The sequence below is a fragment of the Sphingomonas aerophila genome, assembly GCF_014199305.1.
GTDB lineage: Bacteria > Pseudomonadota > Alphaproteobacteria > Sphingomonadales > Sphingomonadaceae > Sphingomonas > Sphingomonas aerophila.
Genome location: NZ_JACIJK010000001.1, coordinates 280,634 through 389,644 on the forward strand (window position 1 = coordinate 280,634; position 109,011 = coordinate 389,644).

At 66.2% G+C, this 109,011-nt stretch carries 123 protein-coding genes and 1 tRNA gene (1 of these 124 running past the window's edge); 55 read left to right on the forward strand and 69 right to left on the reverse strand.

The annotated features are described in order from the left end of the window. Positions 1–6: 6 nt before the first annotated feature. Both msrB and FHS94_RS01415 read left to right on the forward strand, forming a co-directional pair. Positions 7–414 carry a peptide-methionine (R)-S-oxide reductase MsrB gene (msrB, locus tag FHS94_RS01410; protein WP_184053763.1) on the forward strand — a complete coding sequence of 136 codons (408 nt, stop codon included), beginning with the start codon at positions 7–9 and terminating at the stop codon, positions 412–414. Between the two features lie 47 nt (positions 415–461). Beyond that, complete coding sequence (locus FHS94_RS01415; RefSeq protein WP_184053766.1) at positions 462–2,627, forward strand: transglycosylase domain-containing protein; 2,166 nt, start codon at positions 462–464, stop codon at positions 2,625–2,627. Here FHS94_RS01415 and FHS94_RS01420 read toward each other — a convergent pair. From FHS94_RS01420 to FHS94_RS01430, 3 genes are read right to left on the reverse strand one after another with little or no spacing between them, the layout of a single operon-like run. After that, positions 2,600–3,280 (reverse strand): YgjP-like metallopeptidase domain-containing protein, encoded by a 681-nt coding sequence (locus FHS94_RS01420; protein WP_184053769.1) that lies wholly within the window; start codon positions 3,278–3,280, stop codon positions 2,600–2,602. The two genes, FHS94_RS01415 and FHS94_RS01420, sit on opposite strands and share 28 nt — an antisense overlap. Positions 3,281–3,290: 10 nt before the next feature. Continuing rightward, positions 3,291–3,719: a YcgN family cysteine cluster protein gene (locus FHS94_RS01425; protein ID WP_184053772.1), complete on the reverse strand. Its 429-nt coding sequence runs from the start codon at positions 3,717–3,719 to the stop codon at positions 3,291–3,293. Beyond that, on the reverse strand, positions 3,716–4,330 hold the full coding sequence (locus tag FHS94_RS01430; RefSeq protein ID WP_184053775.1) for an SCO family protein: 615 nt from the start codon (positions 4,328–4,330) through the stop codon (positions 3,716–3,718). The genes FHS94_RS01425 and FHS94_RS01430 overlap by 4 nt, the downstream gene beginning before the upstream one ends. Before the next feature lie 63 nt (positions 4,331–4,393). On the opposite strand from FHS94_RS01430, the gene FHS94_RS01435 reads away from it, so the two are divergent. Continuing rightward, positions 4,394–4,987 carry an ankyrin repeat domain-containing protein gene (locus tag FHS94_RS01435; protein WP_184053778.1) on the forward strand — a complete coding sequence of 198 codons (594 nt, stop codon included), beginning with the start codon at positions 4,394–4,396 and terminating at the stop codon, positions 4,985–4,987. Here the strand turns inward: FHS94_RS01435 and FHS94_RS01440 are convergent. From FHS94_RS01440 to FHS94_RS01490, 11 genes are all read right to left on the reverse strand, one after another. After that, positions 4,984–5,499, reverse strand: a complete 516-nt coding sequence (locus FHS94_RS01440; RefSeq protein ID WP_184053781.1) for an MmcB family DNA repair protein — start codon at positions 5,497–5,499, stop codon at positions 4,984–4,986. The genes FHS94_RS01435 and FHS94_RS01440 overlap by 4 nt on opposite strands. A gap of 54 nt (positions 5,500–5,553) precedes the next feature. After that, positions 5,554–6,237, reverse strand: coding sequence for a cell wall hydrolase (locus tag FHS94_RS01445; RefSeq protein WP_184053784.1), 684 nt, complete (start codon positions 6,235–6,237; stop codon positions 5,554–5,556). Between the two features lie 169 nt (positions 6,238–6,406). After that, on the reverse strand, positions 6,407–6,733 hold the full coding sequence (locus tag FHS94_RS01450; protein ID WP_184053787.1) for a DUF1491 family protein: 327 nt from the start codon (positions 6,731–6,733) through the stop codon (positions 6,407–6,409). A gap of 9 nt (positions 6,734–6,742) precedes the next feature. Then, a complete protein-coding gene (locus FHS94_RS01455; protein ID WP_184053790.1) occupies positions 6,743–7,213 on the reverse strand; it encodes a PaaI family thioesterase in 471 nt (156 codons plus the stop codon). After that, positions 7,203–7,670, reverse strand: a complete 468-nt coding sequence (gene ptsN / locus FHS94_RS01460; RefSeq protein ID WP_184053793.1) for a PTS IIA-like nitrogen regulatory protein PtsN — start codon at positions 7,668–7,670, stop codon at positions 7,203–7,205. The genes FHS94_RS01455 and ptsN overlap by 11 nt, the downstream gene beginning before the upstream one ends. Positions 7,671–7,749: 79 nt before the next feature. After that, positions 7,750–8,346, reverse strand: coding sequence for a ribosome hibernation-promoting factor, HPF/YfiA family (gene hpf / locus FHS94_RS01465; protein WP_184053796.1), 597 nt, complete (start codon positions 8,344–8,346; stop codon positions 7,750–7,752). 38 nt (positions 8,347–8,384) lie between these two features. Further along, positions 8,385–9,077, reverse strand: coding sequence for a DNA polymerase III subunit epsilon (gene dnaQ, locus FHS94_RS01470; protein ID WP_184053800.1), 693 nt, complete (start codon positions 9,075–9,077; stop codon positions 8,385–8,387). Between the two features lie 7 nt (positions 9,078–9,084). Beyond that, the gene (gene coaE, locus FHS94_RS01475; protein ID WP_184053803.1) at positions 9,085–9,693 is read right to left on the reverse strand and encodes a dephospho-CoA kinase; all 609 of its coding nucleotides are present in this window, start codon (positions 9,691–9,693) and stop codon (positions 9,085–9,087) included. After that, positions 9,690–10,499, reverse strand: a complete 810-nt coding sequence (locus tag FHS94_RS01480; RefSeq protein ID WP_184053806.1) for a shikimate dehydrogenase family protein — start codon at positions 10,497–10,499, stop codon at positions 9,690–9,692. The genes coaE and FHS94_RS01480 overlap by 4 nt, the downstream gene beginning before the upstream one ends. 31 nt (positions 10,500–10,530) lie before the next feature. Further along, positions 10,531–11,121: a Maf family protein gene (locus FHS94_RS01485; RefSeq protein WP_184053809.1), complete on the reverse strand. Its 591-nt coding sequence runs from the start codon at positions 11,119–11,121 to the stop codon at positions 10,531–10,533. Next, the gene (locus FHS94_RS01490) at positions 11,118–11,954 is read right to left on the reverse strand and encodes a pyruvate, water dikinase regulatory protein (RefSeq protein WP_343055112.1); all 837 of its coding nucleotides are present in this window, start codon (positions 11,952–11,954) and stop codon (positions 11,118–11,120) included. Before FHS94_RS01490 ends, FHS94_RS01485 begins: the two co-directional genes overlap by 4 nt. 303 nt (positions 11,955–12,257) lie before the next feature. Here FHS94_RS01490 and hemE point away from each other — a divergent pair, with 303 nt between their 5' ends. From hemE to FHS94_RS01540, 10 genes are all read left to right on the forward strand, one after another. Further along, complete coding sequence (gene hemE / locus FHS94_RS01495) at positions 12,258–13,295, forward strand: uroporphyrinogen decarboxylase (RefSeq protein ID WP_184053815.1); 1,038 nt, start codon at positions 12,258–12,260, stop codon at positions 13,293–13,295. Continuing rightward, complete coding sequence (locus FHS94_RS01500) at positions 13,295–13,741, forward strand: CopD family protein (protein ID WP_425506151.1); 447 nt, start codon at positions 13,295–13,297, stop codon at positions 13,739–13,741. The genes hemE and FHS94_RS01500 overlap by 1 nt, the downstream gene beginning before the upstream one ends. A gap of 150 nt (positions 13,742–13,891) precedes the next feature. Beyond that, on the forward strand, positions 13,892–15,148 hold the full coding sequence (gene rho, locus FHS94_RS01505) for a transcription termination factor Rho (protein WP_184053821.1): 1,257 nt from the start codon (positions 13,892–13,894) through the stop codon (positions 15,146–15,148). Between the two features lie 88 nt (positions 15,149–15,236). Next, a complete protein-coding gene (locus FHS94_RS01510; protein WP_184053824.1) occupies positions 15,237–15,944 on the forward strand; it encodes a TerC family protein in 708 nt (235 codons plus the stop codon). 14 nt (positions 15,945–15,958) lie between these two features. After that, positions 15,959–16,195 carry a DUF6489 family protein gene (locus tag FHS94_RS01515; protein ID WP_184053827.1) on the forward strand — a complete coding sequence of 79 codons (237 nt, stop codon included), beginning with the start codon at positions 15,959–15,961 and terminating at the stop codon, positions 16,193–16,195. A 5-nt stretch (positions 16,196–16,200) separates the two neighbouring features. Further along, complete coding sequence (gene mnmE / locus FHS94_RS01520) at positions 16,201–17,481, forward strand: tRNA uridine-5-carboxymethylaminomethyl(34) synthesis GTPase MnmE (RefSeq protein WP_184053830.1); 1,281 nt, start codon at positions 16,201–16,203, stop codon at positions 17,479–17,481. Positions 17,482–17,535: 54 nt separating this feature from the next. Then, positions 17,536–19,371 carry a tRNA uridine-5-carboxymethylaminomethyl(34) synthesis enzyme MnmG gene (mnmG, locus tag FHS94_RS01525; protein ID WP_184053833.1) on the forward strand — a complete coding sequence of 612 codons (1,836 nt, stop codon included), beginning with the start codon at positions 17,536–17,538 and terminating at the stop codon, positions 19,369–19,371. Beyond that, positions 19,368–19,982: a 16S rRNA (guanine(527)-N(7))-methyltransferase RsmG gene (rsmG, locus tag FHS94_RS01530; RefSeq protein WP_184053836.1), complete on the forward strand. Its 615-nt coding sequence runs from the start codon at positions 19,368–19,370 to the stop codon at positions 19,980–19,982. The genes mnmG and rsmG overlap by 4 nt, the downstream gene beginning before the upstream one ends. Beyond that, positions 19,979–20,761 carry an AAA family ATPase gene (locus FHS94_RS01535; protein WP_184053839.1) on the forward strand — a complete coding sequence of 261 codons (783 nt, stop codon included), beginning with the start codon at positions 19,979–19,981 and terminating at the stop codon, positions 20,759–20,761. The genes rsmG and FHS94_RS01535 overlap by 4 nt, the downstream gene beginning before the upstream one ends. Next, positions 20,758–21,645, forward strand: a complete 888-nt coding sequence (locus FHS94_RS01540) for a ParB/RepB/Spo0J family partition protein (RefSeq protein WP_184053842.1) — start codon at positions 20,758–20,760, stop codon at positions 21,643–21,645. The genes FHS94_RS01535 and FHS94_RS01540 overlap by 4 nt, the downstream gene beginning before the upstream one ends. Positions 21,646–21,652: 7 nt before the next feature. Here FHS94_RS01540 and holA read toward each other — a convergent pair whose 3' ends face one another. The 4 genes from holA to FHS94_RS01560 are packed head-to-tail and all read right to left on the reverse strand — an operon-like array spanning position 21,653 to position 26,133. Further along, positions 21,653–22,669: a DNA polymerase III subunit delta gene (gene holA, locus FHS94_RS01545; RefSeq protein WP_184053845.1), complete on the reverse strand. Its 1,017-nt coding sequence runs from the start codon at positions 22,667–22,669 to the stop codon at positions 21,653–21,655. Continuing rightward, a complete protein-coding gene (lptE, locus tag FHS94_RS01550) occupies positions 22,666–23,160 on the reverse strand; it encodes an LPS assembly lipoprotein LptE (RefSeq protein ID WP_184053848.1) in 495 nt (164 codons plus the stop codon). The genes holA and lptE overlap by 4 nt, the downstream gene beginning before the upstream one ends. Further along, on the reverse strand, positions 23,157–25,685 hold the full coding sequence (leuS, locus tag FHS94_RS01555; protein WP_184053851.1) for a leucine--tRNA ligase: 2,529 nt from the start codon (positions 25,683–25,685) through the stop codon (positions 23,157–23,159). The genes lptE and leuS overlap by 4 nt, the downstream gene beginning before the upstream one ends. A 7-nt stretch (positions 25,686–25,692) precedes the next feature. After that, positions 25,693–26,133, reverse strand: coding sequence for a DUF3576 domain-containing protein (locus tag FHS94_RS01560; RefSeq protein ID WP_184053855.1), 441 nt, complete (start codon positions 26,131–26,133; stop codon positions 25,693–25,695). A 208-nt stretch (positions 26,134–26,341) separates the two neighbouring features. Here FHS94_RS01560 and FHS94_RS01565 point away from each other — a divergent pair, with 208 nt between their 5' ends. After that, the gene (locus FHS94_RS01565) at positions 26,342–27,046 is read left to right on the forward strand and encodes a hypothetical protein (protein WP_246348278.1); all 705 of its coding nucleotides are present in this window, start codon (positions 26,342–26,344) and stop codon (positions 27,044–27,046) included. A 6-nt stretch (positions 27,047–27,052) separates the two neighbouring features. On the opposite strand, the gene FHS94_RS01570 is transcribed toward FHS94_RS01565, so the two are convergent. Further along, positions 27,053–27,532, reverse strand: a complete 480-nt coding sequence (locus tag FHS94_RS01570; protein ID WP_184054404.1) for a thiamine phosphate synthase — start codon at positions 27,530–27,532, stop codon at positions 27,053–27,055. Between the two features lie 66 nt (positions 27,533–27,598). Here FHS94_RS01570 and FHS94_RS01575 point away from each other — a divergent pair, with 66 nt between their 5' ends. Further along, a complete protein-coding gene (locus tag FHS94_RS01575; RefSeq protein WP_184053862.1) occupies positions 27,599–28,258 on the forward strand; it encodes a YggS family pyridoxal phosphate-dependent enzyme in 660 nt (219 codons plus the stop codon). Next, positions 28,258–28,938 carry an HAD family hydrolase gene (locus tag FHS94_RS01580; RefSeq protein WP_221234457.1) on the forward strand — a complete coding sequence of 227 codons (681 nt, stop codon included), beginning with the start codon at positions 28,258–28,260 and terminating at the stop codon, positions 28,936–28,938. The genes FHS94_RS01575 and FHS94_RS01580 overlap by 1 nt, the downstream gene beginning before the upstream one ends. On the opposite strand, the gene FHS94_RS01585 is transcribed toward FHS94_RS01580, so the two are convergent. Next, positions 28,935–29,708: an SDR family oxidoreductase gene (locus tag FHS94_RS01585; protein WP_184053865.1), complete on the reverse strand. Its 774-nt coding sequence runs from the start codon at positions 29,706–29,708 to the stop codon at positions 28,935–28,937. The genes FHS94_RS01580 and FHS94_RS01585 overlap by 4 nt on opposite strands. Positions 29,709–29,793: 85 nt before the next feature. On the opposite strand from FHS94_RS01585, the gene FHS94_RS01590 reads away from it, so the two are divergent. The 3 genes from FHS94_RS01590 to FHS94_RS01600 are packed head-to-tail and all read left to right on the forward strand — an operon-like array spanning position 29,794 to position 30,897. Further along, positions 29,794–30,240 carry a protein tyrosine phosphatase family protein gene (locus FHS94_RS01590; RefSeq protein ID WP_184053868.1) on the forward strand — a complete coding sequence of 149 codons (447 nt, stop codon included), beginning with the start codon at positions 29,794–29,796 and terminating at the stop codon, positions 30,238–30,240. Beyond that, on the forward strand, positions 30,237–30,638 hold the full coding sequence (locus tag FHS94_RS01595; protein WP_184053871.1) for a hypothetical protein: 402 nt from the start codon (positions 30,237–30,239) through the stop codon (positions 30,636–30,638). The genes FHS94_RS01590 and FHS94_RS01595 overlap by 4 nt, the downstream gene beginning before the upstream one ends. 52 nt (positions 30,639–30,690) lie before the next feature. Beyond that, on the forward strand, positions 30,691–30,897 hold the full coding sequence (locus tag FHS94_RS01600; RefSeq protein WP_184053873.1) for a hypothetical protein: 207 nt from the start codon (positions 30,691–30,693) through the stop codon (positions 30,895–30,897). A 96-nt stretch (positions 30,898–30,993) separates the two neighbouring features. Here FHS94_RS01600 and FHS94_RS01605 read toward each other — a convergent pair whose 3' ends face one another. The 8 genes from FHS94_RS01605 to FHS94_RS01640 form a co-directional block, all read right to left on the reverse strand. Then, positions 30,994–32,358 (reverse strand): ammonium transporter, encoded by a 1,365-nt coding sequence (locus tag FHS94_RS01605; RefSeq protein WP_184053875.1) that lies wholly within the window; start codon positions 32,356–32,358, stop codon positions 30,994–30,996. Between the two features lie 14 nt (positions 32,359–32,372). Continuing rightward, on the reverse strand, positions 32,373–32,711 hold the full coding sequence (locus FHS94_RS01610; protein WP_184053878.1) for a P-II family nitrogen regulator: 339 nt from the start codon (positions 32,709–32,711) through the stop codon (positions 32,373–32,375). Positions 32,712–32,850: 139 nt separating this feature from the next. Continuing rightward, on the reverse strand, positions 32,851–33,060 hold the full coding sequence (locus FHS94_RS01615) for a putative signal transducing protein (protein ID WP_184053881.1): 210 nt from the start codon (positions 33,058–33,060) through the stop codon (positions 32,851–32,853). Positions 33,061–33,069: 9 nt separating this feature from the next. Further along, the gene (locus tag FHS94_RS01620) at positions 33,070–33,552 is read right to left on the reverse strand and encodes an ElyC/SanA/YdcF family protein (protein WP_184053884.1); all 483 of its coding nucleotides are present in this window, start codon (positions 33,550–33,552) and stop codon (positions 33,070–33,072) included. 17 nt (positions 33,553–33,569) lie between these two features. Next, positions 33,570–34,616 carry a GTP cyclohydrolase II gene (ribA, locus tag FHS94_RS01625; RefSeq protein WP_246348279.1) on the reverse strand — a complete coding sequence of 349 codons (1,047 nt, stop codon included), beginning with the start codon at positions 34,614–34,616 and terminating at the stop codon, positions 33,570–33,572. After that, positions 34,610–35,392, reverse strand: coding sequence for an exodeoxyribonuclease III (locus tag FHS94_RS01630; RefSeq protein ID WP_184053887.1), 783 nt, complete (start codon positions 35,390–35,392; stop codon positions 34,610–34,612). The genes ribA and FHS94_RS01630 overlap by 7 nt, the downstream gene beginning before the upstream one ends. Before the next feature lie 241 nt (positions 35,393–35,633). Then, complete coding sequence (locus FHS94_RS01635) at positions 35,634–36,242, reverse strand: LolA family protein (protein WP_184053890.1); 609 nt, start codon at positions 36,240–36,242, stop codon at positions 35,634–35,636. A gap of 100 nt (positions 36,243–36,342) precedes the next feature. Beyond that, positions 36,343–38,634 carry a DNA translocase FtsK gene (locus FHS94_RS01640; RefSeq protein WP_184053893.1) on the reverse strand — a complete coding sequence of 764 codons (2,292 nt, stop codon included), beginning with the start codon at positions 38,632–38,634 and terminating at the stop codon, positions 36,343–36,345. A gap of 113 nt (positions 38,635–38,747) precedes the next feature. Here FHS94_RS01640 and FHS94_RS01645 point away from each other — a divergent pair, with 113 nt between their 5' ends. Then, positions 38,748–39,965, forward strand: coding sequence for a UbiH/UbiF/VisC/COQ6 family ubiquinone biosynthesis hydroxylase (locus FHS94_RS01645; RefSeq protein ID WP_184053896.1), 1,218 nt, complete (start codon positions 38,748–38,750; stop codon positions 39,963–39,965). On the opposite strand, the gene FHS94_RS01650 is transcribed toward FHS94_RS01645, so the two are convergent. From FHS94_RS01650 to FHS94_RS01695, 10 genes are all read right to left on the reverse strand, one after another. Then, complete coding sequence (locus FHS94_RS01650) at positions 39,962–40,141, reverse strand: Trm112 family protein (protein WP_184053899.1); 180 nt, start codon at positions 40,139–40,141, stop codon at positions 39,962–39,964. The genes FHS94_RS01645 and FHS94_RS01650 overlap by 4 nt on opposite strands. After that, a complete protein-coding gene (locus tag FHS94_RS01655; RefSeq protein ID WP_184054467.1) occupies positions 40,138–40,278 on the reverse strand; it encodes a hypothetical protein in 141 nt (46 codons plus the stop codon). Before FHS94_RS01655 ends, FHS94_RS01650 begins: the two co-directional genes overlap by 4 nt. Before the next feature lie 32 nt (positions 40,279–40,310). Next, positions 40,311–40,925: an LON peptidase substrate-binding domain-containing protein gene (locus tag FHS94_RS01660; RefSeq protein ID WP_184053902.1), complete on the reverse strand. Its 615-nt coding sequence runs from the start codon at positions 40,923–40,925 to the stop codon at positions 40,311–40,313. Next, a complete protein-coding gene (locus tag FHS94_RS01665; RefSeq protein ID WP_184054410.1) occupies positions 40,922–41,818 on the reverse strand; it encodes a tetratricopeptide repeat protein in 897 nt (298 codons plus the stop codon). The genes FHS94_RS01660 and FHS94_RS01665 overlap by 4 nt, the downstream gene beginning before the upstream one ends. 101 nt (positions 41,819–41,919) lie before the next feature. Then, positions 41,920–43,275, reverse strand: a complete 1,356-nt coding sequence (locus FHS94_RS01670) for a Y-family DNA polymerase (protein ID WP_343055113.1) — start codon at positions 43,273–43,275, stop codon at positions 41,920–41,922. Between the two features lie 267 nt (positions 43,276–43,542). Beyond that, complete coding sequence (locus tag FHS94_RS01675) at positions 43,543–44,388, reverse strand: TorF family putative porin (protein WP_184053908.1); 846 nt, start codon at positions 44,386–44,388, stop codon at positions 43,543–43,545. Positions 44,389–44,540: 152 nt separating this feature from the next. Continuing rightward, a complete protein-coding gene (locus FHS94_RS01680) occupies positions 44,541–46,025 on the reverse strand; it encodes a SulP family inorganic anion transporter (RefSeq protein WP_184054412.1) in 1,485 nt (494 codons plus the stop codon). Positions 46,026–46,060: 35 nt separating this feature from the next. Beyond that, on the reverse strand, positions 46,061–46,753 hold the full coding sequence (locus FHS94_RS01685) for a carbonic anhydrase (protein WP_184053911.1): 693 nt from the start codon (positions 46,751–46,753) through the stop codon (positions 46,061–46,063). Positions 46,754–46,856: 103 nt separating this feature from the next. Then, positions 46,857–48,167: an ATP-binding protein gene (locus FHS94_RS01690; RefSeq protein ID WP_184053914.1), complete on the reverse strand. Its 1,311-nt coding sequence runs from the start codon at positions 48,165–48,167 to the stop codon at positions 46,857–46,859. After that, positions 48,164–48,874, reverse strand: coding sequence for a response regulator (locus FHS94_RS01695; RefSeq protein WP_184054414.1), 711 nt, complete (start codon positions 48,872–48,874; stop codon positions 48,164–48,166). The genes FHS94_RS01690 and FHS94_RS01695 overlap by 4 nt, the downstream gene beginning before the upstream one ends. A gap of 194 nt (positions 48,875–49,068) precedes the next feature. Between FHS94_RS01695 and FHS94_RS01700 the strand changes: the two genes are divergently transcribed. Next, positions 49,069–49,143 (forward strand) — tRNA-Gly (locus FHS94_RS01700). A 105-nt stretch (positions 49,144–49,248) separates the two neighbouring features. On the opposite strand, the gene FHS94_RS01705 is transcribed toward FHS94_RS01700, so the two are convergent. After that, positions 49,249–49,449, reverse strand: a complete 201-nt coding sequence (locus tag FHS94_RS01705) for a ComEA family DNA-binding protein (protein ID WP_221234459.1) — start codon at positions 49,447–49,449, stop codon at positions 49,249–49,251. A 129-nt stretch (positions 49,450–49,578) separates the two neighbouring features. Here FHS94_RS01705 and FHS94_RS01710 point away from each other — a divergent pair, with 129 nt between their 5' ends. After that, complete coding sequence (locus FHS94_RS01710; protein WP_184053917.1) at positions 49,579–50,379, forward strand: DUF72 domain-containing protein; 801 nt, start codon at positions 49,579–49,581, stop codon at positions 50,377–50,379. 7 nt (positions 50,380–50,386) lie between these two features. Here FHS94_RS01710 and FHS94_RS01715 read toward each other — a convergent pair whose 3' ends face one another. The 3 genes from FHS94_RS01715 to hemC are packed head-to-tail and all read right to left on the reverse strand — an operon-like array spanning position 50,387 to position 52,850. Continuing rightward, positions 50,387–51,226: a hypothetical protein gene (locus FHS94_RS01715; RefSeq protein ID WP_184053920.1), complete on the reverse strand. Its 840-nt coding sequence runs from the start codon at positions 51,224–51,226 to the stop codon at positions 50,387–50,389. 32 nt (positions 51,227–51,258) lie between these two features. Continuing rightward, on the reverse strand, positions 51,259–51,924 hold the full coding sequence (locus tag FHS94_RS01720; RefSeq protein WP_184053923.1) for a uroporphyrinogen-III synthase: 666 nt from the start codon (positions 51,922–51,924) through the stop codon (positions 51,259–51,261). Next, positions 51,921–52,850 (reverse strand): hydroxymethylbilane synthase, encoded by a 930-nt coding sequence (gene hemC, locus FHS94_RS01725; protein WP_184053926.1) that lies wholly within the window; start codon positions 52,848–52,850, stop codon positions 51,921–51,923. Before hemC ends, FHS94_RS01720 begins: the two co-directional genes overlap by 4 nt. A gap of 70 nt (positions 52,851–52,920) precedes the next feature. On the opposite strand from hemC, the gene tsaD reads away from it, so the two are divergent. After that, positions 52,921–53,946 (forward strand): tRNA (adenosine(37)-N6)-threonylcarbamoyltransferase complex transferase subunit TsaD, encoded by a 1,026-nt coding sequence (tsaD, locus tag FHS94_RS01730; RefSeq protein ID WP_184053929.1) that lies wholly within the window; start codon positions 52,921–52,923, stop codon positions 53,944–53,946. A gap of 9 nt (positions 53,947–53,955) precedes the next feature. Here the strand turns inward: tsaD and FHS94_RS01735 are convergent, their stop codons facing one another. The 3 genes from FHS94_RS01735 to FHS94_RS01745 are packed head-to-tail and all read right to left on the reverse strand — an operon-like array spanning position 53,956 to position 57,729. Further along, positions 53,956–55,692 (reverse strand): heparinase II/III family protein, encoded by a 1,737-nt coding sequence (locus FHS94_RS01735; protein WP_184053932.1) that lies wholly within the window; start codon positions 55,690–55,692, stop codon positions 53,956–53,958. Beyond that, on the reverse strand, positions 55,689–56,354 hold the full coding sequence (gene rpe, locus FHS94_RS01740; protein ID WP_184053935.1) for a ribulose-phosphate 3-epimerase: 666 nt from the start codon (positions 56,352–56,354) through the stop codon (positions 55,689–55,691). The genes FHS94_RS01735 and rpe overlap by 4 nt, the downstream gene beginning before the upstream one ends. Before the next feature lie 40 nt (positions 56,355–56,394). Further along, on the reverse strand, positions 56,395–57,729 hold the full coding sequence (locus FHS94_RS01745; RefSeq protein ID WP_184053938.1) for an RsmB/NOP family class I SAM-dependent RNA methyltransferase: 1,335 nt from the start codon (positions 57,727–57,729) through the stop codon (positions 56,395–56,397). Positions 57,730–57,780: 51 nt separating this feature from the next. Here FHS94_RS01745 and FHS94_RS01750 point away from each other — a divergent pair, with 51 nt between their 5' ends. Together FHS94_RS01750 and purH are read left to right on the forward strand one after the other, a co-directional pair. Continuing rightward, positions 57,781–57,942 carry a DUF1674 domain-containing protein gene (locus FHS94_RS01750; protein ID WP_184053941.1) on the forward strand — a complete coding sequence of 54 codons (162 nt, stop codon included), beginning with the start codon at positions 57,781–57,783 and terminating at the stop codon, positions 57,940–57,942. Between the two features lie 52 nt (positions 57,943–57,994). Then, positions 57,995–59,563, forward strand: coding sequence for a bifunctional phosphoribosylaminoimidazolecarboxamide formyltransferase/IMP cyclohydrolase (gene purH, locus FHS94_RS01755; protein WP_184053944.1), 1,569 nt, complete (start codon positions 57,995–57,997; stop codon positions 59,561–59,563). 4 nt (positions 59,564–59,567) lie between these two features. Here the strand turns inward: purH and FHS94_RS01760 are convergent, their stop codons facing one another. Together FHS94_RS01760 and FHS94_RS01765 are read right to left on the reverse strand one after the other, a co-directional pair. After that, positions 59,568–61,085, reverse strand: a complete 1,518-nt coding sequence (locus FHS94_RS01760; protein ID WP_184054418.1) for a lipopolysaccharide biosynthesis protein — start codon at positions 61,083–61,085, stop codon at positions 59,568–59,570. Between the two features lie 207 nt (positions 61,086–61,292). Next, the gene (locus FHS94_RS01765) at positions 61,293–61,559 is read right to left on the reverse strand and encodes a DUF1294 domain-containing protein (RefSeq protein ID WP_184053947.1); all 267 of its coding nucleotides are present in this window, start codon (positions 61,557–61,559) and stop codon (positions 61,293–61,295) included. Between the two features lie 75 nt (positions 61,560–61,634). On the opposite strand from FHS94_RS01765, the gene FHS94_RS01770 reads away from it, so the two are divergent. Together FHS94_RS01770 and FHS94_RS19095 are read left to right on the forward strand one after the other, a co-directional pair. Continuing rightward, a complete protein-coding gene (locus tag FHS94_RS01770; protein ID WP_184053949.1) occupies positions 61,635–61,943 on the forward strand; it encodes a hypothetical protein in 309 nt (102 codons plus the stop codon). A 2-nt stretch (positions 61,944–61,945) separates the two neighbouring features. After that, positions 61,946–62,176, forward strand: a complete 231-nt coding sequence (locus tag FHS94_RS19095; protein ID WP_221234460.1) for a hypothetical protein — start codon at positions 61,946–61,948, stop codon at positions 62,174–62,176. A gap of 47 nt (positions 62,177–62,223) precedes the next feature. Here the strand turns inward: FHS94_RS19095 and FHS94_RS01775 are convergent, their stop codons facing one another. The 4 genes from FHS94_RS01775 to FHS94_RS01790 form a co-directional block, all read right to left on the reverse strand. Further along, a complete protein-coding gene (locus FHS94_RS01775; protein WP_221234461.1) occupies positions 62,224–62,463 on the reverse strand; it encodes a hypothetical protein in 240 nt (79 codons plus the stop codon). Positions 62,464–62,523: 60 nt separating this feature from the next. Further along, a complete protein-coding gene (polA, locus tag FHS94_RS01780) occupies positions 62,524–65,289 on the reverse strand; it encodes a DNA polymerase I (protein ID WP_184053955.1) in 2,766 nt (921 codons plus the stop codon). A gap of 74 nt (positions 65,290–65,363) precedes the next feature. Next, positions 65,364–65,588 (reverse strand): hypothetical protein, encoded by a 225-nt coding sequence (locus tag FHS94_RS01785; RefSeq protein WP_184053958.1) that lies wholly within the window; start codon positions 65,586–65,588, stop codon positions 65,364–65,366. Positions 65,589–65,658: 70 nt separating this feature from the next. Continuing rightward, complete coding sequence (locus FHS94_RS01790; RefSeq protein ID WP_184053961.1) at positions 65,659–66,816, reverse strand: serine hydrolase; 1,158 nt, start codon at positions 66,814–66,816, stop codon at positions 65,659–65,661. A 128-nt stretch (positions 66,817–66,944) separates the two neighbouring features. Between FHS94_RS01790 and FHS94_RS01795 the strand changes: the two genes are divergently transcribed. Further along, positions 66,945–68,153 (forward strand): cation:proton antiporter, encoded by a 1,209-nt coding sequence (locus FHS94_RS01795; RefSeq protein WP_343055114.1) that lies wholly within the window; start codon positions 66,945–66,947, stop codon positions 68,151–68,153. Between the two features lie 67 nt (positions 68,154–68,220). Continuing rightward, positions 68,221–70,002, forward strand: coding sequence for a thiamine pyrophosphate-requiring protein (locus tag FHS94_RS01800; protein ID WP_184053964.1), 1,782 nt, complete (start codon positions 68,221–68,223; stop codon positions 70,000–70,002). A gap of 18 nt (positions 70,003–70,020) precedes the next feature. Here FHS94_RS01800 and FHS94_RS01805 read toward each other — a convergent pair whose 3' ends face one another. From FHS94_RS01805 to nadB, 3 genes are all read right to left on the reverse strand, one after another. Continuing rightward, positions 70,021–70,473 (reverse strand): DUF983 domain-containing protein, encoded by a 453-nt coding sequence (locus FHS94_RS01805; protein WP_184053967.1) that lies wholly within the window; start codon positions 70,471–70,473, stop codon positions 70,021–70,023. 74 nt (positions 70,474–70,547) lie between these two features. Then, positions 70,548–71,063 carry a PilZ domain-containing protein gene (locus FHS94_RS01810; protein WP_184053970.1) on the reverse strand — a complete coding sequence of 172 codons (516 nt, stop codon included), beginning with the start codon at positions 71,061–71,063 and terminating at the stop codon, positions 70,548–70,550. A gap of 70 nt (positions 71,064–71,133) precedes the next feature. Then, positions 71,134–72,720, reverse strand: coding sequence for an L-aspartate oxidase (gene nadB / locus FHS94_RS01815; RefSeq protein WP_184053973.1), 1,587 nt, complete (start codon positions 72,718–72,720; stop codon positions 71,134–71,136). Between the two features lie 59 nt (positions 72,721–72,779). On the opposite strand from nadB, the gene FHS94_RS01820 reads away from it, so the two are divergent. The 4 genes from FHS94_RS01820 (at position 72,780) to FHS94_RS01835 (ending at position 75,631) form a co-directional block, all read left to right on the forward strand. Beyond that, positions 72,780–73,235 carry a TM2 domain-containing protein gene (locus FHS94_RS01820; RefSeq protein ID WP_184053976.1) on the forward strand — a complete coding sequence of 152 codons (456 nt, stop codon included), beginning with the start codon at positions 72,780–72,782 and terminating at the stop codon, positions 73,233–73,235. A 185-nt stretch (positions 73,236–73,420) separates the two neighbouring features. Next, on the forward strand, positions 73,421–74,320 hold the full coding sequence (locus FHS94_RS01825) for a D-alanyl-D-alanine carboxypeptidase family protein (protein WP_343055115.1): 900 nt from the start codon (positions 73,421–73,423) through the stop codon (positions 74,318–74,320). A gap of 161 nt (positions 74,321–74,481) precedes the next feature. After that, positions 74,482–75,135, forward strand: coding sequence for a hypothetical protein (locus FHS94_RS01830; RefSeq protein ID WP_184053979.1), 654 nt, complete (start codon positions 74,482–74,484; stop codon positions 75,133–75,135). A gap of 85 nt (positions 75,136–75,220) precedes the next feature. After that, positions 75,221–75,631, forward strand: a complete 411-nt coding sequence (locus tag FHS94_RS01835; protein ID WP_184053982.1) for a VOC family protein — start codon at positions 75,221–75,223, stop codon at positions 75,629–75,631. On the opposite strand, the gene FHS94_RS01840 is transcribed toward FHS94_RS01835, so the two are convergent. The 3 genes from FHS94_RS01840 to FHS94_RS01850 all read right to left on the reverse strand — a co-directional run bounded on the left by FHS94_RS01840 (position 75,628) and on the right by FHS94_RS01850 (position 77,745). Further along, the gene (locus FHS94_RS01840; protein ID WP_184053985.1) at positions 75,628–75,993 is read right to left on the reverse strand and encodes a nuclear transport factor 2 family protein; all 366 of its coding nucleotides are present in this window, start codon (positions 75,991–75,993) and stop codon (positions 75,628–75,630) included. The two genes, FHS94_RS01835 and FHS94_RS01840, sit on opposite strands and share 4 nt — an antisense overlap. Before the next feature lie 68 nt (positions 75,994–76,061). Then, on the reverse strand, positions 76,062–76,784 hold the full coding sequence (locus tag FHS94_RS01845) for an HPP family protein (RefSeq protein WP_184053989.1): 723 nt from the start codon (positions 76,782–76,784) through the stop codon (positions 76,062–76,064). Between the two features lie 16 nt (positions 76,785–76,800). After that, positions 76,801–77,745, reverse strand: coding sequence for an ABC transporter ATP-binding protein (locus FHS94_RS01850; RefSeq protein ID WP_184053992.1), 945 nt, complete (start codon positions 77,743–77,745; stop codon positions 76,801–76,803). 80 nt (positions 77,746–77,825) lie between these two features. On the opposite strand from FHS94_RS01850, the gene FHS94_RS01855 reads away from it, so the two are divergent. From FHS94_RS01855 to tldD, 3 genes are all read left to right on the forward strand, one after another. Beyond that, the gene (locus FHS94_RS01855; RefSeq protein ID WP_184053995.1) at positions 77,826–78,059 is read left to right on the forward strand and encodes a zinc-finger domain-containing protein; all 234 of its coding nucleotides are present in this window, start codon (positions 77,826–77,828) and stop codon (positions 78,057–78,059) included. 68 nt (positions 78,060–78,127) lie between these two features. Next, a complete protein-coding gene (locus tag FHS94_RS01860) occupies positions 78,128–78,535 on the forward strand; it encodes a DUF3224 domain-containing protein (protein WP_221234462.1) in 408 nt (135 codons plus the stop codon). 37 nt (positions 78,536–78,572) lie between these two features. After that, positions 78,573–80,000 carry a metalloprotease TldD gene (gene tldD, locus FHS94_RS01865; RefSeq protein WP_184054001.1) on the forward strand — a complete coding sequence of 476 codons (1,428 nt, stop codon included), beginning with the start codon at positions 78,573–78,575 and terminating at the stop codon, positions 79,998–80,000. 62 nt (positions 80,001–80,062) lie between these two features. Here tldD and recQ read toward each other — a convergent pair whose 3' ends face one another. Further along, positions 80,063–81,832, reverse strand: a complete 1,770-nt coding sequence (recQ, locus tag FHS94_RS01870) for a DNA helicase RecQ (RefSeq protein ID WP_184054005.1) — start codon at positions 81,830–81,832, stop codon at positions 80,063–80,065. Positions 81,833–81,949: 117 nt separating this feature from the next. Here recQ and FHS94_RS01875 point away from each other — a divergent pair, with 117 nt between their 5' ends. Continuing rightward, a complete protein-coding gene (locus FHS94_RS01875) occupies positions 81,950–82,918 on the forward strand; it encodes a hypothetical protein (RefSeq protein WP_184054008.1) in 969 nt (322 codons plus the stop codon). A 12-nt stretch (positions 82,919–82,930) separates the two neighbouring features. Here FHS94_RS01875 and FHS94_RS01880 read toward each other — a convergent pair whose 3' ends face one another. The 3 genes from FHS94_RS01880 to FHS94_RS01890 all read right to left on the reverse strand — a co-directional run bounded on the left by FHS94_RS01880 (position 82,931) and on the right by FHS94_RS01890 (position 88,162). Next, positions 82,931–85,000 carry a M13 family metallopeptidase gene (locus tag FHS94_RS01880; protein ID WP_184054011.1) on the reverse strand — a complete coding sequence of 690 codons (2,070 nt, stop codon included), beginning with the start codon at positions 84,998–85,000 and terminating at the stop codon, positions 82,931–82,933. Positions 85,001–85,069: 69 nt separating this feature from the next. Further along, on the reverse strand, positions 85,070–86,239 hold the full coding sequence (locus FHS94_RS01885) for a hypothetical protein (RefSeq protein ID WP_221234463.1): 1,170 nt from the start codon (positions 86,237–86,239) through the stop codon (positions 85,070–85,072). Between the two features lie 102 nt (positions 86,240–86,341). Continuing rightward, positions 86,342–88,162 (reverse strand): ABCB family ABC transporter ATP-binding protein/permease, encoded by a 1,821-nt coding sequence (locus FHS94_RS01890; RefSeq protein WP_184054017.1) that lies wholly within the window; start codon positions 88,160–88,162, stop codon positions 86,342–86,344. Positions 88,163–88,305: 143 nt separating this feature from the next. On the opposite strand from FHS94_RS01890, the gene FHS94_RS01895 reads away from it, so the two are divergent. Continuing rightward, entirely contained in the window at positions 88,306–88,536 is a 231-nt protein-coding gene (locus FHS94_RS01895) for a hypothetical protein (protein WP_184054019.1), read from the forward strand. A gap of 7 nt (positions 88,537–88,543) precedes the next feature. On the opposite strand, the gene FHS94_RS01900 is transcribed toward FHS94_RS01895, so the two are convergent. From FHS94_RS01900 to crtY, 5 genes are all read right to left on the reverse strand, one after another. Further along, positions 88,544–89,041: a hypothetical protein gene (locus tag FHS94_RS01900; RefSeq protein ID WP_221234464.1), complete on the reverse strand. Its 498-nt coding sequence runs from the start codon at positions 89,039–89,041 to the stop codon at positions 88,544–88,546. A 101-nt stretch (positions 89,042–89,142) separates the two neighbouring features. Next, entirely contained in the window at positions 89,143–90,093 is a 951-nt protein-coding gene (locus FHS94_RS01905; RefSeq protein ID WP_184054023.1) for a phytoene/squalene synthase family protein, read from the reverse strand. A 100-nt stretch (positions 90,094–90,193) separates the two neighbouring features. Beyond that, positions 90,194–90,775: an LOG family protein gene (locus tag FHS94_RS01910; protein WP_184054025.1), complete on the reverse strand. Its 582-nt coding sequence runs from the start codon at positions 90,773–90,775 to the stop codon at positions 90,194–90,196. A gap of 400 nt (positions 90,776–91,175) precedes the next feature. Beyond that, positions 91,176–92,654, reverse strand: a complete 1,479-nt coding sequence (locus tag FHS94_RS01915; protein ID WP_184054027.1) for a phytoene desaturase — start codon at positions 92,652–92,654, stop codon at positions 91,176–91,178. After that, positions 92,651–93,826 (reverse strand): lycopene beta-cyclase CrtY, encoded by a 1,176-nt coding sequence (gene crtY, locus FHS94_RS01920; RefSeq protein WP_184054029.1) that lies wholly within the window; start codon positions 93,824–93,826, stop codon positions 92,651–92,653. Before crtY ends, FHS94_RS01915 begins: the two co-directional genes overlap by 4 nt. Before the next feature lie 260 nt (positions 93,827–94,086). On the opposite strand from crtY, the gene FHS94_RS01925 reads away from it, so the two are divergent. The 9 genes from FHS94_RS01925 to thiC all read left to right on the forward strand — a co-directional run bounded on the left by FHS94_RS01925 (position 94,087) and on the right by thiC (position 102,422). Beyond that, positions 94,087–94,644, forward strand: a complete 558-nt coding sequence (locus FHS94_RS01925; protein WP_184054031.1) for a sterol desaturase family protein — start codon at positions 94,087–94,089, stop codon at positions 94,642–94,644. Further along, positions 94,641–95,450, forward strand: a complete 810-nt coding sequence (locus FHS94_RS01930; RefSeq protein ID WP_246348280.1) for a fatty acid desaturase — start codon at positions 94,641–94,643, stop codon at positions 95,448–95,450. Before FHS94_RS01925 ends, FHS94_RS01930 begins: the two co-directional genes overlap by 4 nt. Beyond that, entirely contained in the window at positions 95,447–96,265 is an 819-nt protein-coding gene (locus FHS94_RS01935) for a sterol desaturase family protein (protein WP_184054033.1), read from the forward strand. The genes FHS94_RS01930 and FHS94_RS01935 overlap by 4 nt, the downstream gene beginning before the upstream one ends. After that, positions 96,231–96,620: a DUF2141 domain-containing protein gene (locus tag FHS94_RS01940; protein ID WP_343055116.1), complete on the forward strand. Its 390-nt coding sequence runs from the start codon at positions 96,231–96,233 to the stop codon at positions 96,618–96,620. The genes FHS94_RS01935 and FHS94_RS01940 overlap by 35 nt, the downstream gene beginning before the upstream one ends. Before the next feature lie 72 nt (positions 96,621–96,692). Continuing rightward, the gene (locus FHS94_RS01945) at positions 96,693–97,571 is read left to right on the forward strand and encodes a MipA/OmpV family protein (RefSeq protein WP_184054037.1); all 879 of its coding nucleotides are present in this window, start codon (positions 96,693–96,695) and stop codon (positions 97,569–97,571) included. A gap of 147 nt (positions 97,572–97,718) precedes the next feature. Then, the gene (locus FHS94_RS01950; protein ID WP_184054039.1) at positions 97,719–98,717 is read left to right on the forward strand and encodes a ferritin-like domain-containing protein; all 999 of its coding nucleotides are present in this window, start codon (positions 97,719–97,721) and stop codon (positions 98,715–98,717) included. A gap of 25 nt (positions 98,718–98,742) precedes the next feature. Continuing rightward, a complete protein-coding gene (locus tag FHS94_RS01955; protein WP_184054041.1) occupies positions 98,743–99,744 on the forward strand; it encodes a ferritin-like domain-containing protein in 1,002 nt (333 codons plus the stop codon). A gap of 149 nt (positions 99,745–99,893) precedes the next feature. After that, positions 99,894–100,373 carry a DUF2569 family protein gene (locus FHS94_RS01960; protein WP_184054043.1) on the forward strand — a complete coding sequence of 160 codons (480 nt, stop codon included), beginning with the start codon at positions 99,894–99,896 and terminating at the stop codon, positions 100,371–100,373. 204 nt (positions 100,374–100,577) lie between these two features. Continuing rightward, positions 100,578–102,422, forward strand: a complete 1,845-nt coding sequence (thiC, locus tag FHS94_RS01965) for a phosphomethylpyrimidine synthase ThiC (protein ID WP_184054045.1) — start codon at positions 100,578–100,580, stop codon at positions 102,420–102,422. 166 nt (positions 102,423–102,588) lie between these two features. Here thiC and FHS94_RS01970 read toward each other — a convergent pair whose 3' ends face one another. From FHS94_RS01970 to FHS94_RS01980, 3 genes are read right to left on the reverse strand one after another with little or no spacing between them, the layout of a single operon-like run. Next, entirely contained in the window at positions 102,589–103,338 is a 750-nt protein-coding gene (locus FHS94_RS01970) for a DUF3800 domain-containing protein (RefSeq protein WP_221234465.1), read from the reverse strand. 54 nt (positions 103,339–103,392) lie between these two features. After that, positions 103,393–103,659 (reverse strand): Txe/YoeB family addiction module toxin, encoded by a 267-nt coding sequence (locus tag FHS94_RS01975; RefSeq protein WP_184054049.1) that lies wholly within the window; start codon positions 103,657–103,659, stop codon positions 103,393–103,395. After that, on the reverse strand, positions 103,656–103,913 hold the full coding sequence (locus tag FHS94_RS01980) for a type II toxin-antitoxin system Phd/YefM family antitoxin (RefSeq protein WP_184054051.1): 258 nt from the start codon (positions 103,911–103,913) through the stop codon (positions 103,656–103,658). The genes FHS94_RS01975 and FHS94_RS01980 overlap by 4 nt, the downstream gene beginning before the upstream one ends. 56 nt (positions 103,914–103,969) lie before the next feature. Between FHS94_RS01980 and FHS94_RS01985 the strand changes: the two genes are divergently transcribed. The 8 genes from FHS94_RS01985 to FHS94_RS02020 form a co-directional block, all read left to right on the forward strand. Beyond that, positions 103,970–104,455, forward strand: coding sequence for a GNAT family N-acetyltransferase (locus FHS94_RS01985; protein WP_184054053.1), 486 nt, complete (start codon positions 103,970–103,972; stop codon positions 104,453–104,455). A 24-nt stretch (positions 104,456–104,479) separates the two neighbouring features. Then, positions 104,480–104,689, forward strand: coding sequence for a hypothetical protein (locus FHS94_RS01990; RefSeq protein WP_184054055.1), 210 nt, complete (start codon positions 104,480–104,482; stop codon positions 104,687–104,689). Continuing rightward, the gene (locus FHS94_RS01995; protein WP_184054057.1) at positions 104,686–105,150 is read left to right on the forward strand and encodes a DUF3833 family protein; all 465 of its coding nucleotides are present in this window, start codon (positions 104,686–104,688) and stop codon (positions 105,148–105,150) included. Before FHS94_RS01990 ends, FHS94_RS01995 begins: the two co-directional genes overlap by 4 nt. 104 nt (positions 105,151–105,254) lie before the next feature. Continuing rightward, a complete protein-coding gene (gene gltX / locus FHS94_RS02000) occupies positions 105,255–106,583 on the forward strand; it encodes a glutamate--tRNA ligase (protein WP_184054059.1) in 1,329 nt (442 codons plus the stop codon). A gap of 95 nt (positions 106,584–106,678) precedes the next feature. Next, the gene (locus tag FHS94_RS02005; protein WP_184054061.1) at positions 106,679–107,353 is read left to right on the forward strand and encodes a TonB family protein; all 675 of its coding nucleotides are present in this window, start codon (positions 106,679–106,681) and stop codon (positions 107,351–107,353) included. Between the two features lie 57 nt (positions 107,354–107,410). Then, complete coding sequence (locus tag FHS94_RS02010) at positions 107,411–107,758, forward strand: hypothetical protein (RefSeq protein ID WP_184054063.1); 348 nt, start codon at positions 107,411–107,413, stop codon at positions 107,756–107,758. Between the two features lie 20 nt (positions 107,759–107,778). Beyond that, positions 107,779–108,732, forward strand: a complete 954-nt coding sequence (gene ribD, locus FHS94_RS02015) for a bifunctional diaminohydroxyphosphoribosylaminopyrimidine deaminase/5-amino-6-(5-phosphoribosylamino)uracil reductase RibD (RefSeq protein WP_184054426.1) — start codon at positions 107,779–107,781, stop codon at positions 108,730–108,732. Continuing rightward, on the forward strand, positions 108,717–109,011 hold the 5' portion of the coding sequence (locus FHS94_RS02020) for a riboflavin synthase (RefSeq protein WP_184054065.1). The gene runs 329 nt beyond the window's last position; the window shows 295 of its 624 coding nt (coding positions 1–295); its start codon is at positions 108,717–108,719; its stop codon lies beyond the right edge, outside the window. The genes ribD and FHS94_RS02020 overlap by 16 nt, the downstream gene beginning before the upstream one ends.

A 109,011-nucleotide genomic window follows, 5' to 3' on the forward strand; every position in this document is an offset into this window, starting at 1 on the left:
TCCATCATGGAACAATTGAACCTTTCCGAGAACGAATGGCGTCGTCGCCTTAGCCCTGCGCAGTACCATGTGCTGCGGGAGGCTGGAACCGAGCGGGCCTATGCCGGCGCGTTGACGGACAACAAGGCGGATGGCGTTTACCGGTGCGCGGCGTGCGGGCTCGAGCTGTTCGACAGTGCCGACAAGTTCGACTCCGGATCGGGCTGGCCAAGCTTCACACAACCCCTCGCGCCAGATCGGGTAACCGATCATTCCGACCGGAGCCACGGCATGGTGCGGACCGAGACTCGCTGCGCGCGTTGCGACAGCCATCAAGGGCATGTGTTCCCGGACGGACCGCCTCCCACGGGCCTGCGATACTGCATCAACTCGATCGCCCTGGAATTTCGATCGCGCAAGGACGCCGCCGCATAGGGTGCGCTTGTTAGCGGCGGGGTTAACGCGTAACGCCTGCGCAGCACATGGCCCGCGCGCGTTCTTCCCGTCAGCCCCGCCCGTCAGCAACCCCGGCGCGTTCGCCGTGGCGACGGCGTTTCTCCATCCTGTTCCGGATCGTGCTGGGACTGGCGCTGGTCGCCGTTATCGGCCTTGTCACCGCGGTGTACGTGACGAAGTCGGAGCTGCCGAGCTTCGAACAGCTAAAATCGTCGCCTAATGGGCAGATGATCCGCGTCCATGCGGCCGATGGCACGGTGATCGTGTCACTCGGGCCCAGCTATGGCGAGTGGCTTCCCTATGGGCAGATCCCGGCGGTCATGCGCGATGCCACCATCGCGGTCGAGGATCGTCGTTTCCGCAGCCATTTGGGCGTTGACCCGATCGGCATCGCCCGTTCTTTTCAGATTCGTTATCAGGCGGGGCGCTGGAAGCAGGGCGGCTCCACCATCACACAGCAGCTCGCGCGCAACGTCTTCCTGTCGAGCCAGAAGAAGTTCGGCCGCAAGTTCCGCGAGTGGATCCTGGCACTGGCGATAGAGCGGCAGTTCACCAAGGACCAGATTCTCGAACTGTACCTCAACAAGGTTTATTACGGCGGCGGCGCCTACGGCATCGATGCCGCTGCACGTAAGTTCTTCGGCCATGGCGCCGATCATCTCAGCCTGGCCGAAGCGGCAGTCATCGCCGGTCTGGTCAAGGCACCGTCAAATTATTCCCCGACCGCGGATGTCGATGCCGCCAAGGGTCGCGCTGGCGTCGTGATCGAGCAGATGGTCCGATATGGCGCGATCAGCCAGGCTCAGGCAGATGAGGCGGACATCGCTGACGTGACGCTCGCCCCGGAGGCGAAGCAGAACAGCGCTCGCTATTTCACTGATTGGGCCCTGCCCCAGCTCGACGTGCTCATCGACGAACAGCAAGCGCCTTTGGAAGTATGGACGACGCTGGATCTCAAGATGCAGCGGGATGCCGACGCGGCAATCCGCGCCAACGTACCGGGAGGCGCCCAAGGAGCGCTGGTCAGCCTAGATCGCGATGGTGCGGTTCGCGCGCTGGTGGGTGGCACTGATTATGTGACCTCCATCTACAATCGCGCCACACAGGCGGTTCGCCAGCCCGGTTCGGCGTTCAAGCTGTTCGTGTATCTCTCGGCACTCGAGGCGGGCCACAAGCCCGACGACACGGTGGTCGATGAACCAGTATCCATTGATGGCTGGAGCCCGCGCAACGACTCACGCCGCAACTCCGGGCCGGTGTCGCTGCGCACTGCTTTTGCCTATTCGCTCAATACCGTTGCGGCAAAACTCGGGCAGGAAGTTGGCTTTACCACGGTTGCGGACATGGCGCGGCGGTTCGGGATCACCACCCCGGTCAACACGCACCCCTCCATGGTGCTCGGCACGTCCGAGGTGCGGCTGATCGACATGACCCGCGCCTTTGCGAGTGTCGCGGCGGGCGGGGTCGCGGTCGCCCCTTACGGCATCACTCGAGTCACCGCGAACGGCCAGACGATCTACAGTCACGAGGTCGACCGCAGCCACGTACTCGTGGCCCCTTATGTGGCGGCTCAAATGGTCGACCTGCTGCAAACTGCGGTGAACACCGGGACGGGTCGTGAGGCGCAGATCGGGCGCCCTGTGGCGGGCAAGACAGGCACGACCAGCTCGGGCAAGGACGGTTGGTTCCTGGGCTTCTCCAGCGGGCTCACGACGGGCGTATGGATGGGCAAGGACAACGCCCGGCCCATCCCCGGCCTTCACGGTGGCACTGCGCCTGCACGGGCCTTTGCGGCCTTTATGCGCCCGGCCACGAGCAATCGGCCGATCGAGCAGTTCGAAACGCAGGTGACGCTGCCCGACATGGAGCTGGAGCCCGATCAGGAGAGCTATGGCCAGCCCGACAACGCGGTGTTCGTCGACGACGACGGCAACCCTGTCTCCGCGCCCGGACCTGAACAAGCTCAACCCGTGCAGCAGCCGGCGCCGACTTCAGGTGATGACGAAGAGGATGGCACCACCCCTGCCCCACCTGCCCCTGATCGTCAGGAACTGAATCAAGACTGGATCAATCGGGTCACCGGCCGTGACCGTGACCAGGGCGCCCCTCGAGATCGCCGCGACCGGGAGGCCCCTTCCCGCCCCCAACCGCGCGAGCAGCCGCGCTACAGCGACGATCGCCCATACCAGTGAAGCGCAGCGCCGTTCGCGCGTAACCAAGCGCGGGCAGGTGCAGGGTCAGCCCCCAGCAACTCCTCGGTGAGTGCATGGAATTCGGGGCCGTGGTGCATGTGAATGCGGTGGGCGACCTCGTGGGCGACCGTGGCATGCCGTACAAAGCCTGGGGCCAGCAGAAGGCGCCAACTGTAGCGGATCGCACCAGTCGACGCACAGCTGCCCCAGCGCCCTGTCGGATCGCCGATCGACACCCGCTCGACCGTTACGCCCGCCCGCGACGCGACGGCACGGGTCTCCTCGTCCAGCAACGCTAGTGCCGACCGGCGCAACCAGGTCTCAATGCGACGTGCCACCGTGTCAGCCGCCCCGCCCGTGACCACGTAATCGCCTTCACGACGTACGATACGCGAGCGACTTGCCGGGCCGTGCACAATCGTCAGCGCCTCATCAGCGACCGGCAGCACTGCACCGGACACGAATGGTCTGGCTGCGGGAAGACGCGCGCGTTGCTGCTCCAGCCAATCCGCCTTGCCCTCCGCCCACGCCACCGCAGCCTTCAGCGCCGCGCGGCGCGGCACCACCAGCCGCGCGCGACCGGTCGCGGGGTCGAGGGACAGGCGTACACGGCGGGCCGTCGGATGGCGGACAATATCAAAGCCCTGGCTCACACAGAGGCGCTCACAACTCCCGGTCGGTCAGGTGAAGCTCCAGGTCGCCGACATCGTCTTCGCTTACCGTCCAGCCGCGCACCGACTGGCCAGCCCGATGCACCGCCTCCCGATCGCCTGACACAAGGTAATGCCAGGCCGGCAGCGGCTGTCCGGCAGCACGCAGGCGATAGGCGCAGGTTGTGGGCAGCCAGTCGATGCCGCGCACGCTGCTACTCGTCAGCCGCACACATTCGGGCACATAGGCCCGGCGGTGCTTGTAGTCCTTGCAGAAACCGGTGCGGCGATCGAGCAAGCGGCACGCAACGTTGGTCGGGTGCAGATCACCCGTGTCCTCATCTTCCAGCTTGTGCAGACAGCATTTGCCACAGCCATCGCACAGGGCCTCCCACTGGCCCCGATCCAGGGTCTCGATCGGCTGTTCCCAAAAATTCGTCATGTCGCCCAGCGTTTGATCTCCGCCACCACTGCATCAGCGCCCTGGTCGGCAGGCAGCAAGGCCAACGGCTTGCCCTCAGGGTTCATCAGATAGGTCTGGCGGCTATGGCTGACTAGGTACGATCCCGTAGCGTTCGGCTTTTCCAGGCTGAAGGCGACGCCATATTCCTTGGCAACTGCCGCCACCTGTTCGGGCGTACCGGTCAGCCCGATCATGCGCGGATGGAAGTTCGCGACGAACTGACCGACCACTGCCTGTGTATCCCGCGCGGGGTCGACAGTGATGAACACTGGCACGATCCGGCTGGCGAGGGCCGCGTTCGCCGTTTCCAGCTTCTTCAGCGCGGCGCCGATCGCCTGGACGTCGGTGGGGCAAACGTCCGGGCAGAAAGTGTAGCCGAAGTACATGATGCGGTACCGGCCTGCGAGGCTGCGGTCAGTCACGGTCCGGCCATGCTGGTCCGTCAACGAGAAGGGACCGCCGATCCTTGCTCCGACCAAAGGAGCCTCTGTTGAAGTTTGCAGGTCCTGTCGGGCGGCGTTGTCACAGCCTGCGGCGAGCAGGCATGAAGCGATTGCCGCGATACGCGCGGCAGCGGTGACATGGTTCATGACGCGGCCAGCCTTGCTGTGTTAGGCGCGCTCGTGCAAGCCAACAGACGCACAGGACCTTCCATGCCCTCCCGCTTCCTTCTTGCCCTGCTAATTGCCGGTGCGGCCGTTCCGGCCTCCGCGCAGATACAGTCGGAAAGCTACAAGTTCCTTCAGGCAGTACGGGATGCGAAGGGTGACGAGGTCACGACCGCGCTCAACCGGCCCGGCAGCACGATCATCAACACGCGAGACGTCACCACGGGTGAGGGTGCGCTGCACATCGTCATCAAACGCCACGACGCGACATATCTTCGCTTTTTGCTGGCCAAGGGCGCTGATCCGAACCTGCGCGACAATAGCGGTTCTACCCCGATGTTGCTGGCGGTCGACACCGGTCAGGCGGACCTGATCTCCGTCCTGAAGGACGCGCGAGCGAACCCCAACCTGGCGAACTCGGCGGGTGAGACGCCGCTGATCCGGGCGGTTCAACGGCGCGATCCGGTCATGGTCCGCGTTTTGCTGGCAGCAGGCGCCGACCCGGACCAGCGCGACATCCTGGCAGGACGTTCTGCACGCGATTATGCCGCACGCGACCTACGCAACCCGCTCATCACCCAGATGCTCAACGATGCGCCCAAGGCCGTGAAAAAGGCGGTCGCCGGCCCCAAGCTCTAGAAGGCGAGCCCGTCTGCATCAGGGTCCGTAGCCGCGACCAGCCGGCGGGCAGCGCGGCGGGCAAATGCCAGGGTGCAGCGCTTGCGCACATGCGCCGACAACGGGTGCGTCTTGGCCTCACGCACGATTTCCGAGTCATAGCGGTCCGCGATCATCACACCGGTCCGCTCAGGAAGGAACGCCGGCGTCGACAGAGGCGACAGGTCGAATCCCGCCGGCACAGCCCAGAAAAAGCGATCGCAGTGGTCGAGGTAATCGGGCCATTTGCCGTCGCCGAGCAGGTCGGCTCGTGAGACCTTGATCTCCACGATCACAAGCTGGCCCCGTGCATCAATCGCCATCAGGTCGGCACGACGTCCTCCCTCCAAGGGGACTTCCGCCATCGTAACGAGATCATGTCGCAACAGCAGCCGCGTTACTCCCCTCGCCACATCGGCAGCACAGGCCGGGGAACCCGGCTGGTCGCGGCACGGATTGGAGTCGAATTCGGGAGATTGCGCCGCGTCGAGCATGCCGCCAGCAATTAGAACATTTCCCGAACGAGGCAAGCCCGTCCGGTGAACCTGTCAGCGATAGAAGATATGATTGCCGATCGACGCAACACGGATGAAGCGGCCCGACGGCGCGACACGGCGCGCATGGAAGAACAAGGCGCCCTCTGCATCGCTTTCCCATGCTTCGCTCATGGCGACCTTGGCCACGGCCAAAGCGGTACGATAGCTTGGGCGGGCGGTGTCGACGCTGGGGATCGCGCCGCCGCGGACAAAGGAAAACTGGCCGCGCTGCTTAACAACGCCGCACACGTCGGACGCGAAGCGACCCGAATGGGCACGGTTGATGATCACCTCTGCCACCGCGAGCTGACCAGCAACGGGTTCACCCTTGCTTTCAAAGTAGATGGCGCTGGCAAGGCAACGCAAGCTCTCGTCAGCGGCCGCGACATCCTGTGCGGCAACGGCATCGGCGAGACTACGAAACTTGTCGGGAGTTGCCGCATCGACCGTGGTGGCAGCGGCGGGATCGAACGACCGGGCCGGCGCGGTATTCGCAACGTCGGTGTCTGGCGTCAAAGTGGTCGGTGATGTCACCAGGACCGGATCGGTGCTCGGCGCGGGAAGCGCCGGGGAGATGGTGTCGGCCGAGAGGCCGGCCCGATTGAACTCGGCAGCTAAGCCGGGCGCACTCTGGGCAAGACCGAGCAGCACAAGGGCACCCGCCGCGAAAGCGGCAGCACGCGAAAACAGCGACATTTAATCACATACATGTGCAAGAAGGCCACGGACCCGATCCAAAACCAGCCACGTAGGCCGGCGAGATCGCCCGGGCGCCCCCTCGACTGCGTCACCGCCACGGATCGCACCCGCCCAGCACAACGCTCATCAGAACTGCGAGCATCTGTTGCTGCGGCCCGCGTTGCCGTCAATCGTCGAGCATCGTTTCAGCGGCGAACCGTTCAGAGTCCGGGATGTCCAGTTCGATCACCCACAGATCCGGGTCGCGCGCCCGTCGCCGCCGCCAATATTCGTCCGGATCGCCGGCCGGAGTCGAGTCGATCAGGACGGTCCGTCCATCGGGGCCAAAGCCACGCTCCCATATATGGGGGTCAGCCCCGCGCTCGACCCCAATGACGAGAACTGACCCGGCTTGTGCATCGCCCTTGGCCAGCACGGTCGCGTAACCCCCGGCTTGTTGCACCCGGCGCATCATGGCCCCGACCAGCAAGTCTGACGGCAGGCGAGCGCTCATCCCCTGCCCCTACCCGCGTGCATAGCCCGGCAGGCCAGCAAGAGGGATCTGCGAGCGCATGAACGTACCGGTTCCACGGGCGGCTTCCTCTCCTTCAGCATCGATCAACCGCGCCTCTGCGACGAATACGCGGCGACGCCCGCTGATCCATCGCCCTTCAGCAATCACTGGTCCGGCGGGCAAAGGCCGGGTGAAGAACAGGTTGAAGGCGGTGGTGAGGAGGAAACGATCAGTGACCAGGCTGTTCGCGGCGTAGAACGCGGCATCATCGAGCATCTTGAAGTAACTGGTGCCGTGCACGGCACCAGCGGCGTGGAAATGCTCTGGCCCGAGCGTGAACGATATACGGGACACGCCAGGGCTTACGATCTCCAACCGAGAGTCGAACAGACGGTTGATCGGTGCCTCGGCGTAAAGCGCCTCCAGGGCGCGAGCATGCGCGTCGGCCCCCGATACGTCGGGCACGGGTTCAGCCGCCATCGCGCAAGTCGCCTGCCCCGAGCAGCGCGTACAACGCGTCGGTTGAGCCCGCCCCACGCAATTTGGCCAACAGGTCACGGTCACGCAGCCTGCGCGAAACGCGAGCCAGCGCTTTCAGATGGTCCGCACCAGCCTCAGCCGGTGAAAGAAGCACAAAAACCAGGTCGACCGGCAAATCGTCTACCGCAGCAAAATCAATCGGTTGCGCCAGTCGAGCGAATGCTCCTGTAACCGAAGAAAGGCCGGGCAGCTTGGCGTGCGGAATTGCCACGCCCGCACCAAACCCCGTGGAGCCCAGCTTCTCACGCGCGGCCAGCCGGTCAACAATCTCCCGCGGATCCGCGTTCGCCAGGCGCGCAACGGCAGCACCGAGCTGCTGGAGCAGGAGTTTCTTGTTGCCCGCGGCCAGCCCGAACAGGACCGCCTCCGGGCGCAACAGGTCGCTGAGATCGTGCATTGGCGTGGTTGAACTGGTTCCCGCGCGTCCGGCAGCGGGCGCGGCCGGCGCCATAGCGCCGACCGCGTCGCGGGGGAAGTCAGCCGGCCTGGACGGGCTGCTGCGGCTCCACCCAACCGATGGTGCCGTCGCCGCGGCGATAGACCATGTTGTAGGCACCCGTGCCCGAGTTTCGGAACAGCAAGGCGGCCGTGTTGCGCAGATCCAGCATCATTACCGCGTCCGAAACGCTTGCATCTGGCACGTCGACCCGCGTTTCGGCGACGATCAGGGGCGCGTCATGCGCCTCTTCCTCATCAATTGATTCCGCGAACAAGGTGTAGTTTGCAGTCGCATCGTACGCGCCGGCCTCCGCAATTTCGATGGCCTCGCCAGCGTTGCGGTCCTTGAGCCTGCGCATGTAGCGGCGCAGCTGCTTGTCGATCTTTCCGGCAGCGCCGTCGAATGCCGGATGCGCTTCCTGCGCGTCGTGCCGGCCCTTCAGAACCAGCCCGCGCATGACGTGAACAACGATGTCGCAGGTAAAGCCCGCGTCGTGCGGCCCCTTGCCGAACGTCACGTCGGCAGACACGGCTCTGCTGAAATATTTATCTGCGATACCCTGGAGCCGGTCGCTGACATGGGTCCTGAGCGCGTCGCCCGTTTCGACCTGGTGACCAGAAATCCGGATATCCATTCTTCGCTCCTATGCTTTTGCGGGCGGGTCCGTTGACCTCACCCGGGTTGTTCAGCTCCCCAGATCGGATCGGTGAGCTTGGACAGGAACGCGGCGTGGGCGGCGATTTCTCCCGCCGAGGGTACGAAAACGCGCGGTTCCCGACGTGGGCGGGGTGCAACTGCGACGATTGGAGCAACCGTTGTGACGATTGGAGCATCGGCAAGGCCAAGCCCGATCTGACGGCCGCCCATCAGCTCGACATAAACCTGCGCCAGCAACTGCGCGTCCAGCAACGCCCCGTGAAGCACGCGGTGCGAGCGATCAACGCCGAAGCGAGAGCAAAGCGCGTCCAGGCTGTGCTTGGCGCCGGGATGGCGGCTGCGGGCGATTTGCAACGTGTCCACCATGCGCGACAAGCACACAGGATCACGGCCGCAACGCGTCAACTCGCCGTTGAGGAAGCTGAAGTCGAAGGTGGCGTTGTGCGCGATCAGCGGAGCGTCGCCGATGAACTCCACCAGATCGTGCACCGCATTGGCGAATACCGGGTGCTTGGACAGGAATTCGATGCGTAATCCGTGCACCCGCGCCGCCTCTTCGGGCATGTCGCGCTCAGGGTGGTAGTACGCGTGGAAGGTGCGCCCGGTTTCGATCCGGTTGACCAACTCGACGCATCCGATCTCCACCAGACGGTCCCCGCCGGGGAAACTCAGGCCGGTGGTTTCGGTATCGAACACGATCTCGCGCATGGATCTGCTATCCTCCTCCCGGGGGCTGGAGGCAAGCGATGACCGCAGCGACGGCAGCGCGGGTCTGCTCCAGCGGTACATCGGTTGGGATCACGAAGTCGGCTCGTGCGCGCTTCTCGGCGTCGGGAACCTGGCGAGCCAGGATCGCGTCCAGCTTGGCTTCGGACATGCCCGCACGCGCGAGGACGCGAGCTCGCTGAACAGGCTCCGCCGCGGATACCACCGCGACCTTGTCCACCGCTTGCTCGCCGCCAGTTTCGAACAACAGCGGCACGTCGAACACGATCAGCGGCGCGTCCGCATGATCCGCAACGAAACGGGCTCTCTCCTCCCTGACGGCCGGATGAACGATGGACTCGAGCAGGCGCATCGCTGTCTCGCTACCCAGCACCGCCTCCGAAAGCGCCGTACGGTTCACTCCACCCTGCCCCGACGTTCCCGGGAAGGCAGCTTCGATAGCCGCCACGACACGGCCACCGGGTCCTTGCAACCGGTGCACGGCAGCGTCGGCGTCGAAGACGGGCACGCCCGCCTCCGCAAACATCGCCGCCACTGTTGACTTGCCCATCCCGATCGAGCCGGTGAGCCCAAGCCGGACAGACGTGCCTGACGTCATGCAACCAGCAGGTCGCGCAACTCGTCATCTCGGTCGCGCGGCGGCTTTTTTCCGAACAGGATCTCGAACGCGACCGCGGCCTGCGCCACCAACATTTCCAGTCCGTCCACCGTATCGAGGTCACGAGCGCGCGCAGCCGCCAGCAAGGGTGTTTCTAGCGGGGCGTAGACGATGTCGTACACGGTCGCATCATTCGGCAGCGGTGACAGATCGATGTCCAGCGGCGGCTGGTTCTGCATGCCCAGGGTGGTGGCATTGACCAGCAAGGCTGCCGCGGGAAGCCGCTCGATCGGTTGCGCGTCACCCTTCAATCCAAAGGAGGCCAGCAGACCTGCAGCTTTAAGCGGATTGCGACCAAGCACGGTGACTGGCCCTGTGTTCATGCGTGAAAGCGCGAACAGGATTGCCCTCGCCGCGCCGCCGGTTCCGATCACCGCGACGGGCTTACCTTCCAGATCCAGGCTCGCGATCGGCGCGTAGAAGCCGGCAGCATCGGTGTTGGTCCCCGCCACATCGCCGGTGTCGGTGCGAAAGGCCGTGTTGATGGCGCCTATCGTGTCACGAACACCACCCGGATCGGCGACATGATCCAGTGCCATGATCTTGTGGGGCACCGTGATGTTGCAGCCCCGCCAGCTAGGGTCGGACCGGCGCTCTTCGAAATAATTGGCAAGCTCTTCCGCGGCAACACGGGTGCGGCGATAATCAGCGTCGATGCCGAGCGCGTCCAACCAGAACTGGTGGATCAACGGCGATTTGGCATGATCGATCGGATCGCCGATCACTTCGGCATAAGGGCGGGTCATAGGCCGATGTCCCACATGATCGTGGCGCATGTCACGCGGGCAACACCCCTCGCTCGCGCAGATAGCCGAGCAACGGCAGCAGCGGCAGGCCCTGGATCGTGAACTGGCTGCCCTCGACCTTGGAGAATAGCTGTACGCCAGGACCCTCGATCCGGTAGCATCCCACACATCCCGAGATCGCCGGCCATTCGGCATCCAGATATCGGCTGATAAAGCCATCGGACAGCGAACGCACGAACATCCGCGCGGCCTCGACATGGCGCCAGACAGGACGGCCATCCTCCGCGATCACTGCCGCGCTCCACAATTCGTGACGCGTGCCGCTCATGCGGCGCAAATGATCTGCCGCCTCTTCGCGTGAAGCTGGCTGGTTCAGCAAGCTTCCATCGGAAAGGGCGACGACGCTGTCGCTGCCAAGCACCAACGCACCCGGCGATCGCGCCGACACCTTCAGCGCCTTCAGCTCGGCCAGCGCGTCGGACAGGTCGCGGGGGGTCGCGCCAGCCAGTCCCGCTTTAGCCGCGTCCTCATCGACTCCAGGCGATTGGGCGGTGAACGGTACTCCGGCATCGGTCAACATGGCGCGGCGCGTGGCGCTGCCAGAGGCGAGGACCAGCGTCATTCAAACGGTTCCGCAGCGCCACCACGCCGGGCGTTGACCAGGGCAATGATCGCCGCCGCGGTTTCCTCGATCGAACGGCGGGTGACGTCGATCACGGGCCATCCCTGATCCGCGAACATACGCCGTGCATAGGCGATCTCTCGCGTCACTGCCTCCTCCTGCACGTACGTCGTATCAGTGCCTTGGTTCAGGGACAGCAGGCGGTTGCGCCGGATCTGGATCAGGCGGTCGGCACTGGTCGTCAGCCCGACCACCAGAGGGTTCTTTAGCCGGAACAGCGACGGGGGCGGGGGGCTCTCCACGACGATCGGAATGTTCGCGACCTTGAAGCCGCGATTGGCAAGGTAGATCGAGGTCGGCGTTTTCGACGAGCGCGATACGCCCGCCAGAACAATGTCGGATTCCTCCCAATCTTCCGCGGCGATCCCGTCGTCGTGGGCGATCGTGAATTGAATTGCGTCAACCCGCGCGAAATAGGCAGCGTCCAGCACGTGCTGGCGCCCCGGCCGTGCCTTGGCCTGCTTGCCAAGCAAGCTCGTCAGCGCGTCGTTCACCGGATCGAGCGGCGCCACCGCGGGCAGCCCCAGCGTTCGGCAACGGCTTTCCAGAATGCGTCGTGTTGCCGCGTTCACCAAGGTGAACACGACCAGACCCGGGTTTTGGGCGATCTCCTGAAGGATGCGTTCGAGATGCGCCTCCGTCCGCACCATCGGCCAGAAATGCCGTACCGTATCGACGTCATCGAACTGCGCGAGCGCGGCCTTGGCAATGTTTTCCAGCGTCTCGCCCGTCGAGTCCGACAGCAGGTGCAGATGGAGCCGAGCTTCAACCACGATCACTCGCCCCAAGATGACGGATTGTGGGCCGGCCTGTGGATAACATGCGGGCAATCGGTAGCGTAACCTGCCGCACTCGCCAAGCGGTGGACAAGAGCCGTTCCATCCACAGCGCCATTCACAGGGCATGGTTCGATCCACAGGCTGTGGAAAACGGGGATGGCCAGCACTGAATCGCGGCGCTACCGCATGCCCGCTCCGGTCAAGCTGTTGGCTGAATCGGGATGGCTCGGCAATTCCCGCAAACCGCTGTGCCAATCACAACAACATCCTCTTCAGATTCTTCTTAAAGGTAGAAGGATGATCGAACGCGACACGGCCAAGCCCTTGCTAAGCACGCTGCGGGGCAAGCGGCAGGATGTGCCCCCAATCTGGCTGATGCGTCAGGCGGGACGGTATTTGCCGGAATATCGAGCGCTACGGGCGGAGAAGGGTGGTTTCCTTGCGCTCGCGACCGACCCGGAGGCAGCGGCGGAGGTCACCTTGCAGCCGATCCGTCGGTTCGGCTTCGACGGTGCTATTCTCTTTTCCGACATTCTCATGGTGCCCTGGGCGATGGGGCAGGACCTGACCTTTGGCCCGGGCGAAGGACCGCGACTTGCGCCGGCACTGATCGATACCGTGCTGGGAGCCCTGGAAGCCGTGCCTGAGCGCCTCCAGCCGGTTTATGGGACGGTGAGCCGGGTGGCAGCCGCTCTGCCTTCTCAGACCAGCTTCCTGGGCTTTGCCGGATCTCCCTGGACCGTGGCGACCTATATGGTCGTGGGGCAGGGGTCCAAGGATCAGGAAGCGACCCGCACGCTCGCCTATCGCGACCCAGGCGCATTCGGTGAGATCATCCACGCCATCGCGACGCTGACGGTGGACTATCTGGCCGCGCAGATCGAGGCAGGGGTGGAGGCAGTGCAACTGTTCGATAGCTGGGCGGGCAGCCTGTCTCCCGAACAGTTCGAGCGCTGGGTCATCGAACCCAACGCCTTAATTGTTCGCGAGCTGCGGGCCCGCGCGCCGGGCGTGCCGATTATCGGCTTCCCAAAGGGGGCAGGGGCCAAGCTGCCGGCTTATGCCCAGCTGACGAAAGTCGATGCGGTGGGACTGGACGAGACGGTGGACCCACGCGTTGCCGATGCCCAGCTACCGTCCGGGCTTCCTGTGCAAGGCAACCTCGACCCGCTCGCATTGCTGGTGGGCGGCGAGGCGCTAGATCGCGGAATTGACCGCGTGCTGGCGGCATTCCAGGAACGCCCGCACATCTTCAACTTGGGACATGGCATCGGTCAGCACACGCCGATCGCGCACGTCGAACAATTGTTGGCTCGGGTTCGCGGAGGGCGATGATGGCGGTGCTCGGCAACGCATACCTTTGGCTGCTCGCGGCCCATATCCTGTTCGTGATATTCTGGATCGCCGGCATGTTCATGCTGCCGCGCTACCTGGTTTACCACCAGGAGGCGCTGGCCGCCGGGCGCACCGACGAGGCCGCGACGTGGGTGGAGCGTGAGACCAAGCTTCGTCATATCATCCTCACGCCCGCCATGACGATGGTGTGGCTGCTGGGACTGACTTTAGCGACGGTAGGGCAGCATTGGGGCGAGGGTTGGCTCCATGCCAAGCTCGCCTTCGTTCTGGCGCTGTCGGGCTATCACGGCTGGGCAGTGAGTTATGCCAAGAAGCTCGCCCGTGGGGAGGCGCGCCTGTCCGGGCGGACGCTGCGCATGATCAACGAGGTTCCAGCGCTTGCCGCGGTCGCAATCGTGATCCTGGTGGTCGTCAAGCCCTTCTGACGCTCTGCTTGACTAAGGAGGCAGCGTCCCTTACGTCGGATGCCGAGCAGAAGGCCGTCCGGCCTTGCCTGCCTCCACTCCAGCATCGATTACGCATGCCGCTCTGGCGCTGCCCGACGCTTCCGATATTCCCGCATCCGGATACTCTCCATGCATCTCAAAGATTTAAAGAAGAAGACGCCCGCCGAGTTGGTTCAGCTCGCCGAGGAAACCGGTGTGGAAGGCGCGTCGACGCTGCGGAAGCAGGACCTGTTGTTCGGCATTCTGAAGATGCAGGCCGAACAGGGTGACCAGATCATGGGGGAGGGCACCATTGAGGTGTTGCCCGACGGCTTTGGCTTCCTCCGCAGCCCCCAGGCCAACTATCTGGCCGGCCCGGACGACATCTATGTGTCGCCCAATCAGGTGCGCAAGCACGGGCTGCGAACCGGCGACACGGTTGAGGGCGAGATTCGCGGACCCAAGGATGGTGAGCGCTATTTCGCGCTGACGAAGCTCACTACTGTCAATTTCGACGACCCTGATGCGGTGCGTCACCGCGTCAACTTCGACAACCTTACCCCGCTTTACCCCGAGGAGCGGCTCAAGCTCGAGATCGAAGATCCGACGATCAAGGACAAGACGGGTCGCGTCCTCGACGTGGTTGCCCCGCTTGGCAAGGGCCAGCGTTGCCTGATCGTGGCGCCCCCGCGGGTCGGCAAGACGATCATGATGCAGAACATCGCCCGTGCGATCAGCCTCAATCATCCTGAGGTTTATCTGATCGTACTGCTGATCGATGAGCGTCCCGAGGAAGTCACCGACATGCAGCGCACGGTGAACGGCGAAGTGGTGTCCTCCACGTTCGACGAACCGGCGACACGCCATGTCCAGGTGGCCGAGATGGTGATCGAAAAGGCCAAGCGGCTGGTTGAGCACAAAAAGGACGTCGTAATCCTGCTCGACAACATCACCCGCCTGGGCCGGGCCTACAACACGGTAGTTCCATCGTCAGGCAAGGTGCTGACGGGCGGTGTGGATGCCAACGCGCTTCAGCGTCCCAAGCGCTTCTTCGGTGCCGCGCGTAACATCGAGGAGGGTGGTTCGCTGACCATCATCTCCACCTCGCTGATCGATACCGGCAGTCGCATGGACGAGGTGATCTTTGAGGAGTTCAAGGGCACCGGCAACGCGGAAATCGTGCTCGACCGCAAGGTCGCCGACAAGCGCATCTTCCCGGCGATCGATGTGGGCAAGTCGGGCACCCGCAAGGAAGAGCTGTTGGTCGAGAAGGCCAAGCTTTCCAAGATGTGGGTCCTGCGCCGGATCCTGATGCAGATGGGGACGACCGACGCTGTCGAGTTCCTCCTCGACAAGATGAAGGACTCCAAGACCAACGAGCAGTTCTTCGACTCTATGAACCAGTAGGCTGTGGGCGCACCGCGGTCTCCGCCGTGTCGGACCCGAATGACGGGCGCGGGCTTTGCCCGCGCCTTTTTTGTAGTAGGGCGGTCATATGCTTCTGCCCTTTCTTTCCGCCGCTGCCGCTCACGGTCCGGGTACGCCCGCTGATATCTGGCACAACATCGTCACCGACTTTTCCAACCTGACCGAACCGGCTGCGCTGGCCGCCTTTGGGTCGGTGCTGGTCATCGACCTGGTGCTTGCGGGGGATAACGCGATCGTTGTCGGTGCACTTGCCGCGGGCCTGCCGTCAGAACAGCGCCGCAAGGTTATCCTGATCGGTATCGGAGCCGCGCTGGTGCTCCGCATCCTGTTCGCGCTCATCGCAACCTGGTTGATGGGCATCGTCGGGCTGATCTTCGCGGGCGGGCTGCTCCTGTTGTGGGTAAGCTGGAAGTTCTGGCGTGAGATCCGGAGCTCCGGTCATCATGCGGAGAACGTGCAGTCGGGCGTGACAGCTGTGCGGAGCTTTGCAGCCGCCGCCTGGGCGGTAGCGGTCGCTGACGTATCCATGAGCCTCGATAACGTGCTGGCCGTCGCCGGGGCCGCGCGCGAACATCCCGGTATCCTGGTGGTTGGTTTGTTGTTGTCAGTCGCGTTGATGGGCCTTGCTGCCAATCTGATTGCCAACATCATCGATCGGTACCGCTGGATCGCGTATATCGGTCTTGCGGTCATCATCTTTGTCGCATTCCGCATGATCCATGAGGGCTGGGCGGGAACCGACGACACTGCCGGCCTGATCAGCCTGTTCGCCTGAAGGAAGGAGTCGCCATGAAGGTCAATGTTGAGATCGAGTGCACTCCGGAGGAGGCCCGGCGAGCGGTCGGACTTCCCGACCTGACGCCGATCCATGACCGCTATATTTCCATGCTTCTGGAGGCGATGTCAGGAGGTTTGAAGCCCGAGACGATCGAGCAGATGACAAAGGGCTGGGGACCCATGAATGAAGCTGGTCTGGCCATCTGGCGGCGACTGGTCGAAACGGGACTAGGCAAGCCGGGCAGCTGACACGCGTGGCCGACACGATCTTCGCGACTTCTAGCGGACGCCCCCCGGCGGCGATCGCGATCATCAGGATAAGCGGTGCTGGCGCCTTTGACGCAGCATCGCGAATGGCAGGCAAGTTGCCCCCACCCCGCCGCGCTGGCCTGCGCCAGTTGCGCCATGATGGGGTGTTGCTCGATGAAGCGCTGGTGCTGGCGTTTCCCGGACCGGCGAGCGCTACGGGCGAAGATTTGGTGGAGCTTCATTGTCATGGCGGCCGGGCCGTTGTCGCGGCAGTGGAACGAAGCCTCTCCGCCCAATCGGGGCTCAGACTAGCCAACGCAGGCGAGTTCACCCGTCGGGCGCTGATCAATGGCCGCATCGATTTGGCGGAGGCCGAGGGCTTGGCCGACCTGCTCGCGGCGGAAACAGAGGCACAGCGGGTCGCCGCCATGAGCGCCGCCGAGGGACGCGTGAGCCGCGCGATTCAAGGCTGGATCGATCGGGTTGCGATGCTCGCCGCGCAGGTGGAAGCGGCGCTCGACTTTGCAGATGAGGACGATGTCGAGGATGACCCTGCTGCGATGGGTCAGGTCCGCTCGGGCATGCAACTACTTTCCGACGATATCGAAGCCGTACTCGCCCAGCCGCCCGTGGACCGGCTTCGCGACGGCATCCGGGTCGTGCTGGCTGGGCCGCCGAACAGTGGTAAGTCGACGCTGTTGAACCGCCTGGTGGAACGAGAAGCGGCGATTGTCTCACCGATCTCCGGGACCACTCGGGACCGTATCGAGGTCGCGGTGGCACATGCTGGACTACCATTCCTTCTCACCGATACCGCCGGGTTGGCGGGTGCAACCGCCGACCCGATCGAACGGATTGGCATCGCTCGCGCGCACCGAGCGATAGAAGAAGCTGACCTGCTTCTGTGGTTGGGGGACGAAACGCCTCCCCGGCGCGATGCGATCTGGCTCCACGCGCGGTCCGATGCCGTCGGTCGGGACCACGTGCCAGCCGGTCCCATGCTGGCCGTTGCTGCTGATCATCCCACGACCATCGCAGCCCTGTGGAAGCTTCTCACATCGAGGGCGCAGGATCTTGTACCAAGGGTCGATCACCTCGCGCTAGGGACCACGCAGCGTAGGCAGTGTCATACCGCTGCTCTCGCCCTTGCAGAACCTTGGGCAGACCTGCTGATAGGCGCCGAGCACCTACGCGTGGCGCATAGCGCTCTCGCCGCGATCCTGGGTCTAAATTCAACCGAGCACATGCTGGACACTCTGTTTGGGCGTTTTTGCATCGGGAAGTAGTGTTCCACGTGGAACAGCTTTGACGGGCGGCACGGGCTGACCTAGCGGGTGCTCATGTTCGACGTGATTGTAATCGGGGCAGGGCACGCGGGAACAGAGGCCGCTGCTGCTGCCGCTCGCTGTGGCGCCTCGGTTGCGCTCATCACCTTCGACAAGCGCCAGATTGGGGCCATGTCGTGCAACCCGGCCATCGGTGGTCTGGGGAAGGGCCACATTGTACGGGAAATAGACGCGTTCGATGGCCTGATGGCTCGCGCCGCCGATGTGGCGGCCATCCACTACCGCATGCTAAATCGTAGCAAGGGTGCTGCCGTTCGGGGGCCGCGGGTCCAGGCAGATCGCCGGCGTTACGCAACCGCAATTCAGGAGATGCTGACGCTTCTGCCAACCCTTACCGTGATCGAGGGAGAGGTCGATCAGCTTTCGATCGCGAACGGTCGGGTTACAGGTGTGGCATTGAACGACGGTTCATACATCCCGGCACTCACTGTTGTGCTGGCCAGTGGTACCTTCCTCGGCGCCAAACTGTACCGGGGCGCCTCAAGCGAGGCTGGTGGGCGGATCGGGGAACTTGCCGCGACCAGACTTGCCGACCAGCTACGTGCGCTCGACTTGCCGATGGCTCGACTTAAGACGGGCACTCCGCCGCGCCTAGACGGACGGACAGTCGACTGGGCGCGCCTGGAGCGGCAGCCGAGCGATGCTGAGCCGTGGACAATGTCGCCCATGACTCGTCAGCGAGTGCTGCCCCAGGTCGCCTGTGCGGTCACACGCACCAACGAGGGCACCCATAGGATTGTGCGCGACAACCTTGGTCAGTCGCCGATGTTCACCGGTGCGATTGAGGCTCGCGGTCCGCGCTACTGTCCATCATTCGAGGACAAGGTCATCCGCTTTGGCGACCGGGACGGCCATCAGCTATTCCTTGAACCCGAAGGGTTGGACAATCATCTCGTCTACCCGAATGGCCTGTCCACCTCACTGCCGACCGTCGTGCAGGAGCAAATTGTGCGCTCTATCGATGGTCTCGAACGCGCTGAGATCGTCGTGCCCGGTTATGCTGTTGAGTACGACCACGTTGACCCGCGCGCTCTCAAACCTACGCTGGAGATGGCTCACTTTCCTGGCCTATACTTGGCAGGGCAGATCAATGGCACCACCGGTTACGAGGAAGCGGGCGGTCAGGGGTTGGTTGCCGGCCTTAATGCGGCTGCCGGGGCTTTGGGTCGCGCTCCAGTGCTGCTGGACCGTGCGACCAGCTACATTGGCGTCATGATCGACGACCTGACATTGCAGGGTGTCAGTGAACCTTATCGGATGCTGACGGCCCGCGCCGAGTACCGTCTCGCCCTGCGCGCAGACAATGCGGAGGAGCGCCTCGGCGGCCTCGCAGACGCCGCGAACTGCCTGACTGAGGAGCGGGCAGTCCATCAGGCAGAACGTCGTCATACCATCGCCCGGTTGAACGAGGCTCTTTCCGAAACGCGAACGGCTCATGAAATGAGTGGGCTGGGCGTCGCCGCCAGTGCCGACGGCAGCCGTCGCACCTTGGCTGAATGGCTTGCGCGGGACGGGGTGGACCTTGCGACCGTCGCGCCCGAACTCGCTCGGAGCTACCCTGCTGCAGTCGTCGACACTGTTATCCAGGATGCGCGCTACGCGCCGTACCTGACGCGGCAAGCGGAGGAAGTTGCCAGAATGCGTGTGGACGAGGCTATAAGCCTCTCCGAGCATCTCGATTACGCGAATATCCCTGGTTTGTCGGCCGAGATGATCGAACGTTTGTGTCGCGCTGCGCCGCCTTCGCTTGGAGCTGCCGCTCGAGTGCAAGGTATAACGCCCGCCGCCCTTTCCGCCATTCTTCTGCATGTCCGGCGACGAGCGGCATGACTGAAGAGGAGGCGGTCGCCCTTATCGAGGATCAGTTCGGGTCAACGGTGCGGGACAAGATCGGTCACTTTCTCAAATTGGTGGCCGATGAGAACGAACGTCAGAACTTAGTTTCGGCATCGACGCTACCCCAGCTGTGGACGCGCCACGCGCTCGACTCTGTGCAGCTTGTCAGGCGAGCGGAAGGCCGACCCGGTCTTTGGATCGACATAGGGTCAGGTGGTGGCTTTCCAGGCATCCCTGTCGCGATAGCTCGTGAAGACGCGATGCTTCTTGTCGAACCGAGGCGAAAACGAGCCGACTTCCTGAGCCACGCGGCTGAGACTCTCGGATTGTCACAGCGCGTGCGTGTCAAACAGGCTAAGATGGAGAAAGTCGTCGAAAGCGGGACAATTCTGTCTGCTCGTGCGGTCAGCGGGATTGAGCCATTGTTCGAGATGGCGCATCAGTGTGCATCGGCAGCAACAAGGTGGCTGCTTCCGCGTGGGCGGATCGCGTCCGAGGAGATCGACGACTTGCGACAGCGGTGGAAATTTCTGTTCCACGTGGAACAGAGCGACGTGAGCCCGGACTCACAAATAGCCATTTTCGATGGGGTGAAGCGACTGTGACGATCATCGCCGTCGCGAACCAGAAGGGCGGGGTAGGCAAGACCACCTCGGCCATCAACGTCTCCACCGCTCTGGCGGCAACGGGGTTGCGCGTTCTTTTGATCGATCTCGATCCTCAGGGGAATGCATCAACAGGACTCGGTGTTGCTCCCGCTGCACGAGAGCGGTCCAGCTATGACCTGCTGATGGGCAACGCGACGGTGGATCAGGTTGCGATGAAGACGCGGGTTCCTCACCTGGAGCTCGCCCCCGCTACCGTCGATCTGTCCGGTGCTGAAATAGAGCTCGTCGAGTTTGATCATCGCACCCACCGGCTCGCTCATGCGCTTCAGGCGTCGCGGCGAACGTGGGACGTAATCCTGATCGACTGCCCCCCGTCGCTTGGCCTGTTGACGATCAACGCGATGGTGGCGTCCGACTCCTTGCTGGTTCCGTTGCAGTGCGAGTTCTTCGCGCTTGAAGGTCTCTCCCAGCTACTCAACACAGTTGAGCGCATCCGGGGGCGGTTCAATCCTAGTCTGTCGATCGTCGGTGTTGCCCTGACGATGTACGACCGCCGCAACCGCCTGACCGAGCAGGTCGCGGCCGACGTCCGTGCCGTGTTAGGGCGCGTGGTGTTCGACACCGTCGTACCTCGGAATGTGCGATTGTCAGAAGCGCCGAGCCACGGCTTGCCGGCGCTTATTTACGATCACCGCTGCTCGGGATCCGAGGCATATATCGCACTCGCCCGTGAGCTTATTCAGCGACTACCACCCGCAGCGACCAAGGCAGCATGAGCGACGCGCGCAAATCACGATCGGGACTAGGACGCGGGCTGAGTGCATTGCTGGGTGACATTGCCCAGGAAGCGCCCATCACTGGCGCGCGCGACATTCCTGGTCTTCAGACACTGCCGACCAGTTCTCTCGTCCCTCATCCCGGCCAGCCCCGCCGGACTTTTGATGAGGCGGCGCTCAACGAACTCGCTGAGTCGATAGCTTCGCGTGGTTTGATCCAGCCCATCGTTGTCCGTCCTCATGGGCGCGAATATCAGATCGTCGCCGGTGAGCGCCGCTGGCGGGCAGCGCAGCGCGCGCGGCTGCACGAAGTGCCGGTTGTCATTCGCCAGTTGGATGATGCCGAGACGCTTGAAATCGCGCTCGTCGAGAACATCCAGCGGCAAGACCTGAATGCGATCGAAGAGGCAAAGGCTTTCCAGCGGCTGGCCGACGATTACGGCCACACCCAGGAGGTGCTCGCAAAGATCGTCCACAAGTCTCGCAGCCATGTTGCGAACCTGTTGCGCCTCCTTGAATTGCCCGACGAAGTTCAGGCACGAGTGGTCGATGGCGCGCTCAGCATGGGACATGCTCGTGCCCTGATCGGGGCGCCGAATGTCGACCAGCTCGCGGAGCAGGTCATCGCGCGCGGCCTGTCCGTTCGGGAGACTGAAAAACTAGCGCGTGAGCGCAAGGGAGGAACGGGCGGCGGGTCGCGCCAGTACAATAATCCGCGCGTCCCCGACGCGGATCTGGCTGCCCTGGAACAGCAGCTTAGCGACCTGCTTGGGCTCTCTGTTCGCATCCAGCACGGCGATACTGGCGGGACCCTGACTCTTGCCTACGCAACGCTGGATCAGCTCGACATGGTGTGCCAGCGGCTTACCGGCGAGGCGATCTGACCGACGTTCAGCGTGGTGCGGCTCGCCGGGCAAGGTCGAGCGTCGCTGCGAGCGCCAGGACGTCGCCGGCACTTCCAGAGGCGATTACGGCGCGTTCCACGGCCCTCACAGCATCCAGCGCGCTGGCTATTCTGTTAGGTGACCACCGGGCGACCGCAGCGCCGACTTCGGCTTGTTGGGTGAAGTGAACGCGGAAGCGCTTGAAGGCCACGGACAGGTCGCCGCCGCCACCAGCCTCACGGCGCAATTCCGCAATCAGGGTCAATCGCCGCGCCAGTGCACGCAGCCAGGGGATCGCTGATTGCCCGGACTCGGCTAGCCCGGCCAGCAACTCGCCAGCATCGCTGACCCGCCCGGCTACGACTGCGGCGGCAAATGCGTCTGCATCTGCGTCCACCAGGTCTGCACCGACGGCGTCCAGCGCGTCGTCATCGAGCGGGCGAGGGCGATCAGGCGCAGCGTCGAGGTACAGGGCAAGCTTCTCGATCTCGCGCGCCATCACGGCCCGGTCACCGCCCGCAGCCTCCGCAATCCTTCGCGCGATACCCCGCTCGAACTGGAGCCCCTGTGCTCGCCCTAACTCAGACGCAATCCGATCGATCTCTGCAGCGCTTGGCTCGTAGCACGCCAGAACAAGCGCTCGCGGAGACTCGAGTGCAAGTTTCACCAGCTTTGCCGTCGCCTTCAACGTTGGCGCGAGCACCACGGCAGGGCTGCCGGCCCGATCAGCCTCCAGAAGCAGCGTAGCAGCCTCCAGAACGTCTTCACCGGCTCCAGCTACCCTGATGTGCCGAGCGCCCCCGAACAGCGACAGGCTGGCCGCTTCGTCCGCCAGCAGGCCCGGTTGAGCCCGCAGCATCGCGGGAGCGAGATCGACCCGCTCGGCGTCCGGCCCCATTGCCTTCGCCAACACCGCTGCAAGGTCACGAGCCCCGGCCTCATCGGGGCCGTATAGCAGGAACAGGCGGATGTCGGGCGGCGGGGCGGCGAGGGCGGTCCGCATCCGCCCGGCATCGGCCTTCACGGGGTAGTCCGGCGCCCGCCGTACAGGGCAACCCGGGCGACGATCTTGTCTGCCACGATCTCGGCCAGTCGCTCCAGGGCGCTATTCTCAGCGGCGATGGTCGCGTATTCAGACTGCACCACGTCGATGCCGGCGTCCGATCCCGCCGTGGCGTCCACAACGACGCTGTTGTCGCCAAGATCGACCAGTTGATAGCGCGCGCGCAGGGTCCGCCGCTCCCGGCTGACGGCATCATCGCGGCGCACGCCGAAGCCGGCGATCTGATCGTCGAGCTTGATCTGTAGGCGGTAGCGCGCCGCGCCCGTGCCCGCAGCGCCTAACCGATCGCGAAGGGCGTTGGACACCAGCCAGCCCGACTTACCCTCAATGGGCGCTACTTCCACCTGGGACAGCACGGACCCGACCGGGCCTGATCCGCCGGCGCTGTAAAGCGGCTTCAGCCCACAGGCGCTGAGCAGCAGCAACGGCAGCAAGGCGCGAGCGCGAATCATGCGACCAGGTTGACCAGCCGGTCGGGCACGACGACCACCTTGCGCGGTGCCTTACCCTCCAGCAGCCTGACGATCTTATCCGAAGCGAGCGCGGCTGCTTCCACGACATCCTTGGCGGCGCCTTTCGGCATGACGAGAGTATCGCGAAGCTTGCCGTTGACCTGAATGGCTATGGTCACTTCATCTTCGACCAGCAGTGTTGGGTCGACCTCTGGCCAGGCGGCGTCCGCGATCAGGCCTTGTTCGCCGGACGCAGACCAGGCCTCTTCGGCCAAATGCGGGACCATTGGTGCGACGAGCAGCATGGCCGTGCGCACTGCCGCGGTTCGCGATGCCGAGGGCTGGGCGCGTTCAATGGCCGAGACAAGCTCATAGAGCTTCGCCACCGCCTTGTTGAACTGCAGCGCTTCGATGTCTCCGGCCACGCCAGCGACGGTCTGGTGAACCCTGCGGTTCAGGGCTGTGTCTTCGCCTTCTCCGGCCTGGTCCCCATCGAACAACCGCCACAAGCGCTGAACGAAGCGCCAGGACCCCTCGATGCCATTTTCCGACCATTCCAGGTCACGCTCGGGCGGTGAGTCCGACAGCATGAACCAGCGCACCGCGTCCGCACCATATTGATCGACGATCGGTTCGGGATCGACAGTGTTCTTCTTGGACTTGGACATCTTCTCGACGCGACCGACCGTGACGGCCTGACCTGTCGCGATTTCGCTTCCGTCCTCCACCTCGGCCGGGTTGAGCCAACGCCCGTCTGCCGACCGGAACGTGGCATGGGTCACCATGCCTTGCGTGAACAGCCCCGCGAACGGCTCCGCGATGTCGAGCTTGCCTATGTGCCGCAGCGCGCGCGTCCAGAACCGGGCGTAAAGCAGGTGCAGGATCGCGTGCTCGACGCCGCCGATATACTGCCCCACCGGCAGCCACGCTTCCGCCTCTGCCCGATCAAACGGCTTGTCCTTGGGCTGGCTGGCAAAGCGGATGAAGTACCAGGACGAATCAACAAACGTGTCGAGCGTGTCGGTCTCGCGAACCGCCGCACCACCACAGGATGGGCAGGCGACGTGCTTCCATGTCGGATGCCGGTCCAACGGATTGCCGGGTACGGCGAAGCTGACGTCCTCGGGCAGTACCACCGGCAGCTGATCGTGAGGTACAGGAACGACACCACACGCGCTGCAATGGATGATCGGGATCGGCGTGCCCCAATAGCGCTGGCGGCTGACACCCCAGTCCCGCAGCCGGTACACGGTCGTGCCATGGCCCCAGCCATCAGATTCAGCGTGCGCGATCACCGCTCGCTTGGCATCCTCCACGGCCATGCCGTCCAGGAAGCGCGAGTTCACCAGAGCACCCGGCCCGGTATAGGCCTCATCGCCCGCAAAGGTGGGTTCCGAGCGTTCGCCGTCCGACACCACGCGTGTGACGGTCAGGTCGTACTTGCGCGCAAAATCCAGGTCTCGCTGGTCATGGGCCGGAACCCCGAAGACCGCTCCGGTCCCATATTCCATCAGCACGAAATTGGCGATGTAAACGGGCAGCTGCCAATTGGGATCGAACGGATGGCGGGCTGTCAGCCCGGTATCGAAGCCGAGCTTTTCCTGGGTTTCGAGTTCCGCCGCGGTGGTGCCGCCCTGCTTGCACTTCTCGACAAAGGCAGCAACCTCGGCCGATCGCTCCGCGAGCTCACGCGCAATCGGATGGTCAGCTGCAACGGCAACGAAGCTCGCGCCAAAGATGGTGTCGGGCCGGGTGGTGAACACCTCCACCTCGCCACCATCGGACAGGCCGAAGCGGAACTGGAGACCGCGGCTGCGGCCGATCCAGTTCTCCTGCATCAGCTTCACCTTGTCCGGCCAGTGCTCCAGCTCGCCCAAGCCATCGAGCAACTCGTCGGCGAAGTCGGTGATCTTCAGGAACCATTGGTTGAGCTTGCGCTTCTCGACCAGCGCGCCTGATCGCCAGCCGCGGCCGTCGATCACCTGCTCATTGGCGAGCACGGTCATGTCGACCGGGTCCCAATTGACCGCGGACTCCTTGCGATAAACCAAGCCGCCCGCGAGCAGGTCGAGGAACAGCGCCTGCTCATGGCCGTAATAGTCAGGCTCACAGGTCGCGAGTTCACGGCTCCAGTCGAGCGCGAACCCAAGCCGCTTGAGCTGGGCCTTCATCGTACCGATGTTGTCCAGCGTCCAGCCGCGCGGGTGGACGCCCTTCTCCATTGCCGCATTCTCGGCGGGCATGCCGAACGCGTCCCACCCCATGGGATGAAGCACGTCGTGCCCGGTCATCCGCCGATACCGCGCGAGCACGTCGCCCATGGTGTAGTTGCGGACGTGCCCCATGTGGATGCGCCCCGATGGATAGGGAAACATCTCGAGCACAAAGGTCTTCGGCTTGTTGCCACCGTCCTGGCGCGCGACAAAGGTGCCGCGCTCGTCCCAGGTCGCCTGCCAGGCGGCATCTGCCTTGAGCGCGTTGAAGCGCGATGGCCGAGCGGGTGCGTCCCCGCGCGAAGGGGTCATCGACGGATCAGCCCGCGATCGCCGCACGCCTCAGGTCGCGGGCGCGCGTCAGGATGATGTCCTCAAGCTTCTGCACGGTTGCCGCCCGTACAGGGGCGGCAACCCACTGGCCGCCTTGGCTGACCTCACGCAGAGCCGCCACGCGGACCGCGTCAGCGCGCAAGTCTTGATCGAGGATCGAGACGGTTACCTTCATGCGCTCGGTCGGAACCTGCGGATTGACGTACCAATCGGTGACGATCACGCCGCCATTGGAGTCGGTCTGCACCAACGGCATGAACGACAGGGTGTCGAGGCTGGCCCGCCACAGATAGGCGTTGACGCCGATCGTGGTCACCTTGGATGCGGCGAGATCCGCCTTGGGCCGCTCCCCACCCTTGCTGCATCCTGCAAGGGGCAGCGCCACAGCGGCGAGAAGAAGAACGGCAATACGCGAACGGGGCATCATCAGGCGCTTCCTGGCGTTAAAAGGGGCCACCACCCGCTCTACAGCCGTGCCTACGCCCCGGCAATCCCGCGGCAGCTGTGGGTTGCGTGCAACACCTCAGCAATATTGTACCACCATGGTATTTCCAACGGAGCGAATCATGTTAGGCGCAGCTTAATAAGAACCGGCGCGATGGCCGGCGGACAGAGGTGACATGCGTAAAGGGCGGATGCTGACAGGGGTTGCTGGTGGGGTGCTTGTCGCCGCTGCCGCTCTTGCCCTGCCTGGCGCGCTCGGGGCGACGCCCTCTCGCAACGCGACGCCTGCGCGGCATGTTGCTCCGCCTGTGTCGATGCTGGGTTTCACGCCCGTTGCTGGTGATCCGAGACTCGCAGCGATGTTTGCCCGTGGCGGCCTCGACACGGGATCATTCCGCTTCACGCCGGCTGAAACGCGCGCGATCAGCCCCAAGGTCACGGTTGCCGTTCGCGCTCGCTCCAGCCGTGCTGTTGATCCGGCTCGCGGCGTGGCGATCGCCACCGCCGACCAGGGCACGACGCTGGCACCGATTGCATACAACATGGGCGTTGCACTCGGTTGGAAGAGCCTTGCGGTGGCGGGTGAGGTCGGCCGCGTCGATATGGCCAGCCGACCTGGCAGCCGCGAAGCAGCGGACGTCGCGGTCAGCTATTCGCTCAACAGGTTCACCGGCCGGGTGAAGGCGGCGGCTGATCGACCGCTCGCCAACGCGCCGCAACTGGTTGAGGCCGCGCCGAGCTACTCGCTTGATGTGGGCGGCTCCTACAAGCTGACCCGCAACCTCGATGTAACGGCGGGCGTCCGTTATCGCAGCGATCGTGAGCGCTTATCGCGCCTGGAGGCCGATCGGCGTGACAGCCAGGCTGTCTACCTGGGCACTGCCTTCCGGTTCTGATCCGGGTCAGCGGCTTAGCGCGTCGATCGCCGCCCAGCCCGAAAATCCCCAATGCCGCGCGCGGATGAACCGGCGTGCGGTCATGCCACCCAGCGCAATCGCCGCGACCGGAAGGCCTGCGGTGATCCTCGCCGCCTTTGCCGGGCCTAGTGCGGGTGCGCCCGGATGCGAACGCGTCGGGAACAGCGGCGACACGAACAGTATTTTCGCCCCAACTCGAATTCCGGCAATCGCCTGACGTCGATCGTGCGCGGCCCAGGTCCTGAGCTGGCCCACACCGCCCCCGACGCCATGAGTCCCTGCCCCGACGGCGCCACCCGCGACGACCATCACCAATCGTCGGGCAACAGCTATCCGGCGAATCTGGCGGATCAGCAATCGCCGCTGACAAGCGGGCGTCCTGTGGTGCCGCACGACCACCCCCGATCCGGGTGGCAAGCGGCGCAAGGCTGTCCACAGCGCGTCACCTACTCGCTCGTCGGTCATCAACCAGGTCCGCGGCAGCGGCGACACGGGGTTACGGGGCGTCACGACCGTCCCTATAGCGCGCGCATGACTACATCCGCCATTCGCCTGGCCGAGGTGCGTACCCGGCTTGACCGCGCTGCCGCTCTCGCTGGCCGGCCCGCCGGCTCTGCTTCCCTGATCGCGGTATCCAAGACTCACGATGCAGGCGCGATCCAGCCGCTGATCGATGCCGGCCAGCGCATCTTTGGCGAGAACCGTGTCCAAGAAGTGCAGGCGAAGTGGCCGGCGCTGCGGGACGGGCGCCCTGATATTGAACTGCACCTGATCGGCCAGCTGCAGTCGAACAAGGCCGCTGACGCGGTGGCGATGTTTGACGCCATACACTCGGTCGATCGCGCCTCACTGGTCACTGCACTCGCCCGGAACATGGACGCGAGCGGTCGACGGCCCGCTTGCTTCATCCAGGTAAACATCGGCGACGAGCCGCAAAAGGGAGGATGCCCGGTGGCCGAACTGCCTGAACTTCTCACCCTGGCGACAGCGGTGCTGCCCGTCGCTGGATTAATGGCAGTCCCACCGGCAGGCGTCGAGGCTGCCCCCTATTTTGCGCTGCTGGCGAAGCTGGCGCGCGATCATGGCCTTCATGGCCTCAGCATGGGAATGTCCGACGATTTCGAGACAGCGGCGATGCTCGGCGCCACCCATGTCCGTGTCGGCAGCGCGCTGTTCGGAGAGCGCACGTAATGAGCGAAACCATTTCTGTGCGTTTCGATGCACTGTTGTTCGACTTCGATGGCGTGCTCATCGAAAGTGAGGCGAGCGGCAACCGGCACATCGCGGAGTGGCTGACAGCGGCCGGCCATCCAACGACGGTGGAGGAGTCTATGGCTCATTTCATGGGACTGGCCGGCCCGGACTTCCTTTCCGCGATTGAGCGGAGGATTGGCCGCCCACTGCCGCCTGAGTTCCATCGCGACCGCGAGGTCGAAAACCGCCGTGTGCTCGAGGCCGGGGTGGACGAGGTCACCGGGGCGGTGGAATTCGTTCGGTCCCTACCGAAACTGCTCCCTCGTGCCATCGTGTCGTCCAGCAGCACGGCCTGGATCCGGCGACACCTCGACCATATCGGGCTGTCCGACGCGTTTGGTGAGCACATCTATTCGGGCAAAGAGCATGTCGAGCGCGGGAAGCCGGCACCCGATCTCTACCTCCACGCCGCCAGGATGCTCGGCGTCGACATCGGCCGCTCCGCAATCCTGGAAGATTCACCGGTTGGCGCGACCGGCGCTGTTGCGTCGGGCGGGCATGTAATCGGTCTGTGCGCTGGCAGCCATTGCGGGATCGGCCATGCCGATCGACTCCGAAGCCTCGGAGTCGACGACATCGCGCATGATTTCGCCGAAGCGGCTCGGCTTCTCGCCTAGTCGGGCTGGGCTTCGCGCGCCTTGCGGGCGTTCTCGTTGAGCGTCGTCAATGTCTGGTCGAAACGGCCCTCAGCCTCCGCGTTACGAAGGAACTTCACGCGCTCGACCAGGAGCTCGGGTGGGGTTGGCTGTTGGCCGAACAGGGCGAGGACCTCATCCGCGAACTCGTTCAACGGCTGGTATCCCGGACGATTGGACTGCCCTGGCGTCAAATTGGTCTGGACGGCTGGCGGCGCTAGCTCGATGACCTCCACCCGGCCTTTCAGCGCGTCACGTAGTGAAACGGTGTAGCTGTGGATCGCAGCCTTTGTCGCGGAGTAGGTCGGTGTCGCGACCAGCGGCACAAAGGCCAGGCCAGAGGTGACGTTGACGATCGCCGCGCCAGGTCGGCCGGCCAGGTGCTCAACCAATGCGTTGGTCAATCGGATCGGCCCCAGCAGGTTGGTGACGATCGTTTCTTCCGCGTCCTTCAGGTCCCGGCGGGTGTCGAGCGCCTCGAACCGCATGATCCCTGCATTGTTGATCAACACATTGATCGACGGATGCTGCTCGATCACCTCCCGGGCGAATTGCTCGATCGCGTCGGCGTCAGTTACGTCCAGTTCGATGACGTGAAGATTTTCCCGGCCGGCCGCAGCGCGTTCCAGCGCCTCGCGCCGCCGCCCCGCAATCACCACCGTGTTGCCGGCATCGTGAAAGCGCTGCGCCAGCGCCTCGCCTATCCCCGATCCGCCGCCCGTGATCAGGATGGTGTTGCCGTTCGCTTTCATGTGCGCTGCTCCCTTTGTCGCGGCGCGATGTGGGACGCATACGGTGGTGGTTCAATCCATCGGCAGACTGGTCTATCATGACGACATGCTGAGTTTGCGCCCCCTTAACGAAAGCGTCGCCGTTGCGCCGCAAATCACGCCCGACGACATGGCCGCTGTTCGCGATGCCGGGTTTGTCGCCGTGATCAACAACCGGCCGGACGGCGAGGAGGCGGGCCAGCCCTCAGGCGAGACGATCCGCGCTGCCGCCCAGGCGGCCGGGCTCGCCTATCACGAGATCCCCGTGACTGGCGCAGGGTTCAGCCACCCTCAGGTTGACGCCATGGCGGCGGCGCTGGTGGCTGCGGACGGGCCGGTGCTCGCCTATTGTCGCTCCGGGACGCGTAGCTGCAACCTGTGGGCGCTTGCCGCGGCAAAGGCGGGCCGTAATCCGGAAGTGCTTCAGGCACAGGCAGGACAGGCGGGTTATGACCTGTCTGCCATCCGACCGACGCTGGACGCGCTCGCGGCAGGGGCCTCGGACTCCAAATGACCGTTGCAGTGGCCGCCGCCGCGATCGTGGCGGTTCTGCTTCTGGCCACTGCCGGCATATGGTGGGTCAAGCGGGGGACACGGGCACGGATCGAGGACCCGGAGTCCGCGGCGGCGGCCGCTGATGCCGCTTTGCCTAACTTTCGCACCCGCGGTGCGGTGGTCGGTGCTGATGGCCGTGGCGCGCTGGCGGTGGGAGAGGACGGCCGGGTTGCAGCAGTGCGGCGGCGCGGTACGCGGCTGGCTGTCAGCGAGGTGCGCTGGAGTGCCTTGAGAGCCGGGCCCGGCGGCGTGCTGGTAGAAACCGGCGCCCGCGAGGTCGGCACCGTTTTCGTGGCAGGAGTTGACGCCCTCGACGTACGCCGGCTCGCCCCAGAAGGGATCGCGTGGCGTCATTGAGGCGCGCGGGCGCAAACAGGCGTTCGCGGCATCGTTGCGGTCCGGAGATGCTATGGACCCGCTGGTAATCCCGTTCCTCGTCGCCGACGCTATCCTGCTGTGGATGCTGCGCGGGGCATGGCGCGACGGGGAGGTCTGGATGGCCACCCGCATGGGCACGCGTCATGAAAACAGGGCGGTATGGTGGATGACCGTGCTTCGTTTGGGCGCTCTTCTGGCCTTGTCGCTGGTCGGAACCGTCGCGGCCCTGGTTGCCTGACATAAAAGCGGCCCGACATGTTGCCATGCCGGGCCAGGTGTGTCCGCAGGAGGAACAAGGTGGGGCAGGCGGGGCGGACCCCGCCGGCCAATAGGATCAGATGTTGTAGGCGCGCTCCCCATGCTCGCCGATGTCGAGGCCTTCGGTCTCGACTTCGGGGGTGACGCGCAGGCCGGTGACTGCCTTGGCGATCGCAATCGCGATCACGGTGCCGATCGAGGCCCAGATAATCGTCGTGATGACTGCCTCGAACTGGACCAGCAGCTTGGCGCCCATCGCGTAGTCGGCAGCGCCCGGCCCGCCGAGCGAGGGCGCGTAGACGATGCCGGTGCCGAGGGCGCCGATCATGCCGCCGATGCCATGCACACCAAAGGCGTCCAGCGCATCGTCATAGCCAAGCCGCGGCTTCAGCACCGACACGGCGAAGAAGCAGACGATGGACGCGATCGCGCCCAGCACGATGGCGCCGAACGGCCCGGAATTGCCGGCCGCCGGGGTCACCGCGACCAGCCCCGCGACGATGCCCGAGCAGAAGCCGAGTGCCGAACCCTTGTGGCCACGCACCCGCTCGGCCAGCATCCAGAACAAGGCGGCGCTGGCGGTCGCAACAAAGGTGTTGATCATGGCAAGACCGGCAGACCCGTTCGCTTCCAGCGCGGAGCCCGCGTTGAAGCCGAACCAGCCCACCCAGAGCAGGCCGGTGCCAACCCCGGTCAGCGTCAGCGAATGCGGGGGCATGGGGGTCGTCGGATAGCCGATGCGCTTGCCGAGCATCAGGCTGGCCACCAGCGCGGACACGCCCGCGTTGATGTGCACCACCGTGCCGCCCGCGAAATCGAGCGCGCCCGCCTTGAAGAGCAGGCCAGACGATGCCCACACCATGTGCGCGATCGGGAAATAGACGATGGTCAGCCACACCGCGGCGAATGCCATCACGGCCGAGAACTTCATCCGCTCGACGACCGAGCCCAGGACCAGCGCCACCGTGATGGCGGCAAAGGTCATCTGGAAGCAGATGAACACATATTCGGGTATCTCGACCCCGGCCGTGAACGTCGCCGACTGGCTGGCCGAAGTCACGCCCGACAGGAACGCCTTGTCGAAGCTGGACACGAAATTGGACAGGAAGCCGCTGGTGACGTCGGGTCCAAACGCCAGGCTATAGCCGTACATTACCCAGATCAGCATCGCGAGACACGCGACCGCGCCGATCTGCGTCATGGTGGACAGCATGTTCTTCGTGCGGGTGAGGCCGCCATAGAATAGCGCCAGGCCGGGCAGGATCATCATCAGCACCAGCAGGGTGGACGTCATCATCCATGCCGTGTCGCCCTTGTTGACGACGGCGGTCGGTGCGGCGGGCGGTGACTGGAGTGGTGCGGCCTGCGCCAGAACGGGCGCTGCCCAGGCCAGGCCCACTCCCACCGCGACGGCCCCGGCAATTCGAATTGCTTGCTTCATTCGGTTCACCCCCCTCAGAGTGCGCTGTCGTCGGTTTCGCCGGTGCGGATGCGCACGGCCTGGCCGACATCAAGGACGAAGATCTTGCCGTCGCCGATCGCGCCGGTGTTGGCGGACTGCTGCACGGCTTCGACCACCCGGTCGGCCAGTGCAGTGGCGCACACCACCTCGATCTTGATCTTGGGCACCATGTTGGTGCTGTACTCGGCCCCCCGATAGATCTCGGTCTGGCCCTTTTGACGGCCGAACCCCTTGACCTCGGTGACCGTCATCCCTGCCACGCCAAGCGAGGTCAGCGCTTCGCGGACCTCGTCGAGCTTGAACGGCTTGATGATCGCGATGACCAGCTTCACCCCTGTCCCCCTTTTGCGACTACCAGCAACTCACATCGCAACAGCCGTGCCAGGTGCGCCGACGCTGTTGCGCAAGCGCAATGGTGGGCCGATCGGGTGGGAGGATCAGGTTCTTTTTCGGGCAATCGGGCGGTGCTGCCTATTTGTTGGGCAGGTCCGCCAGCAATCGACGGGCGTCCTCGACGTCGTCCTCGTCCACCATGACCCGCACGGGGATCAGCAACCACGATCCTTCCGCGATCGACGTTGACGCGTCGAACGCGACGGCGGGAATGCCCTCACTCTCGAGCAGGCCGACGATCATGTGGGCCTCGTTGCGGGAGAAGCGGCCAAGTTCGCAGATTGCCATGGGGTCAGCCTAGCTCGGTCGACGCCAGTCGCGCCAGCGTGCGCCCAGACCGGCGAAAAGGTCATAGGGGATCGCCGCTGCCTCCCGCAGCCGCATCCGCCGCCGAAGCCTGCGCGAGCCGCGCTTGGGGAAGGCTACGGGACGGCAACGGATGCCGTACAGCGCGAACAACATGCGCACCCGCGGCTGATGATAAGGGTCCGTGCACGCGAAACACTCGGCATAGCCTGCGCGGCGGACCAGGGCCGCAGCCCGGCGTACCGTTTCCAGCGTGTCTCGGCTGGCTGTGTCCAGGATCACCCGATCCGCCGCGACCGCATGGGACAGCATCCGCCCCATCACTTCCGCCTCCGCTGGCGGGTAGCGGCCGACCCCGCCCGAGCAGAACAGGTCGATCGCCGGATCACGCTCCGCCAGGGCGGCTGCGTAACCGACACGGCGCGCCAGCGTCGGGCTGGCGCTCCCGTCCGGGCGAACCGCTGCCCCGAACACGACGCACAGGCGCCGGCTCAGAACTGATGTCCGGTACGGTCGCGCTTGGTCGCGAGATAGCGCTCGTTGTGCGGATTGGCGGGCAGGAGGTGCGGAACCCGCTCCACCACCGTGACCCCCGCAGCTTCCAGGCCGGTGACCTTGGCCGGATTATTGGTCAGCAAGCGGACATGAGTCTGGCCAAGCAGGCGGAGCATCTGCGCTGCCACGCCGAAGTCGCGTGCATCCACCGCGAAACCCAGGCGGGTATTCGCATCGACCGTATCGAAACCCTGGTCCTGCAGCGCATAGGCGCGCAGCTTGTTCACCAGCCCGATCCCGCGCCCTTCCTGCCGCAGGTATAGCAGGATGCCCCAGCCAGACGCCTGAATGGCGCGGATCGCGGCCTGAAGCTGAGGGCCGCAGTCGCACTTGAGACTGCCGAGCACGTCGCCGGTCAGGCATTCCGAGTGCAACCGCACCAGCGGCGGCTGCCCGTTGGGCTGACCGATCAGCAGCGCCACATGCTCGTCCGCGCCGTCGGGCGAGCGGAAGGCGGCGATCTCCGCATCCTCCGCCCCCTCGACCGGCAACCGCGCGCGGGTGGCCAGGCGAAGGCGGGTCGGGTCCTCATGCGCGTCGATGTCAGCGGGGCTGATCTGGACAACCGCACCGACGCCGCCCGTGAAGAAGGCGGGCAACAGCCCCGCGATTCGCGCCAGCTTCAGCGCAGCCGCCGCCTCACCCGGATTGTCGAACCTAACCGCGCGGAACGGGCCCTTCATGGGGGTAGCCAGGTCGAGCTGCGGATCGGCAAGCGCAACAGCACCGGCCAGGTCGATCCAGGGTGCTCGCTCGACAAGTACCGGCGCATCGGGATTGGCGGCGGCGAGCTGGTTGGTCAGGCGCAGGGTATCGGCCCGGCCTGCGGACACCAGCACGTCCCCGCGTCCGTCGGGGTCGAAGGCGAGGAGGCGTTCGTCGTCCGCCGTCTCGACAGCCAGCAGCGTCAGGTCGCCGATTGCGATCGGCCAGCCGCGTCGCACCGCGTCAATCGCCCGCGCCGCGTCCCGGGCGCTCACCAATCGAACTCGGTCATGATCGGGATATGATCGGACGGCTTCAGCCAGGACCGGCAATCCTCAAATATATGGTGCGCCGTTGCCCGTGCGGCGACCTCGGCCGTGCCCCACATATGGTCCAGGCGCCGCCCCCGGTCGGAAGCGGCCCAGTCCTTGGCCCGATAGCTCCACCAGGTGAACAAACGCTCGGGTGCGGGGCGGAAGTGCCGCCCCAGGTCGACCCAGCTGTTCGATGACTGCAGCCGCGAGAGTGCATCAACCTCGATCGGCGTGTGGCTGACGACATCGAGAAGCTGCTTGTGGCTCCATACGTCCGCTTCGAGCGGCGCGATGTTGAAGTCGCCGACCAGCAGCGTCGGGCACTCCAGGCCCTCGGACCAGCGGATCATGCGGTCGATGAAGTCGAGCTTCTGCCCGAATTTCGGGTTCACCGTGCGATCGGGCACGTCACCGCCGGCGGGCACGTAGACATTCTCCAGCCGCACACCGTTGGGCAGTCGGATCCCGACATGGCGCGCCTCCTTGTTGGCCTGCCAATCGAGCCGGTCATCCTCCACCACGGGCACCCGGCTGATGATCGCCACCCCGTGATGCATCCGCTGCCCGTGAAGGATGATGTGCTTGTAGCCGAGCCGCCGGAACGCATCCGCGGGAAAGTCGGCGTCGATGACCTTGGTTTCCTGCAGGCACAGCACATCCGGCTCGTGCTCACGAAGGAATTGTTCGACGATCTCGATGCGGAACCGCACGGAGTTGATGTTCCAGGACACGATCTTCACGGGGCGCGATGTAAGGTGCCCGCGCCGCTTCGTCACTATCGACGACGTCGATGGAAGCAGACAAGGAAAGGCCCCCGCTCCGGGGGCGTGGAGCGAGGGCCGACCTAGCGTTCGTCACGCAGGGGGGAGGGTAGACAGGTCCGGGCAACAGGGGGAAAATCCCGGAACGCCACGCCCTCCGCACCCGTGCCTATAGGGCAGAAAACCTGTCCCTCACATTAACCGATTGTCAGGTAAGGGGCTAGCGGCGCCCGCCAGGCCTCCGCGGGTCGTTCCAGCGGAACGTGTCGTCGCTAATCGGACCGCCATATCGCTGATCGGAGAAGCGGATGGTGGTGCGGTTATTCTGGCTATCGAGCATGACCCAACCTTGCAGCGTCAACCCCGCCGGCCCGCTGCCGTTGCGGGCGAATACAAGCGTGATCCGGCCATATTCAGGATGGCGCGGATCGCGTGCTTCGATCGAGACCAGTCGGGGGTCTACGCCCGGCGTCAGCGTCGCGAACTTCGTGATGTCGCGCGTCGGATCGAGCAGCACCCCTAGCGGCGACTCCTTGATTGGCCAGCGCTGCACCTGCCGTACCGAATAATCGATAAAGGTCAGTGCCCCGCCATCGGCCACGATCAGGATCGGTACGCTCTTTTCATATTGGAAGCGCACCTTCCCGGGTCGCTTGAGCGACAGCGTTCCGGTCAGCGTCTTGCCCGCGCGATCGGTCTGGCTGAAGGTGGCCGTCATCGTCGTCAGCCCCTGCAGGTGACGCTGGACGAGCTGCAGGTCACCCTGGGACTGGGCCGCGACCGGCGCCGCGACGGCCACTGCGGCAATGGAAAGAACAGTACAAATCATCGGCCACTCGCTGGCTGAACGGGGTTGAACGGATGGTGAACTGCCCCGCCCTACGCTCAGGCGTGCATTAGGGATCCCGCGTTGCGCATCCGCTGCGCCCTCAGATCGCGTGTCCTTCTGCGTCGCGCAGCACTTCGCGGCGTCCGACATGGTCCGGCCGGCCCACGACTCCATCCTTCTCCATCCGCTCGATCATGCGGGCTGCGGAGTTGTAGCCGATCCGCAACTGACGCTGCAGCCAGCTGGTGGATGCCTTGCGGCTTTCGCAGACGAGCTGGATCGCGGCGCGATATTGTTGGTCTTCCGCCGTGTCCTCGCCGGTCGGCGCGCCTTCCAGTTCGAAGCTTTCCTCCGGCTCCTCGGTCACCGAGCTGATATATTCGGGGGTGCCTTGCGACCGCCAGTAATCCGCCACCGCGCGCACGTCGTCGTCGGAGACGAAGGGGCCGTGAACGCGCACGATTCCCTTGCCGCCCGGCATGTAGAGCATGTCACCGCGACCCAGCAGCTGTTCCGCCCCCTGCTCTCCCAGGATCGTGCGAGAATCGATCTTGGAGGTGACGTGGAAGGAGATGCGGGTCGGCAGGTTTGCCTTGATGACGCCGGTGATGACGTCCACCGACGGACGCTGGGTTGCCATGATCAGGTGGATGCCCGCCGCACGCGCCTTCTGCGCCAGCCGCTGGATCAGGAACTCGACTTCCTTGCCGGCGGTCATCATCAGGTCCGCGAGCTCGTCGACGATGACCACGATTTGCGGCAGCACGTCGTACTCGAGCTGCTCCGTCTCGTAGATCGGGCTGCCCGTCTCGGGATTGTAGCCGGTCTGAACGCGACGGCCGAGCGGCTGCCCCTTGGTCTTGGCGGCGCGCACCTTCTCATTGAATCCGGCAAGGCTGCGGACGCCCACCGACGACATCTGCCGGTAGCGGTCCTCCATCTGCTCCACCGCCCATTTCAGCGCGCGGACCGCCTTGGCCGGATCCGTCACGACGGGAGAGAGGAGGTGGGGAATATCGTCGTACATGCTCAGTTCGAGCATCTTGGGATCGATCATGATCAACCGGCACTGGTCCGGCGTCAGCCGGTAGAGCAGGCTCAGGATCATGCAGTTCAGGCCCACCGACTTACCCGAACCGGTGGTACCCGCGACCAACAGGTGCGGCATCGGCGCCAGGTCGGTGATCACCGGGTCACCCGCGATGTTCTTGCCCAGGATCAGCGGTAGCGCGGCGGACTGATCCTCAAAGCTTTGCGAGCCGACCAGCTCGTGAAGCGACACCGCTTCGCGCTTGGCGTTGGGCAGTTCGATGCCGATCACGTTGCGTCCGGGAATGACGGCAACACGAGCGGAAACGGCGCTCATGTTGCGGGCAATATCGTCGGCCAGGGCCACAACACGGCTCGCCTTGATGCCGGGGGCTGGTTCCAATTCGTACATCGTAACGACCGGGCCGGGGCGAACCTCCGTGATCGCGCCCTGTACCTTGAAATCATCCAACACGCTTTCGAGCAAGCGGGCGTTGCGCTCCAGCGATGCCTTGTCGATCGCGGCCTTGGGCGCGGGCGGCGCGGCGGTCAGCAGGTCCAGCGTCGGCAACTTGTAGGTGTCGCGCAGGTCCAGCTTGCCCTGCTGCTTGGGCTTGGCGGCGGAGGGCGCGACCTGACGATCGGCGATGACCGGGGCCGGACGCGGATCGGGCTCTGCCACGGGGCGCGGGGCCGCCTCGATCGGCTGGCGCACCAGCGTCAGGGGCTCGTCGCGGTCGTCGATCGGGGCAGGGCTTTCGCCCGCGGCTCTGCGGCGGAAGCTTGGCGTACGCACTTCCAGTTCCAGATGGCGCGCCCACACGATCACGCCCGCGACGCCGGCGATCAGGCCGAGCAAGCGCCCGCCCCACAGCTCTGCCACGGGCTGGCCGGTGAAGGACAGCGCCCAATGGGCCAGATCGGCCGCGGCGATCCCGACCACGCCGCCCCAGCCCGCTGGCAATGCCAGCACGGCCGCATCGGAAACGAACGACAGTGCGATCGCCATCAGCGCCACGCCCAGAGTTGCGCCGCGCAACATGCGCGCCCAACGGCCGACCGGCTGGTCCCGCCACAACCGCAGGCCCACGATCGGGCCGATCGGCAGAATCAGAGCAACGGCAGGGCCGAACAACATCAGCAGCACGTCGGCAATCCACGCTCCCGGCGCGCCGGCAAGATTGCCGATCACGTCGCCTGCCGCGGTGTTGAGCGCAGGATCGCTCGCTCGGTAGCTGGCCAGGGCAATCACGAGGAACAAGGTCAGTGCAAAGATCGCGACCGACAGCGCGAGCGCGCCGGAGCGCACCGCCCCCGCCTTGACCGTTTCGCGCCAGAGCGCTGGCTGCGCGCGGCTCGCCATGTGTCCAAAATCCCGATGCTTGTGGAAAACTAGCGAAAATCATCGCGCCCGGCTGGTCCGGCGTCAAGGTGGCGGCGTTGGCAGAGCGCGGCGGGAGGGGTAGACGGAGCGTCATGACAACCAACGACGTGATCATTCTGGGCGGCGGCCTGGTCGGGGCCACGCTGGCGCTGGCCCTCGATGCGCATGGGCTATCGGCAACGGTGATCGATCCGGCCGACCCCGCGGTGACGCTGGCGCCGGGCTTTGACGGACGCGCTTCGGCCGTGGCGAGCGCCAGCGGGCGCATGCTGGACGCGATCGGGCTGGGCACGGCCCTTGCCGGCCATGGCTGCCCGATCGAGCGGATTCGGGTGTCCGATGGCCTGGAGCCTGGCCGGCTCGACTTCGTGCCCGACCCCGACACCGGTGCGCTTGGCGTGATGTATGAGAACAAGCGGCTGCGGACCGCCTTGTTCGAAGCAGTCAATGGCGCGGCGAACATCGACCTGCGGATGCGCACCCGGGCGGTCGAGGTCGATCGTGGCCCCGCCGGGGTCGCCGTGACGCTCGACTCGGGCGAGGTCGTGCGTGCCCCGCTTCTTGTGGCGGCCGAGGGCCGGAACTCCCCGACCCGTCAGGCGGCCGGGATCACCGTTGCGCAATGGCGGTACGATCACGCCGCGACGATCGGCGCGTTCCACCATGTCCGGCCGCACGACAACACGGCATGCGAGATCTTTTACCCTGCCGGGCCCTTCGCCCTCCTGCCGTTGCCCGATGACGAGATCGGCCACCGGTCGGCCATCGTCTGGACGGTCGCGAGTGCCGAAGCCGCTGGGCTGATGAAGCTTGGTGATCGTGGTTTTCTGCACGAAGCGGAGAAGCGCATGGGTGGCTTCCTGGGGCCCCTCTCCGCGCCCAGCCCGCGGGCAAGCTATCTGCTGGGATTCCATCACGCCGCGCGATTGACCGCAGAGCGGCTCGTGCTGGTGGGTGACGCCGGGCACGGCATTCACCCGATCGCCGGGCAAGGGCTGAACCTTGGGTTCCGCGACGTCGCCGCACTGGTGGAGGTGCTGGTCGACGGCAAGCGGCTTGGGCTGGACCTCGGCGACGCGGCCCTGCTGGAACGTTATGGCCGCTGGCGCAGTCTCGACACCTTCGCCGTCGCTTTCGCCACCGACACGCTGACCCGTTTGTTCGGCATCCCCGGGCGCCTGCCGAGCGCGGTGCGCCGCTTCGGCATCTCCGCGGTCAACGCGCTGCCCCCGCTCAAGAACCGGTTCATGGCAGAGGCTCGCGGCGAAACAGGGTCGCTACCGCGATTGCTGGAAGGGTCGCTCGCCTAACCGGCGAGCGGGCGTGCTTCCTCGACCAGCATCACCGGCACGCCGTCGCGTATCGGATAGGCGAGCCCTGCCGCTTCCGACACCAGCTCGCCCGCTTCCTTGTCATGGCGCAGCGGCTGGCGGGTGACTGGACAGACCAGTCGCTCCAGCAGCCAGGGATCCAGGGTTGTCGTCACGCCCGCGGCTCCGGAGGCTCCGCAGCCGTCGCACGCCGCCGCTCGGCCTCCGGCCCGATGCGGTTTGCGGTATCGAGGTTCTCGATCGCCGCTGCCTTGCGCGGTTCGAACAGGTTCGCGAAAAAGAAGACCGCCATCGCTGCCCCGTGGCGCCGTCCCCGCCGTCGCGTCATTGCAGCGTTACCCTGTCCTCGCCGTCGTGCCGGCCGAAAAAGTGCATGAGTTGCACCAGCAGGTCCGCACGCGCCTCGATGCCGGGCGCTTCCAGCAACGCCTGCTTCGCCGCGATATCGAACGGCGCGATCTGGGCGATGCCGTTGACCAGGTTCTCGTCATCCAGCCGCGATACCGCGTCCCAATCGACCGCATATCCATGGGCGTCCGCGAACCGGCGCGACTCCAGCTCCAACGATGACCGATGGGCAAGCGGCAGCGTTTCGTCAGCAGGGCTCGCGATCAGCTCGGCTTCGATCTGGCGAAATGGCGTCGTGACGTCGAGCTCGCGCCGCAAGCGGAAAAGCGACAGGCCCTCGAGCACCAGATTGTAGCGCCCGTCCTCCATCGCCTCGACCTCGGCGATGCGTCCGACACAGCCGACATCGTACAACGCCGGTTTTTCGCCATCCTCGCGCGGCTGGATCATCCCGATCCGCCGATCCCGCGCCATCGAATCAGACACCATGGCCCGGTAGCGCGGCTCAAAGATGTGAAGTGGCAGGAACAGCCCCGGAAACAACAGGGCGCCCGGCAAGGGAAAGATCGACAGGCGGGTCGTGTCGGTCATCCGAACAGAACGGCCGAAAGGCGGCGTCGTTGCGCGGCAACCCATGGGTCCATCAGGCCGACCACCTCGAACAGCTTGAGCAGCTGCGCGCGCGCGCCGCCGTTGTTCCATTCGCGATCGGCCGCAATTATGGCGAGCAGGTTGTCGGCCGCTCCGTCGCGGTCACCTGCCGCCATCTGGCCATTGGCCAGTTCAAACCGCGCCTGATGATCGTCCGGGTTCGCTGCAACCTGGGCGGCAAGGCCAGCAAGGTCGTCGACGGGCTGCGCACTCCGGGCGAGCGCCAGTGCCGCCTGTGCACGCTGTACGCCGGCATCCTTGGCCAGTTCGGGCGTCAGCGTCGCGATCAATTCCTCTGCCGCGTCATGCTCGCCCGCCGCAACCATCGCACGCAGCCGCCCGCCGACCACGGCGGGGTTTTCCGGCGCCATCTCCGCCAGCTGGTCGTAGATCGACAGGGCGCGAGCGGCATCGCCCTCATCCAGCACCTGCTCCGCCATCGCGATCAGCGGCTCGATCTCGGCGTCCGCGTCCGCCGCTTCCGATTGGAGCGGCAACTGCCGGATCAACTGGTCCAGGATGGTGCGCAGCTGCGATTCGGTACGTGCCTGCGTCATGTCGGCGACCAACTGGCCACCAAACATCGCGTACACGGTCGGTATCGAGCGAATCTGAAACTGGCTTGCGATGAACTGGTTCTTGTCGGTGTCGATCTTGGCCAGCACCACGCCCTTGTCGGCATAGGCAGCGGCGACCTTCTCCAGCACCGGGCTCAACGCCTTGCATGGCCCGCACCATTCGGCCCAGAAATCGATAATGACCAGCTTGGTCATGGACGGTTCGACGACGTCGCGACGGAATACGTCCACGGCGGTCTTTTCGGCGGGGGACATGCCTAGCGTGGCCAACTCATGAGCTCCTGTCAGTTGCTGGCTATGTGGGGGCGTCGCTGCGCAGCGCCAAGCGGTTTCGTGCGAGGCGCTCCGTCCGGCGATCAGGCGAACAGCCCATGGACGAACCATTGCAATCGTTCGTCCTCGCCGACCTGTCGAAAGATCCAGAACCGCCGCCCCCGCCGGTCCTGCAACCGATAGTAGTCGCGTGCGCGCGGAGTCAGGCCGCGACGGGCGCGCTCGTCCGCGACCTGCTCTGGCCCGTCGGCACGGGCCACCTCGTGATACCGGCGACGCCAGCGAAAGCTGGTGGGCGTGCCGGCGGCCTCACCTGCCACCACCGCATCCAGCCGTTGGGGCGGATCGAACAGGTGTATCGGCCGCTCGGCCATGTTGCCTGGGCAGGCCGGTGGGGGCGCAACCGGCGGCTCGGTCGGGGCGAACAGCGTTAGCTGGGACGGCTCCGCGCTTGCACGTCGGCCCGTGCCGCTCTTGCGCGGTAAGGCAGGGTCGGCCTGCGGCGCCATCTCCGCCGCGTACAGCTCACCTTCCCCGATCGGCTCGACCAACAACGCATCCAGGCGGATCAGGTCATAGCCGAGTTCTTCGTCAGCCGGCCCGCAAACCCCGTCGTGACCGGCCAGCAGCCTGCCCGCGATCGCCGCGGCTGCCCCGCCGTCGATGCGGCTTTGCCGGGCATATCCGTCGCCCCGGAACAGCGTGAGCTGCCAGCGCCGGGGCACCTGCCGCCTGCTCTCAAGCAACATGCGGGCCTCGGCCATCAGGTCCGTCACTACCGGGGCAAGCTCATCGGCGCGCGTCAATGGTGGCGTGCTTCGCCGTTCCACTCGAAGCGGCGGCGGCGCGACTGGACGCGGGGAGGAAACAGTCGCCATCAGGCGACGAACGGCCTCTGTAACATGCGGCCCGAACTGCGAACTGATGGCGCCAGGCGGGCGTGCTGCGACATCGCCGACGGTCCTCAGTCCCGCCTCGGCCATCAAGCCAGCCTCCTCATCATCCAGGTCGAGCGCGGCGACCGGCAATCGACGGATCGCGCCGGCCTCGTCAGGGGCGGCAGCGCCGGGATATCTGGCCAGGGCGCGTGCCGCCTCGGGCGTCTTTGCAAAGGCACAGCGGACGTGAAGCCCGCGGCGGGCTAGCCTGTTCTCGACATCGGCGGCAAGCGCGCGTTCGCTGGGGAAGTCGCCCAGACAGCCTTGGAAACGGAGGACAAGCGCGTCGGCCGGACTAACCGTCACCTCTGCCGTGTACCGCTCAAAGCCCAAGGCGAGCTGATCGAGCCAATCGAGATCGGCACGGGGATCATGGGGGAACCACTCCAGCGCTGGCACCTGTGCCTGCGCGCTCGAGAATATCATGCCGACCTCAAGACCCGCCTGCGCTGCTGCGGCGTCTATGGCGGCGACCCGGGCCGCACGGCCGGCGTGCTCCACAAAAACGACCGGCGGGCGATCGGCGCGTCCGGCAAACAAATGGGCACGGGTGTGCCGCAGCCGGTCGGCTGACAGCCATGGGAAGATGACAGCAAGATACCGGGAACCAGCCGCAGCCATACCCACCTACGCCGCGATCCACCACGGGAGGAAGATCGAGCCGGGTACGGCCAGCAACAAGGACGGTGATTCGCTCACCGCCGTTCCCTTAATGTTCCTTGGCCCCCGCCGCCAAGGCTAATTGCGCGCGCGGCGGGGGTAAAGCGCTCAGAAAGCTGCGGATACCGAGAACACGACCTGCGACCCCGCGATCGACCCGCCGTCCTTGGTGGAGGAGAAGTTCGGAAGCAGGTACGCCGACTCGCGCCGGTTGATGTCGGTGTCGACATAGGCCGCGCCGACGGTCAGCGGTGTCCCGCTGATCGCGTAGTCCACGCCCAGCATCCAGTCCCAGTACTTGCCGGTCGGTGCGACGCTGGTGCCATTTGGTCCAAGGCCGGGATTGCCGTCCGAATAGCCGATATGCCCCTTTAGCGTGGCGCCCGTGCCCGGGATTCCCGCGGCGGCATCACCCCACAGGTAAAGGTTGTCCTCCTTGTCGCCCGGATCGGTGTAGACGCCCGATGCTGCCGCGGCACCCGTGGCATACCAGTTACCCAGTGCTTGTTGCTTGGGAGCATAGGCGACACCGGCGGTCAGGCCGAGCGGCCCGACCGTGCCCGACAGCTTGGCATAGGGCTCCGCGAAGTCCGTTTTGTCCGCGCCGCCGGGATAGGTGTACCAAGTAACGCCCACGTCCAGAGTCCCACCGTCGCCGACGGGCACCTTGACGCCGCCGATCAGGTCGAGCTCCATATTGGCACCGCCAAAGGTACCCCAGCCGGAAAGGTTGGATGCCCAGACGCCGGCATACACGCCGCTCTTGTGACTGATGGTCAGGCCGCCCTGAACTGCGGCCTCCTCATCCGTCTGCGACACGCCGCGGAAACGATAGTCACTGACAAGCCCGACGCTACCGCTGACGGTAACGTCCTTGGGTGGCGCGGTATCTTGCGCAAAAGCTGGAGTGGCGAACGCACAAAGAGCCACGGCCGCAATCGGAAAAAGCTTCATCGGAACCTCCGTTGGAAGGAAGAGGCTCCTCCTGCAACCGGGTGCCAGCCGCTCGTACGGGGCCGGTCGTGTCCGATGCTGCAAACGCTAACAACGGACAGTTACCCGTCCGTTGCGCGTTTGTAACGAAAGATTGCTGGATGATGACTAGATCAGGCCAGGGATCGCGGTGACCCCGTGACCTCGACCTGATCGCCAGCAGCACGGCGTCGGCCGAGCCAGTCGCGCAGCAGTTCCGCACTGCTGTGGTCGACGGCCGGGACGTTCGTCAGGTCGAGCGTGACCACCTTGCCTGTCGGCACGCGGTCGAGTGTGTCCGACAGCTTGGGGATGGAAACAAAAGTCGCAGCCCCCGTGAACGACACGCGATGCGCTTCGCCCTCGCCTTCCTCGAACACCTTCAGACGCAGGCGGTGCAGGTGGGGCACCAGCTCCAGAAGCGACAGTCCGATGCCGACCAGCACGCCCGTCAAAAGGTCCACCGCGACAACCGTGATCAGGGTTGCGGCCCAGATCACCGGCGGCAACAGCCCATGGTCGCGCGCCAGGTGCCGGACATGCACCAGATTGACCAGGCGGAAGCCGGTGACGACCAGGATCGCGCCCAGCGCCGCCATCGGGATCGCGCGCAACAGCCATGGCAGCAGCGCAACAAAGCCCAGGATCCAGGCGCCATGCAGGATGGTGGACAAACGCGTCGCCGCTCCCGCCTGGACGTTGGCGGAGCTGCGCACGATCACCCCCGTCATCGGCAGCGCGCCCGCAAAGCCGCACAACAGGTTGCCGATGCCCTGGGCCCGCAATTCCTTGTTGTAGTCGGTACGGACGCCGTCATGCATCTTGTCGACGGCGGCCGCGGACAGCAGCGTTTCAGCGCTCGCGATGAAGGCGATGGCCAGTGCGCTGGTGAGCACGCCGGGCGACAGGAACCGCGACCAGAAACCGGCGTCGGGTGCGCTGATCGCCGCGACAATCGACGCGGGTACGGCGACCCGAGTCACGTCGAGGCTCAATGCAACCGCAAGCAGCGTGCCCGCGACCACACCCACCAGCGCGCCGGGCACGAGCCGGAGCGAGGCAGGACGCAGCTTTTCCCACCCGATCATCGCGACGATGGTGACCAGGCCGACCACGAACGCCCATTCGGCCGCCGCGACGTTGGTCATGTCCAGGCCGAACATGCGGCCGGGCATCGCGGCAAGGTTCTGCAACCCGCTTGGCAGCGGCTTGGCGTCGAACAGCACATGGAACTGACCCACCACGATCAGCACGCCGATGCCGGCGAGCATGCCATGGACCACCGCCGGGCTGATCGCCTTGAACCAGCCGCCAAGCCGGAACACGCCGGCAATGACCTGGATCAGCCCGGCCGCGACCAGGATGGGGCCAAGGGCGGACAGGCCCTGATCACGGATCAGCTCAAACACGATCACGGCCAGGCCGGCGGCGGGACCGCTGACCTGAAGGGGCGAGCCAGCAATGAAACCGACAATCAGGCCACCGACGATGCCGGTGATCAGGCCCTTTTCCGGCGCGACGCCGGATGCGACCGCGATGCCCATGCACAGGGGCATCGCGACCAGGAACACGACGATCGAAGCCGTCAGGTCGCGCCCGAGCAGCGACAGCCGTGGCATCGACACGCCGGGCTTCAGGGGAGCAACTGCGGCGCTCACTCGGCCGCCTCGGCAAAGGCTGCGGCACGGCGCTGGGCCGCAGGAAGTGCGACCGGAAGCGGCTGGTCCGGGGTAATTGGCAGGAAGCGACCGGACTCCCCGTCGAGCGCGAGCAGCTTGCCCTCGCCGATCTCGATGAACCAGCCATGCAGCGCGATCTCGCCGCGCGCGATACCGGCGGCCACGGCCGGGTGGGTTCGCAGGTGATTCAGCTGGGCGGCGACGTTTTCCAACGCGATTGCGTGGATGCGCTCGCCATTCTCCAGTTCGGGATAGCTGCTGTCGACCACCTGACGTGCAGCCGCGCCGTGGTGCAGCCAGGTCGCGACGTTGGGCATGGCTGCGAGCTTGGCGGGATCACCGGCCAGGCCCTTCATCGCGCCGCAGTCGGAATGGCCGCACACGATGATGTCGCGCACGCCCAGCGCTACCACGGCGAACTCGACGGTCGCGGACACGCCACCGATGTTCTCCATGAACGGCGGAACGATGTTGCCTGCGTTACGGCAGACAAACAGGTCGCCTGGCTGGGCCTGCATGATGTGTTCGGGGACAACGCGCGAATCAGCGCAGCTGATCATCAGCGCCTTGGGGCTCTGTCCATCCGCGGCCAGCTTGGAATAAAGCGCCTGGGCCTCCGGAAAGACCTGCTTCTCGAAGTGGAAGACGCGGCCAATCAGTTCGTTCACGGGGAAGGCTCCTTGCATAGGCGACCATACGGAAGCCTGGAGCCGTCCGAATATCAGGGCCAGTTTGCTGCGGTGCCGCGTGACTGTGACGAATGGTTTCCGCTTAGCGCGGGAGGGTGATCGTCGCGCACAGCCCGCCCTCCGCCCGGTTGGACAGGCGCAGCTGCCCACCTTCCGCCGCGACTGCCTGCACCACGATCGGCAGGCCAAGCCCGAAACCGACCGTGTCCCGCGTACGCGCGACGTCCAGGCGGACAAAGGGCTGAAGCACCTCCTCCAGCTTGTCTTCCGCGATGCCGGGCCCGTCGTCTTCCACCCTGACCTCCAGCGAGTCGGCTTTCGGCTCCAGCGTCACCCACACGTGATCGCCGTGGTGCAGCGCGTTGTCGACCAGGTTGGTGAGCGCGCGCTTGATCCCGACCGGGCGAACGACGTGCTCGCAATGGTCGGGACCGTGATAGCTCGCCTCGCAGCCACGGTCGGTCGCGTCATCGACCAGCGTCGCGCACAGCACTGCCAGATCGAGTAGCACCGGCGTCTCAGGGTCGCTTTCCCCACCCAGAAACGCGAGGAGCGATGCGACCATGGCATCCATTTCCTCGATGTCGCGGGTAATCTGGCCCCGCAGGTCGGGAGTATCGATCGCCTCTGCCCGCAGCCTCAACCTTGCAAGTGGGGTGCGCAGGTCGTGGCCGACGGCTGCCAGCGCTTGTGTCCGTCCGGCGATCAATCGCCTGATTCGCGCCTGCATGCGATTAAAGGCGACGATCACCCGCTGCACCTCGCCCGGGCCATTCTCCTTGACCGGCACCTCGTCGCCGCTGCCGACCTGGTCCGCCGCCTCGGCAAGCCGTCGCAGGGGCAGCAAGGCGCGCCGCACCAACGTGCCGCCCAGCACCATCAGGGCCGCGGCGGGCACCAGGGCGAGCAGGATGCGATCCACCGCCAGGTTCAGGTCGGTGATTGGCTCCAGCGTGCGAAAGTACAGCCAGGTGCGATCTGGCAGTCGCAATGCACCCGTCACCACCGCACCGCGGCCAGGCGATGTCAGCCGCAGTCGCAGGTCCGTCCCCGCCAGCGACGGCTCCCAGGCAAGCACCTGCCGGCGCATCGCATCCAGCGCGGGGGCGATCGGGGGAGGGGTGGGCAACCGGTCGTTCCACGCGACGACGTAGCGCGTGGTGGTCAGCTCCGATGCCATATCCGCGCGCTGCCCAGGCGGCTGTTCCGCGACCAGCCGCCGACTGATCACCAGATGCTCGGCCAGGCGACGGGCCTCGTCATCACGGACGGAGAACTGGCTCGCGCGTTCGTACAGCAGGGTGGACGCCGCGAATTCGAACAACAGCGCCAGCAACAAAATGGCGACGACACGGCCCAGCAGGCCGACCGGCCGGTGCAAGAGGCGCTTCAACGACGCTCCACGGGGGCGGACAGCATGTAACCAACGCCGCGGACGGTACTGATCGGGGCGGGGTGGCCACCGCTCGACAGCTTGCGCCGCAACCGGCTGACCAGCACGTCGACGCTTCGGTCCGAACTGTCGCCCAGGCGCGTGCGGCTAAGCTCGATCAACCGCTCGCGCGCGATCACGCGGCCGGCATGGTCTAACAGCGCCACCAGCAGGTCGAATTCCGCTCCGGTCAGGTCGACGGCGGCCCCGGTCGGCGACGTCAGCGCGCGACGGGGCAGGCTGACCGTCCAGCCTTCAAAGGTCAGAACGCCTTCCTCACGGCCACCGGCCCGTGTTTCCAGCGGCGGGCGGCGCAGCACCGCGCGGACGCGGGCCACCAGCTCGCGGGTTGAGAAGGGCTTGGCGATGTAATCGTCGGCGCCCAATTCCAGTCCGACAACCCGGTCGGTTTCGCTGCCCTTGGCCGACACGAAGATGATCGGCACGTCGCTGCGCTGGCGCAATGCCCGGCAAAGGTCGATGCCGCTCGTGCCCGGCAGCATGATGTCGAGTATCACCAGGTCGACAGCGCCCGCCTCCAACGCCAGCCACATTTCCGGAGCGGCAGAGGCCGGGCGAACGACGAATCCGTTCTCCCCCAGGGCGCGGGCGGTGAGGGTACGAAGAGCGGGGTCGTCCTCGACGAGCAGGATGGTCGGCGCGGTCATGGGGGCGGAGGTAGGCCGCGCGTCCGGAACGGTCAACGCACCCCGCATCGTGTCGCGCCAGCCAGCTTCATCAACGCCGTTGAGCGAGCCTGCGCGTTTTCCTGCAAACGGGGCTTGCAGCACCCCGGACCCGCTGCTAGAGGCCCCCTCCTCAACAGCCCAGCGCCGCTTCCGGTGCGGGCCAAGACGCCAGAGCGGGCGTAGCTCAGGGGTAGAGCACAACCTTGCCAAGGTTGGGGTCGAGGGTTCGAATCCCTTCGCCCGCTCCAGTCGCTGCCAGGCAGCACTGACAGATGGTGTACCGGTGATCCTTCCCGGACACCGGCACGGCAAGACACCTTGCCATGATCATTGCAACGTCATCGGTCAGGCTGCTAGTCGCCGGCCGTCAGTTCGGGCGCGTCCGGGTCGACCTTGCCCGCAAGGCCCGGCACTTCATCCAGTTGGCGCAGGTCGGTGAAGCCGCCTCGCTCCTCGCGATAGCGTACGATCTCGAAACCGTGGCCGGCCAATGCCGGTACGCCGTCCAGTTCCGCTGCGCTCGCCGTGTTCACATTGGTGATCTGTTCGCTCATGCTTGCCATTCTCCTGGTCGGCTTCAACCGACGGGAGGCACCGACGTTCACTGGCGGCGAGATAATCCGAAAGCAGGGGCTCCTTCCGGCCGTGGCGGCGCTGGACCGCTTCCCTGCTAGACAACGACCATGACGATTCGAATCGGTATCGGTGGCTGGACGTTTGAGCCCTGGCGGAACAGCTTCTACCCCGAAAAATGGCCGCACAAGCGTGAGCTGGAGTACGCCTCGCGCCAGTTATCCGCGATCGAGATCAACGGGACTTATTATTCGTCGTTCAAGCCGGCGAGTTGGGCGACCTGGCGTGACACGGTGCCCGACAACTTCGTGTTCGCCGTAAAAGCGTCGCGTTATTGCACCACCCGCAAGGTGCTGGCCGAGGCGGGGGAGTCGATCGAACGCTTTGTTGGGCAGGGCCTGACCGAGCTTGGCCCAAAGCTCGGCCCCATTCTGTGGCAGTTCATGCCGACGCGCCGCTTCGACCCGGATGACATGCGCGCGTTCATGGCGCTGCTGCCCACATCCCATGCCGGCGTGCCGCTACGCCACGCGGTGCACGCCCGGCACGACAGTTTTCGCGACCCTGAGTTCATCGCCATCGCGCGCGCGGCCGGTGTCGCCCTGGTTTATGCCGATTCGGCGGATTACCCGGCGATCCCCGACGTGACCGGGCCGTTCGTCTATGCCCGGCTGGAGCAGGCCGTCGAGGAGGTGCCCACGGGCTATACCGACGACCAGCTACACCGTTGGGCGATCGCTGCGCGGGACTGGCAGGCGGGCAGGGCGCCTGCGGACCTGCCCTATGTGACCCCCGATGCGCCGGTGGCGGCAGAGCGTGACACGTTCGTGTTCTTCATCAACGGGGCAAAGGTGCGCGCGCCGCATGGAGCGATGGCGCTGATCGACCGGCTGGGCGGCCTTCCGGCCTGATCGCTCGTCAGCCGGAGGTGCGGGCGTTCAGGGCAGCGCCCTCAAGCCGGTCGAGCGCCCGCCGTGCCGCGATGTAGCGGTCCGCCGCCCCAAGCCAGTTCGCCGCATCGCCGGCGCCCGGCATTCTTTGCACCTCTGCGCGCGCGGCCTCCACCTGGCCCGCCTCGATCAGTCGGCGCGCGCGGGCCAGGCGGTCGGCCGGAAGCGGTGACGGCGTTGCCGCATGACGCAGCACGATCAGGCCGCCCAACTCGCGCCGCAGCCCTGCCAGCCACCCCATCCGGGCCGTGCCGGTCGACAGGTCCGGGGCAATCGCGTCCAGTCCGACCCGCAGATCCTCCAGCGTGACCGGCTGGTGCGCGGCGTCGATCACCGTCGCAACGGCGCCGGGCTCCACCCCGCCGAAACGGGCGCGCAGTTGCGGCTCGATATAGCCCAGCCCCAGCCCGCGATCGATCGCGCGCCGCGCGGCAAAGGCGACCAGCGTTGCCTCGGCCCGCGTCGCCTGCCCGCCCGCCTGACCCACGCTGAGCGACAAATTGGCTGTTCGCGACTCCAGCGCCGCCAGTTCGGCCGCCAACGTCGCCTGTCGCGCCGCCAGGGTGGCCGGATCGCTTCCAGCCGTGGCGGCTGTCTGGGGCGAGGGGGCCGGCGACGTGCTCGGTACTGCGACGGCAGCCTGACGTGGAGCAGGTACGGCTTCGGACGCAGGCCGCAGCCACGCAACGCGGTCCATGGCGAAGCGCGCGGTTGCCAGGCCCGCAACGAAGGTGAGCAGCAGCACCGCGCCGATCCAGGCCCAGCGGACGCGCGTGCGCGCGTTGTCGGTCGAAAGAAGGCCGCTCATATGGCTGCTTATCCTCGCCCCATCTGGCGGGGTCAATCCGCGCGCCCATCCCGGCGCAGCAATGCGAGCAACGCGGCATCGCTCGGCTTCTGTGCGACCTGTATTCGGCCCCAGCCTTCTCCTGCGGCCTTGGCGATCGCAGGGGACAGGGCGGCAATGCACCACGCGCTCCGCGCCACCCCGTCACGCGCCGCCAGGTGTTCCAGCCGTTCGGCCGCCCGTACCGAATGGAGCAAGGCCGTGGGCGCGTCGTAGCCTGCCAGCGCTCCTGCCGGAACAGCCACGGCTTCGCTGGTGTAGACCGCAAGCGCGTCCACGCCCGGCACCGAAACATGGTGCCGCCCGCCCAGGTGGAGCAATCGCTTCATGGAACCCGCGGCAGCCACCGCCGCCGTCACCCCACTGCTGCCGACAATTGTGACGCGAAACCTCGCATCACGGGCAGCGGCCGCCGTGGCCTGTCCCACCGCCACGACGGGCAAGGTCCGCAACTGGTCAAGGCCGCTCCCCCCATGCCGCACTGCGTTGGCACTGGTCAGCAGCAGTGCGTCGTACCTGGTGGGATCGGGCACAGCCCAGGGCAGCGCCATCACCTCGAACAGCGGCAGGCAGTGCGCAATCCAGCCCGCTTGCCGCAGCGCATCCGACGTGCGCGCGTTGCCCGGTTCGGGCCGCAGGACCAACGCCTCGCGGCTCACCCGTTGAACAATCGCCTGACCCCGGCCGGGGCGCGGCCCAGCAGGTCGGCCGCAAGCGCCTGCCCGACACTAGCGGGATCCTGCCCCTCATGGCTGCCTGTGACCCGCTCCGTGCCATCCTCATCGAGCAGTTCGGCCGTCAGTTGCAGGGTGCCAGAGGCGGTAATGGTGGCAAGCGCCCCAACCGGCGAATGGCAATCCGCGCGCAATGCGGCGAGCAGCGCCCGCTCGGCCAGCACACAACGGAACGTCGCCTCGTGGCTGACCCCGGCAAGCGGGCGTGTTGCGGCATCGTCGTCGCGGCGCACTTCGATGCCGACAGCGCCCTGGGCGGGCGCTGGCAGCATGACGTCGATCGGCACCGCGCTGCCAACGCCGTTGCGGCCAAGCCGGTCGAGACCCGCCGCGGCCAGCAGGGTCGCGTCCACCTCGCCGGCCGCAAGCTTGCCGAGCCGCGTGTCGACATTGCCGCGAAACAACACGACGTCCAGATCCGCACGATGGCTGAGCAGCTGCGCGCGCCGGCGCGGCGAACTCGATCCGATCCGCGCGCCTTTTGGCAGCGCGTCGATTGATGGCGCCCCGATCAGCCGGTCGCGCACATCCGCGCGGGGCAGGGTGCCGGCCAGCCGAATGCTGTCGGGGCGCACCGTTTCCACGTCCTTCATCGAGTGCACACAAGCGTCGACCTCACCCGCCAGCAGCGCGCGGTCCAGTTCCTTGGTCCACAGCGCCTTGCCGCCGATCTCGGCCAGCGCGCGGTCCTGTACCCGGTCGCCAGTGGTGCGGATCACCACCGTCTCGATGGCGTCCTCGGCCCAGCCATGCGCCGTGCACAGGGCGTCGCGCACCATGGCCGCCTGCGCCAGCGCGAGCGGCGAACCGCGAGTGCCAAGTCTGAACCGCACTGCCCTGCCTTCTTCCATAGCCTGTTACGCCGCCTATCGGACCATGCGCGCCCTTCGACAAGCGCAAGGCGACGCGGTAGGGGCGCCTATGCTCATCCTCGGCCTCGAATCTTCCTGCGACGAAACCGCGGCGGCGCTGGTTACCGATGACCGGCGCGTGCTCGCGCACAAGCTGGCGGGACAGGAGGCGGCGCACGCGCCCTATGGCGGTGTTGTGCCGGAAATCGCGGCGCGCGCGCACGTCGAAGCGCTGGAGCCACTGATCGCCGCCGCCCTGGCCGAAGCGGGCGTTTCATTGGCGGATGTGGATGCGATCGCCGCCACCGCCGGGCCGGGGCTGATCGGTGGCGTCATGGTGGGGCTGGTGACCGGAAAGGCGCTGGCCCATGCCGCGGGAAAGCCGCTCCTTGCGGTCAATCACCTGGAAGGGCACGCGCTCAGCCCACGGCTTGCCGACCCTGCGCTCGCCTTTCCCTATCTGTTGCTGCTGGTGTCGGGCGGGCATTGCCAGTTGCTGCTGGTCGAGGGCGTCGGGCGCTATCGCCGCCTCGCCACCACGATCGACGATGCGGCGGGCGAAGCCTTTGACAAGACAGCAAAGGCGCTCGGGCTTGGCTATCCGGGCGGGCCCGCCGTTGAACGAGCCGCTGCGGCGGGCAACCCGGCAGCGGTGCCGCTCCCCCGCCCGCTGAAGGGCTCGGCCGAGCCGCATTTCTCCTTCGCCGGCCTGAAGAGCGCGGTTGTGCGCGCCGTCGGCCACCATGCGATGGAGGACATCGCTGCCTCGTTCCAGGCGGCAGTGGTGGAATGCCTGATCGACCGCACCCGCCGCGCGCTGGCTGCTGCTGGCCCGGTCAGCGCGCTGGTGGTCGCTGGCGGAGTGGCCGCGAATGGCGCGGTTCGGACCGCGCTGGAGGCGCTGGCGCATGAGCGTGACCTGCGGTTTGTCGCGCCGCCCGGATGGCTCTGCACCGACAACGCGGCCATGATCGCCTGGGCGGGCGCGGAGCGTTTCGCGGCGGGGATGACCGATCCCCTGGACGTGCCCGCAAGGGCGCGCTGGCCACTCGACCCTGATGCTGAGGCGGTACGCGGGGCAGGGGTAAAGGCGTAGGCGCGCCGGTCAGGCCGCGCGCTTCAATGCCCAGCTGACGCTCGCTCCACCCGACGCCGCTTCACCGACGACGACCAGCTGCTGGGTCGGGACCGGCCGCCCGGCAGCGTCGATCCACAAGCTGCTCTCCACCGTCAGCGCGCCGCCACGACACCGGAACTGCCACAACATGCCGCCGGGCAACCGGAGTATCGCGGCAAGCCCATCGGCGGTGGGCGACGCCTCCAGGCCCTCGCCCAGATGAAAGCGGACCGCGAAGGGCACCGTTCCGACCCGGCGCCGCCGACCGGAGGGCAGCAGCTGATCCTCCCCCCGCAATTCACGGCCATCGCTCGTCAGCATCAGCTGGCGACGATGGGCAAAGCCCCAGCGACGGGCATAGCCGTCATGGCTGGCGTCGATCCGACTGCCGCTTTCGCTCTCCAGCCGCGACAGCTCGACCTCCGCCACGCCGCGGCCAAGTGTGCCGTCGAGATGGATCGCGGTGGAATTCGAATCCGCCATCACCAGCGTCGAATGTGCGGCCGTGGTCCGCAGCGCTTCTGCAATCGCCGGGGGCAACTGCGCCACCGCCGCCCTTGCGCCGCCGCAGTTGACGATCAATCGCGATGCACCGTCGGAAAACTCGAACGCAAGCGTGGAGGCGCAACCGCCCTCCACGACTCGCGCGACCGGCGGCGGGGCGGCGTCGATGATCAGCACGGCGCTGCCAGCCGCAAGCCGCTGATAACCCCAATCGCGAGCCTGGCGGAGCGGACGGGTGCGCACGCCGCTCGCCTCGATCACTGCCGCCACCTCCGCTGCCCCGACCGGGCCGCCGCCCTGCCAGCTCGACAAGGCCCGGTCGCCATGGGTGACGCCCAGCAATGCGCCCACCGCCTTGGTCAGCGATGTCGCCAGGACCGGCGGCAGTTCCAGCCGGCGCGCGGCATAGGTTTCGCGTAGCATCGCCAGCAACGCGATCACGTCCAGCAGCATGGCGGGGCTGCGCGACACGCTTCCCCCGTCATCCGATTGCCCGCTGCCGATCGCGCGTTGCAGGCCCGCTTCGCCGAACTCGACCCTCGGCTCCCCGCCCGGGATCAGCAGGCCCGCAGCAACCACCCCGCACCAAGCGGCGATCCGCGCGGCGCCGGCCGGCGCCTTGTCGGAACTGCGATCAAGGTGCCTTGCACCCCGCGCCAGGGCGTTCAGCACTTTGGACCGGTACACCAGGTCGCCGGACGACAGGATCAATGGCGCGTGCGCTGTCCAGAACAGGATGCGCCTGCCCCAAAGGTCGGGCCGCCAGGCCATCCCGGCGACCGTGTCGGCATAGGTATCCAGCCAGCGCGACATGATCAGTTCGGCAATCGATGCACCGATCGCTCGCGTGGTCACGGTGGACAGGTCGCGCAGCCAGGCGAAGCTATGGGCGTATTCGGCAAAGGCCCGGCCGATCTTCGGGTCGGACAGGTCCAGCGTGTCGATGGCGTGGCGCTCACCGCGAAACAGCATCTCGCCGTTCAGCAGCGCTTGCCCGCGCGCCACATCGCCAACCACCGGATCATCCGGCACGGCCTGGAGTTTCAGCGGGTAGCGACCGCGCAGCCTCAGTGAGTGGAGCGGGGTACGCCAGGTCAGCTTGTGAAAGCGCTCGATCAGCCGCTCGGCAAGGCTCAGCCCCTTGTCCCCGCCCAGCCGGACAAGGCGCCGACCCTCGTCGATTGTATCGGGCGCCGGCAGTTCGCCTTCGAAGTCGCTCATCCAGCCCTCAATGCGGCGATCGCCTCGGCGTAATGGTCGGGGCCGCCACGGAACACGGCAGTGCCCGCCACCAGCGCATCCGCGCCCGCCTCGATGCAGCGGGCGGCGCTATCGGGGTCGATGCCGCCGTCCACCTCCAGGTCGATGTCGCGCCCCGTCTTGTCGATCATCGTCCGGATGGCTGAAATCTTCTTGAGCTGGGACTCGATGAAGTGCTGGCCCCCGAAGCCGGGATTGACGCTCATCACCAGCACCTGGTCGACCAGGTCCAGCAGATAGTCGAGCATCTTGGCCGGCGTGCCCGGATTCAGCACCACGCCCGCGCGCTTGCCCAGCGACTTGATGTGGCCAAGCGTACGGTGGATGTGCGGCCCCGCCTCCGGGTGAACGATAATCGTGTCCGCCCCTGCTTGCGCGAAGGCATCGAGGTACGCGTCAACCGGCGAAATCATCAGGTGGACGTCGAATGGCTTGGTCGTGAACGGCCGGATCGCCTTCACGATGGCCGGCCCCAACGAGATGTTCGGGACGAAGTGCCCGTCCATGACATCGATGTGGATCCAGTCCGCGCCCGCGGCATCGATCGCGCGCACCTCCTCACCCAGCCGGGCGAAGTCAGCGGACAGGATGGATGGGGCGATGCGGACGGGCTTGGCGGGCATGGACGGTGGAACGTGTAACAGTCCCCTGCGCTCCGGCAAGTCAGCCGACGCGAGTAAGGCGCGCGATAAAGAACCCGTCGCACCCACCCTTGTCCGCCAACATGCCCGGCAGGGTGCGCAGGTGCTCGCCATCGCCCCGCGTCCGGATGGCGACTTGCAGCGCCTCGGGCACGCGATCGGTGATCTTGTCGAGCCGATAATCGGGCCGGGCCGCCAGGAACGCGTCGAGCTGCTCCTCCCCCTCCTCAGGCTCCAGCGAGCAGGTCGCGAATACCATGACGCCACCCGGGCGCACCCAGTCGGCCGCACGCGCCAGGATCCTCGCCTGCAGTTCCGCCATCTCGGCGACGATGCCCGCATGGGCGCGGTAGAGCACATCGGGGTGGCGGCGAAAGATCCCGGTCGCGCTGCATGGCGCATCGACCAGCACGGCATCGATAGGCTCCGCGGGAGCCCACTCCAGCACGTCGGCGGTGACCACCGTGGCGGACAGTCCCGTCCGCGTCAGGTTGTCGCGAAGTCGCGCCAGACGACTTTTGGAGACATCGACGGCCGTCACCGCCTTGCCCGATGCCGCCAGTTGCAGCGTCTTGCCTCCGGGTGCCGCACACAGGTCGATCGTGGAGCCGCCCACGTCCGCCAGCAGACGGGCGGGCAGGGACGCGGAAAGGTCCTGTACCCACCAGCCACCCTCGGCAAAGCCGGGCAGCTCGGGTACGGGCGCATGCCCGCTCGCCAGCCGCACGCTTCCGGTCGCCAGGCTCGTGCCGGACAGCCGGCCAGCCCATTCCTCGGTCGCGCTGGCATCAGCAAGACTGAGGTCCGTCGGCGGCTGGGTGGCGAGCGACAGGGCGGCCGCCGCGACCATCTCCTCGCCCCATGCCGCGTGCCAGCGTTCGGCCACCGCCTCCGGCAATGTCGCCGCTTCGGGCAGCGTGGCACCGGCGCGCATCACCGTCCCGAACACCCCGTGCACCAGCTTGCGCGGACCGCCATCGACCAGCGGCAGCACTGTCGCGATCGCGGCGTGCGGCGGGGTGCCGAGCGCCAGCGTCTGCGCCAGCGCGATGCGCAGCGCCATGCGCGCCTTTGCATCGTCGGGCAGGCGTTGCCGTGTGGCGCCGTCGATCAGCGCGTCCAGGTCGCCGAGCCGCCGCAGTGCTTCCGCCGCGATCGCATGGGCCAGCCCGCCGTCGGGCCCATGCACCGCGCGTGTCGCCGCCGGCAACGCCGCCTCCAGCGCCTCTCCCCGGCGCAACACCGCGTCGAGCAGCCGCAGCGCGGCGCGGCGGGCAGGGGTGCCGAGCGGGTCGGCAGGCCGGCGGGGGGCGGTGTCGCGTTTGGCGGGACGGCGGGCATCTTGCGGATGGGACATGTCAGCCCGATGTGGCGGTGAAGTGTCCCTCGCGCAACGGAGCCTGTGATCATGGGTCAGCGCCCCCCGAACCTGAAGCCGCCCGCTTACCTCAGCAAGAACAAGCCCGTGCCCCAGCCGGAGGACCGCCCGCGTCCACCGGTCGACCCGCTCGGCACCGATCCCGTCCGCTATGGCGATTGGGAGCAAAAGGGCATCGCGATCGACTTCTGACGCGCGGCAGCCCCCTGTTCGCACCCGTCCTGTGCGGGTAAAGGCGCGGGCCATGACCAGCATCCCCATCCGCCGCGCCCTGTTGTCCGTGTCCGACAAGACGGGGGTGGTCGATCTCGCCCGCACGCTCGCCGACAAGGGGGTAGAGCTCGTCTCCACCGGTGGCACGGCAAAGGCGCTGCGCGATGCTGGCCTGACCGTGCTCGACGTGGCGGAGCTGACCGGCTTTCCCGAAATGATGGACGGCCGCGTCAAGACGCTGCACCCGACCGTTCATGGCGGTCTGTTGGCGGTGCGCGACGATCCCGAACACGCGGCCGCCATGGCCGAACATGGCATCGGTGCGATCGATCTGGTGGTCGTCAACCTTTACCCGTTCGAGGCGACGGTCGCGCGCGGGGCCGATCGCGACACGGTGATCGAGAATATCGACATTGGCGGCCCGTCCATGGTGCGCTCTGCCGCCAAGAACCACGCTTATGTCGCCATCGTCACCGATCCCGCCGATTATGCGGTGGTGGCCCGTGGCGAAACGACGCTGGACGAACGGCGCGGTTTTGCGGCCAAGGCGTTCGCGGCGACCGCCGCCTATGACGGCGCCATCGCGCGCTGGTTCGGTCAGGTCGACCAGGGGCAGCGCTTTCCCGCCACCCTGCCGCTCGCGCTGCGCCGCGCGGGCGAGCTTCGTTATGGTGAGAACCCGCATCAGGCCGCGGCCTTCTACACTGGAAACGACGGCGTGCGCGGCATCGGTCAGGCGCGGCAGGTGCAGGGCAAGGAGCTTAGCTACAACAATCTCAACGATGCCGATGCCGCGCTGGAACTGGTGGCCGAGTTCCGCGATGCGGAGCCGACCTGCGTCATCGTCAAGCACGCCAATCCGTGCGGCGTCGCCAGCGGAGCGACGTTAGAGGCGGCATACGCCTCCGCCTTTGCTTGCGACACCGTGTCGGCCTTTGGCGGCATCGTCGCGGTGAACCGCCCGCTCGACGAAGCAACCGCGCGCGCCATCGCCGGCATCTTCACCGAAGTGGTCGTCGCCCCCGACGCTGACGAAGCGGCGCTTGCGGTGTTCGCGGCCAAGAAGAACCTGCGCTTGCTGCTGACCGGCGAACTACCCGACCCGACCCGCGATGGCCTGTCGGCCAAGTCGATCGCGGGCGGCTGGCTCGTGCAGGGGCGCGACAATGGCGTCCTCACCGACGACATGCTGCGTGTCGTCACAAAGCGGCAGCCAACGGCACAGGAGCTGGCCGACTGCCGCTTTGCCTGGACGGTCGCCAAGCACGTCAAGTCGAACGCCATCGTCTATGCCAAGGATGGCGCCACCGCCGGCGTTGGTGCGGGGCAGATGAACCGGCTCGAATCGGCGCGCATCGCCGCCTGGAAGGCAAAGGACGCCGCGGACAAGGCAGGCTGGGGGACGCCGCACACCGTCGGCTCCGCCGTCGCGTCGGACGCTTTCTTCCCCTTCGCCGACGGCTTGCTGGCGGCGGTGGAGGCCGGGGCGACCGCGGTGATCCAGCCGGGCGGGTCGATCCGGGATGAGGAAGTGATCGCCGTGGCCGATCAGGCGGGTCTCGCCATGGTCTTCACCGGCATGCGCCACTTCCGCCACTAATCGGTCAGGCGACGGGCGCTCCCTGTTTCGGCAGGGTCGCCTCGTCCGCCTTGGGCATCGACCCGAACAGCGCCCGGTCAGCGGGCCCGAACGCCCAGCGCCACAGCACGAACAGGTACGTCGCGGCGATGGCCGGCTCGCCACCCGCCAGTTCCAGCCATTCGAGCTCCTTCGGCAGGGCGGTAAAGGCGGATCCGACAAGGATCGCCGCCAGCGCCGCCCATACCAGCGGCCAGCGCAGCGGGTTGACCGACGCCGAGAGCAGCCGCCCCAGTACCCGCGCCTTGATCAGCGAGGTGAGCCCGACAGAGGTCATCAGCGCAATCGCCGGCCCAGCCGCCTGGTAATTGGGCGGCCAGCCTGCCCAGCGCATGGCAAAGATCAGGAAAAAGCTGAAACCGACCTGAAAGGCTAGCATCGCCGCCGAGATCAGCAGGTTCCGCATGCGCGCCACATAGACCAGCGCCGATTCACTCACTGCGCCGGCAGAGGCCAGCACTTCCGCGGTCAGCAGGAACGCCAGCGCGGCCGTGCCCGCCACGAATTGCGGCCCGACCACGCCCATCACGGCCTCACCCGGAATGGAGCCCATCAGCGCCAGGCATCCTTGCGCGGCCATGATCCAGAACGCGACCTGCCGTACCTGGTTCGCGACCGCCGCGCGATCGTTTCGCGCCAGGCTGTCGGTGATGACTGGCCCCAGGATCGGGTCAAAGCTGGTTTTCAGCTTTTGCGGCAGGGACGCGACCTGCTGCGCCATGTAATAGATGCCGACGATCTTGGGCGCGAACATCACGCCCAGGATGAAGCGGTCGACGTTGCGGCTGCCCCATTCCAGTGCATCGGCACCGGCGAGCGGCGCATTGGCGCGGGCGAGCGCGAACAAGGGCCGTACCTGCGGCGACCAGCCCCGCGGCATGCCGTAGCTGCGCACGAACGGCACCAGGCTTGCGATCAGCGCCGCCAGCATGGACGCGACATAGGACAGCACCAGCCCGTCCCGGATCGAGTAAAAGGAGAATGCCCAGGCGGCGATGGAGATGGTCCAGGGCTCCACGATCGCCCGCGCCCGCACCGTCGCCTTCACGTCGAGGCGATAGGCAAGCGCGGCCAGGCTGACGTCGGACCAGGCGCTGGCGATAATGATGCACGGCAACCAGCGATCCAGGCCGACAATGGCCGAATTGGGGTACATGATCTCCGGAAAGGTGATCAGCACCGCGCTCGCCGTCAGCGACGCGACCAGCGCCACCGCCATCGCGTCCCAGGCGACGCAGACATGCGGCCGGTCCGCCTTTGACAAGGCCTGCGCCAGCCCGCGCTTCAGCCCCAGCGTCGCCAGCAGCGCGGCAAGCTCCACAACCACCACGGCGATCGCGAAGCGTCCGACCAGGTCAGGGCCGTACAGGCGCCCGGCAATGAACAGGAACGGGATGCGCGCGGCCAGGCGCAGAACGAACCCTGCTATATTGGTGCGCCCGCCCTTGGCGAGCGTCGCGATGTCCTGCTGCTGCTCGGTCATCGGCAGATGGCCGACGTCGGAGAGTGGGGCATCGGGTCGGCAAATGCGCTGGAGAAAAGGAGGGCGGAAATGGCCATTGCCCCGCTTTTGCACATTTGGGCCCCTGTAGGACAGCGAACTCGACGCGTCGTGTTGGTCACCCGATGACGAAGGCGGCCCGTGCCTTGCCCAGCGGACGAAGCTCGCACAATCGGCGCATCGCCTTTGTCAGAACAGAAGAAGGATTGTCCCTGCGCCGACCTGCACGGCCGCGATCAGCATCAACCGGGTCGAGAACGGCTCCTTGCGCGTCTTGTGGCGGAACAGCTGACGCGCCGCAAAGGCCCCCGGCGACCCACCGATAAGGGCCAGCCACAGCAGGTCGGCCTCTGGCACCCGGCGCTGGCGGGCTATCGCCCGTCGCGTGTCCTGCCAGAACCGAACCACCGTCCAGCCGTTCACGAACACCAGCCAGGAAAGCGCAGCGGCGACCATGGACAAGCCCTAATCCACAGATATTAGCGCAAGGTGCATCGCCCGCCTGTGACATCGAACCTCGCCTTCAGCCACGTGCAGACCATCGGCGCCTTCCTGATCGCGCTGTTTGCGTTTGGTCTTTCGGCCATGTTCCTGGACCGTACCCCGCTGCTCATCGACCCCGGCCCTGATCTCGACTGGCCCTTCGGGCTGCTGGGCATCGCTATGGGTCTCTGGGCGGCAAACCGCATCACCAGCGTTCCCGGCACTTCCGCCGGACGCCTGGGACGCGTCGCGCTCTGGATCATGCTGCCGCTGCTTCTCTGCTTCGGCCTGCCCAAGCTCGGTAGCCAACTGAACGAGGCGATCAGCTTCGGAGCGGAGGCGAGGAGGAGCAGCTGACCGTGCTCCTCGTTGGGAAGAACCGCGGCATCCGCGGCAAGGGACGCCCCTTCTACGAGGCTGACCTGGCAACCCCGTTCAACAATCAAACAATGAAGCTGCGCGTGGACGACGCTGTCTTTGACCGCGTAGAGCCCAATCGGGAGTGCGTCACGCTTCTGATCGAGCGCGCGCCCAACGGCGCCGCGCGCTTGCTCAGGCCGCTACGATGGCAGGTGCCATGCCCTTGGTAGGGGTTTTTCCAAGCCCCGGCCGGAACGCGAAAACCTCAGCCTGGTAATCAGCCGTCATCTTTATCCGGCCGCTTGGTGACAAAGCGCGCCTCGCCAATTTGCGTCCCGGTTCGTTGCAGGTGCCGCAGACCGAAATACGCAGCCATCACGACCGCGATAAGGAACGCGGCAAGCATGACGTTCCAGAGCTGCCGTCCTGGCTCATGAAACTCGCTCCATAGCGGGATTGCCAGCGCACCGCCGACCCACAGCACCGCCTCTGCCCTGACGATCGTCGTCCTTTTCACCTGCATTCCTTGCTCCACTGCATCCTCGCGCAGGCCTCCGCGTCACCGGTTGAGGGTCACTCAGTGTGCGGCGCCCCAACTAGGGCCGGTGCCAATCTCGACGCCCAACGGGACCGTCAGCGTTATTGCGGGTTCGGCGGCGGTGGCCATCACACGTTCGATGACCGGCTTGGCACGCTCCACGTCCGCTTGCGGTAGCTCAAAGACGAGTTCGTCATGAACCTGCAGCAGCATGCGGACATGGCCCAGGCCCGCCTCGGCGAGCGCCGGATTCATGCGGGCCATCGCTCGCTTGATGATGTCCGCGCTGGTGCCCTGGATCGGCGCGTTGATGGCGGCGCGCTCAGCCCCCTGCCGTTCGCCCTGGTTGCGGCTCTTGATGCGCGGGAAGTGGGTCTTGCGACCGAACAGCGTGGTGGTGAAGCCGCGCTCGCGTACCTGGGTCAGCGTTTCCGCCATGTAGCGGTTGATGCCCGGAAAGCGTTCGAAATAGCGGTCGATCATCGACTGCGCTTCGTCGGCGCTAACCTCCAGCCGGCCGGCCAGGCCCCAACGGCTGATGCCGTACAGGATGGCGAAGTTGATCGTCTTGGCACGGCTGCGCGTGTCGCGGTCGACGGTGCCGAACAACTCCTGCGCGGTCAGGCTGTGAATGTCGTCCCCACGTGCGAAGGCGTCACGAAGCTGCGGCACGTCGGCCATGTGTGCCGCCAGCCGCAACTCTATCTGCGAATAATCTGCGGCCAGGATGACGTTGCCCGGCTCCGCCACGAACGCATCGCGGATCTGCCGGCCGGTCTCGGTGCGGATCGGGATGTTCTGGAGATTTGGGTCGGTCGAGGACAGGCGCCCGGTCTGCGCGCCGGTCAGGCTGTAGCTGGTGTGAACCCGGCCCGTCTCGGGGTTGATCTGCTCCTGCAACGCGTCGGTATAGGTGTTCTTGAGCTTGGTCAGCTGACGCCAGTCGAGTACCTTGCTCACGATCTCGCTACCCGGCCCGCCCTCGCGCGCGATGCGTTCGAGTTCAGTAACGTCCGTCGAATACACGCCCGACTTGCCCTTGCGCCCGCCCTTCAGCCCAAGCCGCTCGAACAGCACGTCGCCCAGCTGCTTGGGGCTGCCGATCGTGAAGGGACCACCCGCCAGGCGATGCACCTCCACCTCGGCCTCCGCGATCTGCCCTTCGAATTGCTTGGACAGCGCGGACAGGCGTTCGCGGTCGACCTTGATGCCCTGGCGCTCCATGCCGGCGATCACGGCAACCAGCGGGCGGTCCACCGTTTCGTAGACCTGCGTCGATCGCTCGGCGGGCAGGCGCGGCTTGAAGCGGCGCCACAGCCTCAGCGTCACGTCAGCATCCTCCGCAGCGTAGCGGGTGGCCGCGTTGAGATCGACTTCGTGGAACCCGCGCTGCGTCTTGCCGACGCCGATCACGTCCTTGAACGCGATGCAGCTGTGCGACAGGTGCGTCGCGGCGAGTTCGTCCATGCCGTGGCCGTGCAGCCCGGCGTCGAGGTCAAAGCTCATCACGATCGTGTCATCATAGGGCGCGACGGTCAGCCCCAGCCGGCCGAGCACGATCAGGTCGTATTTCAGGTTGTGGCCGATCTTCAGGACGGCATCGTCCTCCAGCAGCGGCTTCAGCCGGGCCAGCGCCTCGTCGCGGTCGAGCTGGACGGGCCGCTCCGACAAAAGGTCGGTGCCACCGCCAATGCCGGTGTGGGCCAGGGGGACGTAACAGGCGCGGTTCGGTTGCAGCGCCATGCTGATGCCCACCAGATCGCACCGCATCGGGTCCTTGCCCGTCGTTTCCGTATCGATGGCGATCCAGCCCTGGTGCCGGGCGTCGTTGATCCAGCGATCGAGGTCGGCAAGCGCCGTCACGGTTTCATAGCCGTCATGGTCGCAGGGCGGATCCTCCTGATGGGGCACGCTGGTCGGCTCGGGCACCGGCGCGTCAGCGACCTGGCCAAGCTTGGTCAGCAGCGACTTGAAGCCGTGATGCTCCAGGAACGCGCGCAGCGGCGCGTCAGGAATCCCCTTTAGCTCCAGTTCTTCCAGCGGCTCGGGCAACGGCTTGTTGCATTCCAGGGTCACAAGGGTGCGCGACAGGCGTGCAGCGTCGGCGTGCTCGATCAGGTTGTCGCGCAGCTTGCCCGCTTTCATCCCCGGCGCGGCGGCGAGCACGGCTTCCAGGTCGCCATGCTCGTTGATCAGCTTGGCCGCGGTTTTCGGCCCGACGCCGGGAACGCCCGGCACGTTGTCGACCGCGTCGCCCATCAACGCCAGCACATCGCCCAGCTTCTCCGGGCCAACGCCGAACTTCTCCTCGACATAGGCGCGACCGAGGCGGCGGTTGTTCATGGTGTCGAGCATGTCGAGGCTGCCATCCTCGATCAGCTGCATCAGGTCCTTGTCACCCGACACGATCGTGACCTGCCACCCCTGCGCCAGCGCCGCCTTGGCGTAACAGGCGATGATGTCGTCCGCTTCCAGCCCTTCCTCCTCCAGGCAGGGGAGCGAAAAGGCGCGGGTCGCGTCGCGGATCATCGGGAATTGCGGGACCAGGTCCTCGGGCGGCGGTGGCCGGTGCGCCTTGTACTGGTCGTAAAGCTCGTTGCGGAACGTCTTGGACGATTTGTCCAGGATCACCGCCATGTGGGTCGGCCCGTCCGCCTTGTGCAGGTCGTCGGCCAGCTTCCACAACATGGTGGTATAGCCATAAACCGCGCCAACGGGCTCACCATGCTTGTTGGTGAGCGGCGGCAGGCGGTGATAGGCGCGGAAGATATAGCCCGAGCCGTCGACAAGATAGAGATGAGGCATCGGGCAGGGGTGTAGCGGATCGCCGAGTGTTAATCAGCCCCCCGCCGGTCGCGCCGGCGGGGGAGTAGGGCGGATTACCGGCGACCGCGCAGCGTGTTCAGGATCGCGAGGCCGACAACGCCGACCAGCGTGGCAGTGGCAGCCGGGCGCTGCTTGGCGAATCCCTTCGCCTTGTCGGCGAGCGGGCCAGCCTGGCCCATGTTCTTGCGCGCGAAATCGCTGATCTGGGTGGACAGGCCCGGACGGGCAGCGGTGTCCGTCGGGGTGACGGTGGTGTCGGTTGCGGTGGTGGTGGTCATGATGAACGCTCCCTCGGCCCCGCCGGGTGACGGGGCGCGTCGCGCTAAACGAGCAAGGGCCGTATTGGTTCTAATCGCCCTCGGCAGTGCCGAAATCGGTGAGCGTCAGCGTGGAGCGGGCGCCGCCGCCGTTGCCGCCGGCATAGCTCGCCACCGCCGCTGCCACGTTGCGGATCAGCGCCTGCCGCTCACCGATCGGACGAGTGGAATCGCCGATCATCACCGCGATCGCATAGCGGCGGCCGTCAGGCGCGGTCAGCAGCCCGACATCGTTGAACCCGGCATTGCGACGGCCAAGGTCCTGGCCCGTCCCTGTCTTGTGCGCGATCTTCCACCCCGACGGCAGCGCCGAGCGCAAGCGGGCACGACCGGTGACCGACGCCCCCATTGTATCGAGCATGATTCGGGTGGAAGTTTCACTCAGCAACTCGCCGCGGGCCAAACGGGCCAGCGCATCCGCAATCGACAGGGGCGCTGCGCCGTCGGGCGGATCGCGGGTGTAAGCGTCGAGTGCCGCGATCCGCTGCGCCATCGGCAGGCGCGACCGCGCGATCTCGAAGGAATTGCCGATCGCAAAGGAAGGCTGCCAATTCAGCCCCGCGGTGCGCGACTGGAGCAAGCGCTCGCCCGGGCCAAAGCGAATGTCGCCCAACTGCTTGCGCGCGATAAAGGCGCGCACCGCGTCCGGCCCACCAACATAATGGAGCAGCCGGTCGTTGGCGGTGTTGTCGCTATGGGTCAGCGCGCGGGTCAGCAGGTCGCCAACCGTGGTGTGAAATCCGTCACCCTTTACCGCCAGAAAGGCGATGGGCTGGTGAAACAGCGTCAAATCCTCGGCGCGCACGACAATGGGGTCGTCCAGTCGGGCGCGGCCCTGATCGCGCATGTCGAGCAGGGTCAGCGCGACCCACAGCTTGGACACTGATTGCTGCGGTTCGAGCTGGCGACCATTGGACTCCACCGTCCAGCCTTCGTCCACTGCGCGGATCGCGATGCCGGCGCGACCTTCAAAGCCGGCGGCGAGCTGCCTGATCGTGTTTTCGAGCGCGGTGGGGGCGGGGCGAACCGGTCGCGCCGCGACGGGCGGCAGCGGGATCGAAACAACAGGCGCGGTCTCCCGATCAGGCGCAACCGCGCTCGGGCCGGGACGCGAGGTAGTGCCGCACGCTACAAGTGCCGTGGCAACGATAGCGGCGCTCGTGAATTTGAAGATCTTACGATGCGACATGCGGTGTAGAAACGCCCCCGAACGGTTCACGCTTGTGAGCCGGCGGGAGCCACGAAAACAATCGCTGTTGGCGCCGGTTGCGACGAGCGCCGTCGCTGATACGACGAGATGTGATAAGCGGGGGGCCGGTGCAAGACCTTGATTTACCGACCGGCGTCGACTTTCCGGTTCTCGGCATGTTGTTGCTGGTCGCGGCTCTGGTGGCCATGATCACGCGGCGCGTGCGCCTGCCCTACAGCGTCGGGTTGGTGGCCGCGGGGCTGGGTATCGCGTTGTTGGCCCCGGGCAGGGTTCCGCCGCTCAGCCGCGACCTGATCTTCTTCATCTTCCTGCCGCCGCTGGTCTTCGAGGCGGCGATCCAGATCCCCTGGAAGCCGTTCCGGCGCGAGTTGCCGCTGCTGTCCGTGCTGGTCACGATCGGCGTCGTGCTGGCCGCCGCCGTGGTGGCGGGCGGCATGCACTGGCTGGCCGGGTGGAGTTGGATCGGGGCGGGGCTGTTCGGGGTGCTGATCGCCGCGACCGATCCCGTGTCGGTGATCGCGATGTTCAAGCAAACCCATGTCGACCGGCGGTTGCACCTCTTGGTGGAGGCTGAAAGCCTGCTCAATGACGGCACCGCCGCGGTCGGTTTCGCAGTGCTGCTCGCCATCGCAACGGGCGGAAGCGCGGGTCCGGGTGACATTGCGCTCCGGCTGGTCGGCACGGTGTTGGGCGGGGTGGCGTGCGGCGCGGCGGTGTCCATCGCGCTGGTGGTGATCGCGGGGCGGACCACCGACCGGTTGGTGGAGGTCACGCTGACCATGTTGATCGCTTATGGCTCCTTCATCCTAGCCGAGCATCTGGGCGCGTCGGGGGTGATCGCGACGCTGACCGCCGGCATGGTGGTCGGCAATTACGGATTTCTCGGCTCGATCAGCGACAGCGGTCGCTCGGGCGTGCTCAATCACTGGGAGTTTGTCGCCTTTCTGGTCAACTCGCTCATCTTTCTGCTGATCGGCGGGCAGGAGGCAGGCGTGCAGATCGGGGCGGTGCTGGCCGCGGCGGGGCTGGCGGTCGTGCTGTCGCTCGCGGGGCGGGCCGTGGCGGTGTACCCGCTGATGCTCGCTTTTGCGCGAACCCGCCTGGCGGTGCCCTGGGCGTACAAGCATGTCCTGTTCTGGGGAGGGTTGCGCGGCGCGCTTGCCCTGGCGCTGGCGCTGGCGTTACCCGAAAGCGTGGCGGAGCGGGGCGAGATCATCGCCGTCGCCTTTGCCGTGGTCGCCTTTTCCATCGTGGTGCAGGGGATCAGCATGTCCTGGCTCGTGCGACGGCTGGGCCTGATTGCGGGAGAGAATTAGGGCCGGGGCAACAAGCGCGCCTGTTGCGCCGTTGTGGCCCGACCAGCGCAATCGAGGATCCGTTGTCATGGCCAAGCTCACCAGCGACTTCTTTGTCGAACGGCTGAAGGCGTGGGGCGTGACCCGCATCTTCGGCTATTCAGGTGACGGCATCAACGGCGTGCTGGGCGCGCTGCAACGGGCCGAGAAAAAGGGTGAGGGCATCGACTTCATCCAGGTCCGTCATGAGGAGATGGCCGCCTTCATGGCGACGGCCCATGCCAAGTTCACCGGCGAGATCGGGGTCTGCCTGTCGACCGGCGGGCCGGGCGCGACGCATCTGATCACCGGGCTGTATGACGCCAAGCTGGACCATGTTCCCGTGTACGCGATCGCCGGCCAGGCGGAGACGAGCTCGCGCGGCTCAAACTACCAGCAGGAATTGAACCTCGACCGGCTGTTCTCCGACGTCGCGGGTTACGTTCAGGAGGTCGCCAAGCCCGCGCAGACCCGCCATGTCGTCGACCGCGGCTTTCGTGTGGCGCTGTCGGGCAACACGGTCGCCGCAATCGTGCTGCCCAAGGACGTGCAGGACGAGGCGATGGAGCAACCGCCCGTCGAGCACGGCTACACCCGCTCCGGCCCCGGCTACACCCGCCCGCGCGTGATTCCGTACGAAGCGGACCTGATCCGCGCGGCGGAGGTGCTGAACGCGGGGGAAAAGGTCGCGATCCTGATCGGTGCGGGCGCGCGGGACGCGGCGGACGAGGTGGTGGCGGCGGCCGAGCGGCTGGGCGCGGGCGTCGCCAAGGCGCTGCTGGGCAAGGACGTGCTGCCCGATGACCTGCCCTTTGTCACCGGCGCGATCGGGTTGCTCGGCACCAAGCCGTCATGGGACCTGATGCAGGGCTGCGACACGCTGTTGATGATCGGCACCGGCTTTCCCTGGGCGGAGTTCCTGCCCCAGGACGGCGCCGCGCGGGCAGTGCAGATCGACATCGACGCCGCCATGCTGGGGCTGCGCTATCCGGTGGAGGTGAACCTGCACGGCGGCGCGCGCGAAACGCTGGAAGCGCTGCTGCCGCTGCTCGAACGCAAGGCCGACCGCGACTGGCAGAACAAGATCGCGCGCGAGATGGACAGCTGGCGCGAGACAATCCGGGAGCGCGCCATGGCAGCCGCAAACCCGGTCAACCCGCAGCGCATCGTGTTCGAAATGTCGCCCCTGCTGCCCGACGACGCCATCGTCACCTCCGATTCGGGTAGCTGCTGCAACTGGTATGCACGCGACTGGCAGGTAAAGCGCGGGCAGCGCGGCAGCTTGTCGGGCGGGCTCGCGTCTATGGGCGCGGCGGTGCCCTATGCGATCGCGGCCAAGTTCGCGCATCCGACCCGGCCCGTGGTGGCGTTGGTCGGTGACGGCGCGATGCAGATGAACAACCTTGCCGAGATGATCACGGTGCAGAAATATTGGGAGCGCTGGGCCGATCCGCGCTTCGTGGTCTGTGTGTTCAACAACGAGGATCTGAACGAGGTGACGTGGGAACAGCGGGTGATGGAGGGCAACCCCCGCTTCGCGACCACGCAGGACCTGCCCAACGTGCCTTATGCGCGCTTTGCCGAAATGATCGGGCTCAAGGGCATCTATGTCGACGATCCCGACAAGCTGGCGGGCGCATGGGCCGAGGCGCTGAGTGCCGACAGGCCTGTGATCCTGGAGGTGAAATGCGACCCCGAGGTCGCGCCGCTGCCGCCGCACCTGACGATCAAGGAAGCCAAGGCCTTCATGACGTCGATGGCGCATGACGAGGGTGCCGGGCATATGTTGAAGGAGACGTTCCGCCAGCTGGCCAAGGAAGTGACCGGGTGATGACCGCGCCGGCCCCTCTCAGCGCTGGTCGAAGTCGTCGCCCTCGCTGCCCCGCAGCCGCGACCAGAGCGCGTCCGTTCCCGCTTCCTGCGCGCGGTTCACGAATTGGGAGGCGACCAGCCACCCCTTGAGCGGGCGCAGCGGCAACAGGCAGCCGAGCAGCATGATCGGCAGCGACGTGAACAGGTGCACCCACCAGGGCGGGTCGAACTTCACCTGAATCCACACCACGATGAAGGCGAGCGGGAAGGCGACGATGCAGAGCGAGAAAAAGGCGGGGCCGTCGTCAGGTGCCGCGAAGCGGTAGTCGAGGCCGCACACCTCGCACCGATCGGCGATCTTCAGCCACGATTTGAACATGTGGCCCTTGCCGCAGCGGGGGCACAGGCCCTTCCAGCCGCTTTCCATGATCCAGCGGAACTTGGCCTTGCCGGTATCGAGCGGTGGCCGTTCTGGCGTGTCGGGCTCCATGCGGGTTCAGTAGGCGCGGGGGCCGGCGCGTCAACTCGCATGGGTTAGGAATGGCGACGGCCGTACGCGAATGGTCAGCCACCCAGCGCGGTGCGGATCGGGTCGAGAGAGCGCGACAGGAAATCGTGGATTTCGATGGCGCCGAACACGGCCGCGGCCGCTGCGACGCTCGCGATTGAGTCGTACTGGAACAGGGAAGACAATCGGCGGTGGCGCTCGATGCGCCGCGCAACCGCGGCGTCTGCCATGTGGCGTGCCTGCGCGCGACGCTCGGCTGATCCGGCGGGTGCACTGGCGCGGCGCGGCTCGCTGATCAGCGATTCAACGCTGATGCGGTCCTGGGTCCGCACGCCAAAGAAGCGGTCCCGTTTCCACGCGACCCGCGCGATGATGACGAGTGAGCCGCGCCGGATATCGACATAGCTGCCCAGCGGCGGCGGGTTGTCGGACGCGATCAGCAGGCCGCGGGACGACAGGTTGTGGATGCAACCGTCCGACCAGATGCCTTTCAGGTTCAGGCGGCAGGGCACCACCACCCGGGTGCGCGGTTCGCGCGGGCGCAGGCCCGACGGCATCAACGTCGTCAGCATCTAAAGGTCGCCCGCCAGCCCATCGACCGGGACGGCTAACGTCATGTTCGCAACGAAAGGTTAGCGTTGCTTACGGAACCAGAACCGTATCGACCGGATCGGGAGCCGTGTCGGGATAATCGAGCGTATAGTGAAGCCCGCGGCTTTCGTGGCGATGCAGGGCCGACCTGACGATCAGGTCCGCGGTCTGGAGCAGGTTCCGCAGCTCGATCAGGTCGGGCGTGACGCGGAAATGGCCGTAATAGTCGGCGACCTCCTCCGTCATCAGCTTGATGCGGCTGGCGGCGCGCTGAAGGCGCTTGGTGGTGCGCACGATGCCGACATAATTCCACATGAAGCGGCGAATTTCGGTCCAGTTCTGCTGGATCACCACCTCCTCGTCCGAATCGGTGACGCGGCTTTCATCCCAGGGGCGAATGGCAGGGGGCGGCGGCAGGTCGTCCCACGCTTCTGCGATGCTGCGCGCGGCGGCTTCTCCGAACACGAAGCATTCAAGCAGCGAATTCGATGCGAGCCGGTTGGCACCATGCAGCCCCGACTGGGTGCATTCACCCGCGGCGTACAGGCCGGGCAGGTCGGTACGCCCGCCGCGATCGATCACCACGCCGCCACAGGTATAATGCTGCGCGGGGACGACCGGGATCGGCTGGCTGGTCATGTCGATCCCCAGCCCGATCAGCTTGTCATGGATGTTCGGGAAATGCGCCCGGACGAAGTCGGGCGGCATGTGGCTGATGTCGAGATGGACATGGTCGAGGCCATAGCGCTTGATCTCCGCGTCGATCGCGCGGGCGACCACGTCACGCGGCGCGAGCTCCAGCCGTTCGGGATCGTAGGATTCCATGAAGCGCTTGCCCGTCACCGGGTTGATCAGCCGCCCGCCCTCGCCACGCACGGCTTCGGTGATCAGGAAATTCTTGACCTGGAGATTGTACAGGCAGGTCGGGTGGAATTGCATGAATTCCATGTTCGACACCCGCGCACCCGCACGCCATGCCATGGCGATGCCGTCCCCGGTCGCACCGCGCGGGGCAGTGGAGAACAGGTAGGTGCGCCCCGCCCCACCTGTCGCCAGCACTGTGGCGCGGCCGGTGTGGAGGTTGACCTGGCCGCTGCGCCGATCAACCGCATACACGCCCCACACATGGCCCGCGCCCGAATAGCGCACCTCGTGCCGGCTGGTGGCAAGGTCGATTGCGACCTGATCGGGTACCAGCGTGATGTTGGGGTGCGCTTCGGCCGCCTTTTGCAACGCCTCCTGCAACGCCCAGCCGGTAGCGTCCGCGACGTGAACGATGCGCCGGTGCGAATGGCCGCCCTCTCGCGTCAGGTGCAGCGCGTTGCCCTCGGTCGCGAATGGCACGCCAAGTTTCTGCAAGCGCTCGATCGCAGCGGGCGCGCTTTCCACCACGAACTCGACAACACCGCGGTTGTTCAGGCCGGCGCCGGCGACCATCGTGTCCCCGACATGGTTCTCGAACGTATCGCCCGGTTCCAGCACCGCGGCGATCCCGCCCTGCGCCCAGGCCGTCGATCCTTCGTTCAACGCGCCCTTGGCAAGCACGGTGACATGGAAGCGCGTCGCAAGGTTCAGTGCCGCAGTAAGGCCCGCCGCGCCCGAGCCGATGACAAGGACGTCCGATGTGGTGCTGGTCATGACGGCGAGCGATTGCGTCCGGCGACAGCTTTGTCAAAAGGTGACGCAGGGAGGCAATCATGCGCGGACAGATTCTCGGGGTGGATACACGGGCGGGCGAAGGGCAGATCGCGGGCGAGGACGGCCGCCGCTATGCGTTCCGGCCAGAGGATTGGGCCCATCGCGGCGAGCCGGCGATCGGGCTGCAGGTCGACTTCGAACCCGAGAACAGCCGGGCGCTCAGCATCTTTCCGGTTCCGGGGGCGCAGCCGGTCGCAACGCAGATGTACCCCGCGGCCCCCCGAGAGCCGACCACCAGCAAGAACAAGATCGTCGCCGCATTGCTGGCGTTCTTTCTGGGCGTGCTGGGCGTGCATCGCTTTTACCTCGGCCGAACCGGCTCTGGAATCGTGATGCTGGTGCTGACGGTCACCGTGATCGGTACGCTGATCACCGTGCCCTGGTCCTGGGTCGACACCATCCGCTATCTGGTCATGTCCGACCGCGACTTCGCGCGCCGTTTCGGGAACGACTAGGCTGGTAGTGGCTCGGTCAAGGTAGCCGATACTCTGCTCCAACCAACGACTTTAGGCGAACGAAGATCTTGCGCGGTTTCGGGCGAAGTGCCCACGGATCGGCCTGCCGGGCCGGTTAGAAGGGGCCCGTTCATCTTGCGTTGCAGGGCGGGTACTTAGAAACACCCGCCTTCAGGGCCGAGTGGGTGAGCAACTCAGATATGATGTCGATTGGCAGGCGGGCACTGATCGTCTTCTGTTCCGTCCTTGTTTGTGCGACCGGGGCGCCGGCCCGCGTGCAGCCACAAGGCGGAAGCCGGGTTACCGAGATCCTGGTCGACGCGTCGAACGGGAAAGTGCTTTTCGCCCGTTCACCCGATGCGCTGCGCCGGCCGGCATCGCTGACCAAGATGATGACGCTCTATCTGGCGTTCGACGCGTTAAAGGCCGGGCGCCTGCGAACTGGCGACATGATCAGGATTTCCGCGCGCGCCGCTCGACAGCCGGCATCGCGCCTGGGGGTTCGGAGCGGGTCGACGATCGAGGTGCGCCAGGCCGTGCGCGCGATTGCCGTGTCGTCCGCCAACGACGTCGCCGTCGCCCTGGGGGAGAAGCTGGGTGGGACGGAGGACCGTTTTGCACGGTTGATGACCGCCAAGGCGCATCAGCTTGGGCTGCGGCACACGCGCTTTGCCAATGCCACGGGCCTGACCAACCCGGGTAACGTGACCACGGCCAGGGACATGGCAACCCTGTCGATGGCCCTGCTGCGCGATCATCCGCGCGACTACGCCGTGTTCGCCACCCGCTCCGTTCAATGGCAGAAGCGGCGGATCGCAAACCACAACCACCTGCTCGGCAGGGTTCCGGGCGTTGATGGGATCAAGACGGGCTACACGGCGGATGCCGGTTACAATCTTGCCGCATCGTCCCGACGCAAGGGCCGGCGCCTGGTCGCGGTGGTGCTGGGCGAGAAGTCTGTTGTGGATCGCGATGTGCGGGTATCCAACCTGCTTCAGCTTGGCGCAGAACAGCCGCGGGCAAGGCCGGGCAAGGCGGCTCGGGTCGCAGGCGCTTCGAGCGGAAAGCGGCTGGCGAGGCGCTAGTCCGGACGGGATCCAGCTTGCGCGCCGCACCCATTGCGGCCACCCTCCAGCCAGAGCGCAGGTCGAAGCCGGATGCAGCGACATTTGCGCCTGTAGAAAAGGACGATGCCGCAAAGGGTGCCAACCCGGGCGGCTTGGATGGTCAGCCAGGAGGTGGTGCAATGATCGGTGCCGTTCTTGTCACGCTCATGCTCGCGCAAAGCCAGATCCCGCAGCAGAGCGATCCTCCTTACGTTTCCGCTTCTCCGACCCGGCCCGGTGAAGCCCAGCGGCCGTTTGCGGGGCGGATGCCCTCTGATCCTGCCTCGCTCGTGCAGATGCAGGCATTCGGGCGCTGCGTTGCCCGTCATGCTCCGACAAAGGCAGCGGCCCTGCTGCGCATGAACTTCACCGAGCCCCAATTCGGCTCTGCGGTGCGCAAGCTGGCGTGGTCCGACAACGGGTGCGTGCCGCGCGGCAAGCGGGCGCAGTTCGCCCCCGAGCTCTTCGCCGGGGCAATGGCGGAGGAACTGCTGTCCCACACCACGAACATGGCCAGCGCGCTGACCTATGATCCGTCCAGGCCGCCCGTGAAGGCAATGAATGACAGCGACCTCGTCGCCTCCTGCGTCGCGCGGACGTCGCCTCGCGACGTGGCGGCCCTGTTCGCGACTCCCCCGGCGAGCGCTGCCGAGGCGACCGCGATTCGTGGGCTGACCCCGGTCGTCGAGCGATGCGTTGCCGATGGTCGGCAAGCGCGCTTCAACAAGCCCGGGCTCCGCGCCATTCTGGCAACGGCGTTCTTCCGCATCGTTCAGTCCGGAACGTCTGCCTGAGCCATCAACGCCTGACGCCAGCGTGCTGGCAGTCAGGCATGATCGGGCGGTTGCCGCCTCGGGCGGGTGCGGCGTAGCTGTCGGCATGACATCGTTTCCGACGCTGCGGGTTGCCCGCCCGACCGACGACCTTGATGCCCTCCTCCCCTTTTACCGGGACGGGCTTGGCTTCGACCTCCTGTACCGGTTCGCGGATCATGATGGCTTTGACGGCGTCATGCTCGGCCGTGAAGGGGCGCCTTACCATTTCGAGTTCACGCGGGCGCACGCTCACCGGGTGGGACGGGCACCGACGGCCGACAATCTGCTGGTCTTCTATCTTCCCGACGATGCCGAGTGGGGCAGGGCCGTCGACCGGATGCAGGGGGCGGGGTTCCGGCCGGTTCCGGCGTTCAACCCTTATTGGGATCGCGCTGGGCTGACGTTCGAGGACCCGGACGGCTATCGCGTCGTGCTCCAGCATGCCCGATGGGGCGCCTCTGAAGGGCCAGGCTAAGATGCCGGGTCGAAGAAGAACCAGTGTTCGTGGATCTGGCCGTCCACGATCCGTGCCGCGTCCGCACCGCTGACGATTGTCTGGCCGGGAGGACCGCCACGCCACCGTGTCACCGCGACGCCATGATGGCCGAGAGTCGCTCCGGTGACCTCGAACCGGAAACCGGGCGGCATGTCGGCAAGCACGCCTGCCACGACGGCCGAGATCGCTTCGTCGCCCGTCACGGTCCGCTCGGGTTCATGGATGCGGGCATCCGGATGATAGATTTCGCGGATCGCACTCAGCCGCCTGGTATCGTCGTGCTCGTTCCAGACACGATTAATGGCCGCATCGAGAAGGTCGGTTATGCTTGCATCCGGCATGGCGGCCCCGCTCCAAAGCCCCGGAACGCACCGGGCGGACGGATCATGCGCGATGCGCGGAAGCGCGGCTAGGGGCGGGAAATCCTGCTGCCATTTGCGCTGGAGATCGGGCGAGGACCATTCACCGCCGCCGGGCCCTTTCGCTTCAACCGACGCCGTTCGGCCGCATGGTGCTCTACCCGGGCCAGCAACTGCTCCAGATCTTCGCGATCGATGTCGAAGGCTTCGTGCATGTCGGCCAGCGCGGCGTCCAGGTCCTCCGGGTGACGATCCGGCGGGGCGACGGGGACCGGGCGATGCGGATAGCTGTGCCCGGAGAAGCGATGGAAAGCGAGGCCCGCGAGGGTCAGCAGCACCGCGTTGAGCGCAACGGGCGTGAAGGGAAAGGCAAGCCCCGCCGCCGCCACGACCGGCCCGCCGATCACCGCCGTCAACGCCGCCGCGCCGCCGGGCGGGTGCAGGCATCGCAACAACGACATGATCGCGATCGCGCCACCCACCGCCACCGCCGCCGCGATCGTGACGTCGCCGATCAGCCGCGCCGCGATCACGCCGACCAGCGCGGATACGGTGTTGCCGCCGATCACCGACCATGGCTGGGCAAGCGGGCTGGCCGGCACCGCAAAAATCAGCACGGCAGATGCCCCCATCGGCGCGACCAGCAGGGGCAACGGCCCTGGCCCCAATGCCAGGCGCGTGACGAGGTACGTGACGGCGATCCCGGCCAGCGCGCCAAGGCCTGCGAGCATCTGATCGCGCTGGGTCGCACCCGGCAGGAAGACGCCAATCATCGAAGTCCGGCGCCTGTCAGCCGGCGCGCGTCAGATGGAGGAACACGTCCTCCAGATCGGGTTCCTTGGTGGACACGTCCACGATGCCAAGCCCGTTGTCGGCAATCGCCGCTAGTACTTCGCCCGCATTCACCTTGTTCTTGCGATAGGTGATCTCGAGCACGCGAGTGCCCTTGAGCGCGATCTTCTCGAAACAGGCAGCGGCCGGCGCCTGGGTCAGGTCGCGATCGATGGTGACCGACACCACCTTCTCCTGCGCCATGCCGACCAGTTCGCGGGTCGGCTGGTTGGCGATCAGGCGACCATGGTTGATGATCGCGATCCGGTCGCACAGCTCCTCGGCTTCCTCGAGATAGTGGGTGGTCAACACCACGGTGACCCCCGCCTGGTTAAGCTCGCGCACATAAGCCCAAAGCTGCTGGCGAAGCTCGATGTCGACGCCCGCGGTGGGCTCGTCCAGCACCAGCACGGGCGGCGCGTGCACCATCGCCTTTGCCACCATCAGCCGGCGCTTCATGCCGCCCGACAGGGTGCGGGCATAGGCATTCGCCTTGTCGTCGAGGTGCACCGCGCGCAGCAGCTCCATCGACCGGCGCTCGCGTTTGGGCACGCCATACAGCCCCGCCTGGATCTCCAGCGTCTCGATGGGCGTGAAAAAGGGATCGAACGTGATCTCCTGGTTCACGATCCCGATCGACGCCTTGGCATTGCGCGGGTGGGCGTCGATGTCGAAGCCCCAGATGCTCGCCTGCCCGCCGGTCTTGTTGACCAGTCCCGCAAGGATGTTGATCAGCGTCGACTTGCCCGCGCCATTGGGGCCGAGAAGCCCAAAGATCGATCCCGCCGGCACGTCGAAGCTGACATCGTCGAGCGCGCGCTTGTCTTCCGCCTGCCCCTTGACCTGATAGGTCTTGCACAGGCCCTGGATGCTGATCGCGGCGCTGGACGAGTCTGATGTCATGGGCGCGCGATAGGCTTTGCTGCGCGGGCTAACAATCCCGTGTTGATCGCAGGCGCGCCCGCCTGCTATCCGCGCTTCCCATGACCCCGCCGCTCGAAACCGTTCGCACCAGCCAGCGCCGCGTCGCCTGTGATGGCGCACAGGACATCCCCGGCGGCGCCGCGCTCGGCCATCCGCGCGTCTATCTCGAGATCGACGAGCATGGCTATGTCGATTGCGGCTATTGCGACCGCCGTTTCATCTTGATCGGCGGCCCCGCGGATGGGGTGGACCAGTCGACCCTGCCCGACATCGCCGAGGGCGGCGAGCGCTGATGCGCTGGGGGCGGGTCCTCGCCTCCGCCCTGATGTTCGTCGTTCCCGCGGCCGCGAAGGAGCCTGCCATGACCCGTCACGCCACCGGCAGCTTTGAGGTGACGATCACTCCCGAAGCGCAGGCGGCGGGGGAGGGTGACGCGGTTCCGACCGCTCGCATGGGCCTTTTCAAGACCTTCTCCGGCCCGCTCACCGGCACCGCGCACGGCACCATGTTGACGGTGGGCACCCCTGCACCGGGCAAGGCGGCGGCGTATGTCGCGATCGATCAGTTCAGCGGCACGCTGGAGGGTCGAGCGGGCAGCTTCGTACTGCTTCACCGCGGCACCATGAGCCGGGCGGGCAGCGAACTCAGCGTCATCATCGCCCCCGACAGCGGCACCGGCGCGCTGGCCGGCATCACGGGTACGCTGGCGATCGAGGTCAAGGACGGGCAGCACCGCTACGACCTCTCCTATTCATTGCCCACTGGCTGAGGTGGACGCGGCCGGGGGGCCACCCTACCTTAACCCCATGACGCTTTCCCCTGATCCCCGCTCATTCCTGTACCGTGACCAGCTGTCGCCCGACGCGGCGCAGCGGCTGGCCGCCACTGCGCTGGGCGCGGCGGATGACGGGGAGCTGTACCTCCAGTACCGTCGGGCGGAGGCTTTCGGGTTTGACGACGGGCGGCTCAAGACGGCGAGCTACGACACCAACGCCGGCTTCGGCCTGCGCGCGGTGTCGGGGGAGATGACCGCCTTCGCCCATGCCAATGAGCTGTCAGAGGCCGCGATCCGGCGCGCGGGTGAGACCATGACGCTGATCGACCCGGCCAAGGGCACGCCCGCCGCGCCGCCGCCGGGCAACAACCGCCACCTTTATACCGATACCGACCCGCTCGACCTGGTGCCGTTCGCCGACAAGGTGAACCTGTGCCAGACCATCGACGCCGCCGCCCGCGCGCGTGACCCGCGCGTCAAGCAGGTGTCGGTCGGCCTGTCGGGCACCTGGAGCGTGGTGGAGATTGTTCGCGCCGATGGCTTCGTCGCAACGGACGTGCGCCCGCTGGTTCGGCTAAACATCGCCATTGTCGCCGAGGCGAACGGCCGGCGTGAAACGGGCAGCTTCGGCATCGGGGGCCGCTACCTCTACGACCGCCTGTTCGAGGAGGCGACCTGGAACCGCGGTATCGACGAAGCGCTGGCGCAGGCGCTGGTGAACCTTGAATCGGTTGCGGCGCCCGCGGGCGAGATGACGGTCCTGCTGGGTTCGGGCTGGCCGGGCGTGCTGCTGCACGAGGCGATTGGCCACGGGCTGGAAGGCGACTTCAACCGCAAGGGCACCAGCGCGTTTTCGGGCCGCATCGGTGAGCGGGTGGCGGCGCCCGGCATCACCATTGTCGACGACGGCTCCCTGCCCGACCGGCGCGGTTCGCTGTCGATCGATGACGAGGGCACGCCGACCCGCGAAACGATCCTGATCGAGGACGGTATCCTCAAGGGCTATATGCAGGACCGGCTCAACGCCCGGCTGATGGGCGTGCCAGCGACCGGCAATGGCCGCCGCGAAAGCTTCGCGCACGCGCCGATGCCGCGCATGACCAACACCTTCATGAAGGCCGGCCGGGACGACCCCGCCGAGCTGCTCAGCCGCGTCAAGAAGGGCATTTTCGCCAGGAGCTTCGGCGGCGGGCAGGTCGACATCGTGTCGGGCAAGTTCGTCTTTTCCTGCACCGAAGCCTATCGGATCGAGGACGGCAAGATCGGCGCCCCGATCAAGGGCGCGACGATCATCGGCGACGGGCCGACGGTGCTGACCAAGGTGACCGGCGTCGGCCACGACTTCGCGTTGGACGAGGGTATCGGCATGTGCGGCAAGGGCGGGCAGAGCGTCCCGGCCGGCGTCGGTCAGCCGACACTGCTGGTCGAGGGCATGACGGTGGGCGGCACCGCGGCCTGAACGCGGGCACCACTTTCGCTAACGGAGGGCGGCGTAAACTCGCCGCCCCTGGGGAGGTCCGCTTACCGCGCCTCCCGGATCACCTCCAGGAACGCGTCGCCATAGGCATCGAGCTTGCGGGCGCCGATGCCGCTCAGCACCGCCAGTGCCGCCCGTGACATCGGCCGCTGCGCCGCCATGTCTCGCAGCACGGAGTCATGGAAGATGACATAGGGCGGCACACCCGCGTCCTTCGCCAGTGTCCGCCGCCGCTCGCGCAGCGCCTCGAACAAGGGCGTGTCGGCCGGGTTGCCCGCGGCGGGCGCTACCCCACGGCGGCGGCGTTCGCGCTTGGGCGGCACGATCAGCGATACCGCCGTTTCGCCCTTCAGGATCCCGCGCGCGGCGGGGCCGAACTCCAGTCCGCCATGTGGGTTGGAGCGGATCGCGTCGCGGAGCAGCAGCGCGCGGGCGACGGGCTTCAACAATGCCGTCTCGTCACCTTCGACGATATTCCACACGGACAGCTTCTCATGCCCGTTCATCAACGACCGTTCGGTCGACTGACCGGTCAGCACTTCCTCGATATAGCCAGCGCCGAACATCTGCCCGGTGCGGAACACCGCGGACAGGAACTTGCGCGCGGTTTCCGTCGCGTCGACCGCATCGGGTGACCCCAGGCAGTTATCGCAATTGCCGCAATCCTCCGCCGGATCCTCGCCGAAGTGGCGCAACAGGATGCGGCGGCGGCACCCCGCCGTCTCCACCAGCGCGGCGAGCGATTGCAGGCGGGTACGCTCGCCTGCCTGGCGCTCGGGCTCGACTTCGCCGATGCGCTGGCGTGCGCGGGCGAAATCGTCGGCTCCCCAGAACAGGTGCGCGACCGACGGATCGCCGTCGCGGCCCGCGCGACCCGTTTCCTGGTAATAAGCCTCGATCGACTTGGGCAGCCCTGCATGGGCGACGAAGCGGACATCGGGCTTGTCGATCCCCATGCCAAACGCGACGGTGGCGCAGATCACCATGTCTTCGGACGCCACGAAGTCGGCCTGGTTCTTGGCGCGAATGTGCGGCTCCAACCCCGCATGATAGGCCCGCGTGGGCCGGCCGCTGCGGCCCAGGGCCTCTGCCAGCTTTTCCGTCGCGGCGCGGGTCTGGGCGTAAACGATGCCCGGGCCGGGCGTTGCCGCGATCAGGTCCGCGATCTGCCGGTTGACGTTCGCCTTGGCAGAGATGCTGTAGCGGATGTTGGGCCGGTCGAAGCCCGACACGATCATGCCGTCGGCAGGAATGCCGAGCTGCTTGGCGATATCCGCGCGGGTATGCGCGTCGGCGGTGGCGGTCAGGGCCAGGCGGGGGACGTCGGGAAAGGCGTCCATCAATGGCGACAGCAGGCGGTAATCGGGCCTGAAGTCATGGCCCCATTCGCTGACGCAATGCGCTTCGTCGATCGCGAACAGGCACAAGGGCGCTTCCGTCAACAGGTCGCGGAACGCCTGCCCCGACGCACGCTCGGGCGCGACGTAAAGGAGGTCGAGCGCGCCCGCCCTGAACCGGCGCAGTGTTTCGCCCCGGTTCTCGTCCGCGCTGGTCAGCGTCGCGGCGCGGATCCCGACGGCTTCCGCACCGCGCAACTGGTCATGCATCAGAGCGATCAGCGGCGATACGACAATGCACGTGCCCTCGTTCATGACGGCGGGCAGCTGGTAGCACAGCGACTTGCCCGCGCCAGTCGGCATCACCGCCAACGTCCGTTCGCGCTCGAGCACGCGCGACACAACCTCTGACTGAACGCCGCGGAACTGGGGAAAGCCGAACACGCGCTGTAGCGTGGGCAGGGGATCGGGATGCATTGCCGCGCGATGTAGGATGCGCGGGCGTCCGGGTCGAGGCAGAGATGGCCGTCGTTTCGCCACCGTTCCGACATGATCGACGGCAACGCTGCTGCATCTGCAGCGAAAGGCGCATTCATGGTCGACGGCTTCCACTCCATCGGCAACCGAACCGGAAGCGCCCTTGTCCTGCTGCTATCCGCAAGCCTGCTTGGCGGCGCGGCGGACGAACCCACGGAACGGGTAGTGCGGCTGGGCGAAACAATGCCCGTCACCGTCAACGGCCAGACCAGGCAGTTGCGGATCGAGCCCGCCGCACCGGGGCTGGTACTGCTGACCCGGGACTATGCCAACGCAGCCGCGCTGAAGATGGGCGGCATGTTTCATATCGCCGCGATGTACACCGTCGGGAACGAGCGGGTGATGGCCAGCACCGCGGTGGCGAAGTTCGCCTGGGGGACGGCAAAGGCCGACAAGCGCCGGATCGGCTGGGCGGCGCGGCCCTATGCTCGCGGGCTGGACGCGGTGATTGGCCCTGCGGGCCTCGACGCGCCGGTTGTTCGCTTTGCGCTCCACGCGCCACGGCCGGGGGAGCGGACCGTCAGTCTGCCGATGGCGCCCACAGGCTCGCTGTTCGGCAGCTGGTACAGTCTCCGCGCGGAGGTGATGGTGGGAATCGAGCCGTTGCAGGTTCGCTTCGACCCGCATCATCGCCGCACGGTCGCCAACGCGCTTGCCGGACAGCGGATTGCTGCGGCGCTGGGCGGCCGGTTCGACGGTCCGCCCGTGTTGGAGGAGATCGCTTTCGGCATCGAACGGCCGGTGCGCCCGATGACCCTGTCGCGCCCGCTCGGCATCGGCCCCCTGCCGCTGACCCGCCTGGGCGTGCGGACCGTGCCCGACCTAAACAGCGGTGGATCGGTCGCGGGCATCAAGGAGGCTGGCGATCCCGACGAGGTGGTCGACCCCGCCGACGTCGTCGTGACCGGAAAACGCAAGAAGAAGCCGCGCCCGGGTACGCTGACGCTCGGCGCGGATCAGCTCGACCGCTGCTCCTCGCTTGTGTTCGACAAGGCGAGGAAGGAGATCAGGCTGACCTGCGCCTGATCTCCCACCGGCTCAGCGCGCGGCCACCCGCGATGGGGTGACCGGCTCTGCGCCCCAGACGCTGACGCGGGCCTCGGAGGGCAGGTACATGGCATCGCCCGGCTTCACGTTGAATGCCGTGTACCAGGGGCCGAAGTTACGAACGATGCCGTTGACGCGGTACTTATCGGGGCTGTGCGGATCGCTGAGCAGCGCGGCCCGCTGGGCACCCTCGCGCCGCTTGCCCTGCCAGGCGGCGGCATAGGCGAGGAAGAAGCGCTGGTCCCCCGTCATGCCGTCCAGCACCGCCGGTTCGCCATGGCGCGACACATAGCGGCGATAGGCCGCGTACGCCGTCTCCAGCCCGCCCAGGTCGGCCAGGTTCTCGCCCAGCGTCAGCTTGCCCTTGATCTTCACGCCGGGGATCGGCTCATACTGGTCGAATTGCGCGGCGAGGCGATCGGCCTGTACGGTGTACTTGGCGGCTGTATCCTTGGTCCACCAGTCACGCAGCCGGCCCTTGTCGTCATACTGCCGCCCCTGATCGTCGAAGCCGTGACCCAGTTCATGCCCGATCGTGGTCGCGCCCGTTTCGGCATAATTAACCGCCGGATCGGCGTTGGGGTCAAAGAAGGGTGGCTGCAGGATCGCGGCCGGCACTGTGATCTGGTTCAGCGTCGGGTCGTAGTATGCGTTCACCGTCTGCGGTGTCATAAACCACAGCCCGCGGTCGACGGGCTTGGGGAAGCGCTTCAGCTGCAACTGCCACTGGAACTGGTCGGTGGCGATGCTGTTTGCCAGCGGATCGCCGCGGCTGACGTTCAGTGTCGAATAATCGATCCAGGTCTTCGGGTGCCCGATACGCGGATCGAAGCTGGCGAGCTTGGCAAGCGCGGCCTGCTTGGTCGGTGCGTCCATCCAGGCAGCGGCGCGGATCTTGTCACCATAGGCTGCGCGCACGTCGCTGACGAGCTCGTCAGCCTTGGCCTGGGTTTCTGCCGTCCAATAGCTGCGGACATAAATGGCGCCGACCGCCTCGCCCAGTGAGTTGTCGATCAGGCCCATGCCGCGCTTCCACCGGGCGCGCTGCTCGGGCACGTCGCGCAGCGTCTTGGAATAGAAATCGAAGTTCGCCTGGTCGAAGGCGTGGGGCAGGAACGCTGCGTGGTCGCTGATGAAGCGCGCGGTGACCCACTCCTTCCAGGTCGACAGCGGCACATCGGCCAGCCGCTTGCCCGCCGCCGTTACTGCGGTGGTTTCCGCCACATCGACCTTGGCCGCGCTGGAAAGGCCCATGGAGGCGAGCGTCGGCGTCCAGTCGAACTCAGGCGCCAGCTTGGTCAGCTGCTCGCGTGTCATCGGATTGTGGGTTGCCACCGGATCGCGACGCCGCTCCGGCGTCCACTGGTCCTGACTGAGCTTGGTTTCGAGCGCGACGATACGGTCGGCCTTCGCTTCCGCATCGGAAATGCCCGCGAGCGTCTGGATACGGACCAGGTAATCGCGATAGGCCCTGCGGATCGCGACGTACTTCGCGCCGTCCAGCAGGTAGTAATCGCGCGTCGGCAGGCCCAGTCGTGCCTGGCTCGCCGTGGCGCTGTAACGGGTCGGATCGTCCTGGTCCGCGCTGATGCCGATGCCGACCGGCGAGGCATAGCCCGGCTTCATCATCAACTGGACGAGCTGTGGCCGGGTGGAGATGGCGTCGATGCGCGCCAGGAACGGCTTCAACGGCGCAAGGCCGCGCTTTTCGATCCCACCTTCATCCATCCAGGCGGCGTAGAAGTCGCCGACCTTGCGCTGCGTGCCATCCGTCGGGTGCGCGGCGGCGTCCTCGACAATCTTGCGAACCTGTCCCTCGATCTCGTCCGGCAGGTCGTAGTTATAGCCCGCGCCGACCTTGTCCGACGGAATGGGATGATCGCGGAGCCAGGTGCCCTCGACAAAGCCGTAAAAGTCGTCGCCCGGCTTTACCGACCGATCCATGTCGGCAAGGTCGACGCCCCAATTGCCATAGCGCGGCTTGGCCTGCTGGCCCGTCGTCTGGGCTGCGAGAATGGTGGGAAGGGCAAGGGCAGTGGCAGCAAGCAGCAAGCGGCGCATCGATCACTCCGAATGGAACAACGCCGGTGTAGCGCCGCGCAGCTGTACGGACAATGACGCGCCCGCGGCTCAAAGCGCCCAATCGGCGGACAACCAGACCCTGTCAGTGTCGGTCGCGAATCCCTTGGCGACATAGTGCGCCAGCCGGATGGAATAGGTGACATCGGCGACCTTCGCCGCGGCGAGCAGGTTCCATTCATCCCCGTACAGCCGCACGTCGCGGTCGCTGGTGAAGCGGTGATAGGTGGCGGTGGCCGACAGCCCGCGCTTCTTGTCCGTCGCGGCCAGCGTTCCGTACAGGTCGCGCACGCCATCGGGCGGCGTGATCGTGAACTTGTCGGCCCAGCCCTGGAACTTGAACAGGGCGGAGAAGGGCGTTTGAAAGCTCGCCAGCGTAGCGCCCCGGCTTGGGCCTCGTCCGGCGCCCAGCACTTCATACCCCGCCGTTGCCGTCACCGCCGCAGTGCCGAGCGATGCTTCGGCCAGGTAATAGTCCGCGCGGTAACGGTTCGGGTTGCGGTGCCAGTCGGATTGGGCGGCATAGCTTCCCGCGTAGGACAGAGTGAGGCCGCCGCCCAGCTTGCGATTGCCGGCCAGCCGTGCGCCATAGCTCTGGTTCGACTGTCGAAAGCCCTGAACCCGCGCATCATCGACGTCGATCAGATAGGCAAAGCCGGTCAGCGTTCCGATCGGGGTCGCGGCCCCCGCCAGCGCGAACACGCTGTCCCCGCCGATACCATGCCGGAAATCGCCGCGCGGGGCCGCAACCAGCCGGTGGTCGCCCCAAGCATAGGTCACATCCACGCTGACGCCGGGCAAAGGTGTGGTTTGAACACGCGCCGCGTCAAAGGTCTGCTGGTTCTGACGGAACGAGCCCGACCCGACGAAGCGCTGATCCTGAAGCTCGATCAACTGGCGGCCCACCGTGGCGCTACCACCCTGCCAACGCCGCTGAACCTGGATGCGGTTGATCTCAATATTCTCGGGGTCCGCAACGCCGGCAAAGCGCGTCTTGCCGTTCGCGCCGTCGTTATAGTCGGGGACGATCGCCAGCGTCGCCTCGCTCTCGATCAGTGCCGACCAGTCGCCCAGCGTTGCATTGACTCCCGATCGCACGCGGGCGGTCACGGCAGTTGCATCCTTGGGGATGCCGTCCTGCTCGGCATGTTCCCAGCGCAGCCGCGCATCCAGGATGGGCGCAAGCGTCAGGTCCTGTGCCTGCGCCCCGCTCGCCAACATCACGCCGGCGACGGCCAAACCATATCTCACACTGCAACCCCGCCTCTCGTCTTGATGCGCTGATCGGGCGGGGGAGCGGGGCTTGTCAACGCCTTGGGCGGATCACTCCGCCGCCAACGCCTGTTCCCGCTCGGCCGCCTGGCGGGACCACATCTCGGCATACAGCCCGCCGCGCGCCAGCAATTCGGCATGTTTGCCGCTTTCCGCGATGCGTCCGGCGTCCAGCACCACGATCCGGTCAGCATGAACGATGGTCGACAATCGGTGCGCGATGACCAGCGTCGTGCGGCCCCGCTCGATTGCTTCCAGCGTGTCCATGATCTCCGCTTCCGTCCGGCTGTCGAGCGCGCTGGTCGCCTCGTCCAGGATGAGCACGGGCGGGTTCTTCAGCAGCGTCCGCGCGATGGCCACGCGCTGCTTCTCGCCACCTGACAGCTTCAGCCCGCGCTCTCCGACGCGCGTGTCATAGCCGTTGGGCTGGCGTTCGATGAAGCCGGCGATCGCAGCGCCGCGCGCGGCCTCGGCAACCTCCGCCTCGCTCGCACCCTCGCGGCCATAGGCGATGTTGTAGCCGACCGTGTCGTTGAACAGCACCGTGTCCTGCGGCACGATGCCGATCTGCGCGCGCAACGACGCCTGCTGCACGGCGGAGATGTCCTGCCCGTCTATGGTGATGCGCCCGCCGGTCAGGTCATAGAAGCGGTAAAGCAACCGCGCGATGGTCGACTTGCCAGCGCCCGACGGCCCCACGATCGCCAGGGTCGACCCCGCCGGCACGTCCAGGTCGATGCCGCGCAGGATCTCTCGTTCGGGATCATAGCCGAAGCGCACGCCCTCGAAGCGCAGGTGGCCCTCGCCCACCACCAGGGGCTGGGCGTCGGCCGCGTCCCTTATCTCGGCTGGCGTGTCGATCAGGTCGAACATCGCACCCATGTCGATCACACCCTGGCGAATGGTGCGGTACACCATGCCGAGCAGGTCGAGCGGACGGAACAGCTGCGCCAACAGCGTCGACACGAACACCACATCGCCCGCCGATGCCTGGCCGTGGCTCCAGCGCCAGGCGACGAACGCCATGCCGCCGCCCAGCATCAGGTTGGTGATCAGCGCCTGACCGACGTTGAGCCATGCCAGGCTGTTTTCCGACTTGGTCGCCGCGCGGGCATAGGCGGTGACGGCGCTCTCGTAACGGCGCGCTTCACGCTCCTCCGCGCCAAAATACTTCACGGTTTCGAAGTTGAGCAGCGAATCCACAGCATGCGCGACCGCGCCGGTATCGAGGTCGTTCATCTGCGTGCGCAGGTGATTGCGCCAGTCCGTCACCTTGCGCGTGAACCAGATGTACACCGCCACCATGACCACCGTGGCGGCTACCAGTTCCCAACCAAAGCTTCGCCAGAAGATCGCGAGCACCAGCGTCAGTTCGAGCACCGTCGGCGCGATATTGAACAGCAGGAAGTAAAGCATCGTGTCGATGCTCTTGGTGCCGCGCTCCACCACCTTGGTCACCGCGCCGGTGCGCCGTTCCAGGTGAAAGCGCAGCGACAGCCCGTGCAGGTGGCGGAACACGTTGGCGCTCAAGCGCCGCGTGGCGTCCTGCCCCACACGTTCGAACACCGTGTTTCGCAGGTTGTCGAACAACGTCGTCGCGAAACGCGAACCGGCATACGCAATGACCAGCAGCACCACGAGCGTCGCCAGCCCGCGATCGCCGGCCGCCATGCGGTCGACCGCGTATTTCAGTGTATAGGCCGCCCCGAATACCTGGACGAGCTTGGACAGTACCACCAACACCATGGCGCCGGTGACGCGCGCCTTCAGCCCCGGCTCACCTGCGGGCCACAGATAGGGGAGAAAGCGGCGCAGGGTGGGAAGCAACGGCCGGTCAACGGTCGTGCGGGTGGTCGGATCGGCAGGGGGCATCGCCGCCTTATGTCGTCGCTGAACTCGTTCAGTTCAATGCGCCTGGTGCAGGAGGACCACCATCGATGTGCGCTTGCGGAACGGGCGGGGAACCCGCCCTCCGATCAAGCCGTTATGGCCCTTGCGAGTGTGAAAGGCTTTTAATGGAACCGGTGTTCTTCGTGATGGCGATCCTGGGCTGCGGCGATGGCAACACCGATTGCCGTGAAGCGCGCCTGGACACCGTGCGTTACGCCACCGCCGCCCAGTGCCAGGCCGCGCTGCCCGCCGGGCTCGCCCGCAATACCGATCTAGATTACCCGTCCATCGCCGCCGCCTGCCGCGCGAATGGTCCGATCGTGGTCAGGGTCGACAAGCCCCAGCGCAAGGGCTGACGCGTCATCAATATCGAATGGCGAGTAGCATCAGCAGGTCGCCTTTTTTGGTACTGCCGACCAAGGTGACGTTGGAACTGGGCGAATCCGGACTGTCCAGCGCGCTGATCCCGACCGTCCGCATCTGCACCGTAGCGACCGACTGAGCAGTTGCGCCGCGCGACTTCGTGAGCAGTGTCGTGCCGGCGCGCTCGTCGACCCAGGCGCGGTAACCCCAGGCTTCCCCCACGAACCGCCGCCCCGGTATCTCACCCGGTGCCGTCGCCACGGGCTGTGGCGGACAGCTGCTATCATTGATGGTCAGCGAGGCAAGCCTGCCATCAACATTGTTGGTCGATACTAGGAGGCATCGCCTGCGATTGGTCAGGAGCGTGATCGGCAGCGACCCGGGCGAGGTTGCGCCAACCACTCGCTCGCCACGGGGCAGAACGATGCGGAAACCACCATAGATGTTGACCCACGCGAGGCCATTGCTGGCTGTCAGGAAAAGGGGATCAACTGACACCAGTCGTCGAAAGGCCGCGCGGTGGATCGGCTTTGCGATAGGCGCGCTGGCCGGCGCCGCGGCAATGAGCGATCCCGCCAACACGAGAAGGCCCGAGTTTCTCACGCTCGTGGCCGTGCCCACAAGGCAGGATCGCGCGGCTCGGGCGGATACAGCGTCGCACGACGGCGCGCCTCCAGCCATGCCCGCGCAATAAAGCGGACCTTCTGCAGCTTGGATGTCGTCACGCGCGTATCCCAGGCCCGCGCACCCCGGCTCGCGACTTCCCGCCCGATCGCGCCATAGATATGCGCGGCGGACAACACCGCCCAGGCGGACCGTTGCGACAGGGCAGGGGTGCCATGCCGCGCGCTTGCCTCGAAAGCCGCGGCACGATCGGCCAGTCGCCGCGCCAGCACCGCCAGGCGGGGTCGGTATTCGGGCCGCATCAACTGGCCGGGCGGCAGGTCCATCTCTGCCAGCCATTCGGTGGGCAGGTAACAACGGCCTGCCCGCGCATCCTCATCGATGTCGCGCGCGATGTTGGCGAGCTGGAAGGCAAGGCCCAGGTCGCAGGCGCGGTCCAGCGTCGCCTGGTCATCCGGCGACACGCCCATGATCACCGCCATCATGCACCCGACGACGCCTGCGACATGGTAGCAATAGCGATACAGATCGTCCTCGGTCCGTGGCCGCCATTCCTCCGCGTCCAAGGCGAAACCCGCGATCAGGTCGCGTGCAAAGGCCGGGGGCAACGCCGTTTCCGCCGCGACGATGGCCAGCGCATCGAAGGCCGGCTCCCCCGTGGCGCGGCCTGCCAGCGCTTCCTCGGTAAGTGTCTGCAATCGCACCAGGCGCTCCGGCGCGTCGCTGACGGCGCGCATGCCGTGCCCCATCTCCTGCCCATCGGCGATGTCGTCACAGGCGCGGCACCAGGCATAAAGAAGCCAGGCGCGCTCGCGCGTTTGCGGATCGAACAATCGGCTTGCCGCGGCGAAGCTTTTTGACCCGACCGCGATCGACTGCCGCGCCGCCGCGACCACGTCGTCACGCGGGGGCAGGGTGGCGCTCATCCGCTCACCCTGTCACGCCGTGCGAGGGACCCACGGCAATGCAAAGCGGCATCAGCGACCCAGGCTTCCGTCATGACGGAAGCGCACGTCGCGGCGGCACTCACAAATCGCTGACCTGCATCCGGATGATCGGCTGTGTCGGCTGATGGGCCGCCATCCTGTCCAGCAATCCGTCCAGAGTCGGATCCACGATCAGCAGGTCGCGATGCTGTGGCCGCAGAAACCCAACCTCGCCCATCTTTTCCCAAAACGCGACCAGGTGGTCGTAATAACCCGCCGAATTGAGCAGCCCCACGGGATCAGTGTGGTAACCAAGCTGAGCCCAGGACAGCGCTTCCCACAGTTCGTCCATGGTGCCGGTGCCGCCGGGGATGGTGACAAAGCCATCACACAGGTCGGTGAACAGCTGTTTGCGGGCATGCATGCCGGGGACGACGTGGAGTTCGGTCAGGCCGCGATGCGCGACCTCCGCATCCACCAGCGCCTGCGGGATCACGCCGATGACCTCGCCGCCCGCGGTCAGGGCGCTGTCGGCGATCGCGCCCATCAGCCCCAGCCTGCCGCCGCCATAGACGACCCCAATGCCGCGTTCGGCAAGGCCGCGGCCGACCGCCCGCGCGGTGTCGAGGTAGATGGGATCAGCGGGGGTGGCGGACCCGCAATACACGGCCAAACGCTTCATGCCGCGTGCGCTAGGCGATAGGGACCGACCCGGCAAGCCGCCGCGGCGTGCCGCGTTCCGACTTGTCGCGCGTTGCCGAGCACCATCCCGACCCCTGACCGATCACGGCCCGCGCATGCGACCGTGGCACAGGCTGTCTGTGCCATGACGTCTGCGCGGGACACGCTGATCGCCTGATCCGCTTATTGTTGCTCGAGCTGCCCGGGTCTGGCCGGCGCCAGGCGGCATTGTTCATCCGTGTGCGGATGATACCCATGGCTATGACACTCCTGATGCCGGGCAAGCCCTGGGATGTCGGCAATGCTGACGCGATCGGGCTTGTCGTGCCTGGCAGATGTCAGGAATGATCTTCCACCTTCCCGCCAACGATTAAATGGCCCTGGCCGGGAAGCTCTAAAGCTTATTGCTCCCCGGCCAGCATCAGTTTTGCGGTCGCCTTGGCGCTGCCGACCACGCCAGGGATCCCGGCGCCCGGATGCGTGCCGGCGCCCACGAAATACAGGTTCGGGATCGCCGCATCGCGATTGTGGACGCGGAAATAGGCGCTTTGCGTCAGCACAGGCTCCAGGCTGAAGGCTGACCCCTGATAAGCGTTGAGGTCGTGTGCGAAGTCCTTTGGCGCGTAGGAGAATTTCGTCACGATACGCTCATGGATGTTCGGGATCAGCCGGCGGCCGACCTCGTCCAGGATGCGCTTTTCCAGGACCGGCCCGACCTCGTCCCAGTCGACGGGAAACTTGCCCATGTGTGGCACCGGCGCCAACGCGTAGAAGGTCGAATGGCCCTCTGGCGCCAGGCTCGGGTCGGTCACGGTCGGGTGGTGGAGGTAAAGAGAGAAATCCTCCGACAGCACGCCATGGTCATAGATGTCCGCGAGCAGCCCTTTGTAGCGGGGGCCGAACAGGATCATGTGGTGGGGAATACCGGGCCAGGTGCCTTGCACGCCGAAATGGACGACGAACAGCGACGGCGAGAAACGCTTGCGCTCCAGCTTGGCCGCGGTGCGCTGCCCTGCACGCGAGGTGCTGAGCAGGTTGCGATAGGTATGGACGATGTCGCCGTTGGATGCGACCGCATCCGCGCTCGACTGCCAGCCGGACCGCGTCGTCACGCCCGTCACCCGGTCGCCAAGCGTGTCGATGCTGGTGATCGGATCACCCAGCCGCAGCACGCCGCCCAGCCGCTCGAAATGCTTCACCATGCCGGCAACCAGCCGATTGGTGCCGCCCTTCGCGAACCATACCCCGCCGTCACGCTCCAACTTGTGGATCAACGCATAGATAGCGCTGGTGGTCATCGGGTTGCCGCCGACCAGCAGCGTGTGGAAGCTCAGCGCCTCGCGCAGCTTTTCATTCTTCACGAAGCTCGACACGATCGAGTAAACCGACCGCCACGCCTGGTACTTGGCGAGTGCGGGCGCGGCCTTGAGCATGGAAGCGAAGTCCAGAAACGCCTCGTGCCCGAGCTTTTCGTATCCCTCATGGAAGACGCCGGCCGAATATTCCAGGAACTTGGCATAGCCCGCCACGTCCTCGGGATTCAGCTTGGCGATCTCTGTCCGCAGCTGGGCATCATCGTTGGTGTAGTCGAAGTTGGTGCCGTCGACCCAGTTCAGCCGATAGAATGGCAGCACCGACTGAAGCTCGACATCCTCGCTCATCTGCCGCCCGGTCAGCTGCCACAGTTCCTGCAGGCAGGCGGGATCGGTGATGACGGTGGGGCCGGCATCAAAGGTGAAGCCGTCGCGCTCCCAATAATAAGCGCGGCCGCCCGGCTTGTCGCGCGCTTCCACGATCGTGGTTGCGACCCCTGCCGATTGCAGCCGGATCGCGAGTGCCAGGCCGCCAAAGCCGGCGCCGATGACGATCGCCCGCTTCATGCTGTTACCCCGACTTTCAGGCCCGTCAGCGCACGAACGGCGCGGGCGATGGGGACCGGGGGACGGCCGGTCAGGATGCGTGCCTTGTCGGTCACGGTTGATGTTCCTGCATAAAAGCGGCCGATCAGCCGCGGGTTCAGTCGATAGAAGCGCTCCAACACCCGATAGCGCTCGGCGGGTTCGGCCGCCTTGAACAACATGGTGTCGAGCATTCGGTAAAAACCGCGCGCGCGCCAGGCGCGGCGGGCATGGGCGTGGGTGGCCTCATGAAGCGCGCCAGACGAAAAGTCCCGCCGTTTCGCCAGCATCGACGCGGTGCGGATCGCATCTGGCAGCGAATAGCCGGTGGTCGGATGAAACAGCCCCGCGCGCATCCCGAGCTTCGCGATGTCCTTGCCACCCGAGTGCCAATACGCCTCGAAGTCGCCGCCCATCGCGACGGGCAGAACGCCCGCCTCCTCCCGGTCCACCCGCCGCGGCGACCAGCCACGCGCGGCTGCATATTCATCGATCCGCACCCGCAATGCCGGCCCGTCGAGGTCGGGCGTATCGCTGTAATAGGTGTCTTCCAGGAAAATGCGCTTGGGCTTGAAGGGGAGCGCATACATGAAGCGATAGCCGTCAATCTGCTCCACCGTCGCGTCCATCACGATCGGCCGGTCGATCCCGTGCGGCGTTTCCAGCTTGATTTCGCGTCCCACGAACTTCTGCCAGCCAAGCTCCAGATGGTGGAGGTCGCCCGTGCCGCGCGCGTCGATCACGCCGCGCGCTTCCACCCGGTCGCCGTCCGCCAGCACCGCCGTGGTGGGGGAGGCGGCGAGCACCCGGCGCCCCAGCAACAGCGCCTCGGGCGGGAAGGCGCGTCGCACCGCCGCGTCCAGCCGCTCGCTCTCGATCGAATAATAAGCCTGGGCGATGGAACGGCGGTGTACCGGAAAGGCGATGTCGTAGGCGGGCCAGGCATGGGCGACCAGGGGCGCCACCAGCGATCGGTCGGCATCGGCAACGTCGCTGCCGAAAAAGGACCATAGGTGATTGCCGCCGATTCGCGTGCCCGACTCCACCAGCCGCACGTCCATCGCGGGGTGGCGAGCTTTGACGGCCAGCGCCGCCAGGGAGCCGGCAAGGCCGCCGCCCAGGATCGCGAGGTCACAGGTGATCGTCGTGGCCATGTTTCCATTGCCCTAGCCCAGCCAAGGCCCGGCGAGAACCGCCTTGTGTCAGGCGCGCGCCGAGACACCGCCCAGATCATCATGCGGTCGGGTCCGGGATGATCCAGCGCATGCGCTGCGGTCCGACGCGACGCGCGCTACCTTGTTATTCCGCGCGGGCGCCCGATCTGTTCCCGTGCGCCCTTGTTGAAGGCTCGCCCTCACCTCCAGACGGGTCTATGGGTGACGTAACAAGGGCTTGCGACCATGGAGTTGGTGAAATGACCTGGTGGGAGCGCACGGCACTGGTCGTGTTCATGGTCCTGTTCATGGAATGCTTCGCATGGGCCATGCACAAATACGTCATGCACGGCTGGGGCTGGGGCTGGCACAAGTCGCATCATGAACCGCACGACAATGCAGTGGAGAAGAACGACCTGTACGCCGTCGTGTTCGCGATCGTGCCCATCGCGCTGTTCACCGTCGGCATGTGGTACGAGCCGCTGTGGTGGATTGCGCTCGGCATCACGATCTATGGCGCGATCTATGCCTTTGTGCACGACATGCTGGTGCACCAGCGCGGCGGCTTTCGCTGGGTACCGCGCCACGGCTATTTCAAGCGGCTGCTTCAGGCGCATCGCCTGCACCACGCGGTTGAAGGACGTGAGGGCACGGTCAGCCATGGCTTCCTGTTTGCGCGCAGCCCTGCCGTGCTGAAGGAGCAATTGCGGCGTCATGCCGCCAAGCGCGCGGCGGGTCCCGCGGTCGCCGCGGATCGCGACGTCATGGCTGGCACCACCTCGCGCCGCCCCGTCGATGCCGAGCACGCCACGTCATGATCACTGCCTACCGACGCCGGCGACTGGGATCGGGACGACAGGAATCGGGCCGACAGGAATCGGGCCGACAGGGACTGGTCGGCATGACGCTGGCGACTGCGATCATTGCCTCATGGCTCGCCATTCATATCACCGGCATCTTCTTCTGGACGGTGAGTTGGGCCGACGCGCCGCTCATCGCCGCGGTGCTGCTGGTGCAGACATGGCTCAGCACCGGCCTGTTCATCATCGCGCATGACGCAATGCATGGCGCGCTCGCCCCCGGTCGACCGCGGGTGAACCATGCGGTCGGCACGGTCGCGCTCGCGCTCTACGCCGCCCTGTCCTATGCGACGCTGCTGCCCCGTCACCACGCCCATCACGCGCATGCCGGTCAGCGAGGCGATCCGGATTTCCACGCTGGCGACCAGCGGCTCCATGCCTGGTTCGGCCAGTTCTTCCGCACCTATTACACCCACGGCCAGATCGTGCGGATCACGATGGTGGCGCTCGTCTACACGCTGCTGCTGCGTGCGCCGTTGGGCAACATCGTACTGTTCTGGGCGGTGCCGGCGCTGGGCGCCGTGGCGCAGCTCTTCATCTTTGGCACCTTTCTGCCCCATCGCGCGACATCGGAGCCGTTCGCGGATGACCATCGCGCGCGCAGCAATCGCCAGTCGGTGCTGGTGTCGCTTCTCACCTGCTTTCACTTCGGCGGCTATCATCACGAACACCATCTTTATCCGGGCACGCCCTGGTGGGGGCTGCCCGCGCGGCGGCGCGAGGCGGGGGGCGTTAAGGTTCGCGCGTTAGGGGGCCGGGCATGATCGTGGCGATTATCCTGTCCGCGGTGGCGATGACCGCCATTGTCGCGATTCGCTATCTCCTGACATCGGGTGGGTTCGCGCTTGCGACCAAATGGCGGCATCCGGGCCTGTATCGCGGGCTCGACCGGCAGATGTGGCGTGAACTGTGGTGGAGCCTGGCATCGGCCGCCATCTATGGCGTGCCCGCGGGCGTCGTCGCCTGGGGCTGGCACAACCATGGCTGGACGCGGATCTATGACGACGTCCACGCCTTTCCGCTCTGGTATTGGCCGGTGTCGGTGCTGTTGTTCCTGTTTGCGCACGACACCTGGTTCTACTGGACGCATCGCTGGATGCATCGGCCAGAGCCGTTCAAGCTGGCCCATGCCGTCCACCATGCCAGCCGCCCGCCGACAGCCTGGGCCGCCATGGCGTTCCACCCGATCGAGGCGCTGACCGGGGCTGTGGTAATTCCGCTACTGGTGTTCGTGATTCCTATTCACGTAGCCGCACTCTGCTTGGTCCTGACGATCATGACGGTTATGGGCGTAACCAACCACATGGGCTGGGAAATCTTTCCCCGTTGGATGTGGAGCGGGCGGCTGGGGGGCTGGCTCATCACGGCGAGCCATCATCAGCGGCACCACGAGCGATACGGGTGCAACTATGGTTTATATTTCCGCTTCTGGGACCGGCTCTGCGGTACCGACGATGGGCTCGGCAATTTCGCACGGTCGCATGCGCGCGCGGCGTCTCGCGCGCCCGGTGGTGCTGGCGCTCGCGGCGGGGCTGACAATCGGCGTGACGGGCGGGGCGGCGCCGGTCGGGCGGCTTGATGTTTCGGTTGATGGCATCCGCTCTGCCAAGGGACTGATCCAGGTCTGCCTGACCGCGGATCCCGCCAATTTTCCTGGCTGTGTCGATGATGCCGGCGCGGTGACACGGCGTGTGCCCGCGAAGACGCGGTCGGTCAGCTTCGACGGACTGCCCGCAGGCACCTATGCCGTGGCGATCATCCATGATGAGAACGGCAATAACCAGCTCGACACCTTTGCCGGCATCCCGCGCGAAGGTTTCGGCTTTTCGCGCAATCCGCGCATCGGCTTCGGCCCGCCGCGCTTTGCGGCTGCGCAATTCCACCTCACCGGTGATGCAGCGGTGCAACAGGTCAGGATGCACTACATTCTCTGACCGGTTCGGGGCGGACACAAAGCGGGGAAGGGGCGTTGCGCGGCTGTAACATTCCCCTACCGGAGCCGCTCGATGCGCCTTACCACTTTCATTGTTCCGGCGCTTCTCGCCGCTTCCCCCGCTTTCGCACAGCAACAGGCTCCCGTGCCGCCCGACACAGGGGCGGCCGCCGCTGCTGTGGCGGATGACGAGTTCAACCGCGAAACGATCACGGTCGGGGCCGGTGGCGTATACCTGCCCGACTACGAGGGCTCGAACAACTATCGCTTCACTGCCGCACCGGCGGCGATCGGGACATTCCGCGGCTTCAACTTCACCCTGGCGGGCAACCGTCTGAGCGTTGACCTTATCCCCGACGGGGGCGGGCCGACTCTCGACTTTCAGGCGGGGCCGATCGCGGTGGTCAACTTCAACCGCACCAGCCTTGGCAGCATCGACGACCGCCGCGTACGCGCGCTGGGTGAGCTCGACACCGCCATTGAGGTTGGCGGCTACATCGGCGTCGGCAAGACGGGGGTGATCACCTCGCCTTATGACCGGCTCAGCGTCTCGCTCAGCTATCGTCACGACGTGACGGACACGCACGACAGCGGCATCTGGCAGCCGACCGTCAACTACCTGACCCCGCTTAGCCGCAAGGCAGCGGTGGCGGTGTTCGCGTCGGCGGAGCGGGCCGGGCGCGGCTATGCCCGGACCTATTTCTCGGTGACCCCTGCCGGCAGCCTGGCGAGCGGCTTGCCGACCTATAATGCGCGCGCGGGTTGGAAGAACTACACGCTGGGCGCGGTAGGCACCTATTCGTTGACCGGCGACCTGTTGCACGGGTTCAAGGTGGTGGCTGGCGGCACCTATGGCCGCCTGCTCAACGATTTCGGGGACAGCCCGATCGTGTCGGTTGCGGGCCGTCGCAGCCAGTGGCTGGGCGCGGTAGGACTCGCTTACACCTTCTGATCAAACGGTTCATCTCCCCGCAAGGTCGCGGCTTCCAAGCCGGCTCGCCACCGGCGCGGCATCGCGCTACAGGCCGGGCTTGGACCCGGCCGGCGGCGGCCGACACTGGTGACGTGGGCCTGTGGGCCCAAGGGAGATGAAACGGTTATGACCGACAGCGCGAGCATGATGGGTGCGCTCGACGCCCGCGTTAGCCGGCGCGAAGGGCGACGCGAGTTTTTCCGCTCGGCCCTGGGCGGAGCTGCCGTGGCGGCAGCCGGGGTCGCGACGCTGGGCGTCGTCAGCGCGGCGCAAGCGCAGAGCGTGACGCCGGTGACGGACGCGGACATCCTGAACTTCGCGCTCAATCTCGAATATCTCGAAGCGCAATTCTATTCCTATGCGGCCAACGACACCGGCCTGCCCGCCGCGCTGCTGACCGGCACGGGAGCGGTCGGCACGGTTACCCCCGGCCGCCGCGCCGGCTTCACCGACCCGGTGGTCGCCCAATACGCGCGAGAGATCGCGGCGGACGAGGCGGCACATGTCCAGTTCCTGCGCACCACGCTCGGTTCCAGTGCGATTGCGATGCCCTCCATCGACCTGGGCGTGTCGAAAGACAGCGCCTTTTCGCGCGCGGCACAGGCGGCGGGGCTGGTGCCCGCCGGCACTGCGTTCGACCCGTACGCGACGGACGAAAGCTTCCTGCTCGCCGCCTTCATCTTCGAGGATGTGGGCGTCACCGCCTACAAGGGCGCGAGCCCGCTGCTGTCTAGCAACGCCTATGTCGACGCGGCTGCGGGCATCCTGGCCGCCGAAGCCTTTCATGCGGGTCTGATCCGCAATGCCTTGTACCAGAAGGGGCTCGCTACCCCGTCGCTGCGCACGTCCACCGATGCCATCGCCAAGGCCCGCGACACGCTCGACGGCGCGCAGCTGCTGGAACAGGGCGTGTCGAACCAGACGCGCACGATCACCAACGCGGACGCCACGACCACCTCGGTCGAATATGCCAACCTGGTGCCGACCGACGGCAACGCGATCACGTTCAGCCGTTCGGCAGGCCAGGTGCTCGGCATCGTGTATCTGAACGCCACCGCCGGCACGACCGCGGGCGGTTTCTTCCCCGCCGGCGTGAACGGCACCATCAAGGCGAGCGCCGCCTAAGGGCGGCCACCGGCGAGGCTTTCCCATGATCGACAAGCAGACCATTCTCGACACCCTGGAAGTGGCCGGCGCGGCCCGTACCGCGCGCCGCCGCTTCCTGCGCATGACCGCCGGCGCGGCGGCCGCTGGCGGCGGCCTTGCGCTGCTGGCCGCGTGCGGCAACGACGATAACGATACGCCCGGCCCGACGCCGACGCCGTCCCCCTCTGCGACCCCGACGACGACGCAGGCCGACATCGACGTCCTGACCTTTGCGCTCCAGCTCGAATATCTCGAGGGCGCGTATTACAATTTTGCGGCGTTCGGCACGGGGGTGCCGGTGACATTGACGGCGGGCGTCGGCGCGGCGGGCGCGGTGACCGGCGGCGCTCTCGTGCCGTTCACCGACCTCAACGTCCGCAACATCGCGCGCGAGATCGCGTATGACGAGCTCGCCCATATCACCTTTCTGCGGTCGGTGCTGGGCGACGCGTCGGCGGCCCAGCCGGCGATCAACATCGCTGGCGACGCCACGGGTGCCTTTACCCTCGCCGCGCGGGCGGCGGGCGTTGTCGGCCCGACTGAGCTGTTCAACCCGTATGCCAATGACGAGAGCTTCCTGCTCGGCGCGTACCTGCTGACCGATGTCGGCGTGTCCGCTTATCGTGGGGCGGCCAAGCTGATCGTCAACAAAACCTTCCTTGAAGCGTCCGCGGGAATCCTGGCGACCGAATGCTACCATGACGCCGCGATCCGCGGCACGCTGTACGCCAAGGGCGTGACCCGCACCGACCTGCCTGCCGCGACGGTGAAGATCAGCAATGCCCGCGACGCGCTGGACGGCGCCAGCGAGACCGACCAGCCGATCGTCGAGGCGGATGGAGTAACGGCGAACCTAGTCCCCACCGATGCGAACGGCCTGGTGCTCGGCCGCACGGCGGAACAGGTGCTCAACGTGGTCTACCAGACCAAGGCCGCGGTGGCGAGGGGCGGCTTCTTCCCGAACGGCGTCAATGGCAACGTGAGGACCAGCGGCGCGCAGGCGTAAGGCGGCGAGGCGGGATAGCGGCGCTATCCCGCACGCCAACACGCCCAGCCAGCGCAGCTAAGCGCGTCACAGGACGCAGCTTTGCTGCGTCTGACGACGCATGGGGGGCGAGCTGGACTCCCGACCCACACCTCGCCAGACCGTCGCGCATGCCCCACCAACAATCCCCCGCTGGCATGGGCGGCTGGCTGCTGCTGCTCGGGGCCAGTCTTCTCTTCGCCGCCGCCCTGGGGGGATGGCGCCTCTTTGACCTGCCAGATGCCCATGGGTCGATCTTTATAGCCGGCCCCGTCACGCTACGCGTGGCTGAGGCGGCGTTCACGCTGGTCGTGATAGTCTTGCAACTGACGCTTGCCTGGCTGCTGATCCGGCAGCGAAAGCCTGTGACGGTGCCCCGGGTCATCGCCGGCCTGTGGCTGGTTCCGCTGATCGACGTCGTCCTTCGTTCGCTCTTCAACGGCTGGCTGTTAGGCCTAGCGCCCGCCGCACTGGTCCGCCAGATCGCGGCGGAAGGGCAATGGGAGGTGCTGATGGCCGCGATCTGGACCATCTACCTTCGACGATCGAAGCGTGTCGCCAATACCTATCGCCGCCACGACGTCGATCGCCTTGCTGCCGTGTTCGGCTAAGCTGTTTCGCTTCCCAAGCCGCCCCTAACCCTATACGACCGCTGCTATCCCCGGGGGAGCGCTGCACCGCGCTTGAGAGGAGGGCAGGAGCCCTCGACCCGCTGAACCTGATCCGTCCCATTCCTGGCAAATGGGCACCGGCGTAGGGAGTGGAGCGGCGACCCACCAGGCCACCGTTTCTCTCCCCGATATGGAGAGACGAGCATGGCAGACATTCCCGCCCGTACCGAAATCGGCGTCACCACCGGCCCGATCCGCGGCTCCCGCAAGATCCATGTCGGCCCCCTGGGCGTCGCGATGCGCCAGATCCAGCTGGACCCGTCCGCGAATGAGCCGCCGCTCAATGTCTACGACACGTCGGGGCCCTATTCCGATCCCGCTGCCCGCATCGACATCATGGCCGGCCTGCCGCAGTTGCGCCGCCAGTGGATCGAGGCACGCGGCGACGTCGAGTCCTATGACGCGCGCCAGATCCGGCCGGAGGATAACGGCCAACTCGGCCCCGATCGCTCTGGCGGGGTCCAGCCCTTTCCCAACGTCGTCAAGCGCCCGTTGCGCGCAAAGCCCGGCGCGAACGTCAGCCAGATGCACTATGCCCGCCGCGGCATCATCACGCCCGAGATGGAGTATGTCGCCACCCGCGAAAATCTGGGTCGCGAGATGGCGCGCGAATACCACCGCGACGGCGAAAGCTTTGGCGCGGCCATTCCCGATTATGTGACGCCCGAGTTCGTGCGGGACGAGGTCGCCCGCGGCCGTGCGATCATCCCCAACAACATCAACCATCCCGAATCCGAACCGATGGCGATCGGCCGCAACTTCCTGGTCAAGATCAACGCCAACATCGGCAACTCCGCCGTCGCGTCGAACGTCGCCACGGAAGTCGACAAGCTCGTCTGGTCGATCCGCTGGGGCGCGGACACGGTGATGGACCTGTCAACGGGCCGCAACATCCACGACACGCGGGAGTGGATCATCCGCAACAGCCCCGTGCCGATCGGCACCGTTCCCATCTATCAGGCGCTCGAAAAGGTAGGCGGCATCGCGGAGGACCTGACATGGGAGATCTTCCGCGACACGCTGATCGAGCAGGCCGAGCAGGGCGTGGATTACTTCACCATCCACGCTGGCGTCCGCCTGCCCTATGTGCCCCTCACCGCCAAGCGCGTCACCGGCATCGTCAGCCGCGGCGGATCGATCATGGCGAAGTGGTGCCTGGCGCACCACAAGGAGAGCTTCCTCTACGAGCGCTTCGACGAGATCACGGAGATCATGAAGGCGTACGACATCGCCTATAGCCTGGGCGACGGTTTGCGCCCGGGCTCCATTGCCGACGCCAATGACGAAGCGCAGTTCGCCGAGCTCTATACGCTGGGCGAGCTCACCCACCGCGCGTGGAAGCAGGACGTGCAGGTGATGATCGAGGGCCCCGGCCATGTGCCGATGCACAAGATCAAGGAGAACATGGAAAAGCAGCTCGAGGTCTGTGGGGAGGCGCCATTCTACACATTGGGGCCGCTCACCACGGACATTGCGCCCGGCTATGACCACATCACGTCCGGCATCGGCGCCGCGATGATCGGTTGGTACGGCACCGCCATGCTCTGCTACGTCACGCCCAAGGAGCATCTGGGCCTGCCCGATCGTGACGATGTGAAGGTCGGCGTGGTCACCTACAAGCTGGCCGCCCACGCTGCCGACCTTGCCAAGGGCCACCCCGCCGCAAAGCTGCGCGACGACGCCCTCAGCCGCGCCCGCTTTGAGTTCCGCTGGCGCGACCAGTTCAACCTGTCGCTCGATCCCGAGACGGCGGAGTCCTACCACGACCAGACGCTCCCGGCCGAAGGCGCCAAGACCGCGCACTTTTGTTCGATGTGCGGCCCGAAATTCTGCTCCATGAAGATCACGCAGGAAGTGCGCGACTTCGCCGCCAAGCAGAACGCGCCGGTCGCAACGTTCGTCGCGGCGGAAGAGGCCGAAGCCGGTATGGCCGGGATGAGCGAGAAGTTCCGGGAGAAGGGTGGGGAGGTTTACCTGCCTGCGAACTGAGTCGCTGATTCGAGTATGCCAACACGCGAAGGCAGGCATTATACATTGACAGAGTCAAGAAGGTTCTTATTATCGACTATACTCCCCCGCGGCGGCGCCTTCCACCTATGGTGAAAGGAGCCGCGCTCTAGCGGTGATCTGAGCGATCTAGCCTCGGGGGACGCCCTCAACGGAGCTGCCGATGCCGTACGGTGTATTTGCCGTCTACAGCTGTATCGCGCTGAAGACCTTTGATACCGGCACGACGTAAGATGTGTCGAGCGAGGTCGCGCTTGTGAGAGGATGCGTTCTCGTGGTCGAAGTGCCTGTTCACGCCGTAGGCTAAAGCCCCGAGCAGTAAGTCGACTAGCTGAAGAAGTGGCGTCTTTGCTGAATCGCGGAATTGGCATCGTCGAAAAGGCCAGCTACGACCGTCGCCTTTCTTATGACGACCATAGTTGAGGATGTTTCTAAGGTCTTCTGGACGCTGATTTGTGTCCCGGTAATCAGGGTAAAGGTGAAAGTAGCCAGTGCGCTGCAATCGCGCGCACTTGGTCGCTAGGTTGTATAGCTCTTTGTTAAAGCCGATTTCACGAGATCCGTCGTTAAAACGCTTATGATCAAGTTGGCTAGTATCGACTACAAGTGAATGAAACTTCGCCTGACTGAGGCTCTCGTCGTCAAAAAACTGATCTGCATAACGACGGTATGCCGAGTACTTGGCCCTCGACACCTTACCCCATTTTAGCTCGCCAAACGGGAGCTCCGGCAGTCGCGCATCCTGAAGGCAGAAATTCGCCGCGGCGACCGAGGCAGCTGGTAGAGGTATGCTCCCGAGCACCAAATAGCGGTTCTTAGTCTGGCTGCTCTCATCCACGTAGATGTCCCAAAGAGCATCTAATTGCGATGCATCATGTCCTTCATTGAGCCTAAGCATCATATGGTGCTGGCACAGAAAAGCGTGCCGGAGCAAGGTCATGCCAAGACTAATTCAGTAATGATACCGACACTGCGCCACTTCTACCGCCTTCGCCTCACCAGACCCACTCACGCGGTATACCAGCCTATGCTCGCCGGTAATCCGGCGCGACCACCAACCGGACAGGTTGCCGCTCAGTGGCTCGGGCTTACCGATCCCGCGGAACGGATCGCGCATGCAATCGCGGATCAGTTCGTTGATCTTGACCAGCGTGCGCCCGTCATCGCCCTGCCATTCCAAATACTGGCTCCAGGCACGCTCCGAAAAAATGAGCTTCACGGTTCGATCAGGTCGCGCTCGGTACCCTTGCCGGCATCGAGTTCGGCGATGCTCTCCAGCAATGCCTTCGCATTACTCGGCGAGGACAGGAGGTGAAGCGTTTCCTCGATCGAAGCCCACTCGCTTTCAGAGATCAGGACGGCGCCCTGCTGCCCTTTGCGTCGCACAATCATCGTAGGCGCTCGATCCGATACGACCTGGTCGATCACCGTTTTCAGATTCTCTCGGGCTTCGGAATAGGTGATCGCGCGCATGGGTCGAAGATGGACAGCGACTTGTCCAAAGTCAACGCCGAGGCTACCCCGACCCAATGCGCATCATCCCCTACACCGACGTCTTCGCGCCTGCGTTTCATGACATCAACGCCGCGTGGATCAGTGACATGTTCGTGCTGGAGCCGCATGACGAACACGTCCTCTCCCACCCGCGGGCAGCGATCATCGACAAGGGCGGGATCATCCTGTTCGCGGAGCACCCCGAGCACGGCATCATCGGCACTGGCGCGTTGATGCCGACCGCGCCCGGCTTTTATGAACTGACCAAGATGGGCGTGCTCGCCGCCGCTCGGGGGACGGGGGCGGGCGGGACGCTGCTGGGGGCGTTGATCGAGCGGGCGCGGGGCTTGCCCGACTGCGACACGCTGTACCTGCTCACCAGCCGCCGCTGCGCCGCTGCGATCCACCTTTACGAAAGGGCCGGGTTCGTTCACGACGCGGAGATCATGGCCCGCTTCGGTGGCGGCTATGCCCGCTGCGACGTCGCGATGCGCTTTCCACTCAGGGACGCGCGTCCATAAGGCTGCTCGGCGCGTTACGGTCCCATGCTGCCCGACACGCTCCCTTATCTGTCCCCGTCGCCCGCCAGTCTCCTCGGCACGCCGCAAACCGCGACGGCGCGAGCCAAGCTGGGCAAGCGTGCCGCGTTCAAGGCGCAGGTTACCGTTACCCCTGCGGGGCTGCTGTCGATTGGCGGGCTGGTCGCGGCGATCCTGTTGTCCGTGCCGCCGATCATCCGCGCCGCGCGCCGGTGATCGCGGCGCTGCTGCTCGCCGGCGCGCCCGCCCCGGCGACGCCAGTGTTCGATCCGCTGCGCTTCTTTGCGGGCGCGACACGCGGGGATGCGTCGCTAAAGATCATCCTGCGCAGCGCGCGCGCCGTACATGTTCAGGGGCACGGCCGGGTCACGGCGGACGGCACGCTGATCCTGGACCAGCGCGTCGCACAGGAGGGGAAGGCACCCAAGACCCGGCAATGGCGGATCAGGGCGGTCGGGCAGGGTCGCTATGCCGGCACGTTGACCGACGCGACGGGTCCGGTGACAGGTGAGGCGACCGGCAACCGGCTCCACCTTTCCTATCCCACCGGGCGCATCCGCATCGACCAGTGGCTGACGCTGTCAGCGGACGGCCGCTCCGCCCTGAACCGCCTGGTCGCGCGCCGTTTTGGCATCACGATCGCGCACTTGGATGAAACCATCCGCAAGCTGGACTGAGCCGAGGGCGGCCTCCGAGAAGGATCCGGACTGCGGGCAGCCCGCCTTCACTAAGGCCGTAGAAGCCATTGCCGTGCCGGCCCGCCCTGCCTAACCCGCTGAGCATGACCGTCGTCACCCGCTTCGCGCCTTCGCCCACCGGCCGCCTTCACGTCGGCAACGTCCGCACCGCGCTCGCCAATTGGCTGTGGGCGCAAAAGCAGGGTGGCCGGTTCTGGCTGCGCCTCGACGACACCGATGCGGAGCGGAGCGAGGAGTGGTTCGCCGTGTCCATCCGAGACGACCTCGCCTGGCTGGGCCTGCACCCGGATGCGGAGGTGCGCCAGTCGGACCGCGGCACGCTGTACGAGGCCCGCTTTGCCGAGCTTGTCGCCGCCGGGCGTATCTACCCCGCTTACGAAACGTCGCAGGAGCTCGACCTGAAGCGCAAGATCCAGCTCGGCCGTGGCCTGCCGCCCGTCTATGATCGCGCCGCGCTGAAGCTGACGAACGTCGACCGCAAACGGCTGGAGGAGGAGGGGGTGCGCCCGCACTGGCGTTTCCGCCTCGATGAGAGCGCTCCGATCGAGTGGGACGACCTGATCCGGGGCCACCAGCGCTTCGACCCGGCGACGATGAGCGATCCCGTGATCCGCCGCGCCGACGGCTCCTGGCTGTACATGCTCCCGTCCGCAATTGACGACGTCGACATGGGCATCACCCATGTCGTGCGGGGCGAGGACCATGTCTCGAATACCGCCGTGCAGATCCAGATGTTCGCCGCGATCGGGGCAGCACCCCCGGCCTTCGCCCACCAGGCCTTGCTGACCGGGGCGGAGGGCAAGCTGTCCAAGCGCCTGGGCTCGGTCGGCGTTGATGAGTTCCGCGAGGCGGGCATCGAACCCGCCGCCGTGCGCGCTCTGCTCGCGAGACTGGGCACCAGCGATCCGGTGGAGCCGATCGTTGATGCGGCTGAACTCGCCGCAGGCTTCGACTTCGCCCGTTTCGGTCGCGCACCCGCTCGCTTTGATGAAGCGGAGCTGGCGCAGGTCAATGCCCGCATTGTCCACCAGCTGCCCTTCGATGCGGTTGCGGGCCGCTTGCCGGCCGGCATGACGGAAGAGGCCTGGTTGGCGATGCGCCCCAACCTGTCGAGCGTCGCCGAGGCGGCGGACTGGTGGGCGGTGGTGGAGGGGCCGGTGCAGACCGCCACGGCAACGGACGACCGCGATTTCCTCACCCGCGCTGCGGCCCTGGCGGGAGAGATCGACTGGACCGGTGATCCCTGGCACGCGCTCACCGGGGCGCTCAAGGCCGAGTCGGGCCGCAAAGGCAAGGCGCTGTTCCTGCCGCTGCGGCGCGCGCTCACCGGTCGCGACCATGGTCCTGATATGGCACAACTTCTCCCCCTGATCGGCCGCGCGCGTGCCGTGGAGCGGCTGTATGCAGCCTGACCCCGCGGGCAATAATCCGCTTCCAGATTACTGCTTTATGTTGTATTGTTTCATGACCGGGCAAAGAACCGGAACATAGGCATAGGAGCAGGATAGTGTACGCTGATCGCTACGCTCGGTCCGGCGGGTTCAAGCCCGGAAGCCTCGGCATTGCTTTGGCCATCAACGCGGCGGCCGTCGCCGCGCTGATGCTGGCCAGCCCTACCGTCCGCGGGGTCGCCGTCGACCCGCCGCTCCTGACCAAGAACATCCCGATCGACCCGCCGCCCGAACCGCTGCCGCCCCCGCCCGAGGTGCACAAACAGGTCGCCCCGAGCCCGTCCATCATCAACACCGTCCCGCAGATAATCAAGCTGGAGCCCGCCGACCCCATCTTCGAGTTGCCGGTCCAGCCCTATGTACCTCCGCTTGGCCCCGCGTCGGGAGAGGGTACCGGCACCACCGTCGCCCCGATCGCCACCCCGACACCCAGCCTGCCGGCGCTGATTAGTCCCAAGGTCGACCCGCGCTATGCCGACCTGTTCCAGCCGCCTTATCCGCCATCCGAACAGCGCGCCGGCCGCACCGGGCGGGTGGAATTGCGCGTCCTGGTCGGCGTGGACGGTCGGGTGAAGCAGGTCGATCGCTTGCTCGCTACCAGCGACGCCTTTTTCGAGGTGACCCGACAGCGCGCGCTGACCCGCTGGCGTTTCACTCCGGCTACTCGCGGCGGCATTCCGGTAGAGGCCTGGCGCACCATGGGCGTCAGTTTCGTGTTGAACGACGAATAAAGCGGGGCGGGGACGCGGGGCTGGCCCTCCAGCACCCGCGTCCCTATCTTCGCCCGCATGGGTTTCTTTAGCCGTTTCTCGCCGGTCCGCGCCTATCGCGACCTGCGCCTGTTCCTGCTTGGTCGCCAAGCATATGAGCTTGGCTTTTTCGCGTTGGCGCTGCTGACCACGGGCTACTTCGTTTATGCCCTGGCGCGCGACGGCGCGACCGAGCCCGTCTACAAGCGTGACATCGTCTACTTCCAGCAATGGCCGGCCGATCGCTCCGACGAACAGATTCGCGCGCAGCAGCGGATCGATGGGCCGATCAGGGCGCGTGAGCTTGCCGAGCAAAAGGCAGCGGACGAGAAGCGGCGCGCGCAGTTCAAGCAGGTCGACAACGCGATGTCGAAGTGGGGCCTGTAAGCGACACCGACGCCCGCTGGATGAACGCCGCGGTCGCCCTTGCGGCGCGCGGCCGTGGCCGAACCGCGCCCAATCCCAATGTCGGCTGCGTGCTGGTCCGTGATGGGCAGGTGGTCGGGCGCGGTTGGACCCAGCCCGGCGGCCGCCCCCATGCAGAGGCGGTGGCGCTTGCCCAGGCGGGCGAGAAGTCGCGCGACGCAACTTGTTACGTGACGCTGGAGCCGTGCGCTCATCCCAGTACCCGTGGGCCTGCCTGCGCGGACCTGCTTGTCTCGGCCGGGGTGGCGCGCGTGGTTGCGGCGGTGCGGGACCCCGATCCCCGAACCGATGGCGCAGGCTTTTCGCGGCTGGCCGATGCCGGAATAGAGGTCGTCAGCGATGTCGGCGGTGAAACGGCACGACGCGCCATGGCTGGGTGGCTGACCCGCCGCAAACGGGGACGGCCGTTTGTCACGCTGAAGCTCGCCATGTCGCTCGACGGGGCAGTCGCGATGGCGGACGGATCGAGCCAATGGATCACCGGCCCGGTTGCCCGCGCCCATGCGCATGGCGAGCGGAGCCGGCATGAGGCGATCCTGGTCGGGCGTGACACCTGGGACGCGGATCACCCCCAGCTTGATGTGCGACTGCCGGGACTGGAGGCGCGCTCTCCGGCCCGCGTCGTGCTGACGAGCCGACCGGTCGAGGGCAGCGTCGTGACCATCGGCGCGCCGGAGGAGATCGCGGCACTGCCGGGCGATTACTTGCTGGTGGAAGGCGGCGCAGTGACCGCGGCCGCTTTCCTGCGTGCCGACCTGGTGGATCGCCTGCTGCTATATCGCGCGCCGGTGCTGGTGGGGGCAGGACGGTCGCTGCCTGGTTTTGGTTTGACCGATCTGGCGGCCGCGCATGGCCGTTGGCGGCTGGACGACGCGCGCCAGCTTGGCGTGGACCGGATGGAGGTATACGAGCGCACGCGATGTTTACCGGCATAATCACCGACATCGGCACGGTCCGCAGCGTTGAAGCACGCGGCGACACACGCGTCGTTGTTGATACCGCTTTCGACACCACGACGGTCGACCTTGGCGCCTCCATCGCGTGTTCGGGCGTATGCCTGACCGTGGTCGACAAGGGCCAGCATGAAGGCGGCGGTGGCTGGTTCGCCGTGGACGTGTCGCACGAAACGCTGAGCCGTACGCCGGGCGACCAATGGCAGGACGGCGCGCGCCTGAACCTGGAGCGCGCGATGAAGCTGGGTGACGAGCTTGGCG

What these genes read in the sequence shown, in the direction of transcription:
- msrB (WP_184053763.1), top strand. Translation starts at nt 7, where the DNA reads ATGGAACAATTGAACCTTTCCGAGAACGAATGGCGTCGTCGCCTTAGC.
- FHS94_RS01415 (WP_184053766.1), top strand. Translation starts at nt 462, where the DNA reads ATGGCCCGCGCGCGTTCTTCCCGTCAGCCCCGCCCGTCAGCAACCCCG.
- FHS94_RS01425 (WP_184053772.1), bottom strand. Translation starts at nt 3,719, where the DNA reads ATGACGAATTTTTGGGAACAGCCGATCGAGACCCTGGATCGGGGCCAG.
- FHS94_RS01430 (WP_184053775.1), bottom strand. Translation starts at nt 4,330, where the DNA reads ATGAACCATGTCACCGCTGCCGCGCGTATCGCGGCAATCGCTTCATGC.
- FHS94_RS01435 (WP_184053778.1), top strand. Translation starts at nt 4,394, where the DNA reads ATGCCCTCCCGCTTCCTTCTTGCCCTGCTAATTGCCGGTGCGGCCGTT.
- FHS94_RS01440 (WP_184053781.1), bottom strand. Translation starts at nt 5,499, where the DNA reads ATGCTCGACGCGGCGCAATCTCCCGAATTCGACTCCAATCCGTGCCGC.
- FHS94_RS01445 (WP_184053784.1), bottom strand. Translation starts at nt 6,237, where the DNA reads ATGTCGCTGTTTTCGCGTGCTGCCGCTTTCGCGGCGGGTGCCCTTGTG.
- FHS94_RS01450 (WP_184053787.1), bottom strand. Translation starts at nt 6,733, where the DNA reads ATGAGCGCTCGCCTGCCGTCAGACTTGCTGGTCGGGGCCATGATGCGC.
- FHS94_RS01455 (WP_184053790.1), bottom strand. Translation starts at nt 7,213, where the DNA reads ATGGCGGCTGAACCCGTGCCCGACGTATCGGGGGCCGACGCGCATGCT.
- ptsN (WP_184053793.1), bottom strand. Translation starts at nt 7,670, where the DNA reads ATGCACGATCTCAGCGACCTGTTGCGCCCGGAGGCGGTCCTGTTCGGG.
- hpf (WP_184053796.1), bottom strand. Translation starts at nt 8,346, where the DNA reads ATGGATATCCGGATTTCTGGTCACCAGGTCGAAACGGGCGACGCGCTC.
- dnaQ (WP_184053800.1), bottom strand. Translation starts at nt 9,077, where the DNA reads ATGCGCGAGATCGTGTTCGATACCGAAACCACCGGCCTGAGTTTCCCC.
- coaE (WP_184053803.1), bottom strand. Translation starts at nt 9,693, where the DNA reads ATGACGTCAGGCACGTCTGTCCGGCTTGGGCTCACCGGCTCGATCGGG.
- FHS94_RS01480 (WP_184053806.1), bottom strand. Translation starts at nt 10,499, where the DNA reads ATGACCCGCCCTTATGCCGAAGTGATCGGCGATCCGATCGATCATGCC.
- FHS94_RS01485 (WP_184053809.1), bottom strand. Translation starts at nt 11,121, where the DNA reads ATGACGCTGGTCCTCGCCTCTGGCAGCGCCACGCGCCGCGCCATGTTG.
- hemE (WP_184053815.1), top strand. Translation starts at nt 12,258, where the DNA reads ATGATCGAACGCGACACGGCCAAGCCCTTGCTAAGCACGCTGCGGGGC.
- FHS94_RS01500 (WP_425506151.1), top strand. Translation starts at nt 13,295, where the DNA reads ATGGCGGTGCTCGGCAACGCATACCTTTGGCTGCTCGCGGCCCATATC.
- rho (WP_184053821.1), top strand. Translation starts at nt 13,892, where the DNA reads ATGCATCTCAAAGATTTAAAGAAGAAGACGCCCGCCGAGTTGGTTCAG.
- FHS94_RS01510 (WP_184053824.1), top strand. Translation starts at nt 15,237, where the DNA reads ATGCTTCTGCCCTTTCTTTCCGCCGCTGCCGCTCACGGTCCGGGTACG.
- FHS94_RS01515 (WP_184053827.1), top strand. Translation starts at nt 15,959, where the DNA reads ATGAAGGTCAATGTTGAGATCGAGTGCACTCCGGAGGAGGCCCGGCGA.
- mnmG (WP_184053833.1), top strand. Translation starts at nt 17,536, where the DNA reads ATGTTCGACGTGATTGTAATCGGGGCAGGGCACGCGGGAACAGAGGCC.
- rsmG (WP_184053836.1), top strand. Translation starts at nt 19,368, where the DNA reads ATGACTGAAGAGGAGGCGGTCGCCCTTATCGAGGATCAGTTCGGGTCA.
- FHS94_RS01540 (WP_184053842.1), top strand. Translation starts at nt 20,758, where the DNA reads ATGAGCGACGCGCGCAAATCACGATCGGGACTAGGACGCGGGCTGAGT.
- lptE (WP_184053848.1), bottom strand. Translation starts at nt 23,160, where the DNA reads ATGATTCGCGCTCGCGCCTTGCTGCCGTTGCTGCTGCTCAGCGCCTGT.
- leuS (WP_184053851.1), bottom strand. Translation starts at nt 25,685, where the DNA reads ATGACCCCTTCGCGCGGGGACGCACCCGCTCGGCCATCGCGCTTCAAC.
- FHS94_RS01560 (WP_184053855.1), bottom strand. Translation starts at nt 26,133, where the DNA reads ATGATGCCCCGTTCGCGTATTGCCGTTCTTCTTCTCGCCGCTGTGGCG.
- FHS94_RS01565 (WP_246348278.1), top strand. Translation starts at nt 26,342, where the DNA reads ATGCTGACAGGGGTTGCTGGTGGGGTGCTTGTCGCCGCTGCCGCTCTT.
- FHS94_RS01570 (WP_184054404.1), bottom strand. Translation starts at nt 27,532, where the DNA reads ATGACCGACGAGCGAGTAGGTGACGCGCTGTGGACAGCCTTGCGCCGC.
- FHS94_RS01575 (WP_184053862.1), top strand. Translation starts at nt 27,599, where the DNA reads ATGACTACATCCGCCATTCGCCTGGCCGAGGTGCGTACCCGGCTTGAC.
- FHS94_RS01580 (WP_221234457.1), top strand. Translation starts at nt 28,258, where the DNA reads ATGAGCGAAACCATTTCTGTGCGTTTCGATGCACTGTTGTTCGACTTC.
- FHS94_RS01585 (WP_184053865.1), bottom strand. Translation starts at nt 29,708, where the DNA reads ATGAAAGCGAACGGCAACACCATCCTGATCACGGGCGGCGGATCGGGG.
- FHS94_RS01590 (WP_184053868.1), top strand. Translation starts at nt 29,794, where the DNA reads ATGCTGAGTTTGCGCCCCCTTAACGAAAGCGTCGCCGTTGCGCCGCAA.
- FHS94_RS01595 (WP_184053871.1), top strand. Translation starts at nt 30,237, where the DNA reads ATGACCGTTGCAGTGGCCGCCGCCGCGATCGTGGCGGTTCTGCTTCTG.
- FHS94_RS01600 (WP_184053873.1), top strand. Translation starts at nt 30,691, where the DNA reads ATGGACCCGCTGGTAATCCCGTTCCTCGTCGCCGACGCTATCCTGCTG.
- FHS94_RS01605 (WP_184053875.1), bottom strand. Translation starts at nt 32,358, where the DNA reads ATGAAGCAAGCAATTCGAATTGCCGGGGCCGTCGCGGTGGGAGTGGGC.
- FHS94_RS01615 (WP_184053881.1), bottom strand. Translation starts at nt 33,060, where the DNA reads ATGGCAATCTGCGAACTTGGCCGCTTCTCCCGCAACGAGGCCCACATG.
- FHS94_RS01635 (WP_184053890.1), bottom strand. Translation starts at nt 36,242, where the DNA reads ATGATTTGTACTGTTCTTTCCATTGCCGCAGTGGCCGTCGCGGCGCCG.
- FHS94_RS01640 (WP_184053893.1), bottom strand. Translation starts at nt 38,634, where the DNA reads ATGGCGAGCCGCGCGCAGCCAGCGCTCTGGCGCGAAACGGTCAAGGCG.
- FHS94_RS01645 (WP_184053896.1), top strand. Translation starts at nt 38,748, where the DNA reads ATGACAACCAACGACGTGATCATTCTGGGCGGCGGCCTGGTCGGGGCC.
- FHS94_RS01655 (WP_184054467.1), bottom strand. Translation starts at nt 40,278, where the DNA reads ATGGCGGTCTTCTTTTTCGCGAACCTGTTCGAACCGCGCAAGGCAGCG.
- FHS94_RS01660 (WP_184053902.1), bottom strand. Translation starts at nt 40,925, where the DNA reads ATGACCGACACGACCCGCCTGTCGATCTTTCCCTTGCCGGGCGCCCTG.
- FHS94_RS01665 (WP_184054410.1), bottom strand. Translation starts at nt 41,818, where the DNA reads ATGTCCCCCGCCGAAAAGACCGCCGTGGACGTATTCCGTCGCGACGTC.
- FHS94_RS01675 (WP_184053908.1), bottom strand. Translation starts at nt 44,388, where the DNA reads ATGAAGCTTTTTCCGATTGCGGCCGTGGCTCTTTGTGCGTTCGCCACT.
- FHS94_RS01680 (WP_184054412.1), bottom strand. Translation starts at nt 46,025, where the DNA reads ATGCCACGGCTGTCGCTGCTCGGGCGCGACCTGACGGCTTCGATCGTC.
- FHS94_RS01695 (WP_184054414.1), bottom strand. Translation starts at nt 48,874, where the DNA reads ATGACCGCGCCGACCATCCTGCTCGTCGAGGACGACCCCGCTCTTCGT.
- FHS94_RS01705 (WP_221234459.1), bottom strand. Translation starts at nt 49,449, where the DNA reads ATGAGCGAACAGATCACCAATGTGAACACGGCGAGCGCAGCGGAACTG.
- FHS94_RS01710 (WP_184053917.1), top strand. Translation starts at nt 49,579, where the DNA reads ATGACGATTCGAATCGGTATCGGTGGCTGGACGTTTGAGCCCTGGCGG.
- FHS94_RS01715 (WP_184053920.1), bottom strand. Translation starts at nt 51,226, where the DNA reads ATGAGCGGCCTTCTTTCGACCGACAACGCGCGCACGCGCGTCCGCTGG.
- hemC (WP_184053926.1), bottom strand. Translation starts at nt 52,850, where the DNA reads ATGGAAGAAGGCAGGGCAGTGCGGTTCAGACTTGGCACTCGCGGTTCG.
- tsaD (WP_184053929.1), top strand. Translation starts at nt 52,921, where the DNA reads ATGCTCATCCTCGGCCTCGAATCTTCCTGCGACGAAACCGCGGCGGCG.
- FHS94_RS01735 (WP_184053932.1), bottom strand. Translation starts at nt 55,692, where the DNA reads ATGAGCGACTTCGAAGGCGAACTGCCGGCGCCCGATACAATCGACGAG.
- rpe (WP_184053935.1), bottom strand. Translation starts at nt 56,354, where the DNA reads ATGCCCGCCAAGCCCGTCCGCATCGCCCCATCCATCCTGTCCGCTGAC.
- FHS94_RS01745 (WP_184053938.1), bottom strand. Translation starts at nt 57,729, where the DNA reads ATGTCCCATCCGCAAGATGCCCGCCGTCCCGCCAAACGCGACACCGCC.
- FHS94_RS01750 (WP_184053941.1), top strand. Translation starts at nt 57,781, where the DNA reads ATGGGTCAGCGCCCCCCGAACCTGAAGCCGCCCGCTTACCTCAGCAAG.
- purH (WP_184053944.1), top strand. Translation starts at nt 57,995, where the DNA reads ATGACCAGCATCCCCATCCGCCGCGCCCTGTTGTCCGTGTCCGACAAG.
- FHS94_RS01760 (WP_184054418.1), bottom strand. Translation starts at nt 61,085, where the DNA reads ATGACCGAGCAGCAGCAGGACATCGCGACGCTCGCCAAGGGCGGGCGC.
- FHS94_RS01765 (WP_184053947.1), bottom strand. Translation starts at nt 61,559, where the DNA reads ATGGTCGCCGCTGCGCTTTCCTGGCTGGTGTTCGTGAACGGCTGGACG.
- polA (WP_184053955.1), bottom strand. Translation starts at nt 65,289, where the DNA reads ATGCCTCATCTCTATCTTGTCGACGGCTCGGGCTATATCTTCCGCGCC.
- FHS94_RS01785 (WP_184053958.1), bottom strand. Translation starts at nt 65,588, where the DNA reads ATGACCACCACCACCGCAACCGACACCACCGTCACCCCGACGGACACC.
- FHS94_RS01790 (WP_184053961.1), bottom strand. Translation starts at nt 66,816, where the DNA reads ATGTCGCATCGTAAGATCTTCAAATTCACGAGCGCCGCTATCGTTGCC.
- FHS94_RS01800 (WP_184053964.1), top strand. Translation starts at nt 68,221, where the DNA reads ATGGCCAAGCTCACCAGCGACTTCTTTGTCGAACGGCTGAAGGCGTGG.
- FHS94_RS01805 (WP_184053967.1), bottom strand. Translation starts at nt 70,473, where the DNA reads ATGGAGCCCGACACGCCAGAACGGCCACCGCTCGATACCGGCAAGGCC.
- FHS94_RS01810 (WP_184053970.1), bottom strand. Translation starts at nt 71,063, where the DNA reads ATGCTGACGACGTTGATGCCGTCGGGCCTGCGCCCGCGCGAACCGCGC.
- nadB (WP_184053973.1), bottom strand. Translation starts at nt 72,720, where the DNA reads ATGACCAGCACCACATCGGACGTCCTTGTCATCGGCTCGGGCGCGGCG.
- FHS94_RS01820 (WP_184053976.1), top strand. Translation starts at nt 72,780, where the DNA reads ATGCGCGGACAGATTCTCGGGGTGGATACACGGGCGGGCGAAGGGCAG.
- FHS94_RS01830 (WP_184053979.1), top strand. Translation starts at nt 74,482, where the DNA reads ATGATCGGTGCCGTTCTTGTCACGCTCATGCTCGCGCAAAGCCAGATC.
- FHS94_RS01835 (WP_184053982.1), top strand. Translation starts at nt 75,221, where the DNA reads ATGACATCGTTTCCGACGCTGCGGGTTGCCCGCCCGACCGACGACCTT.
- FHS94_RS01840 (WP_184053985.1), bottom strand. Translation starts at nt 75,993, where the DNA reads ATGCCGGATGCAAGCATAACCGACCTTCTCGATGCGGCCATTAATCGT.
- FHS94_RS01845 (WP_184053989.1), bottom strand. Translation starts at nt 76,784, where the DNA reads ATGATTGGCGTCTTCCTGCCGGGTGCGACCCAGCGCGATCAGATGCTC.
- FHS94_RS01850 (WP_184053992.1), bottom strand. Translation starts at nt 77,745, where the DNA reads ATGACATCAGACTCGTCCAGCGCCGCGATCAGCATCCAGGGCCTGTGC.
- FHS94_RS01855 (WP_184053995.1), top strand. Translation starts at nt 77,826, where the DNA reads ATGACCCCGCCGCTCGAAACCGTTCGCACCAGCCAGCGCCGCGTCGCC.
- FHS94_RS01860 (WP_221234462.1), top strand. Translation starts at nt 78,128, where the DNA reads ATGACCCGTCACGCCACCGGCAGCTTTGAGGTGACGATCACTCCCGAA.
- tldD (WP_184054001.1), top strand. Translation starts at nt 78,573, where the DNA reads ATGACGCTTTCCCCTGATCCCCGCTCATTCCTGTACCGTGACCAGCTG.
- recQ (WP_184054005.1), bottom strand. Translation starts at nt 81,832, where the DNA reads ATGCATCCCGATCCCCTGCCCACGCTACAGCGCGTGTTCGGCTTTCCC.
- FHS94_RS01875 (WP_184054008.1), top strand. Translation starts at nt 81,950, where the DNA reads ATGGTCGACGGCTTCCACTCCATCGGCAACCGAACCGGAAGCGCCCTT.
- FHS94_RS01880 (WP_184054011.1), bottom strand. Translation starts at nt 85,000, where the DNA reads ATGCGCCGCTTGCTGCTTGCTGCCACTGCCCTTGCCCTTCCCACCATT.
- FHS94_RS01885 (WP_221234463.1), bottom strand. Translation starts at nt 86,239, where the DNA reads ATGTTGGCGAGCGGGGCGCAGGCACAGGACCTGACGCTTGCGCCCATC.
- FHS94_RS01890 (WP_184054017.1), bottom strand. Translation starts at nt 88,162, where the DNA reads ATGCCCCCTGCCGATCCGACCACCCGCACGACCGTTGACCGGCCGTTG.
- FHS94_RS01895 (WP_184054019.1), top strand. Translation starts at nt 88,306, where the DNA reads ATGGAACCGGTGTTCTTCGTGATGGCGATCCTGGGCTGCGGCGATGGC.
- FHS94_RS01905 (WP_184054023.1), bottom strand. Translation starts at nt 90,093, where the DNA reads ATGAGCGCCACCCTGCCCCCGCGTGACGACGTGGTCGCGGCGGCGCGG.
- FHS94_RS01910 (WP_184054025.1), bottom strand. Translation starts at nt 90,775, where the DNA reads ATGAAGCGTTTGGCCGTGTATTGCGGGTCCGCCACCCCCGCTGATCCC.
- FHS94_RS01915 (WP_184054027.1), bottom strand. Translation starts at nt 92,654, where the DNA reads ATGAAGCGGGCGATCGTCATCGGCGCCGGCTTTGGCGGCCTGGCACTC.
- crtY (WP_184054029.1), bottom strand. Translation starts at nt 93,826, where the DNA reads ATGGCCACGACGATCACCTGTGACCTCGCGATCCTGGGCGGCGGCCTT.
- FHS94_RS01925 (WP_184054031.1), top strand. Translation starts at nt 94,087, where the DNA reads ATGACCTGGTGGGAGCGCACGGCACTGGTCGTGTTCATGGTCCTGTTC.
- FHS94_RS01930 (WP_246348280.1), top strand. Translation starts at nt 94,641, where the DNA reads ATGATCACTGCCTACCGACGCCGGCGACTGGGATCGGGACGACAGGAA.
- FHS94_RS01935 (WP_184054033.1), top strand. Translation starts at nt 95,447, where the DNA reads ATGATCGTGGCGATTATCCTGTCCGCGGTGGCGATGACCGCCATTGTC.
- FHS94_RS01945 (WP_184054037.1), top strand. Translation starts at nt 96,693, where the DNA reads ATGCGCCTTACCACTTTCATTGTTCCGGCGCTTCTCGCCGCTTCCCCC.
- FHS94_RS01950 (WP_184054039.1), top strand. Translation starts at nt 97,719, where the DNA reads ATGACCGACAGCGCGAGCATGATGGGTGCGCTCGACGCCCGCGTTAGC.
- FHS94_RS01955 (WP_184054041.1), top strand. Translation starts at nt 98,743, where the DNA reads ATGATCGACAAGCAGACCATTCTCGACACCCTGGAAGTGGCCGGCGCG.
- FHS94_RS01960 (WP_184054043.1), top strand. Translation starts at nt 99,894, where the DNA reads ATGCCCCACCAACAATCCCCCGCTGGCATGGGCGGCTGGCTGCTGCTG.
- thiC (WP_184054045.1), top strand. Translation starts at nt 100,578, where the DNA reads ATGGCAGACATTCCCGCCCGTACCGAAATCGGCGTCACCACCGGCCCG.
- FHS94_RS01970 (WP_221234465.1), bottom strand. Translation starts at nt 103,338, where the DNA reads ATGCTTAGGCTCAATGAAGGACATGATGCATCGCAATTAGATGCTCTT.
- FHS94_RS01980 (WP_184054051.1), bottom strand. Translation starts at nt 103,913, where the DNA reads ATGCGCGCGATCACCTATTCCGAAGCCCGAGAGAATCTGAAAACGGTG.
- FHS94_RS01985 (WP_184054053.1), top strand. Translation starts at nt 103,970, where the DNA reads ATGCGCATCATCCCCTACACCGACGTCTTCGCGCCTGCGTTTCATGAC.
- FHS94_RS01990 (WP_184054055.1), top strand. Translation starts at nt 104,480, where the DNA reads ATGCTGCCCGACACGCTCCCTTATCTGTCCCCGTCGCCCGCCAGTCTC.
- gltX (WP_184054059.1), top strand. Translation starts at nt 105,255, where the DNA reads ATGACCGTCGTCACCCGCTTCGCGCCTTCGCCCACCGGCCGCCTTCAC.
- FHS94_RS02010 (WP_184054063.1), top strand. Translation starts at nt 107,411, where the DNA reads ATGGGTTTCTTTAGCCGTTTCTCGCCGGTCCGCGCCTATCGCGACCTG.
- ribD (WP_184054426.1), top strand. Translation starts at nt 107,779, where the DNA reads ATGAACGCCGCGGTCGCCCTTGCGGCGCGCGGCCGTGGCCGAACCGCG.